The organism is Paraburkholderia sp. JHI2823 (assembly GCF_038900695.1).
Taxonomy (GTDB): Bacteria; Pseudomonadota; Gammaproteobacteria; order Burkholderiales; family Burkholderiaceae; genus Paraburkholderia; species Paraburkholderia mimosarum.
Window position 1 is genome coordinate 1 of record NZ_JAYMRY010000014.1, and the last position, 115,343, is coordinate 115,343.

The 115,343-nt window shown below is 63.6% G+C and carries 100 protein-coding genes and 2 pseudogenes (1 of these 102 running past the window's edge); 49 read left to right on the forward strand and 53 right to left on the reverse strand.

All coding sequences use genetic code 11. The annotated features are described in order from the left end of the window. Nucleotides 1-255: 255 nt before the first annotated feature. A complete protein-coding gene (locus VSR34_RS17025; protein ID WP_342963004.1) occupies nt 256-993 on the reverse strand; it encodes a FadR/GntR family transcriptional regulator in 738 nt (245 codons plus the stop codon). 556 nt (nt 994-1,549) lie between these two features. On the opposite strand from VSR34_RS17025, the gene VSR34_RS17030 reads away from it, so the two are divergent. The 8 genes from VSR34_RS17030 to VSR34_RS17065 all read left to right on the forward strand — a co-directional run bounded on the left by VSR34_RS17030 (nt 1,550) and on the right by VSR34_RS17065 (nt 7,607). Next, nucleotides 1,550-2,155, forward strand: a complete 606-nt coding sequence (locus VSR34_RS17030) for a c-type cytochrome (protein WP_036021301.1) — start codon at nt 1,550-1,552, stop codon at nt 2,153-2,155. Between the two features lie 118 nt (nt 2,156-2,273). Beyond that, a complete protein-coding gene (locus VSR34_RS17035; RefSeq protein ID WP_042291858.1) occupies nt 2,274-3,557 on the forward strand; it encodes a cytochrome c in 1,284 nt (427 codons plus the stop codon). A gap of 7 nt (nt 3,558-3,564) precedes the next feature. Beyond that, the gene (locus VSR34_RS17040) at nt 3,565-3,747 is read left to right on the forward strand and encodes a hypothetical protein (protein ID WP_342963005.1); all 183 of its coding nucleotides are present in this window, start codon (nt 3,565-3,567) and stop codon (nt 3,745-3,747) included. A 28-nt stretch (nt 3,748-3,775) separates the two neighbouring features. Further along, nucleotides 3,776-4,351, forward strand: a complete 576-nt coding sequence (locus VSR34_RS17045; RefSeq protein ID WP_342963006.1) for a cytochrome C oxidase subunit II — start codon at nt 3,776-3,778, stop codon at nt 4,349-4,351. Then, a complete protein-coding gene (locus tag VSR34_RS17050; protein ID WP_342963007.1) occupies nt 4,341-5,966 on the forward strand; it encodes a cbb3-type cytochrome c oxidase subunit I in 1,626 nt (541 codons plus the stop codon). Before VSR34_RS17045 ends, VSR34_RS17050 begins: the two co-directional genes overlap by 11 nt. Then, nucleotides 5,963-6,760, forward strand: a complete 798-nt coding sequence (locus VSR34_RS17055) for a c-type cytochrome (protein ID WP_342963008.1) — start codon at nt 5,963-5,965, stop codon at nt 6,758-6,760. Before VSR34_RS17050 ends, VSR34_RS17055 begins: the two co-directional genes overlap by 4 nt. A 70-nt stretch (nt 6,761-6,830) precedes the next feature. Beyond that, on the forward strand, nt 6,831-7,259 hold the full coding sequence (locus VSR34_RS17060; protein ID WP_028214973.1) for an OsmC family protein: 429 nt from the start codon (nt 6,831-6,833) through the stop codon (nt 7,257-7,259). Nucleotides 7,260-7,268: 9 nt separating this feature from the next. Continuing rightward, nucleotides 7,269-7,607, forward strand: coding sequence for a cupin domain-containing protein (locus VSR34_RS17065; protein WP_028214972.1), 339 nt, complete (start codon nt 7,269-7,271; stop codon nt 7,605-7,607). A gap of 23 nt (nt 7,608-7,630) precedes the next feature. Here VSR34_RS17065 and VSR34_RS17070 read toward each other — a convergent pair whose 3' ends face one another. Then, nucleotides 7,631-9,064, reverse strand: coding sequence for a cytochrome c peroxidase (locus VSR34_RS17070; RefSeq protein WP_342963009.1), 1,434 nt, complete (start codon nt 9,062-9,064; stop codon nt 7,631-7,633). Between the two features lie 591 nt (nt 9,065-9,655). On the opposite strand from VSR34_RS17070, the gene VSR34_RS17075 reads away from it, so the two are divergent. Then, nucleotides 9,656-9,913: a hypothetical protein gene (locus tag VSR34_RS17075; protein ID WP_036021282.1), complete on the forward strand. Its 258-nt coding sequence runs from the start codon at nt 9,656-9,658 to the stop codon at nt 9,911-9,913. Between the two features lie 196 nt (nt 9,914-10,109). Here the strand turns inward: VSR34_RS17075 and VSR34_RS17080 are convergent, their stop codons facing one another. Together VSR34_RS17080 and VSR34_RS17085 are read right to left on the reverse strand one after the other, a co-directional pair. Continuing rightward, nucleotides 10,110-10,514 (reverse strand): DUF302 domain-containing protein, encoded by a 405-nt coding sequence (locus VSR34_RS17080; protein WP_342963010.1) that lies wholly within the window; start codon nt 10,512-10,514, stop codon nt 10,110-10,112. A gap of 94 nt (nt 10,515-10,608) precedes the next feature. Beyond that, on the reverse strand, nt 10,609-10,746 hold the full coding sequence (locus tag VSR34_RS17085) for a hypothetical protein (protein WP_154671392.1): 138 nt from the start codon (nt 10,744-10,746) through the stop codon (nt 10,609-10,611). A gap of 288 nt (nt 10,747-11,034) precedes the next feature. Here VSR34_RS17085 and VSR34_RS17090 point away from each other — a divergent pair, with 288 nt between their 5' ends. The 6 genes from VSR34_RS17090 to hutC all read left to right on the forward strand — a co-directional run bounded on the left by VSR34_RS17090 (nt 11,035) and on the right by hutC (nt 16,728). Further along, on the forward strand, nt 11,035-11,886 hold the full coding sequence (locus VSR34_RS17090) for a transporter substrate-binding domain-containing protein (RefSeq protein WP_342963011.1): 852 nt from the start codon (nt 11,035-11,037) through the stop codon (nt 11,884-11,886). 73 nt (nt 11,887-11,959) lie between these two features. Next, nucleotides 11,960-12,691 carry an ABC transporter permease subunit gene (locus VSR34_RS17095; protein ID WP_036046428.1) on the forward strand — a complete coding sequence of 244 codons (732 nt, stop codon included), beginning with the start codon at nt 11,960-11,962 and terminating at the stop codon, nt 12,689-12,691. A gap of 16 nt (nt 12,692-12,707) precedes the next feature. Further along, nucleotides 12,708-13,454, forward strand: coding sequence for an ABC transporter permease subunit (locus VSR34_RS17100; protein WP_342963012.1), 747 nt, complete (start codon nt 12,708-12,710; stop codon nt 13,452-13,454). A gap of 25 nt (nt 13,455-13,479) precedes the next feature. Continuing rightward, nucleotides 13,480-14,271 (forward strand): ATP-binding cassette domain-containing protein, encoded by a 792-nt coding sequence (locus tag VSR34_RS17105; protein WP_342963013.1) that lies wholly within the window; start codon nt 13,480-13,482, stop codon nt 14,269-14,271. Between the two features lie 25 nt (nt 14,272-14,296). Continuing rightward, nucleotides 14,297-15,907 (forward strand): histidine ammonia-lyase, encoded by a 1,611-nt coding sequence (hutH, locus tag VSR34_RS17110; protein WP_342963014.1) that lies wholly within the window; start codon nt 14,297-14,299, stop codon nt 15,905-15,907. Between the two features lie 104 nt (nt 15,908-16,011). Next, nucleotides 16,012-16,728 (forward strand): histidine utilization repressor, encoded by a 717-nt coding sequence (hutC, locus tag VSR34_RS17115; RefSeq protein ID WP_342963098.1) that lies wholly within the window; start codon nt 16,012-16,014, stop codon nt 16,726-16,728. A 52-nt stretch (nt 16,729-16,780) separates the two neighbouring features. Here hutC and VSR34_RS17120 read toward each other — a convergent pair whose 3' ends face one another. After that, entirely contained in the window at nt 16,781-17,896 is a 1,116-nt protein-coding gene (locus VSR34_RS17120; RefSeq protein WP_028214964.1) for a VOC family protein, read from the reverse strand. A 306-nt stretch (nt 17,897-18,202) separates the two neighbouring features. Here VSR34_RS17120 and shiA point away from each other — a divergent pair, with 306 nt between their 5' ends. The 6 genes and pseudogenes from shiA (at nt 18,203) to VSR34_RS17150 (ending at nt 24,190) form a co-directional block, all read left to right on the forward strand. Further along, on the forward strand, nt 18,203-19,516 hold the full coding sequence (gene shiA / locus VSR34_RS17125) for a shikimate transporter (RefSeq protein WP_028214963.1): 1,314 nt from the start codon (nt 18,203-18,205) through the stop codon (nt 19,514-19,516). A gap of 103 nt (nt 19,517-19,619) precedes the next feature. Continuing rightward, on the forward strand, nt 19,620-20,390 hold the full coding sequence (locus VSR34_RS17130) for an IclR family transcriptional regulator C-terminal domain-containing protein (RefSeq protein WP_028214962.1): 771 nt from the start codon (nt 19,620-19,622) through the stop codon (nt 20,388-20,390). 490 nt (nt 20,391-20,880) lie between these two features. Further along, nucleotides 20,881-21,465 carry a hypothetical protein gene (locus VSR34_RS17135; protein ID WP_342963015.1) on the forward strand — a complete coding sequence of 195 codons (585 nt, stop codon included), beginning with the start codon at nt 20,881-20,883 and terminating at the stop codon, nt 21,463-21,465. A 345-nt stretch (nt 21,466-21,810) separates the two neighbouring features. Continuing rightward, nucleotides 21,811-22,218: a transposase gene (locus VSR34_RS17140; protein WP_342963016.1), complete on the forward strand. Its 408-nt coding sequence runs from the start codon at nt 21,811-21,813 to the stop codon at nt 22,216-22,218. Next, the gene (gene tnpB, locus VSR34_RS17145) at nt 22,215-22,562 is read left to right on the forward strand and encodes an IS66 family insertion sequence element accessory protein TnpB (protein WP_028232630.1); all 348 of its coding nucleotides are present in this window, start codon (nt 22,215-22,217) and stop codon (nt 22,560-22,562) included. The genes VSR34_RS17140 and tnpB overlap by 4 nt, the downstream gene beginning before the upstream one ends. A gap of 29 nt (nt 22,563-22,591) precedes the next feature. After that, nucleotides 22,592-24,190: pseudogene (locus VSR34_RS17150) on the forward strand (IS66 family transposase). Here the strand turns inward: VSR34_RS17150 and VSR34_RS17155 are convergent. Next, a complete protein-coding gene (locus tag VSR34_RS17155; protein WP_028214989.1) occupies nt 24,139-24,510 on the reverse strand; it encodes a hypothetical protein in 372 nt (123 codons plus the stop codon). The pseudogene VSR34_RS17150 and the gene VSR34_RS17155 overlap by 52 nt on opposite strands. A gap of 28 nt (nt 24,511-24,538) precedes the next feature. Between VSR34_RS17155 and VSR34_RS17160 the strand changes: the two genes are divergently transcribed. Further along, on the forward strand, nt 24,539-25,084 hold the full coding sequence (locus tag VSR34_RS17160; RefSeq protein ID WP_342963017.1) for a peptidoglycan recognition family protein: 546 nt from the start codon (nt 24,539-24,541) through the stop codon (nt 25,082-25,084). Here VSR34_RS17160 and VSR34_RS17165 read toward each other — a convergent pair. The 4 genes from VSR34_RS17165 to VSR34_RS17180 form a co-directional block, all read right to left on the reverse strand. After that, nucleotides 25,076-25,399: a hypothetical protein gene (locus VSR34_RS17165; RefSeq protein ID WP_342963018.1), complete on the reverse strand. Its 324-nt coding sequence runs from the start codon at nt 25,397-25,399 to the stop codon at nt 25,076-25,078. The genes VSR34_RS17160 and VSR34_RS17165 overlap by 9 nt on opposite strands. Before the next feature lie 725 nt (nt 25,400-26,124). Further along, nucleotides 26,125-27,486: an arginine deiminase gene (gene arcA, locus VSR34_RS17170; protein WP_342963019.1), complete on the reverse strand. Its 1,362-nt coding sequence runs from the start codon at nt 27,484-27,486 to the stop codon at nt 26,125-26,127. 21 nt (nt 27,487-27,507) lie between these two features. Continuing rightward, a complete protein-coding gene (locus VSR34_RS17175) occupies nt 27,508-28,935 on the reverse strand; it encodes a basic amino acid/polyamine antiporter (RefSeq protein ID WP_342963099.1) in 1,428 nt (475 codons plus the stop codon). 76 nt (nt 28,936-29,011) lie between these two features. After that, on the reverse strand, nt 29,012-29,473 hold the full coding sequence (locus VSR34_RS17180; protein WP_028215407.1) for a membrane protein: 462 nt from the start codon (nt 29,471-29,473) through the stop codon (nt 29,012-29,014). 292 nt (nt 29,474-29,765) lie between these two features. Here VSR34_RS17180 and VSR34_RS17185 point away from each other — a divergent pair, with 292 nt between their 5' ends. Beyond that, nucleotides 29,766-31,181 (forward strand): basic amino acid/polyamine antiporter, encoded by a 1,416-nt coding sequence (locus VSR34_RS17185; RefSeq protein WP_342963020.1) that lies wholly within the window; start codon nt 29,766-29,768, stop codon nt 31,179-31,181. An 88-nt stretch (nt 31,182-31,269) separates the two neighbouring features. Here the strand turns inward: VSR34_RS17185 and VSR34_RS17190 are convergent, their stop codons facing one another. The 14 genes from VSR34_RS17190 to VSR34_RS17255 form a co-directional block, all read right to left on the reverse strand. Continuing rightward, nucleotides 31,270-31,491, reverse strand: a complete 222-nt coding sequence (locus VSR34_RS17190) for a glycine zipper domain-containing protein (RefSeq protein WP_028215405.1) — start codon at nt 31,489-31,491, stop codon at nt 31,270-31,272. An 11-nt stretch (nt 31,492-31,502) separates the two neighbouring features. Beyond that, a complete protein-coding gene (locus VSR34_RS17195; RefSeq protein WP_028215404.1) occupies nt 31,503-31,880 on the reverse strand; it encodes a hypothetical protein in 378 nt (125 codons plus the stop codon). A gap of 261 nt (nt 31,881-32,141) precedes the next feature. After that, nucleotides 32,142-33,605, reverse strand: coding sequence for an efflux transporter outer membrane subunit (locus VSR34_RS17200; protein ID WP_342963021.1), 1,464 nt, complete (start codon nt 33,603-33,605; stop codon nt 32,142-32,144). A gap of 103 nt (nt 33,606-33,708) precedes the next feature. Then, on the reverse strand, nt 33,709-35,349 hold the full coding sequence (locus VSR34_RS17205; protein ID WP_342963022.1) for a proton-conducting transporter membrane subunit: 1,641 nt from the start codon (nt 35,347-35,349) through the stop codon (nt 33,709-33,711). Next, nucleotides 35,346-36,860, reverse strand: a complete 1,515-nt coding sequence (locus VSR34_RS17210) for a proton-conducting transporter membrane subunit (RefSeq protein WP_342963023.1) — start codon at nt 36,858-36,860, stop codon at nt 35,346-35,348. The genes VSR34_RS17205 and VSR34_RS17210 overlap by 4 nt, the downstream gene beginning before the upstream one ends. Beyond that, complete coding sequence (locus VSR34_RS17215; RefSeq protein ID WP_028215493.1) at nt 36,857-37,207, reverse strand: NADH-quinone oxidoreductase subunit K; 351 nt, start codon at nt 37,205-37,207, stop codon at nt 36,857-36,859. Before VSR34_RS17215 ends, VSR34_RS17210 begins: the two co-directional genes overlap by 4 nt. Further along, nucleotides 37,204-38,148, reverse strand: coding sequence for a hydrogenase subunit MbhD domain-containing protein (locus VSR34_RS17220; RefSeq protein WP_342963024.1), 945 nt, complete (start codon nt 38,146-38,148; stop codon nt 37,204-37,206). Before VSR34_RS17220 ends, VSR34_RS17215 begins: the two co-directional genes overlap by 4 nt. Then, entirely contained in the window at nt 38,145-38,438 is a 294-nt protein-coding gene (mnhG, locus tag VSR34_RS17225) for a monovalent cation/H(+) antiporter subunit G (RefSeq protein WP_028215495.1), read from the reverse strand. Before mnhG ends, VSR34_RS17220 begins: the two co-directional genes overlap by 4 nt. Continuing rightward, on the reverse strand, nt 38,435-38,734 hold the full coding sequence (locus tag VSR34_RS17230) for a monovalent cation/H+ antiporter complex subunit F (RefSeq protein WP_154671505.1): 300 nt from the start codon (nt 38,732-38,734) through the stop codon (nt 38,435-38,437). Before VSR34_RS17230 ends, mnhG begins: the two co-directional genes overlap by 4 nt. Then, nucleotides 38,727-39,251 carry a Na+/H+ antiporter subunit E gene (locus VSR34_RS17235; RefSeq protein WP_342963025.1) on the reverse strand — a complete coding sequence of 175 codons (525 nt, stop codon included), beginning with the start codon at nt 39,249-39,251 and terminating at the stop codon, nt 38,727-38,729. The genes VSR34_RS17230 and VSR34_RS17235 overlap by 8 nt, the downstream gene beginning before the upstream one ends. Before the next feature lie 20 nt (nt 39,252-39,271). Continuing rightward, the gene (locus tag VSR34_RS17240) at nt 39,272-42,349 is read right to left on the reverse strand and encodes an efflux RND transporter permease subunit (protein ID WP_342963026.1); all 3,078 of its coding nucleotides are present in this window, start codon (nt 42,347-42,349) and stop codon (nt 39,272-39,274) included. Beyond that, nucleotides 42,346-43,407, reverse strand: coding sequence for an efflux RND transporter periplasmic adaptor subunit (locus tag VSR34_RS17245; protein WP_342963027.1), 1,062 nt, complete (start codon nt 43,405-43,407; stop codon nt 42,346-42,348). The genes VSR34_RS17240 and VSR34_RS17245 overlap by 4 nt, the downstream gene beginning before the upstream one ends. Before the next feature lie 489 nt (nt 43,408-43,896). Then, a complete protein-coding gene (locus VSR34_RS17250) occupies nt 43,897-47,310 on the reverse strand; it encodes an ATP-binding protein (protein ID WP_342963028.1) in 3,414 nt (1,137 codons plus the stop codon). Nucleotides 47,311-47,530: 220 nt separating this feature from the next. Then, complete coding sequence (locus VSR34_RS17255) at nt 47,531-50,866, reverse strand: ATP-binding protein (RefSeq protein WP_342963029.1); 3,336 nt, start codon at nt 50,864-50,866, stop codon at nt 47,531-47,533. A gap of 284 nt (nt 50,867-51,150) precedes the next feature. Between VSR34_RS17255 and VSR34_RS17260 the strand changes: the two genes are divergently transcribed. Then, the gene (locus VSR34_RS17260; protein ID WP_028212803.1) at nt 51,151-51,834 is read left to right on the forward strand and encodes a response regulator transcription factor; all 684 of its coding nucleotides are present in this window, start codon (nt 51,151-51,153) and stop codon (nt 51,832-51,834) included. Nucleotides 51,835-51,989: 155 nt separating this feature from the next. Continuing rightward, entirely contained in the window at nt 51,990-52,682 is a 693-nt protein-coding gene (locus tag VSR34_RS17265; protein WP_342963030.1) for a GntR family transcriptional regulator, read from the forward strand. Between the two features lie 74 nt (nt 52,683-52,756). Here the strand turns inward: VSR34_RS17265 and VSR34_RS17270 are convergent, their stop codons facing one another. The 3 genes from VSR34_RS17270 to VSR34_RS17280 are packed head-to-tail and all read right to left on the reverse strand — an operon-like array spanning nt 52,757 to nt 55,133. Further along, nucleotides 52,757-53,308, reverse strand: a complete 552-nt coding sequence (locus tag VSR34_RS17270; RefSeq protein WP_161635536.1) for a flavin reductase family protein — start codon at nt 53,306-53,308, stop codon at nt 52,757-52,759. A gap of 11 nt (nt 53,309-53,319) precedes the next feature. Continuing rightward, nucleotides 53,320-54,420 (reverse strand): LLM class flavin-dependent oxidoreductase, encoded by a 1,101-nt coding sequence (locus VSR34_RS17275; protein ID WP_342963031.1) that lies wholly within the window; start codon nt 54,418-54,420, stop codon nt 53,320-53,322. Continuing rightward, nucleotides 54,417-55,133: an ethyl tert-butyl ether degradation protein EthD gene (locus VSR34_RS17280; protein ID WP_342963032.1), complete on the reverse strand. Its 717-nt coding sequence runs from the start codon at nt 55,131-55,133 to the stop codon at nt 54,417-54,419. The genes VSR34_RS17275 and VSR34_RS17280 overlap by 4 nt, the downstream gene beginning before the upstream one ends. Before the next feature lie 258 nt (nt 55,134-55,391). Between VSR34_RS17280 and VSR34_RS17285 the strand changes: the two genes are divergently transcribed. From VSR34_RS17285 to VSR34_RS17315, 7 genes are all read left to right on the forward strand, one after another. Next, the gene (locus VSR34_RS17285; protein WP_342963033.1) at nt 55,392-56,156 is read left to right on the forward strand and encodes an aldolase/citrate lyase family protein; all 765 of its coding nucleotides are present in this window, start codon (nt 55,392-55,394) and stop codon (nt 56,154-56,156) included. A 125-nt stretch (nt 56,157-56,281) separates the two neighbouring features. Beyond that, entirely contained in the window at nt 56,282-57,601 is a 1,320-nt protein-coding gene (locus tag VSR34_RS17290) for an MFS transporter (RefSeq protein ID WP_028231422.1), read from the forward strand. Between the two features lie 87 nt (nt 57,602-57,688). Continuing rightward, nucleotides 57,689-59,032 (forward strand): FAD-binding oxidoreductase, encoded by a 1,344-nt coding sequence (locus tag VSR34_RS17295; protein ID WP_342963034.1) that lies wholly within the window; start codon nt 57,689-57,691, stop codon nt 59,030-59,032. A gap of 236 nt (nt 59,033-59,268) precedes the next feature. Further along, nucleotides 59,269-59,817: a hypothetical protein gene (locus VSR34_RS17300; RefSeq protein ID WP_028212806.1), complete on the forward strand. Its 549-nt coding sequence runs from the start codon at nt 59,269-59,271 to the stop codon at nt 59,815-59,817. A gap of 272 nt (nt 59,818-60,089) precedes the next feature. Further along, nucleotides 60,090-61,658 carry a tetratricopeptide repeat-containing glycosyltransferase family protein gene (locus tag VSR34_RS17305; RefSeq protein WP_342963035.1) on the forward strand — a complete coding sequence of 523 codons (1,569 nt, stop codon included), beginning with the start codon at nt 60,090-60,092 and terminating at the stop codon, nt 61,656-61,658. A 241-nt stretch (nt 61,659-61,899) separates the two neighbouring features. After that, complete coding sequence (locus VSR34_RS17310; protein WP_342963036.1) at nt 61,900-62,646, forward strand: glucose 1-dehydrogenase; 747 nt, start codon at nt 61,900-61,902, stop codon at nt 62,644-62,646. 244 nt (nt 62,647-62,890) lie between these two features. Beyond that, complete coding sequence (locus tag VSR34_RS17315) at nt 62,891-64,132, forward strand: cystathionine gamma-synthase family protein (RefSeq protein ID WP_342963037.1); 1,242 nt, start codon at nt 62,891-62,893, stop codon at nt 64,130-64,132. 84 nt (nt 64,133-64,216) lie between these two features. Here the strand turns inward: VSR34_RS17315 and VSR34_RS17320 are convergent, their stop codons facing one another. Both VSR34_RS17320 and VSR34_RS17325 read right to left on the reverse strand, forming a co-directional pair. Then, nucleotides 64,217-64,546: a hypothetical protein gene (locus VSR34_RS17320; protein WP_342963038.1), complete on the reverse strand. Its 330-nt coding sequence runs from the start codon at nt 64,544-64,546 to the stop codon at nt 64,217-64,219. Nucleotides 64,547-64,626: 80 nt separating this feature from the next. After that, complete coding sequence (locus tag VSR34_RS17325) at nt 64,627-65,259, reverse strand: J domain-containing protein (RefSeq protein ID WP_342963039.1); 633 nt, start codon at nt 65,257-65,259, stop codon at nt 64,627-64,629. Between the two features lie 399 nt (nt 65,260-65,658). On the opposite strand from VSR34_RS17325, the gene VSR34_RS17330 reads away from it, so the two are divergent. Beyond that, a complete protein-coding gene (locus VSR34_RS17330; protein WP_342963040.1) occupies nt 65,659-66,144 on the forward strand; it encodes a MaoC family dehydratase in 486 nt (161 codons plus the stop codon). Next, complete coding sequence (gene phaC / locus VSR34_RS17335) at nt 66,144-67,865, forward strand: class I poly(R)-hydroxyalkanoic acid synthase (protein WP_342963041.1); 1,722 nt, start codon at nt 66,144-66,146, stop codon at nt 67,863-67,865. The genes VSR34_RS17330 and phaC overlap by 1 nt, the downstream gene beginning before the upstream one ends. Nucleotides 67,866-67,891: 26 nt before the next feature. Here phaC and VSR34_RS17340 read toward each other — a convergent pair whose 3' ends face one another. Continuing rightward, entirely contained in the window at nt 67,892-70,375 is a 2,484-nt protein-coding gene (locus tag VSR34_RS17340) for a penicillin acylase family protein (protein ID WP_342963042.1), read from the reverse strand. A 228-nt stretch (nt 70,376-70,603) separates the two neighbouring features. Between VSR34_RS17340 and VSR34_RS17345 the strand changes: the two genes are divergently transcribed. From VSR34_RS17345 to VSR34_RS17370, 6 genes are all read left to right on the forward strand, one after another. Beyond that, entirely contained in the window at nt 70,604-70,807 is a 204-nt protein-coding gene (locus tag VSR34_RS17345) for a DUF3079 domain-containing protein (RefSeq protein ID WP_342963043.1), read from the forward strand. Nucleotides 70,808-71,036: 229 nt separating this feature from the next. Continuing rightward, on the forward strand, nt 71,037-72,242 hold the full coding sequence (locus VSR34_RS17350; protein WP_342963044.1) for a patatin-like phospholipase family protein: 1,206 nt from the start codon (nt 71,037-71,039) through the stop codon (nt 72,240-72,242). After that, nucleotides 72,239-72,979 carry an acetoacetate decarboxylase gene (locus tag VSR34_RS17355; RefSeq protein ID WP_342963045.1) on the forward strand — a complete coding sequence of 247 codons (741 nt, stop codon included), beginning with the start codon at nt 72,239-72,241 and terminating at the stop codon, nt 72,977-72,979. The genes VSR34_RS17350 and VSR34_RS17355 overlap by 4 nt, the downstream gene beginning before the upstream one ends. Before the next feature lie 393 nt (nt 72,980-73,372). Then, nucleotides 73,373-74,065, forward strand: a complete 693-nt coding sequence (locus VSR34_RS17360; RefSeq protein WP_028212816.1) for a DUF3313 domain-containing protein — start codon at nt 73,373-73,375, stop codon at nt 74,063-74,065. 20 nt (nt 74,066-74,085) lie between these two features. Beyond that, nucleotides 74,086-74,886, forward strand: a complete 801-nt coding sequence (locus VSR34_RS17365; RefSeq protein WP_342963046.1) for an NAD(P)-binding protein — start codon at nt 74,086-74,088, stop codon at nt 74,884-74,886. A 95-nt stretch (nt 74,887-74,981) separates the two neighbouring features. Next, nucleotides 74,982-75,266 (forward strand): hypothetical protein, encoded by a 285-nt coding sequence (locus VSR34_RS17370; RefSeq protein ID WP_028212818.1) that lies wholly within the window; start codon nt 74,982-74,984, stop codon nt 75,264-75,266. A 35-nt stretch (nt 75,267-75,301) separates the two neighbouring features. Here the strand turns inward: VSR34_RS17370 and VSR34_RS17375 are convergent, their stop codons facing one another. The 6 genes from VSR34_RS17375 to VSR34_RS17400 are packed head-to-tail and all read right to left on the reverse strand — an operon-like array spanning nt 75,302 to nt 84,703. Beyond that, nucleotides 75,302-75,889, reverse strand: a complete 588-nt coding sequence (locus VSR34_RS17375) for a PqiC family protein (RefSeq protein WP_028212819.1) — start codon at nt 75,887-75,889, stop codon at nt 75,302-75,304. Then, a complete protein-coding gene (locus VSR34_RS17380) occupies nt 75,886-77,508 on the reverse strand; it encodes an MlaD family protein (RefSeq protein WP_342963047.1) in 1,623 nt (540 codons plus the stop codon). Before VSR34_RS17380 ends, VSR34_RS17375 begins: the two co-directional genes overlap by 4 nt. Continuing rightward, nucleotides 77,483-78,772, reverse strand: a complete 1,290-nt coding sequence (locus tag VSR34_RS17385) for a paraquat-inducible protein A (RefSeq protein ID WP_342963048.1) — start codon at nt 78,770-78,772, stop codon at nt 77,483-77,485. The genes VSR34_RS17380 and VSR34_RS17385 overlap by 26 nt, the downstream gene beginning before the upstream one ends. Continuing rightward, nucleotides 78,769-80,262 carry an efflux transporter outer membrane subunit gene (locus tag VSR34_RS17390; protein ID WP_342963049.1) on the reverse strand — a complete coding sequence of 498 codons (1,494 nt, stop codon included), beginning with the start codon at nt 80,260-80,262 and terminating at the stop codon, nt 78,769-78,771. The genes VSR34_RS17385 and VSR34_RS17390 overlap by 4 nt, the downstream gene beginning before the upstream one ends. 1 nt (nt 80,263) lies before the next feature. Then, the gene (locus VSR34_RS17395) at nt 80,264-83,482 is read right to left on the reverse strand and encodes a multidrug efflux RND transporter permease subunit (RefSeq protein WP_342963050.1); all 3,219 of its coding nucleotides are present in this window, start codon (nt 83,480-83,482) and stop codon (nt 80,264-80,266) included. Nucleotides 83,483-83,494: 12 nt separating this feature from the next. Continuing rightward, a complete protein-coding gene (locus VSR34_RS17400; protein ID WP_342963100.1) occupies nt 83,495-84,703 on the reverse strand; it encodes an efflux RND transporter periplasmic adaptor subunit in 1,209 nt (402 codons plus the stop codon). A 1,128-nt stretch (nt 84,704-85,831) separates the two neighbouring features. On the opposite strand from VSR34_RS17400, the gene VSR34_RS17405 reads away from it, so the two are divergent. From VSR34_RS17405 to VSR34_RS17420, 4 genes are all read left to right on the forward strand, one after another. Continuing rightward, a complete protein-coding gene (locus VSR34_RS17405; protein ID WP_342963051.1) occupies nt 85,832-86,131 on the forward strand; it encodes a hypothetical protein in 300 nt (99 codons plus the stop codon). Between the two features lie 48 nt (nt 86,132-86,179). After that, nucleotides 86,180-87,040 carry a DUF2092 domain-containing protein gene (locus tag VSR34_RS17410; protein WP_342963052.1) on the forward strand — a complete coding sequence of 287 codons (861 nt, stop codon included), beginning with the start codon at nt 86,180-86,182 and terminating at the stop codon, nt 87,038-87,040. 11 nt (nt 87,041-87,051) lie between these two features. Further along, entirely contained in the window at nt 87,052-87,969 is a 918-nt protein-coding gene (locus VSR34_RS17415) for a hypothetical protein (protein WP_342963053.1), read from the forward strand. 151 nt (nt 87,970-88,120) lie between these two features. Next, the gene (locus VSR34_RS17420) at nt 88,121-88,882 is read left to right on the forward strand and encodes a hypothetical protein (protein ID WP_342963054.1); all 762 of its coding nucleotides are present in this window, start codon (nt 88,121-88,123) and stop codon (nt 88,880-88,882) included. Between the two features lie 170 nt (nt 88,883-89,052). On the opposite strand, the gene VSR34_RS17425 is transcribed toward VSR34_RS17420, so the two are convergent. The 3 genes from VSR34_RS17425 to VSR34_RS17435 form a co-directional block, all read right to left on the reverse strand. Then, nucleotides 89,053-89,745, reverse strand: coding sequence for a DUF3313 domain-containing protein (locus VSR34_RS17425; protein ID WP_342963055.1), 693 nt, complete (start codon nt 89,743-89,745; stop codon nt 89,053-89,055). A 420-nt stretch (nt 89,746-90,165) separates the two neighbouring features. Continuing rightward, nucleotides 90,166-91,155: a serine hydrolase gene (locus tag VSR34_RS17430; RefSeq protein ID WP_342963056.1), complete on the reverse strand. Its 990-nt coding sequence runs from the start codon at nt 91,153-91,155 to the stop codon at nt 90,166-90,168. Nucleotides 91,156-91,317: 162 nt separating this feature from the next. After that, nucleotides 91,318-92,649 (reverse strand): leucine-rich repeat-containing protein kinase family protein, encoded by a 1,332-nt coding sequence (locus VSR34_RS17435; protein ID WP_342963057.1) that lies wholly within the window; start codon nt 92,647-92,649, stop codon nt 91,318-91,320. 651 nt (nt 92,650-93,300) lie between these two features. Here VSR34_RS17435 and VSR34_RS17440 point away from each other — a divergent pair. Continuing rightward, nucleotides 93,301-94,632: a TAXI family TRAP transporter solute-binding subunit gene (locus VSR34_RS17440; RefSeq protein WP_342963058.1), complete on the forward strand. Its 1,332-nt coding sequence runs from the start codon at nt 93,301-93,303 to the stop codon at nt 94,630-94,632. A 152-nt stretch (nt 94,633-94,784) separates the two neighbouring features. Here the strand turns inward: VSR34_RS17440 and VSR34_RS17445 are convergent, their stop codons facing one another. From VSR34_RS17445 to VSR34_RS17460, 4 genes are all read right to left on the reverse strand, one after another. Then, nucleotides 94,785-95,999 carry a carotenoid 1,2-hydratase gene (locus tag VSR34_RS17445; protein ID WP_342963059.1) on the reverse strand — a complete coding sequence of 405 codons (1,215 nt, stop codon included), beginning with the start codon at nt 95,997-95,999 and terminating at the stop codon, nt 94,785-94,787. A gap of 5 nt (nt 96,000-96,004) precedes the next feature. Continuing rightward, complete coding sequence (locus tag VSR34_RS17450) at nt 96,005-98,563, reverse strand: FtsX-like permease family protein (protein WP_342963060.1); 2,559 nt, start codon at nt 98,561-98,563, stop codon at nt 96,005-96,007. Nucleotides 98,564-98,650: 87 nt separating this feature from the next. Beyond that, nucleotides 98,651-99,337, reverse strand: a complete 687-nt coding sequence (locus tag VSR34_RS17455) for an ABC transporter ATP-binding protein (RefSeq protein WP_342963101.1) — start codon at nt 99,335-99,337, stop codon at nt 98,651-98,653. Nucleotides 99,338-99,488: 151 nt separating this feature from the next. Next, nucleotides 99,489-99,968 carry an SRPBCC family protein gene (locus tag VSR34_RS17460; protein ID WP_342963061.1) on the reverse strand — a complete coding sequence of 160 codons (480 nt, stop codon included), beginning with the start codon at nt 99,966-99,968 and terminating at the stop codon, nt 99,489-99,491. Nucleotides 99,969-100,118: 150 nt separating this feature from the next. Here VSR34_RS17460 and VSR34_RS17465 point away from each other — a divergent pair, with 150 nt between their 5' ends. Both VSR34_RS17465 and VSR34_RS17470 read left to right on the forward strand, forming a co-directional pair. Then, the gene (locus VSR34_RS17465) at nt 100,119-100,724 is read left to right on the forward strand and encodes a short chain dehydrogenase (protein WP_342963062.1); all 606 of its coding nucleotides are present in this window, start codon (nt 100,119-100,121) and stop codon (nt 100,722-100,724) included. A 9-nt stretch (nt 100,725-100,733) separates the two neighbouring features. Continuing rightward, nucleotides 100,734-101,342, forward strand: coding sequence for a DUF1571 domain-containing protein (locus VSR34_RS17470; protein WP_342963063.1), 609 nt, complete (start codon nt 100,734-100,736; stop codon nt 101,340-101,342). A 418-nt stretch (nt 101,343-101,760) separates the two neighbouring features. On the opposite strand, the pseudogene VSR34_RS17475 reads toward VSR34_RS17470, so the two are convergent. From VSR34_RS17475 to VSR34_RS17500, 6 genes and pseudogenes are all read right to left on the reverse strand, one after another. After that, nucleotides 101,761-102,128, reverse strand: a pseudogene (locus VSR34_RS17475) (zinc-binding dehydrogenase); the annotation flags it as partial. 64 nt (nt 102,129-102,192) lie between these two features. After that, nucleotides 102,193-103,092: a sugar phosphate isomerase/epimerase gene (locus tag VSR34_RS17480; protein WP_342963064.1), complete on the reverse strand. Its 900-nt coding sequence runs from the start codon at nt 103,090-103,092 to the stop codon at nt 102,193-102,195. Then, nucleotides 103,089-104,336, reverse strand: a complete 1,248-nt coding sequence (locus tag VSR34_RS17485) for an FAD-dependent oxidoreductase (RefSeq protein WP_342963065.1) — start codon at nt 104,334-104,336, stop codon at nt 103,089-103,091. Before VSR34_RS17485 ends, VSR34_RS17480 begins: the two co-directional genes overlap by 4 nt. Nucleotides 104,337-104,355: 19 nt before the next feature. Next, nucleotides 104,356-105,390 (reverse strand): sugar ABC transporter substrate-binding protein, encoded by a 1,035-nt coding sequence (locus tag VSR34_RS17490; protein WP_342963066.1) that lies wholly within the window; start codon nt 105,388-105,390, stop codon nt 104,356-104,358. Between the two features lie 82 nt (nt 105,391-105,472). Next, entirely contained in the window at nt 105,473-105,796 is a 324-nt protein-coding gene (locus VSR34_RS17495; RefSeq protein WP_342963067.1) for a non-heme iron oxygenase ferredoxin subunit, read from the reverse strand. A 17-nt stretch (nt 105,797-105,813) separates the two neighbouring features. Then, nucleotides 105,814-106,977, reverse strand: a complete 1,164-nt coding sequence (locus tag VSR34_RS17500) for a fatty acid desaturase (protein WP_342963068.1) — start codon at nt 106,975-106,977, stop codon at nt 105,814-105,816. Between the two features lie 159 nt (nt 106,978-107,136). On the opposite strand from VSR34_RS17500, the gene VSR34_RS17505 reads away from it, so the two are divergent. Further along, nucleotides 107,137-108,159: a LacI family DNA-binding transcriptional regulator gene (locus VSR34_RS17505; RefSeq protein ID WP_342963069.1), complete on the forward strand. Its 1,023-nt coding sequence runs from the start codon at nt 107,137-107,139 to the stop codon at nt 108,157-108,159. Between the two features lie 19 nt (nt 108,160-108,178). On the opposite strand, the gene VSR34_RS17510 is transcribed toward VSR34_RS17505, so the two are convergent. From VSR34_RS17510 to VSR34_RS17525, 4 genes are all read right to left on the reverse strand, one after another. After that, nucleotides 108,179-108,742, reverse strand: a complete 564-nt coding sequence (locus VSR34_RS17510) for a hypothetical protein (protein WP_028212836.1) — start codon at nt 108,740-108,742, stop codon at nt 108,179-108,181. Between the two features lie 44 nt (nt 108,743-108,786). Continuing rightward, nucleotides 108,787-110,409, reverse strand: a complete 1,623-nt coding sequence (locus tag VSR34_RS17515; RefSeq protein ID WP_342963070.1) for a S53 family peptidase — start codon at nt 110,407-110,409, stop codon at nt 108,787-108,789. 107 nt (nt 110,410-110,516) lie between these two features. Continuing rightward, nucleotides 110,517-112,127, reverse strand: coding sequence for a peptidase S1 (locus VSR34_RS17520; protein ID WP_342963071.1), 1,611 nt, complete (start codon nt 112,125-112,127; stop codon nt 110,517-110,519). Nucleotides 112,128-112,511: 384 nt separating this feature from the next. Further along, nucleotides 112,512-114,146, reverse strand: coding sequence for an MFS transporter (locus tag VSR34_RS17525; protein ID WP_342963072.1), 1,635 nt, complete (start codon nt 114,144-114,146; stop codon nt 112,512-112,514). A gap of 147 nt (nt 114,147-114,293) precedes the next feature. Between VSR34_RS17525 and VSR34_RS17530 the strand changes: the two genes are divergently transcribed. Then, nucleotides 114,294-115,343, forward strand: the 5' portion of a protein-coding gene (locus VSR34_RS17530) for a patatin-like phospholipase family protein (protein ID WP_342963073.1). Its footprint extends 81 nt past the window's final position; only the first 1,050 of its 1,131 coding nucleotides appear in the window; the start codon lies at nt 114,294-114,296; its stop codon lies beyond the right edge, outside the window.

Genomic DNA, 115,343 nt, shown 5'->3' on the forward strand with positions numbered 1-115,343 from the left:
TCACCAACTACGACGAGAGGTGAATGGTGGCAGGCATTGGCGGTGTGAGCGGCTTTCTTTGCCTACTTTCTTTGCCGCGGCAAAGAAAGTAGGTGCCGCCCCGCACAGGGGCAACGCTAACAGACCGGCGCGAAAACAAGGTTCAAGCACGCGCCGCGTTCTTGGCCGCTGTGCAAAGCAAAGCAGCTGCTGCCCCGCGCAGGGGGAACGCTAGCAAACCGACGCGAAAACATAAGGCCAAAACAAGAGCCAAACCTACCCCCGCCCCGACTCCACCGCCGCCCGGCGCAGCCGCTCCCGACTACTAGAAAGATGCATGCGCATGGCCGCGCGCGCGCCTTCGGGATCGTGGCGGGCGATGGCGTCGAAGATGCTCTCGTGCTCGCGGTTCACCAGCTCGGCGTAAGCCTGAGGATCGCGGTGCGCAATGCTCGCCGAATCGACGCGGCGCCGCGGGATCAATGCCGCACCCATCTGCGTGAGGATATCGACGAAGTAGCGGTTGCCCGTGGCGCGCGCCACCGAAATGTGAAATTCGAGGTCGGCGCCCGAGCTGTCGCCGCCCGCGCGGATGACAACGTCGAGCGCATTGAGCGCGGCGCGCATGCCTGCCAGGTCGCGCTCGCTCGCGCGCTGGGCGGCGAGTCCCGCAGACTCCGTCTCGAGGCTGATGCGCAGTTCCAGCACCGAAAGCACATCGTTGAGCGTGCTCGCCGGCTCGACCGCGAGGTCGAGCGGCTCGCGGTGCGGCTCGAGCACGAAGCTGCCGATGCCATGACGCGTCTCGATGACCGACATGGCCTGAAGCCGCGAGATGGCCTCGCGCACCACCGTGCGGCTCACGCCCAGTTGCGCCATGAGCTTGCTTTCGGTGGGCAGCTTGTCGCCGGGCTTGAGCGAGCGCGAGGCGATCTGCTCGCTGATGAAATTGACGACCTGCTCGGCGAGATTGCGGCTACGCGCACCGATAGGCGTGGCAAGCGACTCCGCCATGTATTTCTCCTTGGCTCGATAGGCATTTATCGCTCCATTATACGTTGTCGGACAACCACAAGATGTGGCGACGCCAAGCATCATTGGCAGACAGGCAGCATCCATCTCAGACGGACCGACGACATCGGATGACTGCCCCTCACAGTCCCTGTGCCCTCTTCGCCGAATGCTTTCGTGAGGACCTCGACACGGCCAGCACCGGCTCTTGGTTCGCACTCCGATTGAATGCAAACGATAGGCGAAATCACTTTTCGTTGTGTTAGCAAACATCCATGCCCCGCGACGGTGCGACTCGAATTTTTTTGCACATCTTCATGGCGCTAATTTTCTTTTTTCTCCGATAATGTGATCCAGAGGGTGCGCGCCCGGCCGTTATTGACAATGAGAATCCCCGCGGACGACGCCTCAACTGATATCGAATCGCAACGCGTTTGTGTCGCCACAATCCGCAACGAGGGAATCATTGAGAAACCGCATCGTTCTGCTCATCCTTGCGCTCGCGCTGCCCTGGGCCCCGCTGCTCGCGGCACCGGCCGCCGAGCCGGCGCCTGACACGATGCAGGCCCGCGTGATGGGTTGCGCGGCCTGCCACGGCGCGCACGGCGAGGGCACCGACAACGACTACTTCCCGCGTCTCGCGGGCAAGCCGGCCGGCTATCTGTTCAACCAGCTCATCGCCTTTCGCGACGGCGGCCGCAGCTATCCGCCCATGAACTATCTGCTGGCGTATCTGCCCGACGCCTACCTCAAGCAGATCGCGGAGTTCTTCGCGCAACAGCATCCGGCCTATCCGCCGCCGGCCAAACCCACCGTCGACGCCGCCACGCTCGCACTCGGCAAGACGCTTGTCCTCAACGGCGACACCAAACGCAAGCTGCCCGCGTGCGCGAGCTGCCATGGGGCGTCGCTCACGGGCATGCAGCCGGCCATTCCCGGTCTCGTGGGCCTGCATCCGAACTACATCAGCGCACAGCTCGGCGCCTTCCGCTACGGCACGCGCCGCGCCGCCGCTCCAGACTGCATGCACGACATCGCCAACCGTCTCGCCGACCGCGATATCACCGCGATCGCGGCCTGGCTCTCGTCGCAACCCGCGCCTGCCGATACGACGCCAGCGGCGCCCTCGTCGCTGCCGATCGCGTGCGGCAGCGTCCATAACTAGCCGGGGCCTCGACGTGCGCAGACTTCGAACCCTTCTCCCCTCATCGCGCAAGCCGCTCCCCAGGCCGACCGGTGCGGCACTGGCCACGCGCTTCTCGCTCGCTGCCTCCATCCTGTTGATGAGCGCAGTCGCAGCGCTCGCGCAAACGGGCGCGCCCAGCGCCAACTCGGCCGAGGCCGCGCGAGCTGCCGCCGCAGCGGCCACGGCCAATGCAAAGCCGGTGGCCAGCAACGCGGAACAGATTGCGAAAGGCGAATACCTCGCACGCGCGGGTGACTGCATTGCTTGCCACACGGTGCCTTCCCAGCAGATGTTCGGCGGCGGCCGCCCGATGGAGACACCGTTCGGCACGCTCTACACGCCGAACATCTCGTCGGACAAGACCTATGGCATCGGCTCATGGACGGCCGATGAGTTCTACCGCATGCTGCACGAGGGCAAATCGCGCGACGGCACGCTGCTCTACCCGGCCATGCCGTTCGCCTCTTACACCAAGGTCACGCGCGCGGATTCGGACGCGATCTTCGCCTACCTGCTCTCCACGCCCGCCGTGCATCAGCCGAACCGGCCGCACGACCTGCGCTTCCCGTACAACAAGCGCGCGCTGCTGCTCGGCTGGCGCACGCTGTTCTTCCGCCAGGGCGAGTTCAAGCCCGACCCCACTCAATCCGCCGAGTGGAATCGCGGCGCGTATCTCGTGCAAGGTCTCGGCCACTGCACGATGTGTCACACGGCCATCAACGCACTGGGCGGCAACACGGCTTCGAAGGAATTTCAGGGCGGTCTGATTCCCGTGCAGAACTGGTATGCGCCCTCGCTCACCTCGAACAGGGAAGCAGGACTCGGCGACTGGAGCATCGAGGACATCGTCGATCTGCTGCACGCGGGCGTGTCCAAACGCGGCGCCGTGTACGGGCCGATGGCCGAAGTCGTCTACGACAGCTTCCAGTACCTCACGGAAGACGACGTGCGTGCCGTGGCCGTCTACCTGAAGTCGCTGCCCGGTCACAACACCGAGGTCGACACGTCGCCGAAGAGCAGCTTCGTGACGGAGGAAGCCGCCCGCCTCGTGCCGCTCGGCAGGAAGATCTACGAGGCGCAATGCGCGACCTGTCACGCGGCCGAAGGCCAGGGCAAGCTGCCGCACTTCCCGCCGCTCGCCAACAACCAGTCGATCCAGATGAACTCGGCCGTGAATCCCATCCGCATGGTGCTCAACGGCGGCTACGCGCCAGGCACGAGGAAGAACCCCATGCCGTACGGCATGCCGCCCTTCGCGCAGTCGCTCTCGGATGAAGAGGTGGCGGCCGTCGTCACGTATATCCGCACGGCGTGGGGCAACCATGGCACGCCGGTTTCCGAACACGAAGTGAACGCGCTGCGTTCCGCGCCGCTTTTCTGAGGCTGCGATGATCGAGACACCCGTACCCCAACAACCGGGCGAGCGCCCGCAAGACGAACAGGTCGACGAGATCGTGCGCAACGGCCCGGGCGGTGCGCTCGTGCTCGCGGGCATCGCTACCGCGATCGTGACGGCGATCTGGTTCGCGTTCTACTTCATCGTGTTCCTGCCGCGCGGCGTCATCCAATAGATCAGACAGACAAGTAAAGGCCGGCCTCATGTCGAATCCTCTCGATAACCACGCCAGTGCCGAAGTCGCCGCGCGCATCGAGCGCCGCTGGGCGACGCTCATGGTGGCGCTCGTCGCCGTGTTCGTGGCGATGGTGGTCTTCACCGGCCTGCACTGGGCCATGATGCCGCCCTCGCGCGTCGAGCTCGTCAATCCGGGGACGCTGCACGTGTCCGGCGAATTCGTCGAAACGAACCTCGGCAGCGCCGTCGAGACCGACGGCTCCGTGACGGTGCGCATCCTCGCGCAGCAATACTCGTTCACGCCGCAATGCATCGTCGTGCCGGCGAATACGCCCATTACGTTCCGCGCCACGAGCGCCGATGTCATCCACGGGTTTCTCGTCACCGGCACCAACCTGAACTCGATGGTCGAGCCCGGCTACGTCTCGACGTTCCGCACGACCTTCGACAAGCCCGCCGACCACACCATGCCCTGCCACGAATACTGCGGCACGGGCCACCAGGGCATGTGGGCGCACGTGAAGGTCGTCGACAAGGACACCTTCATGCAGATGGCGAATCAGCCAGGCAACTCAGCCCGGAGACTCAGCTGTGTTAAATAACAAGCGACTCGTACTCGCCCACTTCTGGCTCGCGTTCATCCTGTTCGGTGTGGCGCTGCTGCTCGGCGCGTGGCAGATGCTCGTGCGCAGCCCGCTGCACCCCTGGCTCAAGGACCCCGAGCTCTACTACCGCTCGGTCACGGAGCACGGCACCGTGATGGGCTATGCCTTTCCCACGCTCATTGCCATGGGATTCGGCTACGCGGTCACGGAACTCGCGTTGAAGCGCCCGCTCGTGGGCGTGCGCTGGGCCTGGCTCGGCTTCATCCTGCTCGCACTTGGCGCGGTCACGGCCTCGGTGCCCGTCGCGCTCGGTCTCGCCTCGGTGCTCTACACGTTCTACCCGCCGATGATCGGCAACGTGTTCTACTACCTCGGCGTCGTGCTCGTGGTGGTGGGCTCGTGGGTGTGGGTCGCGCTCATGGGTGTGAACTGCGCCATCTGGAAGCGCGAGAATCGCGGCAAGCCCGTGCCGCTCGCCATGTTCGCCACCACGGCGGGCGCGTATCTGTGGGGATGGACCGCGGTGGGCGCGGCCATCGAAGTGCTGTTCCAGATCCTGCCCGTCGCGTTCGGCTGGCGCAATGTGATCGACGCGGGCCTCGCACGCGTGTTCTTCTCCTGGACGCTGCACGCCATCGTCTACTTCTGGCTGATACCCGCCTATGTCGCCTACTACACGATCATCCCGCGTGCGATCGGCGGCCGGCTCTACAGCGACGTGATGGCGCGCATCTCGTTCATCCTGTTCCTCGTGGTGTCCATGCCGATCGGCATACACCACCTCTTCACCGACCCGCAGGTGGGCTCGGGCTTCAAGTTCGTGCAATCGGTGTTCACGGCGCTCGTCTCGGTGCCGACGCTCCTCACCGTATTCACGATCTGCGCCTCCGTGGAAATCGCCGGGCGGCTGCGCGGCGGCAAGGGCGCGTTCGGCTGGATCGCGAAGCTGCCGTGGGACAATCCGCAAATGCTGGCCGTGGCGTTCTCGTTCGTCATGCTCGGCTTCGGCGGCGCGGGCGGCCTCATCAACATGAGCTACCAGCTCGACCAGCCGGTCCATAACACGCAGTGGATCACGGGCCACTTCCACCTGATCTTTGGCGGCGCCATCGTCATCATGTACTTCGCCATCGCCTACGATCTCTGGCCGCAGATCACGGGCCGCGCGCTCACCAACTGGCGCCTCATGCGCTGGCAGTTGTGGCTGTGGTTCATCGGCATGATCGTCACGACGTTTCCGTGGCATCTGGTCGGCCTGATGGGCATGCCGCGACGCATGGCGTACTACGACTACACCGATCCGGCACTGGCGGGCCAGGGCGCGCTCGTGGTGCTATCGGTCATCGGCGCGGTGATCCTCTTGATCTCGGCGATATTGTTCTTCGTCGTGCTGCTGCAAGGCCATCGCGGTGCGGAAGTCACGCCGGAGGAATATCGCTTCAGCAAGCCCGTGCACGAATCGGCGACGCTGCCCGTGGCGCTCAACAGCTTCGCGCTGTGGGTCGTGCTGATGATCGCCCTCACGGTCACGAACTACGGCTACCCGATTGCGCAACTGCTCGCGACACCCGAATCGGCGGTGCCCGCGATCCCGATTGGAGCGCAGCGATGAGTGACGAAAGCCTCTTCTCGTTTCGCAATCGATGGTTACGCATCGGTGTCGGCGCGACGATCGTCGTGTTCGTCGTTTCCGTGCTCATCGGCTTCGTCTGGCTGCCTTCCGCCAAGAGCGATCCGTATTTCCAGGGCGTCTGGAATGCGATCTGCAGCGCTGCCGGCGTGCCGCGCCAATGGCACCCGGTGGAGTCGGCCGTCGCGCCCACCTACAAGACCAGCACGGTCGAACTCACGCCGCACATGCTCGACGGCGCGACCAGTCTCTCGATCGGACGCGGCGCGACGCTCGCCCTGCGCTGCACGATGTGCCACGGCCCGCGCGGCATCAGCATGGCCAATTCGCCGAATCTCGCGGGCCAGTTCGCCATCGTGATCTTCAAGGAATTGCATGACTTCCAGACCGGCGCGCGCACGAACGCGGTGATGTCGCCCATGGCGCGCGATCTATCCGACGAGGACATGCGCGACCTCGCGGCCTACTATGCGTCGCTCCAGCCGATCGCGCACCTGCGTGGCGGCGCGCCCGACATCGTGGCGCACGGTGCGCCGCTACGCAATATTCCCGCGTGCGCGTCCTGCCATGGCGGTGTGGACGCCAAGATCGGCAGCCCATGGCTCGACGGCCTGCCGGCCGCGTACACGAAGGCGCAGTTGCTCGCGTTCGCGAACGGCACGCGCCACAACGACATTTCCGAGCAGATGCGCAACATCGCGCGCAACATGACGCCTGAGGAAATCGACGCCGCCGCCGCGTGGTACGCGGGCCAGACTCCGGCGCAGCAACCCTGAACCCGTATTGCGCGGGGCACGCCGTTTGCGCGCCGCGCACGCACCCCAGTCAATCTCGTGGAGAGACATCATGCAAAAGACGGCATCGGCACAGTGGCACGGCGGCATCAAGGATGGGCAGGGCACGATCTCGACGCAAACCGGCGTCCTGCGCGACGCGCCCTACGGCTTTGCCTCGCGCTTCGAGGGTGGCCCCGGCACCAACCCCGAGGAGCTGATCGGCGCGGCGCACGCGGGCTGCTTCACGATGGCGTTCTCGCTCTTTCTGACCCAGGCGGGATTCACGGCAGAGAGCATCGAGACGAAATCGACCGTCACGCTCGACAAGGTGGGCGAAGGCTTCGCCATTACGAGTTGCCAGCTGGACATGACGGCGAAGATTCCCGGCATCGACCAGGCGAAGTTCGATGAGCTTTCGAAGGGCGCCAAGGAGAACTGCCCGGTATCGAAGCTGTTCGCCAACAATGCGAAGATCACGCTCAACGCGAAGCTGGTTTGAGAGACGGTCATGGCCATCCCCCACGCGGCGCCGGGTGAAGTCTTCGACGTGCGCCCGCTAGGCGGCGCGCTCAGGAACGTGAAGTCGACCACGCTGATCCGCGCGCAGCAACTGGAAGTCATGCGGATCGTGCTGCCGGCAGGCAAGCGCCTGCCCGAGCACAGCGTGCCGGGCGAGATCACGGTGCAGTGCGTGGAAGGCGTGATCCGCTTTTTCGTCGAGGGCGATTCGCGCACGATGAACGCGGGCGACATGCTGCTGCTCGGCGGCGGCGTGACGCACGCGCTGGAAGCGCTCGACGATGCTTCCGTGATCGTCACGATTCATCTCGCCCACGGTGAGAAGTGACAGCGTAGGCTGCTCCGCCCCGCTCACTGCTTCGACGGCAGCGGATCGTCGTTGAGCGTCTTCAGGAACGCGATGATGTCCTGGATGTCGTGCTGTGTCATCGCCGGCTTGTCGCCGAACTTGCGGTCGAACGGCGCATCGGCCACGTCCACGTTTTTCCGGTACTGCGCCGGGATGTCGTCGTACTTGTCGATCCTGCCGCCGGGGCCGCGCGGATAGAACTTGCCCGGGTCCGTGTTGCGGTCGTTGTAGAACGCCATGACATCGTCGAGCGCGTGGTAGATGCCGTTGTGGAAAAACACCGTGCGCGTGGCCGAATTGCGCAGTGTAGGCGTGAGGAACATGCCGCAGTACTGCGTCTGGTCCTTGAAGTCCTCGCGGAACGGGCCGCACACGCCCAGATCGAAGAAGCGCGGATCCTTGTTCTGCGCGAGCTTGCGGTTGCGCGGCACGCCCAGCGCCTCGTACTGGTAGTCCGTGAACATGGGCGGCAAGCCGTCCTTGCCGGGCTTCGAGAGATGGCAGCCCGCGCAGTTCGCCTTGCTGGGGTCGTTGAAGAGGCGCAGGCCGCGCATTTCGGCTTGCGTGAGGCGCGCGTGGCCTTCCAGCCAACGGTCGTACTTGCTGTTATACGGATGGAACGAGGGATCTTCCACCTGGTAGCGCGAGATCGCGAACATCGCCTCCGCCACCGTCATCTTCGGGTCCGAAAAGATTCGGTCTCCGAACAGTTCGCGGAAGTGCTTCGCATAGGGCGCCTTTTCGAGCTTCGCCGCCACCTGTTCGATGCTCGTGTTCGCCATCTCCACCGGATTGAGCAGCGGACCGTAGGCCTGCTGTTGCAGCGTGTCGGCGCGTCCATCCCAGAAGAGCCCGCCCTGCGGCACCATCTCCACCGACGTCGAGGCGCCGCCCGCGATCTTCTGCGACTTCACGACGCCGGCTGCCGCGGTGGCCTGCTGCGCGGCGGTCGGCGCATCGTCGCTTTCGCCCTGGTCGGGGCCGATGCTGAAGTTCGGCTGCCGGTAGAGGTACATGAGCGAAGGCGGCGGCCGGTAACCCTGCTGGTTCATCGCGAGGCCGCCGATCTGCACGTCCTGGCTGTTGGGTGGACCGTATGCATGGTCCGGGCTGTGGCAAGAAGCACACGCCTCGCGACCGGAGCCCGAGAGCGCCGGATCGAAAAAGAGCTGTTTGCCGAGCTGCGCCATCGCCGAAAGCGGCGCGACAGGCGGGCGCTGGAGCACCACGGGATGAGGATTGGCGCCGGTCAGGTTCTCGACGACCTCGCCGACGGCATCGGGCACGTTCGCGGGAAACGCCACGGCATAGGCGCAAAAAGCCAGTGCGCCGAGCGCGATCGCGGCGGCCACCGCGCGCAGGACGCGCCGCCTGGGGCGAGAAGCGTTGCGCGGTCGCAAAGAAGACGGGGCGGGCGAAGAGGAAAGCTCGGACATGGTGCGATCTTTCTTTTTGGATAGTTCGAGAAGAAGGGAAAGCCTTACGCCGCGGTGCCCGAGCGCGTGCCCCGATGCGATCGAACTGACACAGCACGTTGCCCGCACCACCGGACATGAAACAGCGGAGCGAGTCGCATTACACCATCTCACGATGACTACGCAGCGACCTTTTAATTTCCAATCACTTTCGATTCATTTCAGAATGAAAGGATCGCGCGCAATTTGGGGCTGTTGCGCGCGGTTTGACCCCGTTCGACCGGTCACGCGTAGTTCACCGGATTGCACTCCGTGTGGCGCGAGCTATAACAGAAAGCACAGCACGGATGTTCTCTGCGCGCCCGCTCGCCCCTTCTACTTGCGTCGCGCCGGGCTGTGCCGCCCCCGAATGCGTGGGCGCGCTTCCCACTTGAGCAGTGAGCTAACACGTTCGGCAGCCGTGCGCTGCGCGCAGGCATCCCGACTTTCCAGACAAGTGTGCGAACGGGGCCGTTCCCGCCCGCTCGCGCGCACCTTCCCTGGCCATTAGCGTTCTGGCACCGCGCAATTGGCTCCGAAGGTGCACTCACGAACTCGAGAAAGGAGGTTGATATGACACTCCGCCTGGCGTTGATCGCCACATGCGTGGCGGCGATAGCCGCCGTCGCGCCCGGCACGGCGCGCGCAACGGACGACCCCGTCTCCCAGGACCGCGCGCATCAGAAGATGACCAGCGACGCCGATGCCTCGGCCCAGGCCAGCACCGACATGTCGTACGGCGGCACGCCGGACACGCGCGGCGCCTCGGGCCATCGCACGGGCAAGGTTTGCTGGCCGCGCCCCGAATGCGACATATTTTTCGGGCAATGAGCTTCGGACGTTGAGTGCGTTGCTGAACCGCGGTCGGTGACAGGAGCCGATGAACGAAGGCGGCGCGTAGATCCGCCGCCGTGGTTTTGCTGTGCCTGCGCGCGGTATTGGGCCGGTGGCTCTTCCGGCGTTTCGCGGCCTTGGTACGGTCGTGTTGCGGTCCTGGTGCGGTCGTCTAGAGAGGCTCGCTTGCCGCTTATTGCACGGCGGCTTGCAGCAGCCCCACCACGCGCTGCAGCGGCGCGAGCACCTCGGCATCGATACCATAGAGCGGGCCGAGCGTCTGCGAAACGTCGCGATAGTCGAGCCGCGTGTGCCCCTCGTTGTCTTCCCAGATCACCATGCGCAGCGGCAGTTCGACCGCCGCATGCGGATTGGCCGCCATGACGGGCGTGCCCGCCTTCGGATTGCCGAACAGAATGAAGCGCGTGCGGCGCAGGCTGAGCCCGGCGGTCCCGGCCTCCTCGCGCTGGTCGACATCGGCGAAGACCCGCGCGCCCGCCTTTGCGAGCGCGGCCTTCAGTCGTGCGATCGTCGTGTCGAAATCGTGTGCGCTTTTGAGCGCCAGCACGGACGAGGGATGTTGCCCGTATTCGGCCATGTCGAACTCCTCCTATGGCGCGCGTCCCGCCCAAGACGCGCGATGCATGCACCGGCACTGTATCCTGGATGCGCGGCGGGAGTATGGCCGGGAATCAGGCGCGCGACTTCGGCGTGCCCGTCTTCCGGGCCGCACGCGGCACGTCGGTGCCCATGCGCAGGCGCGCCACCACGCCCAGGCCGCGCCCATCGAGAATGCGGCGGCGATCGGGACGGTAGCCACCTGGATACACCGTCTCGCCGCGCCGTGGAATCCTTGGTGCATTCCTTCATTTACATGACTAGACAACGCCATCCCGAGTTCGAGCACGCCGATCCGAACACGCCACGCCCGGAAAATAGCGTGTTGATTCATCGCTCTGGCCGCTCCCATAGCCCATTTACAGGGTTTTCCATGACACCGTATTTCTGAAATTGTCTTGCGCTCAAATTCTTTTCTCTTCATTCTTGTCTATGCAAGTCACACGAACGCAAGAACGTATCCACCGGTCCCCGGTAACTACTGACAAAGGAGTATGGGCATGCAGGCGAAGTACACCCGTCTCGCGAAAGCAATGATTGGCGCGGCACTCGGCATCACACTACTTGGCGGCGGCAGTGCCGGCGCGAAGGAATGGAAGAGCGTGACAATTGCGCTCGACGGCAGCTATGCCCCCTGGAACCTGACACTGCCCGGCGGCAAGCTCGGCGGCTTCGAGCCCGAACTCGTGGAAGACCTGTGCGCGCGCGCACAACTTCAGTGCAAGCTCGTTACCCAGGACTGGGACGGCATGATCCCCGGCCTGCAGGCCGGTAAGTTCGATGTCCTGATGGATGCGATTTCGATCACGCCCGATCGCGAGAAGATCATCGCGTTCTCGAAGCCCTATGCGGCGACGCCGGCGACGTTCGCCGTCGCCGATACGAAGATCCTGCCGAAGGGCGGCGCGAACACGCCGCCGCTCAAGCTCGACGCCGACTCGCGCAGCAACGCGCCCGCGATCGAATCGATGCGCAAGGCGCTGAAGGGCAAGACGATCGGCATCCAGTCCGGCACCGTCTATACAGGTTTCATCAACGCCAACTTCAAGGACGTCGCGTCGGTCCGGGTGTACAAGACCGCGCCCGAGCGCGATCTCGACCTGACAAACGGCCGCATCGACGCAACGTTCGACGACGTGACCTACTACACTGCGAACACCGACAAGTCGCCCGTCGTGATCGCCGGCACGATGATCTCGGGTCCGATCTGGGGACCCGGCGAAGGCCTCGCGTTCCGCAAACAGGACGCCGATCTGAAGGCGAAATTCGACACGGCGATTACGGCGGCGCTTGCCGACGGCACCGTGAAAAAGCTCGCCGTCAAGTGGTTCAAGACCGACGTGACTCCGTAAGCGTCGCTTACCCGTTCGCCGCGCGCCGCAAGCGGCGCGCGCCTTCGCCTCCCCATCCGCATGGATCCCTGCCATGTCTTTGTTATCGCTTTTCAACACACTCGGCCTCGGGCCGGACGGCTGGGGGAGCGTGCTGCTCTTGGGCGCGTTGATGACCGTCGTCCTGACCCTCGCTGCACTGGCGATCGGCGCGGTGTTCGGTGCGCTCATCGCCGCCGCGAAACTCTCGCGCCTGCGCGTGCTGCGTATCACCGGTGACTTCTACACGACCGTCTTTCGCGGCGTGCCCGAACTGCTAGTCATCTATCTGTTCTATTTCGGCGGCTCCTCGCTGGTTACGACCGTTGGCCAGTGGTTCGGCGCGGAAGGTTTCGTCGGTGTGCCGCCCTTCGCCGTCGGCGCCTTTGCGGTTGGCATGATTTCGGGCGCCTATCAGGCCGAGGTGTATCGCGCAGCCGTGCTCGCCGTTGCACGCGGCGAACTCGAAGCCGCTCGCGCGATCGGCATGCCGACGCTCACCATGTTCCGCCGCATCCTGATTCCGCAAGTGCTGCGCTACGCGCTGCCCGGCATCGGCAACGTCTGGCAGCTGAGCCTCAAGGATTCCGCGCTGATCTCGGTCACGGGTCTCGCCGAACTGCTGCGCGCGAGCCAGATCGCCGCGGGCTCGACGCATCAGTACTTCCTGTTCTTCGTCGCTGGCGGTGTGCTGTATCTCGCAATGACGGGCGTGTCGAACCGCGTCTTCGGCCGTGCCGAGGCGATCGTCGGCCGCTCATTCAAGCGCAACTTCGCGCGCAACTGAACGGGAGCGCTCAATCATGAACATCGATTTCGCGTTCCTGCTCGACACGTTGCGCCAGCTCATCGGCGCCGTGCCTGTCACCCTCGGTCTTTTCTTCGCATCACTCGTGCTGGGCGGTCTGCTCTCGCTCGTGATCGTCACGATGCGCGTTTCGCCGCACTGGCTGCCGAACCGTTTCGCGCGCGCATACATCCTGGTATTTCGCGGATCGCCCCTGCTCATCCAGATGTTCCTCGTCTATTACGGCCTCGGGCAGTTCGGCGTGATTCGCGAAAGTTTTTTGTGGCCGGTGCTACGCGAACCCTATGTCTGTGCGGTCCTGTCGCTCGCGCTGTGCACCGCTGGCTATACGGCCGAGATCATCCGCGGCGGCCTCATGGCGGTGCCCGTCGGGCAGATCGAGGCAGGCTACTCGATCGGTCTTTCGGGTTTCGCCCTGCTGCGCCGCGTGATCGGGCCGATCACACTGCGTCAGTGCCTGCCCGCGTATTCGACGGAAGCTGTGCTGCTCGTCAAGTCGACAGCGCTCGCGAGCCTGGTCACCGTTTGGGAAGTAACGGGCGTGGCGCAGCAAATCATTCAGCAGACCTATCGCACGACCGAGGTATTCACGTGCGCCGCACTGATCTACCTGCTTCTGAACTTCGTCGTCGTGCGCGTCATCGGCTTCGCCGAGCAGCGGCTCTCGCGCCACCTGCGTGCGGCGCCCCCCGCCGTGCAAAAGCCCGCCGCGCCGCTCGAAGCCACTCGTGCCGCCTCGTGACCTGCCGCCCCATCTGGAGAGATTGATGAATTCGACTGCACCCATCGCGCTCTCGGTGCGCAACATCCACAAATCGTTCGGCGACCATCACGTCCTCAAGGGCATTTCGCTCGACGCTTACGAGGGCGATGTCATTTCGATTCTCGGCGCGAGCGGCTCGGGCAAGAGCACGTTCCTGCGTTGCCTGAACCTGCTCGAGACGCCGGACGATGGCTCGGTCGCGCTCGCAGGCGAGGAACTGAAGATGAAGCGCCGCAGCGACGGCAAGCTGCAACCGGGCGACCGCCGCCAGGTGGACCGCGTCCGCTCGCAGCTCGGCATGGTTTTTCAGAACTTCAACTTGTGGTCGCACATGACCGTGATCGAGAACCTGATCGAAGGGCCCATGCGCGTGCTCAAACGCAGCCGCGCCGAATCGGTCGAAGAGGCCGAAGCGCTGCTCGCGAAGGTCGGTCTCGCGGACAAGCGCGGCCACTATCCAGCGCATCTGTCAGGCGGCCAGCAGCAGCGCGTGGCGATTGCACGCGCGCTCGCCATGCACCCCAAGGTGATGCTGTTCGACGAGCCGACCTCGGCGCTCGACCCCGAGCTGGTCGGCGAAGTCCTGCGCGTGATGCGCACGCTCGCCGACGAAGGCCGCACGATGCTCGTCGTCACGCACGAGATGGGCTTCGCGCGCCACGTTTCGAATCGCGTGATGTTCCTGCACCAGGGTCAGGTCGATTCGGACGGCACGCCCGGCGAGGTATTCGGCGAACTGAAGTCGGAGCGCTTTCGCCAGTTCGTGTCGAGCCACCAGGACCGCAACGCTCACTGAATCCGCGCAACACATACGCTCTCTCATGGCAATCGTACGTACCCACAAACCGCTCGACTGGCGCGCGATCGCCGCGGTCGCCGCGGGCGAGACGCTGATTCTCAGCGCGGATGCGCAAGCGAAGATTCGTAGCGCCCGTGCCCTCGTCGAACAGATCGTCGCGCGCAGCATACGCGCGTATGGCGTGAACACGGGCGTCGGCGCGTTGTGCGACGTCGTCGTCTCGCAAGACGAACAGCATGACCTGTCGCACAACATTCTGATGAGCCACGCAGTGGGCGTGGGGGAGCCGCTAGGCGCCGAAGAAACGCGCGCGATCATGGCAGCCGCCATCAACAACTTCGCGCATGGGCATTCGGGCGTGCGGCTAGAGGTGGTCGAGCGGCTAGCCGCGCTGCTCGGTGCGAATTGCCTGCCAGAAGTGCCGGCGTTCGGTTCCGTCGGCTATCTGAGCCACATGGCGCACATTGCCCTCGTGTGCGTGGGCGCGGGTCATGTGCGCTGGAACGGCGAGCGTCTGAGCGGTGCGCAGGCCCTGCACCGGCTCGGCCTGCAGCCCCTGTCGCTCGAAGCAAAGGAAGGGCTGAGCCTCGTGAACGGCACGCCGTGCGTAACCGGGCTTGCGGCGCTCGCGCTCGAGCGCGCCGAGCGCTTGCTCGACTGGGCGGATGTCGTTGCCGCGATGAGTTTCGAGAATCTTGGCGGGCAGATCGCGGCGTTCGACACCCGTTCGCTCGCGTTTCGCGTGTCGCCTGGTCTCGCCTGCGTAGGCGAGCGGCTGCGCGCCGCCCTTGCTGGCAGCTCGCTGCTGGAAATATCGCTCGGCCGGCGCACGCAAGACCCGCTCAGCGTGCGCACGATCCCGCACGTGCACGGCGCCGCGCGCGACACGCTCGCTGCGACGATCGAAGTCGTGAACCGCGAGCTTGCCTCCGTGACCGACAATCCGATCGTTGCGGGCACGCCGGAGTCACCGCAGGTCTACTCGCAGGCGCATGCTGTAGGAGCCTCGATCGCGCTCGCCATGGACAGCCTCGCGACCGCGATCGCGCAAGTCGCGGCGATGGCCGAGCGCCGTCTCGACCGCCTCGTGAACCCGCTCGTGAGCGGCTTGCCCGCCTTCCTCGCGCACACCGGCGGCACACGCTCGGGCTTCATGATCGCGCAGTACACGGCCGCGTCGCTGGTTGCGCAGAACCGCCGTGAAGCGGCTCCAGCGAGCCTCGACGGCGGCGTGACCTCCGGGCTCCAGGAAGACCATCTGTGTCACGCCACGCCGGCAGCGCTGAAGGCGCTCGCGATCATCGAGAACAGCAACCGGATCCTCGGCATCGAACTGCTCGCTGCGGCGCAGGCGTATGATCTCCAGCCGCTCGGCGCGGCGCGTGCGCCCTACACGGACGCGCTTTACGCGAGCGTGCGCGCCAGCGTGCCGACCTATCGCGACGACCGCCCGCTCTCGGAGGACATGACGTTCGCATTTCGCCTCGTCGCCAATGGCGCCCCCCCGCCGCTTTCCGGCCCGGCGCGCGGCGACTCCACGGCCAGCACGCGCGAGGCGAACGTCGACATCGCACCTGCGCAGGGTGCAACTGGCGTGGCGGTCAACACGTATCCCGGCGTGATCGGCGTCTGACTGGAAACCTGGCTGGCTGGCATCTGCCCGCCAGCCTGTTTTCATCCTGATCCTGGCAAATGAAAACAAGCATGAACGCGCCAACTTCGCTCACCGACAACCCAATGCGCTGCGCAACCGCTCGCAAGGTCACCCCTGCGTATGAGCAGATCAAGCGCTACGTGGTGGACCGGATCGCAGACGGGACCTGGAAGCCCGGCGAGGCCATTCCATCGGAAACGGAGCTCGTGAAGGAATTCGGCGTGGCGCGCATGACCGTGTCACGCGCACTGCGAGAACTATCGGCCGAGCACGTGCTCAGGCGCGTCCAGGGCGCCGGAACCTTCGTCGCCTCTCGCGATGTCGAATCGACCGTCCTGGAGGTCCGCAACATCGCCGACGAAATCGCGTCACGCGGGCATCGCCACAGCGCGCGGGTGCTGGCGCTGGAAGTTGCCTCGAACGAGCAGGCGATGGCGGCGCTCAATCTCTGCGACGGCTGCGCGTTCCATTCGCGCATCGTGCATTACGAGGACAACGAAGCGATCCAGTACGAGGATCGCTACGTGAACCCGCACGTGTTTCCGCGGTATATCGAGCAGGATTTCACGCTGGAGACGCCGAATCACTACATGATGAGGCTCGCGCCTGTTCAGCGGGCGGAGTTCCGCATCTATGCGCAAAAGCCTGACGCGGAAATACGGCGCCATCTGTCGATGAATATCGGCGAACCGTGTCTGCTGATGTGGCGGCGCACATGGGTCGGCAGCGAAGTTGCCACCGCAGTCAAGCTTTGGCATCCGGCCTCGCGCTTTCATCTGGCCGGCAAGGTCTCGGGCTGACGCCGGGCGTGCCACGGCCCGGCCCCCGCCTCGTTGCGCGTTTTCGGGCGCCTTAGCGCTGTTTTGCGCCGGCCTCGCGCGCCCGCGCGAGCACGTCGAGGTTGCCCTCGCCAAAGCCGTGGTGACCGCTTCGCTGCACGACTTCGAAAAAAATCTCGCCGGGATGGCGCTTCACAAAGGTCTGGAAAAAGAGGCGTGGCACACCGTCCTGGCTGATCTCGCCATCGATCAGCACATGACGCCTGCGCAATGCGTCGAGGTCCACGCCGTGGCCGGGCAGGCGCGCGTCGACGGTATCGTAGTAGGCAGGCGGCGGCTCGACGAACTCGACGCCATTGGCCTTGAGCGCATCGACGCTCGCGAGGATGTCGTCGGTGGCGAGCGCGATGTGCTGCACGCCTTCGCCGGGATGCTCGGGCAGGTAGTCATGCAATAGCTGCGTGCGCCGCGTGCCCTCTTCGTACACGGGAATGCGCAGTTCGCCATCGGGCGACACCATCACGCGCGATTCCTCGGACACGTGCCAGTTCGCGTTGATCTCGTGAATCTCGCGGAAATGCAGCAGGTCGCGGTAGAAGTCGAGCCATTCGGCAATGCGCCCGGCGCCCACGGTTTGCGTGAGGTGATCCACACGCGTGAGGCCGGTGCCGCCGTGCTCGAGATCGGTATGCGCCGTGGCGACGTCGATCGGCCGGAAGTCGATGTCGAAAATCGAAATGTCGCCCACGCCGCCGCGCTGGCCGCCGCGGCCGCGCCAGCGGTCGACAAAGTACAGATGCGAATCGCCAATGCCCTGGATGGCAGGAATGTTCAGCTCCGCCGGACCCACGCGCTCGCCTTCGAACGCCCACGCGCCGAGCGAAATGGCGTGCTCGAACGCGCGCTGCGCGTTGTCGACCCGCACGCCGATCGCACACACGCCCATGCCGTACTCCTGCGCGTAGCGGGCGGCGAACGAATCGGGTTCGGCGTTGAGGAGGAAATTCATCTCGCCCTGGCGATAGAGCGTGACCGCCTTGCTCACGTGGCGCGCGATCGGCTTGAAGCCGAACTGCTCGAAGCGGCGGCCGAGGTCGGCGGGCGTGGGCGCGGCGAACTCGACGAACTCGAGGCCGGCCATGCCGAGTGGATTGTCCGCCTGCGGCGGCAGTTGGGAGGGGCTGGACATGCAATGGGCTCCTGACGCAAGCGCTGAAACGGTGACTTCGCAATCCTTGCCGGGATGCGCGAAGCAGGCCGATTTTAACCAGTTCGTTCACTTTTGACGAAGCTGGACGTGATCGGGCCTTTCTCGCGCCCTCTCGGTGCAAACCCGCAAATCGTCCGATAATCGCACGCATTTGGGCGATAATCGCGCAAAATCGCGCACCCACGCATTGCCGGGCGGCTCGCCCCGCCCTATGCTGCGCTTCACGTTTGGCGCACGTCCTGCATACCGCAGCATGGCATACGCGCAGAAGAATGGAGACATCTCATGACCCCAAGCCTCGACACCACCGGCTCTCCCGAAGCCGCGCCCCTCGCTCCGTCGCGCAGTCAGGCCCGCAAGGCGGCGCTCGGCAGTTTCGTCGGCGCGGTCGTCGACTGGTACGACTTCCTGCTCTACGGCATCGTTGCGGCGCTGGTGTTCAACGTGGCGTTCTTCCCGCAGGTCAGCCGGAGCATGGGCACGCTCGCCGCTTTCGCGACCTTCGGCGTGGGCTTCCTGTTCCGCCCGCTGGGCGGCATCGTGTTCGGCCACTTCGGCGACCGGCTCGGCCGCAAGCGCATGCTCGTGCTCACCGTCATGATGATGGGCGTCTCCACAGTGGCGATCGGTCTGTTGCCCACCTTCGCGACCATCGGCTGGTGGGCGCCCGTGCTGCTCGTCATATTGCGCGCGCTGCAAGGCTTCGCCGTGGGCGGCGAATGGGGCGGCGCGGCCCTCATGGCCGTGGAAAGCGCGCCGCGCGGCAAGAAGGCGTTCTATAGCAGCGGTGTGCAGGTGGGATACGGCGTGGGGCTCGTGCTCGCCACCGGTAGCGTCGCGCTCCTGAGCCACCTGCTCGGCGACACGGCGTTCCGCGCATGGGGCTGGCGCCTGCCGTTCCTGTTCAGTGTGGTGCTCGTGTTGGTGGGCCTCTGGGTGCGCTCGAGCATGGACGAATCGCGCGAGTTCGTCGAAAAAGTCGAGCACGGTCATCGCAAGCTCAAGATGCCGGTGCTGGAGGCGCTCACGCGCCATCCCAAGGCCTTCCTCTACATCGTCGCGCTGCGCCTTGCCGAACTCTTCACGATGTACATCGTGACCGCCTTCGCGCTCAGCTACTCGACCAGCAATCTCGGCATGTCGCGCGATCTCTTTCTCGGCATCGGCCTCTTCGTGGGCGCGCTGAGCTGCGTGACGATCCCCTGCTTCGCGTGGCTCGCCGACCGCCTCGGACTGCGCCGCATCTATCTGGTGGGCGCTTTCATCGGCCTCGTGAGCGCCGTACCGTTTTTCCTCGCACTCGAAGCGCGCGCCACGGTCTGGATCGTGATCTTCTCGGTGATGCTCGCGAACATCGCACACGACATGGTCGTGAGCGTGCAGCAGCCGCTCTTCACCGAGCTGTTCGGCGCGGAGTACCGCTACAGCGGCGCGGGCGTCGGCTATCAGTTCGCGAGCGTGGTGGGCGGCGGCTTCACGCCGTTCATCGCCGTGGCGCTGGTGGGCTTCGCCGGAGGCTCGTGGCACCTGGTCGCCGGGTATCTGGCGATTGGCTGCCTGATTTCGTTGATCGTGGCCGCGCGCATGAAGCCGGCGTGATGCCCATGCGCGAGCGCCTGTCATTCGCTCGCAAGCCGCAGGTATTTGCCTGCGGCTTTTTCCATTGCTTTTCCATTTGCCTCGCGCCAGTTCCCGCATGCCGATGAAGAACCCGCCATTGGACCGGCGCGACTGGATCGCCGGGCTCGAAAAGGGCCTCGCGATTCTCGAAGCCTTCGACAGCGAGCACGCGCGCATGACCCCCACCCAGGCGGCCGAGCGCACGGGCCTCTCGCGCACGGCCGCGCGCCGCTATCTGCTCACGCTCGAATCGCTGGGCTACGTCTACACCGATGGCCGTCTCTATGGCCTCACGCCGCGCGTGCTGCGCGTGGGCTGGTCCTATTTCGATTCGGCGCGCCTGCCGCGCACCGTGCAGCCCTACTTGCAGCAGCTGAGCGCGACGCTCAATGAATCGGCCTATGTGAGCGTGCTCGATGGCTGGGAGCTCGTCGTGATCGCGCGCAACGGCGTGTCGCGCGTGATGACCACGGGTTTCGTGCTCGGCGCTCGCGTGCCCGCACCGCTCATTTCGCCCGGCGTGGTGCTGCTCGCGCACGAGGCAGACCAGGCAGCGGTTTCGGCATGGCTCGATACGGTCGAGCTTTTGCCCTTCACGCCCCATACCATCACGAGCGCCGCGCGCCTGCGCGAGAAGATCGCGCGGGCGCGCGTGGATGGCTACGCGCTCATCGAGCAGCAATTGCAGGTGGGCGTGCGCGGCATTGCCGTGCCGCTCAGGAACCGCAATGGCGAAGTGGTCGCCGCGCTCAGCACCAACATGCTGATCGGCGAAGAAAGTCCCGAGGCGGCGCTCAGGCGCGTGCTGCCGCATTTGCAGGAAAGCGCGCTTGCGATGCTTAATGTGCTGTAGCGAATCGCCGCTGACCAGTGACGAGCGCCATTACGGATAGCGGCCCACGATTAGACACCTGGCGCCAGGGTTCTTTCACATTCATAACTGGTCCCGGATGTAACGGTGCACGGCAGACGGTCGAGCCGCTACCGCAACTGCATCAGCGAGTCAAGCGCAATCGACTTGCGCCGCCCGTGGGGCATTGCATTCCGCCTCGGTCAGATAGTTGTAAAGGGTGGATTTACCGGGGTTCGATAAAAATCCAATATAGTCGGACGTCGATAGATGGAAGCTTTTGCGGCGCCAATTTACAAGACCTGTCGAGATGCCGGGCGTCAGCCAGCTCGGCGTCCAACAACCCATCGTTTGTCGGAGTCAACAATCATCGTAAGGAGCTTTGGCTATGCCACGCTTTGAAGAAGAAATACGTTCACCCGGATTCCGCCATGACCGATAGCCCCACGCGGGATCGCATGGCCTCGGCCATCGTGTTCACAGCCGTGAAGCGATGATTCGTTACTTCCTCGCGAGGGGCGACCGTGCCGGCAACGCGGCAATTACTGAAGGTCTCGAAAATGTCACCTGTTCGAATCCGCCGCCGAGAGTGAACATCGCCACCCTTTACATGAAGACTTACTGCACGGCCTGCAAGCAGGAGGGGTTCATTGCCCCGAAAGGGCCACGTTGGCCCGGTACCGGACCAAACGGAAAACCGTGGGCGCTGAGCGGCGATATCAACGTCTGCGGTTGCAATCCGCCGCCGGTCTTCTACGCCGAGCGCGGCATGTCGATGACGTTCACGGCAGAAGAGGTCGCCACGCTAACTGCTCCGCCGTCAAGTGCTCACTCGGCCGCAGTCGCTTCTTCAGCACCTGTCGAATCGCAGGAATCTCGATGGTTTTACATCTGGGACAGTACGACAGGGGAGCCTTTGCTCGATCGAGACTTTATCGCGAACGTCGGCGATGTCCGGCAGACCGGAAAGACCGATGGCTATGGCTACGCACGGATCACGGCTGACGGAGAGCAGCCCGTCGAAATCCATATCGTTTTTAGCGCACCCAAGTGCAAATTGAATCCCCGTGGAGCGTAACCATGGCAGCCGATTACGTCATTGAACACTGGACGAAATCACATACCGTGCAAGGAGGCGACAAGCATAACGCTGTCTCCATCGCGGTTAATGATCGCGCCGCGACACGACAGGCCATCATTACGAGCTTGAGGCAGAAGGGCTATTCTCTTCTGGAAAGGTCGTCGTGGGGAGCACGACCGCCAAAAAACACGTTATCTCCTTCGCAGTGGGACTATCGCGACATTGTGATCCATCATGCCGGACGCAGCTATTCCTGCGCTGTGAATGAACGTAAGCGAGTCCACCGTACCGTCTCGACGTTCCGATCAGAAGTTGCCAGAGTAGCCCCCACCACATCGAGTAGTGGGGACTACTTTGACAACAGAAGCACCGATGAGAACTGGCCGCAAAGGCATACCGAATCATCCGCTCGAATTCCGGCGCGAGATCGCCAGGCTGGCGAGCGAGCCCGGAGTTTCGGTCGCACGCCTGGCGATGGAACACGGGCTGAACACGAACCTGGTGTTCAAATGGCGCCGGGCGCTGCACGCAGGTGAATACGATCCCGTTGATCTGCTTCCCGTCAAGATCGATGCAGCAGTGACCGGGGTCGCGCCACCGGCATCGATTCCAGCGCCGGTCACAGCACCACCGGGGGCTATCGAAATCAGTGTCGGCAACGCCCGGGTGCGTATTGAAGGCGCACCTGACGCAAGTACCTTGATGCTGGTGCTGCGCATGTTGCGCGGTATGCCGGGAGCAGCGGCATGATCGGTCTGCCCAGCCACACGCGCGTCTGGCTGGCTGCCGGCGTGACCGACATGCGCTCAGGCTTCAACAGCCTCGCCGCGAAGGTCCAGACCGTGCTGGAACGCGATCCGTTCAGTGGTCATGTGTTCGTGTTCAGGGGCCGACGCGGCGATCTCGTCAAGGTGCTGTGGTGGAGCGGTGACGGCATGTGCCTGCTGATGAAACGTCTGGAGCGCGGGCGCTTCGTCTGGCCGCGCGCCGATGGCGGCGTTGTATGCCTGAGCCAGGCGCAACTGTCGATGCTGCTTGAAGGCATCGACTGGCGACAACCCGTTCGCACAACCGAGCCCAGTTCTGCGTTGTAAACCTCCCGGCGTCCGCGTAAACTGCAGGAATGACCTCGGCGAACGCCTATCCTGACGACATCGAAGCACTCAAGGCGATGCTGCGCGAGCGCGATGCCCGTATCGATCATCTGGAGGACGTGGTCGAATCGCACGCGGCCGTCGTAGCCACTGCAAAGGTCGAGATCGAGCACCTGAAGCTGCTGATCGCGAAGCTGCGCCGCATGACGTTCGGCCGAAGCTCCGAGAAGCTGGACCGCCAGATCGAACAGCTTGAACTCCGTCTGGAAGATCTCGAAGCCGATGAAGGCGCCACTCCCATCGAGGTTCCGAAGACGCCGCGCACCGCACCGGAGCAGGTCGGTCGCAAGCTGCTGCCCGAACATCTGCCGCGTGAGGTGCTGACGTATCTGCCGGAATCGGGAGAAACCTGCACCGCGTGCGGGGCAGCGATGAAGCAACTCGGCGAAGACATCGCCGAACAACTCGAATACGTACCCGCAAGCTTCCGCGTGATCCGTCATGTGCGGCCAAAACTGGTCTGCACGTGCTGCGACCACATCGCCTAGGCAAGCGCCCCCAGCCGTCCGATTGAGCGTGGTCTGGCAGGCCCGGGCCTGCTCGCGCATGTGCTGGTCGCGAAATTTGCGGATCACCTGCCGCTGTACCGTCAGTCGGTGATCTACGCACGTGCGGGTGTCGAACTGGATCGCTCGCTGCTGGCGAAGTGGGTCGGTCACGGCGCAAAGCTGGTGCAACCGCTGGTTGATGCGCTACGTCGGCATGTCATGGCAGCCACGAAACTGCATGCCGACGATACGCCAGTGCCTGTGCTCGCGCCGGGCAACGGCCAGACCAAAACCGGGCGGCTGTGGGTGTACGTACGCGATGACCGGAACTCGGGTGACATCACGCCGCCTGCCGTATGGTTCGCGTACAGTCCCGACCGTAAAGGCATTCATCCGCAGCAGCATCTTGAATCGTTCGGCGGCACCTTGCAGGCCGATGCGTATGGTGGCTATCAGGCCATCTACGAAACGGGCCGCGTTGTTGAGGCAGCAGGCTGGGCGCATGCACGCCGTCAGTTCTACGAACTGCATGCCTCACGACCCAACGCATTTAACACCGAAGCACTCGAACGCATCGGCGCGTTGTATCGGGTCGAGGATGCGGTTCGGGGCAAACCGCCCGATGAGCGTCGCGCGTATCGGCAAGCCCATGCCCGACCGCTGCTCGATCGACTCCATGCGTGGCTGGGCGCCATGCTGGAAACGCTCTCGCGCAAGTCCGACACGAGCCGTGCGATTCTCTATGCCCTGAACCGGTGGGAGGCGCTTACGCGCTACTGCGATGATGGACAACTGGAGATCGACAACCTGGCGGTCGAGCGCGCGCTGCGCGGTGTGGCCATCGGACGCCGGAATTACCTGTTCGCTGGCGCGGACTCGGGCGGTGAGCGCGCCGCTGCAATTTACAGCCTGATCGGGACAGCGAAACTCAATGGCGTCGATCCTGAAGCCTATCTGCGCCACGTGCTCGGGTGCATCGCGGATCACCCGATCAACCAGATCGACGCGCTTCTCCCGTGGAATCTGGATCAGTCCTCGTACTCAATCGGCGTATCGCCGCAGTCCAGCACGATGGAGTGAATGCGGATCTCGCACCACTCCCGGAACATCTTGATGGTCCGGTTGCGCGGCCACAGTGCCGGATCGGTGTACCAGTCCGCAAGCATCTGCTCGAAGAGAGCCTTCCAGCTACGCTGAATCCAGCGCTTGCCAGGCTGGTCCTGGTCGTCGGATTCGTTCGTCGGGATCAGGAAGGCCGATGGCTCCTCCTGTGCATCGGCGAGCGTGACGGTGGGGTTCGCCGGAACAGGGTCCGCTGCGTTGATCCACGCGACGAACGGCGCCTTCGGCACAATGATGGCAACAACCCGGTTAGAAACGAAAAGCGGTTCAAGCGGCATGCGGTCGGTCCTCGTGGCAGAAGACCGAATGCTAAAGCAAGGCGGCCGTCATGACACGCTTACGAATGAACAGGGTGCGATCGAACAGATGAAGACGGCACAATCGTACGATATGGACAGCCATGATTTTGACGATATTGGCTATCACTACGCGGTTTCGTGTCCGGGTGAATTGATCGAAGCTCGTGATATCCGCTTTACCGGTTCCCACGTAAAAGGTGACAACACCGGCAAGCTTGGCGTCGTCCTGCTTGAAAACCTGGCAGAAGCCGGTGAAGCGTGGCAGCAAGAGTACAGCCGGAAATCTCTTCGGCAGAAATTCAAGGGGACGTTGGATATCGCGCGTGATGCGTTGGCACTCGACCATTCGATGCCAACCAAGGCGCAGATTGATGCCCTGTCGGCCTTGATATCGACACTGAACCAGTTTTTCAACATCACGACCGTAGGCGGGCATCGTGATTATCAGCTTCTCGCGCCCGGCAACGAGGGACGGGCATGTCCGGGGAAGTACGGCATGCAAGTTGTTGAGGAAATGCGTGCGAAATTTGGATTGAGATCACCGTCAAAGTGAGATTGCCCAACCAAGCTGCCGGTTAATAATGTAGGTGCGATGTTCGAGTTGACCTTGAATTACCTGGCAGCGTTGCTGCACTGGAAGCTGGCTTGTCACCTGTAGCCTGGCCTTTGCCTCAAAGGCATTGAACCATTCGCTGCTACCCGAGTCTGGCCCGTGCCCTTCTCCATCTGAAATATCGAAGAATTGACTATCCAGGTACGAGAACCATTCCTGTGTGCACGGTTCGACAACAGGAGCACGCGACACGCTCGTGGTGGCGATAAGCCACGCAAGAACGATGAGGACGCAGATGCCAGCGAGGATTCTCATTTGAGCCAATTCCTGAAGATCATTGCTTTTCTATGGGAGGGCACTAGCCGACATAGTGCTGACTCTGGCCGGTCTGCTGATACGAACGCAGCCGGCGGACGCAGCAATTGTGCCGGGAAACACGGCGTATCGCGATGGTAGTCCGTCGTCGAGATTCGCCGCAAGATTAGCTAGAGCTAGCCAATGTTATCAGCAACGGCAACGCGAGCTTATCTTTGTGAGCGGCGGTGTCGACGCGTCTCGTACGGACAAGCTGTTGCGATGCGTACCTAATACGCGGGGGATTGCGGCGGACAAGATCGCGGTCGATAGCACGGGAATCGACAAGTGGGCTACCGCACACAACGCAAGCCTCTTCATGCAACATCATAGGCTTTCGAGGGTGATTGTCGTGACGCAATATTTTCATCCTGCGAGATCCATGCTGGCACTTAGGCGTTTCGGAGTGCGTGACGTTAGCGGCGCGTATTCCCGATTTTTTGGAGGCCGTGGCCTCTACTCCCTTGCGCGCGACTTACCAGCCTTCACTTGGCATGCAATACGCCAGCGCCAGAAGACGCCCATGTGGTCAAGTCGAAAATCACCGGTGCGACAACGGCCACCGGGCTGCCAAGCCGAGTCTCGTCAGGTGCAGATGATCCGGGCAGGCAGCCTCGGTCAGTTGTTAATAATGCGAAGTGCCGTCGATTGCAAGCAGAGCCAGTTTCAAGTAGAAGTCCCTACATCTAGAAATCCACAGCATCGCGAATGATCGGACACGTCATGCAATGCCCGCCGCCGCGCCCGCGCCCCAGCTCCGCGCCCACGATCGTCACCACCTCGATTCCGGCCTTGCGCAGCAGCGTGTTCGTGTACGTATTGCGATCGTAGGCGAACACCACGCCCGGCGACGTGCAGACCAGATTCGCGCCGCTGTCCCACTGCGTGCGCTCACGCTGGTAATCGTTGCCGCCCGCTTCCACCACGCGCATCTTCTTGATGCCGAGCGCGGCGCTCACCACTTCGACGAAGGACTTTTTCTCCTGATGCAGTTCCACGCCCGCCGGATGGTCGCTGGGCCGGTACGTGAACGTGCGGGTGCGCGCGAGGAAATCCGGCGCGATCAGCACGCAGTCGCGGTCGGCAAACGTGAAGACCGTATCGAGGTGCATGGCCGCGCGAATCTTCGGCATGGCCGCCACGATCACCTGCTCGGCCGCGCCCTTCTGGAACAGCGTGGCGGCGAGCTGGCTGATCGCCTGGCGCGACGTGCGCTCGCTCATGCCGATGAGCACCGTCTTGTTGCCGATGGGCATGACATCGCCGCCTTCGAGCGTGGCCATGCCGTGATCCAGTGTGGGGTCGCCCCACCAGACGTTGACCTTGCCCGTGAAATCAGGATGAAACCGGTAAATCGCGGCGGCAAGGATCGTTTCCTCGTGACGTGCAGGCCAGTACAGCGGATTGAGCGTCACGCCGCCGTAAATCCAGCAGGTGGTGTCGCGCGTGTACAAGGTGTTCGGCAGCGGCGGCAGCAGGTATTCGGTGGACCCAGCCGCTTCCCGCACGACCTTGAGCGCCGCGCCGCCATGCGCCTCGGGGAAATCATAGATCGAGAGGCCGCCAAGCAGGGTCTCGGCGAGCGTGCGATCGTCGAGTCCTTCCAGATAGCTTCGTAGTTCGTCGATGAAACCCAGTCCGACCTGGTTCGGCACGATCTGGTTATCGAGGATCCACTTCTTGCCTTCCGGCACGGCCACGGTTTCGGCAAGCAGGTTATGCATCTCGACCACCTCGACGCCGCGGTCGCGCATCTTCGTGACGAAGTCGAAGTGGTCGCGCTTCGCGTTGTCGACCCATAGCACGTCGTCGAACAGCAACTCGTCGCAATTGCTCGGCGTGAGGCGCGAGTGTGCCATGCCCGGCGCGCACACCATCACCTTGCGCAGTCGGCCGACTTCCGAATACACGCCCAATGGGCTGTCGTCCTTTTTCTTGCTCTTTGCGGCCTTGCCTTCCTTCCCGCCTTTCTCGGCCTTCTCACCCTTCCCGGCCTTGTCACCCTTCTCACCCTTCTCACCCTTCTCACCGCCCTTCGTCCTGGACATATCGATCTCCGCTCGTTCTCGTTAGACCGCCATGGCGCCCGTGGCCAGTGCAACAAGGCCTGCAATCGCCGCAATGGCCGCCACGATGAAAATGACCCAGTCGCTCATGCCTTTGAAAACGGCCAGCTTGCGCTCACGTCGCGCGATCACGTACAGCACCGTGCCAGGTGCATATAGAATTGCCGATAGCAGTATGAATTTCAGGCCACCGGCCAGGATCATGAACAAGGTATAGATCACCGCGACTGACGCGAACGCGAGGTCGCGCCGGCGCTCTTCGGGCCGCACCTCGTAGCTCTCGCCGCGATTCGAGACCATCCACCCGTAGGCCGCGACGAACAGATAGGGAATGAGCGACATCGCGCTCGTGAGATTGAGCATCAGGGCAAACGCGTCGTACGAGAAATAGGTGCTTGCAACGAGGATCTGCACGACGATGTTGGTAATCCACAGCGCGTTCGCCGGCACGTTGTTGGCGTTTTCGCGGGCGAATATCGCTGGCATGTCCTCGTTGCGCGCCGCCGCGAACATCACCTCCGCGCAGATCAGCGACCAGGCCAGATACGCACCGAGCACCGACACAATCAGGCCGATGCTCACGAAGATCCCTCCCCATGGTCCGACCACGCTTTCGAGCACGGCCGCCATGGACGGTTGCCGCATGCCCGCCACGTCACCGCGCGGCAGCACGGCGAAAGGCAGCATGGAGACGAGCACCATGAGCGTCGTCACCCCGACGAAGCCAAAAATCGTTGCGCGACCAACGTCCGTGCGCTCCCTCGCGTAGCGCGAATACACGCTCGCGCCTTCAATGCCGATGAACACGAACACGGTAACGAGCATCGTCGCGCGAACCTGCTGGATGATGCCACCCTCCTCCGCAGCCGCGGACTGGATATTCAGGCGGAACGTACCGTACTTGAATACGAAGAGCAGAATGACGATGAACACCACGATCGGAATGACCTTGGCGAACGTCACCACGGTGTTGATGAACGCAGCCTGTTTGACACCGCGAAGAATGAGGAAGTGAAACAACCAGATGCCGACGGACGCCACGACGATCGCCACCACCGTATTGCCGTCGCCGAAGATGGGGAAAAAAGCGCCCAGCGTGGACTTGATCAGTACCCAGTAGGAAACGTTGCCAATGCAACTGCCGATCCAGTAACCGAATGCCGAGAGGAAGCCGGGGTAATCGCCGAAGCCCGCTTTCGCGTAGACGAACACACCGGCGTCGAGGTCCGGCTTGCGTTCCGCGAGCGCCTGAAAGACGCGTGCGAGCGTGTACATACCCACGCCCGCCACGAGCCATGCAATCGCCGCGCCAACCGGCCCTGTCGCATTGGCGAAGGTCCGCGGCAGGGAAAAAATGCCGGCGCCGACCATGCCCCCGACCACCATCGCCGTCAACTGCAGGCGACTCATCTTCTGCCCGTTATCGGCCATCGGTTTCCTCGCTTCGTCTGCCACTGTGCCCTGGTGCGTGACACGCTTCATCTGCGCCGCCGTTCCCCTCGTTGCATCATCGGGTCACGCGTACGGAGTTATTGCCGAGCAGCACGCGCACGCGGTCGCCCGGAACGAACTGCTGGTCCGCGTCCTGGACCACGGACATCAGTTGTCCTGAATCCAGACGCACGACGATTTCAAGGGCCGCTCGCTGCGTGACGCGCTGCTCCACGGCATTGCCGGCCAGGCCGCCCAGCACTGCGCCGCCTATGCCCGCTGCAGCGGAGCCCGTGCCGCGTCCGATATTGGCGCCGGCTGCGATACCTCCGAGCGCGCCGCCCGTTATTGCGCCGACACCCGTCGGGCCCGGCTGGATCGTGACGGGCCGAACGGTTTCGACTACCCCGAGTTCGACCACGAACACTTGTTGTGCCTGCGCTGGCGTAAAGGTCGAGCCCGAAGTTGGCGCTTCGCAGCCGGACAGGGCAAGCGAGGCGGCCACCGAGCCAAGCAGTGTTCCCGCGAGATATCGCATGACGTTCCTCCTGATACGGCCTGTTGCGGATTCACTCGATTCACTTGTGGCGTTTGCTAACAACCAGATTGCCGTTCATTAGCGAACATACAAGCTAACCGTGTCCAGACGTGCCCGATGCTCAATCCATCATGCGGACACCTGAAGATCATTATGGAATACGATGGACATATGATGCATTCAACGTGACATGCGCTCGATAATATTTCAGCCGTTCAATGCGGCGCGCATTGCCTGGCCGCGATTTTGCGCGCTCGCAGGCTGCGGGTCGAAGATCAAAAAAGGCTTGAATATGAATTCGACGGATAACCAGAAGCTGTCACTGCCTGTTCTGACTGCGATGGTGGTCGGATCCATGGTCGGCGCGGGCATCTATTCGCTGCCTCGTAATTTCGCGCTCGAAGCGGGCCCGACTGCAGCCGTCATCGCATGGTGCATTGCAGGAGGCGGCATGTACATGCTGGCGCGCATCTTTCAGTTGCTCGCGGAAATCCGGCCCGACCTCGACTCCGGCATCTTTGCCTATGCGCGCGACGGCTTCGGGGGCTACGCCGGATTCCTCTCCGCGTTCGGCTACTGGATGGCCGGTTGTTTCGGCAACGTCTCCTATTGGGTACTGATCAAATCCACGCTCGGCGCATACATTCCTGCATTTGGAAACGGCAATACGCCCATTGCCATTGCGATATCTTCCGTCGGCATATGGGCATTTCACTGGATGCTGCTTCGCGGCATCCAGCAGGCCACCTTAATCAATGCCATTCTCACCGTCGTCAAGATTCTGCCCATTTTCGTTTTCATTGGCATTTTGAGCGTCTATGCCAGCGCGGAGACCTTCACGGCCAATCTCGCTCAAAGTGCCGGCGGACTTGCGCCGCAGGTCAAAGGAACCATGCTCACTACCGTTTTCGTCTTTCTCGGCATCGAAGGCGCGAGCGTGTATTCGCGATACGCGAGAAAACGTTCGGACGTGGGCGCGGCGACGGTGCTCGGCTTCGCCTTCGTGTTACTGCTGCTCGTGCTGGTCACGCTGCTGCCGTATGCGCATCTCATGCGCCCGGACATCGCGGCAATGAGGCAGCCTTCCATGGCTTCGGTACTTCGGGCCGTGGTCGGCGCACCCGGCGCGGCTTTCATCGGCGGCGCGCTGATCGTTTCCGTGCTCGGCGCCTATCTCGCGTGGTCGCTGATCTGCGCGGAGGTGCTCTATGCGAGCGCCAAAGCGGACGCCATGCCGGCCGTCTTCGCACGCCGCAACGCGCGGCAGCTGCCCACCGCCGCGATCTGGCTCACGAGCGGTGTGGTCCAGGCCTTCGTCGTCAGCACGTACTGGTCCACCGACGCCTTCTCGCTCATGTTGCGCCTCACGAGCGCCATGGCGCTCATCCCGTACTTCTTCGTCGCGACCTTCGGCCTCAAGGCCATCCGCGCGCTGCCGCCATCGGCCCTCACCTCGCGCAGGCGCATGCAGTGCTACGCCACCGCGATCGTCGCCACGATTTATACGTTGTTTCTGCTTTACGCTTGCGGGGTGGAATTGCTCGTCATGTCCGCGATGCTCTATGGGCCAGGCAGTCTGCTGTACATGTGGGCGCAGCACGAACGCGGCAAAGCGTTCTTTTCGGCGCCGGAGTGGTGCGCATTTCTCGTCGTGCTGGGCGCCGCGCTCGTTGCGATTTTCGAGCTGAGCACCGCTGCGTGGCGGTAACCGTGCTACGGCTTCCCGGTGCAATCCGCCACGCCCATTTCTGACCGCGATGTTCTGTCTCCCCGCCCTCCCATGGCAGACGGCATGCTTACTGATGACCGGCCTTCATGTTGCCCGCCACGCCGCCTGCCACGCCGCCGATGAGCGCGCCGGTCCATGCGTTGCCGCCCGCGATCGCCGCAATGCCCGCGCCGCCCGCCGCGCCAATCGCCGCGCCGCTCATCGTTCCCTGCTGGCGTGGTGTCATATCCGTACAGCCGACGATGGCAACCAGCACACTTGCGCTCACGATCCATCCATATCGTTTCATGATCGTCTTCCTCACTGGTTTTTACTCAGACCGGGTAAGACCATTTGAAACCAGATGGTCTCGACGACAGGGTGCTGGATCATCGCCGGATTGGCGGCGTAATAGTTGTCCAGTCCCTGGCGCACGCTGTCGAGCGTCTGGCCTTGCATTCCTTTGCCAAAGCGCTGCGAGATATCGCTGCTGCTCGCGCTATTTCCGGAATAGGCGCGTTCGATCTCGATCAGATTGGCGATGCCAACGAGATAGGCTTTCTTCGCCTCGTCCGACGACGCCATCCACTGCTGGCCCGTGACGATGGGAATGCTTTGTGCTCGCGCGGCATTGCCCGCAAGGGCAAGTGACAGGAAACCCAGAGATAACAGCGTACGCCAATGTGATTTGATTGCCATCGCATCCTCCGTGGAAGCTATGAACGATCCGCCGCCTCGTCATCCAGAGGCGTCAATCGAGTTGAAAATGGTCGGCTGTCTGCACGAATCTCCTTTTCAGGTTCGCGGGGTCGGCATACCTCATCAGGACACGGTATGAAGTCTAGAGCGTTCTGCTTATTATCCAAGCCCATTTACTGAGCCCAGGCGTGCGAGACGTCTTTCATTCAAAATGATTCACCCCGCCGAGAAACAACCCGACACTTTCGCGTCTGTGCAACTTCACCTGCCTTGCACTGAATTGCCCTTTCCCGCAGCACTCAGCGCCACCGGCGTACGCGAATCGGCGATATCCACCCACCCGCCTCCCATGGCCTGATACACGCCGATCACCTGGTTGAAGCGCGAGGCCTGCAGGCTGGCGAGCGCAAGCTCGGCGGAGAACAGGTCGTTTTCGGAGATCAGTACTTCGAGGTAACCGATCAGGCCATCTTCGAACTTCAGCCGCGAAAGCCGCGCAAATTCGCGCAGCGCCTCGACCCGCTGCTGTTGCAGTTCGGCCTGCTCGATGGTCTTCTGCGAGCTGACGAGTGCATTGTTCGTATCGCCGAACGCACCCAGCACCGTCTGCCGGTAGACCAGTTCGGCCTGGCGCTTCTGCGCCTCGGCCGATTGCACTTGACCGCCGATCGCGCCCGACGTGAAGATCGGCCCGGTCAGCCCCGCCGCAACCGACCAGACCTGTGCCGGCCCCGAAAGGAAGTCGCCAAACGCGGTGCTCACCGAACCGAGTGCCCCCGTGAGCGAGATGGTGGGATAGTAGAGCGCGCGCGCCGCGCCGACGTTCGCATTCGCCGCAACCAGATTCTGTTCGGCCTGCAAAATATCGGGCCGTCGTTCGAGCAGCGTCGAAGGCAGATCCGCAGGTATCACCGGCAGCACGAGTTCACTCACCGACTTGCCGCGCGGGATCTGCCCAGGCGTGCGCCCGAGCAGAACGGAGATACCGTTTTCCACGATGTCGATCTGCTGCTCGATGGCCGGTATCGCGGTTTGCGCGAGTTTGTACTGCGAGCGCACCTGCGCAAGCTCCGTCTGCGAAACGAGGCCGTCGCGGTAGCGCAACTCGAAGATGCGCAGTGTTTCGCCGAAATTGCCCGCCGTGGCCCGCGCAATGTCGAGTTGCCGGTCGAGCCCGCGCAGCGTGATGTAGCTGGTCGCCACGCCCGTCACGAGCGAAAGCACGACGCCGCGTTGCGCCTGTTCGCTGGCATAGACCTGCGCCTGCGCGGCTTCGGTCAGGCGCCTGACGCGCCCGAACAGATCGATCTGCCAGGAGGCGGACAGCATGCCCTGATAGAGATCGAAGACGGGGTCGAGCGTGGGCGGCAGCGGCGGCATGCCGGCCTGGCTCGCGCGGTTGCGGCTCACGTTGGCGCCGTAGCCGATCTGCGGCAGACCCTGTGAGCGCGCGGAACGCAGCACGCCGATGAACTGGTCGACGCGCGCGGCCGCGATGCGCACGTCGAGATTGCCCTGCAGCGCCGATTGAACCAGGTCGTTTAGCACCGGGTCGTCGAACTGCTCCCACCATGCAGTGTTCACGACCTCCTCGGCTTGCGGCAGGTCGATGCGCCACGTGGCCGGCACCTGCACTTCGGGGCGACTGTAATCGGGTCCCACGGTGATGCAGCCGGCCAGGCAGGTGGCGGCGGCAAGCAGCGCGGCACGCGTCAGCGTTCTCATGACGGACTCCAGGTTCGGCTTCGAGCGCGTGTTCGGTATGCGCCGGGCGCCGCGGCCGCCGCTTTCGACACACACGGAACAGACGACACACACGACACACTCATCACGCCACCACGGCCAGCAGGCCACCGAACAGCAGCGCAGCGAGCAGCAGCGTCAAACACGACACGGACCATTCCCGCACGAAGGCATCCGCGCCTTGCGCGAATCTCCCCACCGCCGCTGCGGCCCGCTGGAGTTCGCGCAGGATCACGCCAACATCTCCTACCGGCACGCGAGGCGCTTTCCTCCTCCATCGATCCCAGCCGACGGCCAGCGCCGCGCCCGCCAGCACAGGCCAGAGCGCCGACCACAACGCCGCGGGCGCGAGCGCGTCGGGCAGCGTGCCAACCGGGATGTGAAGATAGAGCACCCACGGCCCTAGCAGCGAGGCCAGCACCATGGCGAGCCACGCAAGCGCGAGCGGGGCGGGCGCACGGGCATGGGCATCCGTCGCTGCGGTCGCTCGCAGACAGCGCACGAAATGAAGCATCAGCAGTGTCGTCGCGACGGAAGACGCCACGGCCAGCGAGCCCGCGAGCTCCCCGCGCAGCAGGTCCTTGGCCGCGTATTTGGCCAGTGCGCCGCCCGTCAACGGCAAGCCGCCCAGCCCGAGCGCGATTACCGCCGTGGGCAGCAACACCCGCCGCAACGATCCGGCGCCCGTCAGCGCGACCACGCCCACGGCCAGGAACAACGTGCCTTTCACGAGCAGATGGTGCGCGGCATAGTACGCGGCCGCCACGACGGTAGCGGGGTCTCCCGCGGCCAGCCCCATGCCGGTCACCGCCATCAGGAATCCCATCTGGCTGACGCTCGAGCAGGCGAGCACGACCTTCGGTTCGGACTGCGTGATGCCGATCGCCACGCCGTAGAACGCGCCGAACATGCCCAGCGCGGCCAGCGGGATGCCGAAGTGCGGCCACGCGTCGCCGGGCGTGAACGGCAGAAAGCGCACCAGAGCGATGACGCTGGCCTTGACGACGGCGCCGCTCATCACCGCCGCCGCGGGAACGGGCGCCGCGCGATACGCATAGGGCATCCAGAAGTGCAGCGGCACCATCCCCGCCTTCATGCCGAGGCCCGTGAGCAGCAGGAGCAGCGTGGCGTCGCGCCAGGCAGAGCCCGGCAGCGCCGCTGCCGCGTCGCGAATCAGCAGGCTGCCGCCGGGCGTGGCCTGCGCGAGCAGGATCAGCGCTGCGAGCACGAACGCTTCGGCCAGCAGGGCAATGCCCAGATAGAGGGCGCCCGCATACCGCGCATCGGCCCCCTCCCCCTGCAGCACGAGGCCGCTCGCGCCGACGCTCAACACTGCCAGCATCAGATAGAAGCCGATCAGATCCGCCGCCAGGAACACGCCGACGTTGCCCGTCATCGCCATGAGCCAGCAGATGACGAACCCATCGACACTCCGTTGCGCACGCAACGATCGACTGGCATAGATGCCCGCGAAGAGCCACAGCAGCGCCGCCGTGCCGAGCAGCAATGCGCCGGGCGTGTCGATGGCGAACCGCAGGGCAAAACGGCTGTGGCCGAGCATGAGCGTTTCGCTGGGGCTCGCGCCGACGGCCGCCGCCAGCGCGGGCAGCGGTGCGACCGCGAACCAGGCGGGCAGGCGCCTGCGGACAGGCGCCGATGCAGAAAGCAGCAGCATCAGCAACGGCAGGCCAGCGGCTGCGATCAGCAGAGTCTGCGAGAGGTTCATGGCATCCCCGCCTGCGTTGTCACGGTGCGGCCGATCTGCGCCACGTCGACGGGCAGCAGCACGGCCAGCCCCAGCAGAAACGAGCACGTGGCGAGGCCGAGCACCGCGAGCTGCTGGTACCGTGGCACCGGCTTCTTCGGAGACCAGCCGGGCTCGGCGGGCTCCATCGAGCGCACGACCACCATGAAGACGTAGACGCTCGTGAGCAGGCCGCCGAGCAGCATCGTCAGCGCCCACCACCATTGCCCGCTCGCCAGCGCCGCCGACATCAGCAGCCACTTGGCCAGAAACCCGCCCGAGGGCGGCAGACCGATCAGCGTGGCGCCGGCCAGCGCGAAAGCCGTCAGCGTCATGGGCAGCGCGCGCGCGGCGCCGCGCAGGTCGGCCAGACGGTCGTGACCCAGCGTGCTGTAGATGAGACCGGCCGCGAGGAACATGGCCGCTTTCGCGCTCGCGTGCGAGATGGCCTGCAACAGGCCGCCCGTAACGGCCCGGGTGCCCTCGTCGTGCGCGGCCAGCGGAAACAGCAGGAACAGGTAGCCGATCTGGGCAACCGTCGAATACGCGATCAGGAGCTTCAGCCGCGCCTGGCGCAGCGCCACCACGTTGCCGAAAAGAATCGCCATGGCGCCCAGGCCCGCGAGCAACTGCGCGACGGAGCCGCCCACCATGCCGCCAAAGACATCGAGCCAGAGGCGCACCACCACGAACCACGATCCCTTGATCACGAGTGCCGAGAGCAGCGCGCTCGCGGCGGCAGGCGCACCCGCGTGCGCAGGCGGCAACCACAGGTGCAAAGGGAACAACGCGGTCTTCGCGAGCATGCCCGCGCTCATCAACGCCACGGCCGTCCACGCGAGCGGCCCGGGGCCGATCTTCCCGGCCAGCAGCGCGATATCGAGCGTGCCATACGCGCCATAAAGCAGGAAAACGCCCAGCAGATACAGCATCGAGCCGATCAGCGCATACAGCAGATATCGCAGCGCCGCCTGCAATGTTTCGGCACGCCCATCCAGCGACACGAGGGGCACGCCGGCAAAGGTCAGCAGTTCGAGCGCGACGTAGAGCGTGAAAATGTCCCCGCTCACGAAGACGAGATTGAGCGCGCCCCATACCGCCAGCAGGAGCAGCCAGAAGGCCAGCGGCGCGCGCGCCTCGCGCGTGCCGGACGGCGTGCCGAAATCGCCGTTGGCATAGACGGCCACCGCGCCCACCACCACGGCGACCACCAGCATCATGCAGACCGACAGGCCGTCCGCGCGGAGCATGACGCCCAGCGGCGGCGCCCAGCCGCCGAGCGCATAGCGCAACGAGTCGCCCGAGACGAGGAGCCTCGCCGCGATCTCCAGCACGATGCCGATGCCGAGAGCGACCGTCACCCACGCCACACGTTGCGCATGCCGCCCGCCTGGCGCCAGACCGGCCAGCACGCCGGCAAACGGCAACAGCACGGCGAGCGCCAGCAGCAGGCCGCCTGGCGTCGACTGCCCCGCGAGCGCCGGCGTCATCATCTGGCCTCCGCATGGGTGCGCGCCTCGCCCGGTGCAGCTTCATCGGGCGCCGCAAGCGAGTTGGTGCCGGTTTGCGCGAACCGGCGCAGCATGAGTCCCACAGCCAGCGCGGAAGCGGCGAACGACACGACGATCGCCGTGATCAGCAGGGCCTGCGGCACCGGATCGCCGGACATGCCTGCGGCGGCGCCTCGATGCGCAATCACGGCACACGCCAGAAACACGCCGTTGCCTATGAGGTTGAAGGCCAGCACCTTGCGCAGGGGCTGCGGGTTGACGATCAGGCCATACACGCCAAGTCCCACCAGCGCGGCGGCGGTAATGCCAAACAGCTGCGTGACGTTCATGGGCTCACCTCCGACCTCTGCGGCGGCCCGACCATCAGGAGTACCAGGGTCACGGCGAGCGAAGGCAGCAGCGCGGCTTCGATGACGATGATCCACAGCTTCGCCCAGCCGTCGGGGTACGCCAGAAACGCCCCTGCCATGACCGCGCCGAGCAGGCCGAGCGCGATGAAGACCGCCGGTCCGAGCACCAGCACGACGCGCAGCCAGCGCCGGCTGACGGGTGGCGCGTCGCGCAGTCCCGACATCATGACGAGCAGCCACATGGCGGCAATCACCGTGGCGCCCTGGAACTTGCCGCCCGGATGATCGGCGCCGGCCCAGAAAATATAGATGCCGATGACGACGCCGATCGGCGGCAACACCCGCGCCAGGTACACGAGGATGTCGTTGGGGCCGACCGCCTGCGCGAGCCCCGGCCTGCCGCCCCAGCAGCGATCCGGCGCGAGCGACCAGACGCCCACCACGCCAAAGAGCAGCACGATCGCTTCGAGCAGCGTGTCGATCGCGCGGAACGACAGCAGGACCGCCGTGATCGGATTCGCGACGCCCGTTGCCTCGATGTGCCGCGCCACCTCGGGCGCGAGCGTCGGCGCGGGGTCCGGCATGCGCAGCAGGCACACGGCGATCACGACAGCCACGGCCGCGGCGGCAACGCCGGCTGCCACGCGCGTTCCCAGGCCGGGCGCTTCGGCCTGCGCTGCCGCTTCGGTCGGATGCAGCCGCGAAGCCGCGCGGATCAGCAGCGCGCCGGTCAGGCCCGCGCCGATGGCCGCCTCGGTCAATGCCACGTCCACTGCGCGCAGCACCAGCCAGGCGAGCGTGAGCAGCAGACCGTAAGGAATGAACCCCGCAACCGCGGCGAACGTATCGCGCACGACGACCGTCCAGAGCGCGAGCGCCAGCAGCAGGATGCCGATGCCGACGGAAATGGCGGAAATCATGACCCTTTCTCCTGCCGCCGCGCGGCGCGCGCGATGAGCTGCGACACATCAGAGGACGTCAGCATCACGAGCAGCCACACCACGATGAGCTTGAGGGCGACCACGAGATGACCGGCCTGCGGCAGCAGCCCCACGACCACCATGCCGAGGCCGAGGTTGTCGGCCTTCGTGAGTGCATGCAGGCGCGTGTAGGTGTCCGGAAAGCGCAACAACCCGAGCGTGCCCGCTACGAAGAAGAACAGCCCGCCGAGCATGGCAACGATCGTGAAGACATCGGCTGCGGTTTTCATGTCCGCTCCTCGTTCGCGGTATCGCCTTCCGACTGGCGATCGGCCTTCACGAAAGCGACCGACGCGAACGCCGCGAGCACCGCAAGCGTCAACGCGACGTCCACGACCGAATCCACGCCGCTCGCGGTGCCCACCAGCAGCAGCGCTGCAATCCCGCCCGTGCCGAAGAGTTGCGCGGCCATCATGCGGTCGGCGCGCGTGGGCCCGCGCAGCACGCTCAGAAGGCCCACGGCCACCATCAGCAGCACCAGGGCGCACACGGCGATGAGTACGTCTGCGATGAGCCCGTCAGCCATGACGTTCCCCACTGATGAGCGCGCCGGCGAGACGCCGCTCCTCTTCCGCCAGCTGTGCGGCGACCGGCTGCGTGATGTCGAGGCAGTGGTAGACGAGCCCGTCCGCGGTCTCGTCCACCGGAAGGGAGCCCGGCAAGAGGCTCGTGATGATGGCGAAACCGTTGCGCGCCGTGCCCGGCGGAAAACCGGTGCGATAGACCACGGTGCCCGGCTGCAGGGGCAGGCGCGGATCCAGTGCGCGGCGCGCCACGTCGATGCCCGCCAGCACGGACTGCGCGAGGAAATGCGGCGCGAAGACGAGCAAGGCTCCCAGGCGCAACCGTCCGGCGGCGGGCGGCAGCAGACGCAGGCTCATCTGCGTGGCGACGATCGTCGCGATGAGGCCGCAGGCGACATCGGCCGGCTTCGCGTCCGGCATCAGGATGAACCAGAGCGCGAGGAAACACGTCGCGCGGGCCAGCCCGACGCGCCAGTGCGAACGCCAGTCGAGCAGGAAGGTATGCATGGGTGAGTTCATGAAAGATAGGCCTCCCAAACTTATACCGTCTCGCTCGCCGCACCCGCGGACCGTTGCGCGAGCCGGTCTTCCCTGCCGAACACCACCATGTACAAGGCGGGCAGAAACACGAGCGTCAGCACCGTCGCCACCAGCAGCCCGCCCATGATCGCGAAGGCCATCGCCCCCCAGAACACCGTGGGCGCAATCGGGATCAGACCGAGCACAGTCGAGAGCGAGGTCAGGAACATCGGCCGTATGCGCGAGGTGCCCGACGCGACCACGGCCTCCAGCACTCCCATGCCCTCCTGGCGAAAGGTCTCGATCTGCACGATCAGGATCAGCCCGTTCTTGGCGATCATGCCGATCAGCGCCAGAATGCCCAGAATCGCGACGAAGCCGAGCGGCCGGTTGAACACCAGCAGTGCGAGCACCACGCCGATCAGCCCCAACGGCATGACCGAAACCACCATGGCGAGGCGCCGGAAGCTCACCAGCAGCACCATCATGCTCGTGAGCATCAGCACGATCATGACCGGCACCACGGCAAACACCGATGCCTGGGAGATCGCGCTTTCCTCGAATATGCCGCCGGTCTCGACCCGGTAGCCCCTGGGCAGCTTCGCATTGAACCCGTCGATCTTCGGCGCCAGCGTCGCCACGACTTCGTTGGGCAGCGCGCCATGCATGACGTCGGCGCGCACCGTGAGCGTCGGCACGCGGTTGCGCCGCCATACCAGCGGCGACTCCTGCTCCTCGGTGAACGTCGCGAACTGGCTCAGCGGCACCATCCGCCCCGCCGGCGTGGGAACCTGCAACGTGCCCAGCGTCTGGACCGTGAGCGGCTGCTCCTGGTCGGCGCGCGCGACCACGTTGACCAGATAGATGTCGTCGCGGATCTGCGTGAGGGGCGTGCCCGTCACGATGGTGTTCATGATCGCGGCCAGCGCGGCGCTGCTCACGCCGAGCTGGCGCGCCTCATCCTGATCGATGTGGATGCGGATCTGCCGGGCCGGCTCCATCCAGTCGAAATTGACATGGCGCGTGCGCGAGTCCGCACCCACGATGCCGGCGAGATCGAGGGCAACCCTGCGCACCTGTGCCGGGTCCGGGCCCGAGACGCGGTACTGCAGCGGCCAGCCCACCGGCGGCCCCAGTTCCAGCGGCGAGACGCGTGCCACGATGCCGGGAAACTGCTCGCTCAGCACTTTCTCCAGTTTCAGTTGCAGCCGGTCGCGCGCCTCGAGGTTTTTTGCCACCACGACGATCTGGGCGAAAAATGGATTGGGCAACTGGGCATTGAGCGTGAGAATGAAGCGCACGGCGCCACGGCCCACATAGCTGCTGAAGTGATCGACATCGGGATCGCTCTTCAAAATGGCTTCGATGCGCGCGACCTGCGCCTCGGTGGCGTGGATCGACGCGTTCTGGCGCAAGGTCAGATCCACCGTCAGCTCGGGCCGGTCCGACGCGGGAAAAAACTGCTGCGGCACGAAGCGCACCAGGAAAATCGACACCACGAACGCGGCCAGCGTAATGGCCAGCGTCAACCACCTCATGCGCAGCGCGCCACGCAGGAAGCGGTCATAGGCCATGATCATCCTGCCGGGCTTGTCCGGCGCCTTGTCTGCCTTCGGCGCCTTCAGGATCGCCTGACCCACGAGCGGCGAGAAAATCACGGCGCCGAACCACGACACGAGCAGCGCGATGGCGACCACCGAGAAAATGGAAAACGTATACTCGCCCGCCGAACTCCTCGCGAAGCCGATCGGCACGAAGCTCGAAATGGACACGAGCGTGCCGATCAGCATCGGCGCGGCGAGCGTCCGGTACGCGAACGTCGCCGCCTGATCCTTGGTGTCGCCCGCGGCGAGCCGGTTGATCATGGCATCGACGGTCGTCATGGCGTCGTCCACCATCAGCGTCAGCGCGATGATCAGCGCGCCTAACGACACGCGGTGCAGGTCGATGTGTACGACGTCCATGATCGCGAACACGATCGCCAGCGTGAGCGGAATCGACGCCGCCACCACCGTCCCCGGCCGGACGCCCAGACTCACGAAGCTGCACGCCAGGATGATGATGATGGCCTGCCAGAGCGACGCCATGAAGTCGCTGATGGCGACATCGACGGTATCGGACTGGTTGGCGACGAGAAAAGGCTCGATGCCGGCGGGCAGGTTCGCGGTCGCATCGGCCATCTCGGCCTTCAGGTTGTGGCCGAGCGCGAGGATGTCGCCCGAATCGCGCATGGCGATGGCAAGGCCGATGGCGGGCTTGCCGTTGACGCGGAACATCGGCTGCGGCGGATCGGCGAAGCCGCGCCGGATGGTGGCGATGTCGCCCAGGCGTACGATGCGCCCGCCCAGCACGAGGTTGACGTTCTCGATATCGCGTTCGGAATCGAAGGCGCCCGTGACCCTGAAGAACACGCGCTCCTGCCCGGTCTGCAGCACGCCCGACGGCCGGATGACGTTCTGCGAGCGCAATGCCGCGACGATGGACGGGTAATCCAGACGCAGGCCCGCGAGACGCGTGGTGGAGAACTCGATATAGATCTGCTCGTCCTGCGCGCCGAGCACCTCGATCTTCGAGACGTCCGGCACCAGCAGCAGACGCGAGCGGATCGCCTCGACGCGATCACGCAGCTCGCGCATGTTGTAGCCGTCGGCGGTGAATCCGTAGATGATGCCGAAGGTGTCGCCGAAGTCGTCGTTGAAGAACGGCCCGAGCGTACCGGCTGGCAGCGTCTGGCGCATGTCGCCCACGTTCTTGCGAACCTGATACCAGATGTCCTGCACTTCGGCGGGCGGCGTCGATTGCAGCAGATCGACGAAGATCGTCGTCTGGCCCGCCGTCGTATAGCTGCGGATGCGATCGAGATGGCGGGTCTCCTGCAGCGTGCGCTCGAGGCGCTCGGTCACCTGCGAGAGCGTGTCGTCGACCGTGGCCCCCGGCCACACGGCGGAGACCACCATGGTGCGGAACGTGAAGACCGGGTCTTCGGCGCGCCCCAGCCGGAAAAACGACAGGGTGCCCGCCACGAGCGCGGCGATCATGAGGAACACGACCAGCGGGCGCTTCGCGAGTGCCCATTCGGATAGATTCGGGCCGATCACCTGGCTACCCCGGTCCAGTGAATTTTTTGTCCCGGCCGCAATGCCTGCACGCCGGCCGTCACGACCACGTCGCCTGGGGCGAGGCCCTGCGAGACCTGCACGCGCTCCTCGCCATACGCCTGAAGCTGCACCTCGCGCACCGACACCGTGTCCGTCTTCGTATCGACCACCCACACCGCCGGCTTGCCTGCGGGCTGGATCAGCGCGCTCGAGGGAATTTCGATGGCGGGCGGCCGCTCGACCTTCATGTGGCCGGTGACCGTACTGCCCAGGCGCATGGCCGCCGGTGGATCGACCAGGCGCACCCTGATCGCGAAGGTGCCGGTCACGGGATCGGCGCGGGGCGATACTTCGCGCACCTTACCGATTGCCGTCACCTGCGGGTTGCTGGCCAGCGCCACGACGATGTCGGGGTTTTGCGGGGCGACGTCCTTGATGGCGGCGGGCACGTCGAATACCGCATCCACTGCGCCTTCGCGGGCGATCTGGACGATCATACGGCCGGCCGGCACCACCTCGCCCGTCTCGGCGCCGCGCGCCGTGACCACGCCCGCGACATCGGAAACGAGATCGGTATAGCTCAGGCGGTTCTGCGCGATGCTCACCAGCGACTGCGCCGAATCGACCTGCGACTGCGTGATCTTCGCCATTGCTTCGGACTGCTCAAAGGAAGCGCGCGAGACGGCGTGCTCCGCGAGCAGATCGCGCATGCGGGTAAACATGGTGCGCGCTTCGAGCGCCTGGGCCTGGGCGGCGGCCAGTTGCGCGCGGGCGGACTGCAGGCTGCTTTCCTCGTTCATCCGGTCGAGCCGCGCGAGCACCTGGCCGGGCCTCACGCGATCGCCGACATCGACGTTGCGGGCGATCATCCTTCCGTCGATACGGAACGACTGGTTGATCTCGGCCTGTGCCTGCAGCCGGCCGGTGAGGGTGATGGTGCTTCCCGCGTCCTGCTTTTCTATCGTGATGACGCGCACCGGACGCACTTCGGCCACCGGCGCCTCTTCGTTCTTGCGGCAGCCCAACAGCGCACCTGCCGCCAGGACGCCCAGCGTCACGGTCAAAGCCAGGGATACCGATCGCCCCGTTGCTTGTATGGCAAACACTGATGTATTCCCCCGTATCCGTGGACAGGCTTCCCGTGTTCATCCGGGAACGACGACAACTGGAGTACCAGAACTACACTGCCTCGCGAATGACCGGCCAGTTCACGCAATGCCGCGACAGCACGCGGCATAACGTTGCCTATGCAACGAGTATCGGTAATCCAGCCACACACGCTTCAGTCAGCCGAACAGCATCTCGCGCTTTGTTTTCGAACATCGGCCCAAGCACCGTCATGCACGAGCAAAGACTATCAAGTTTTTTATCGATCGGTATTTTGTGCTGCCATCTGCGACAGAACTGCTCAAGGGCGCGCCAAAAGTACATGGTCACGGGGCTTTCATGGTCGAAGCGCACATTTTATTCATACGAAACGACAGTTTGTTTGCAATCCTTATAAGCCGTCATGATCGCGTTTCCAGGCTTCCGCGCTGACCAGGAACCTATGCGTCGTGCAGAACGGCCGGTCGCAAGGCCATACGCACGAGGCGAACGATTTCGAGAAGTGCGTCGGCGCGCTCGGGCCGCTCGGCAAGCGCGAGGATCTGCGTGAGGATTTCGCGCAAGCTGGCCGCGTCTGACAGGACACCGGCGCGCAATCGGCCGTCGAACTCTTCTAGCAGGGCATGCGCCGCCGCGAGCCCGTCCTTCGAAATCGTGCGCTCCATTTGAGCGCACTGCTGAGCGAGCGCGTCATAGCCAAATACGTTGAGCGCACCTTTTAGCGAATGCAACTCGGCGAGCATGCGGCCCGCATCGCCGGCGTCATACGCTGCATGGAGCGCTGTCAGTGACGTTTCGCACGACCTCAGGAACGTCGAGCGCACCTGATCCGGAATAGCCCGCCCGCCCAGCACGCCATCACGCGAGCCCTCGCGGCCATCCGCCGGCATCGGCATACGGGCTACGCCGGTGGCCTCCGATAATGTTTCTGACAACTGATCGAGCCGCAACGGCTTGATCACCAACCGTGTGATTCCAGCCGCCTCACATCGCGCGCGCTCCTCCAGCGTCGCGCTCGCCGTCGCGGCCACGATCGGCATCTCCGGCCAGCGGGCCTGGGCCTCGCGCGAGAGCCCATAGCCGTCCAGCACGGGCATCGCCAGATCCGTCAAGAGCACGTCGAAACGCTCCCGCGACAGACATTCCAGCGCGGCCTGTCCGTCTTCCGCCACATGCGGCTCGCAACCGAGCAGTTGCAACTGCTCTTCGAACAACTGGCGGTTCACGGCGTTGTCTTCCGCAACCAGCACCTTCAGGCGACGCGACAGCACGCTTTGCGTCTCCATGGCGACCTCCAGCGGTTGACCCTGCAACGTATACCGCAACGCCGCCGCCAGTCCCTTCAGGCCGTAGCTCGACACCTTCACCACCTGTCCGGTGGCGACAGGATAGGCGGGGCCCTCAGGACTGCAATCGATCATCCAGGACGATTCTGCGAGCAGCTCGCGCTCATCGTCCGCGTGCCAGGTGGCCCGCCCGCCGCAAAGAATCAGCGTGTCCGCCAACGCGAGCGTCTCTGGATCGAGTTGCGCCGGATGCCGGTAGGTCTGCACCTCGAGTCCCCACGCCTGAAGCGCCGCGACCGCATAGGCGTGCCAGGCGTCGGCATCCGCCACAAACAGCACCAGCTCGTGCGCGAACCGCGGCAGGTCCGGTGCCGGCAATGCCGCGCAGTCGCCCATCGGCAAGCGCACCGTAAACGTGCTGCCCTTGCCGGGCTCGCTGCTCACCGTGATCGTCCCGCCCATCGCACTCGCTAGCCGCGCGCACAATGCCAGCCCCAATCCCGTGCCGCCATATCGGCGGCTGATCGTCGCATCGACCTGGGTGAACGCCTGGAACAGGTTCGCCTGCTGCTCGCGCGATATTCCGATGCCGCTGTCTTCCACCTCGATCACCAGCACGCCCTGGCGGCCATCGCGGGCGGGTTGATCGCTGGTGTCGATCTGCTCCGACAACCGCAGCGTCACCTCGCCCTGCTCCGTGAATTTGATGGCATTCGACAACAGGTTGTTGATCACCTGGTCGAGCCGCGTCGGATCGCCCTGCATGGGCTGCGTCGCAGCGGTGCCGAATACCCCCGAGAGCGTCAAGCCCTTCGCCCGCGCCAGCGGCCCGAAAATCGTCAGCGCCCGCGAGGCCACGTCCTGCGCATCGAACACGATGTGCTCCAGCGCCATCTCGCCCGCTTCGATCTTCGAGAAATCGAGCACGTTGCTCACGATCGCAAGCAAGCCGTCCGATGAACTGCGGATGGTCATCAGCCGGTCGCGCTGCAATGCGTCGAGCTGCGAGTGCGACAGCAGCTCCAGATTGCCGAGGATCGCATTGAGTGGCGTGCGGATCTCGTGGCTCATCGCCGCGAGGAACGCCGATTTCGCCGCGTTCGCCGAGTCAGCCGCCTGTTTCGCCTCCCGCAGCTGGCGCGCGAGATTCCTTTCCGCCGTCACGTCCGTGAACGCCGCCACCAGCACATCCTGCCCCTCATAACGAGCCGGCACGATACTCACCGAGAGATCCATCTGCCCGCCTTCACGCGTGGGCAGCGTCAGGTCTTCATGGGTGACGGCTTTCGCCCCGCTGGCCCCGCCGCGCGCCCGGTGACGTCGAACCAGTTCCGCGGCAAGAACTGGCTCTGGCGTGACCATCTGCCTGGCCGTGTTGATCATTGTCGGGCTGCTCAACAGCGCGCGCCCGCTGTCCACCGCGATCAGTTCCAGCCCGACAGGCGCCGTCTCGACCAGAGTACGGCTCAATTGCTCGCTCTCGAACACCCGCTGGGATTGGGTCAGAACGGGCTGGAAAACGCGTCGATTGAATAACAGAATGAGCGTCCACACCACGAGGAGGATGACGCCCGAGGTGGCTGCCGAGGCGCCAACCGGACCGCTCACGCCTCTTGCAATGGCACGCCACGACTCGATAAAAACGAGCGTCGCGCCCGTCGCGCCGATTGGCCAGACAAACATCACGTGGCCATCGCGATAGACGGTCCCCGTCGTCGCGGCGATGCTTTGCGAGCCCAGCGTTCGGGCGATAGTTAGGGACTCCATGTTAACCGCGCGCCCTGCGGCCGATGTGATCACCTTTCCATCGTGCCCGAAAAGCAGCAACGAACCATCAAAGCCGATTCTTCCGAGCGCAGCCGTGACAGTGGAGACAGGCAATTCATAAACCGCCACACCGAACGGCTTCTGGTTGTCGTCGAATACGGTCGCTGCGACTCGAATTGCCGGATCGCCGCTCAGAGGGCTTTCGTAGCTGGGCAACCAGCGAAGCGCCCTCCCACCCGTGCGTGGATCATGCGAAGGCGCGCCTTCCGGCGCGAGAAGATCGCCGTGGGGGCCAAACAATGCGGCCAACAGCCCGGCATGCCCGGAAAAAAGCGGCTCCATTCGGGCATCGCCGGGCCACGGCGTCGCCGCCACGAGCACGACCCCATGGTCAGGGCTGTACAACCATGCACGCAGGGCGCCGCCGTTTCGCTCCGCGGTTGCCGTCAGCGCACGGCTCATCTGATCCGCAAACTGGATATACTGCCCGACTGCCGCGCCAGACGAGGCAGCCGACGTGCCGACAATCGTCACAGGCACCTGATCGGGGGACCGTTGCAAACGAAGCCTCTGGCCGTTTGCGTTGAATTGCTCGACAAGGGCCGGCGAGGCTCGCTCACCCGCGCGCCATGCAAGTTCGATGTATCGGACGGAGTTTTGCACCAGCGCAACCTGGCTCATATACAGACCGGAGACCCGGTTCTCATTGAGCAGGACTTCCTGACGCTGAAGTGCGATATAGGCGCGCACGACGGATGCGACCTCGATGGCGAACGCGGCCAGCACGACCACCGTGATCACTGCCCCGCCGCCAAACATCAACAGATGCTGATAGCGGCGAAAGCGGTCCAGCAGATTGCCTTGCCCGGATCGTGTCATAGGTTCCGGAGGTGCCGACGCTTGCGCCGGGTGCCTCGCCTTGAAGTGGCTTGATCAGCAGGTTGCCGCCCGATTATCCACCGCGCGGCGAAACGGCGAACGCTGGATGACCTGCGGCAGGACAGCGCCATTCCTCACCGCGTCACGTCTCGACTTCCGCGACGCCGCGACCCATCGCGTCAAACTCGCTCTTCCCGACCGCGCCGAGCCCATCGCGCCTGATTCGCGCATCCAGTTCGGCATGCCTCGCGGCGAGCTCATCGTATCCGAGCACGCTCAGCGCACCGCGCATCGAATGCAACTGCGCCAGCACCGCTGCCACGTCACCGGCATCGTAGGCGGCCTCGATTTCCATCCGCGAAGATTCGCGCGACGCCAGGAGCGCCTTCAGCATCTGCGCGGGCAATGGCCGGCCACCCAGCATGCCAGCACGCGCAACCCCGCTAGCGCCAGCTCCCGCGACCACGCCCGGCACGCCAGTCACCGCCGACAACGTCGCCGCCAGATCGGCGAGCTGCAATGGCTTGATCACCACCCGCGCGACGCCGGCGGCCTCGCAACGCGCGCGCTCCTCAGGCGTCGCGTTGGCGGTCGCCGCGACGACCGGCATCTCCGGCCAGCGCAAGCGCGCCTCGCTCGCCAGCGCGTAGCCGTCCAGCACCGGCAGCGCCAGATCCGTCACCAGCACGTCGAAGCGCTCGCGCTGGAGACATTCCAGCGCACCCTGGCCGTCCTCAGCCAGATGCGTCTCGCAGCCCAGCAGGCTGAACTGCTCCTCGAAAAGCCGCCGGTTTACCGCGTTATCCTCTGCCACCAGCACTTTGAGTCTGCGCGAAAACACGCGCTGCACGTCCTCGCCGGCCGCGAGCGGCTCGCCCTCCAGCGTGTACCGTAATGCCGCCGCCAATCCCTTCAGGCCGTAGCAGGAGACCTTGACCTGGCCGCCGGCCGCAACCGGGCAGGCTGGCCCGTCGACACCGCAATCGATGATCCACGCCGCCTCCTCGGCGAGGCGGCGCTCGTCATCCGTGTGCCAGGTGTCGTGCTCGCCGCAGATGATCAGCGTCTGTGCTTCCTCCAGCATCGCCTGATCGATCTGCGCCGGATCGTGGCACGCCTGCACGCTCAAGCCCCATGCCTCGAGCGCCGCCACCGCGTAGGTGTGCCATACGTCGGCGCGGGCGAGAAACAGCACGCGCTCACCCGCGAAACGCGGCATGTCCGGCGCCGCGTCCCATTCGCGCCCCCCGAGCGGCAAGCGCACCGTAAACACGCTGCCTTCGCCCGGTGCGCTCCGTACAGCAATCGAGCCGCCCATCGCATCGATCAACCGTGCGCACAGCGCCAAACCGAGCCCCGTGCCGCCAAAGCGGCGGTTGATCGTCGCGTCTGCCTGGCTGAATGCCCGGAAGAGCAGCGCTTGCTGTCCCAGCGACATACCGACGCCGCTGTCTTCGACCTCGATCACGAGCTGACCGCCCTGAACGGAATCAACAGCCTCGACGGAGATGCGCAACGTGACCTCACCGCGTTCGGTGAACTTGATCGCGTTCGACAGCAGATTGTTCATCACTTGTCCGAGCCGCGTCGGATCGCCTTGCATCGGCTGTGTGAGCACGGGACCGAATGCTCCCGACAACGTCACGCCTTTCGCGCGTGCCACCGGTCCGAACATCGCGAGCGCCCGCGTGGCCACCTCATGCGCGTCGAAGGCGAGGTGCTCGAGCGTCATCTCGCCGGCCTCGATCTTCGAGAAGTCGAGCACGTCGCTGACGATAGAAAGGAGTCCTTGCGATGACTGCCGAACAGTCTTCAGGCGATCGCGCTGCAATGCAGCGAGCGGCGAGCAGGACAGCAATTCCAGATTCCCGATGATCGCATTCAGCGGCGTGCGGATCTCATGGCTCATCGCCGCGAGGAACGCCGACTTCGCCGCATTGGCCGAGTCGGCCGCCTGCTTCGCCTCGCGCAGCCGACGCTCGATCTGCCTTTGCGCCGTCACGTCGGTGAACGCCGTGACGAGCACGTCCTGCCCCTGGTAGCGCGCCGGCACGACGCTCACCGAGAAGTCCATCGTCGCGCCGTCGTGCGCGGGCAACGACCAGTCCTCATGCACAAGGCCGTTTGCGCCCGGCGTGCCCTCACGCTGCCGAAAGCGCCGCACCAGCTCCGCCGTCAGCGTCTCTTCCGGCATGGCCAGGCGCGCGGCGGCGTCGATCATCGCGGGACTACGCAAAAGCGGCTCGCCGCTCTCAACGGCGATGAGCGCGAGTCCGACAGGCACCGTCTCGATCAGCGTACGGCTCAGATGTTCGCTTTCGAACACACGCCGCGAGCGCTCGAGCACGGGCCGGTACATGCGAAGCTTGAAATAAATCAGAAAGATCCACATCACCGACAACGTCGCGATCGTCGCCGCCGCCCCGATAGTTGCCTCGCGGCCAATGCTCGCGAGAACGTCGCGCCATGTGATCGCGTAGACGAGAACCCAGCCCGTATCGCCAAGACGATCGGAGATCGTGAATACGCCGTCGTGCGCGATTTCTATTTTGCGGTGGCCGATCGACGTCACCATGGCCGCCACCTGCATGCGTTGGACCAGCGCGGGATCGACGGCCTCCCCGGCCGTGCTCGCGACGATTGCCCCGTTTTGGCCGATGACCATATAGATCCCGTCGAGCGTATCGACACTCAGCGGCGAAGTGAGAACCTCCGGGGCATACTCGGTGACGAGCGTCGCGACTTGCGCCCCCTCGTCGAGAACCGGGGCGGCAAGACGAATCGCCATCTTTCCGGTCAGTGGGCTGATGGTCGGCGCCATCCATGTGATGGGTCGGCGCGCGTCAGCCTGTTCTTCAGGACGCAGCACGCTCAGTTCATCGAGCCCACTGCCCAAGGCCTCGATCAGGCGCTTGCGCCCGCCACTGGCACCGGTCATCAGTTCCCGACTGGACTGCGGCGCAGTGAGGATCCCTGCAAGATTGCGCTCTCTGGCAATGAAATAGCGGTTCGCCTCCTTCCCGCGCAGCCGCGCGTTGACTGCGCTCACGCGTCCCATTCGTGCGGTGAGACCAACGTAACGACGCAGCAGTTCGTCCTGCGGCAATTTGCCATGGATTCCTAACAATATGGGTGAAAGCGAAGCGGACGGCGGTTGAAGCACGAATGCATAGCCGTTGGTGCCGAAACGCTCGACGAGCGCGGGGTCGATGTGATTCTCCTCACGCCATGCCAGCTCGCCCGCGACGAGGGTCGAGCGAAACAGCGATTCGCTCAACTTGATTTCGTCCATGACGAGGTTGCGGCCGACGAGGAAAGCCTGCCGCTCATCGGCGAGATGTTCAGCGACGGTCGACCAGATCACGACCCCGAAAGCGAACAGGATCATCAGCGAAATGACCACGCCGCCGCCGAAAATGAGCCATTGCTTGTAACGATGCAACTGACCTAAAACCTCGCTTTGGGGACGGGAAGACATGGCGACACCGGTTGATTTTCATGGATCAACAGCGCGCTTCATGCATCTCACCCGCGTGGGCGCACCGACCGGGATCGATTATCGCGACGCGCCCGCGCCTCAGGACAAGAACGCCTTATAAATCAGACAGATACGCCGGAAATTCTCCCCTATATCAGACCAGTCAGACGTGAACGGACGACTTCGAGCCGAGGTCCGGCCAGGTTGCCGGATCTTTCGGTCGGTTTCGGGTACATTAAGTCGGACGTCGCCTGTCAGTGCATCGTGTCTACGCGGAGATTGGCATGAGCAGAATGAAAATCCGTCTTGTGCTTGCCGACGATCATCCCGCGCTGCTTTCGGGCATCAAGCACGATCTGGCCGGCGTGCCGACGCTGGAAATCGTAGGCGAGGCAGCCGACTCGGGCGAGCTCGTCAAGATCCTGCAGAGCAAACCCTGCGATGTCCTGATTACCGATTACGCAATGCCCGGTGGCGAGTACGGCGACGGCCTGACGCTCCTCTCCTACCTGCGGCGCACCTGGCCGGCGCTCAAGATCGTGGTCTTCACGATGATCGAAAACCCCGCCATCACGCGCGAAATCGCGAAACTGGGCGTGCAGTCGGTGCTGAGCAAGGCCCACGACACGAGCCACCTGATCTCGGCGGTTCACGCCGTGCATGCCGGCGCCACCTATTTTCGTGCGTCGCCTCGCGAAACCGAAGACGCCGCTCCCGATCTCGCCCTTGCGAGGAACCCGCGCGCGCTGACGCTGAGCACGCGTGAGACGGAAGTGATCCGGCTTTTCGTGTCGGGAATGTCGGTGAATGAAATCGCCGACCAGCTGCATCGCACGAAGCAGACAATCAGCGCCCAGAAGACGCGCGCGATGCGCAAACTCGGTATCGAGCGCGACGCCGATCTGTTCCGGTTCGCGTTCGAAGCGGGGCTCGGCGTCGCGACCGACGGCCCGCGCCAGGATGGCTGAGCAAGCCGGGGATCTCGCCCGCCGCAATCAGCCCAATATCGACCGTTCGAAAAGTGAATTTCCGGAGATTGAAAAACATCGAACGTGTCCCCGCATTGACAATGCCGCAGGTGCCCCATAAGATGAATTCAGAATGCACCTCTTGACATCCCCCTATGAGCAATACTCCGGCCAAGGCCCCGAAGGCACCCCGGCGCACCGCCCTGCGCCAGACCACCTTAAGCGAAACGATTTACTCGGAAATCCGCACACGTCTGCAGCGCGGCACAATCGGCATCGATGACCGCATTCTGGACTACGAGATCGCTGACGAATTCAACTGCACGCGTATGCCCGTGCGCCAGGCTTTGTTGCGACTCGTCAACGAGGGGTATCTGGTCGGTACTTTCCGGGGCTTTATTGTGCCGACTCTTATGCCTGACGACGTTCGCGAGATTTTTGAAGTGCGTCGACTGCTTGAGCCGAGCGCCGCGGCTAGCGCGGCGGCCACGATTGACGAGAATTGCGTTGATGCAATGAAGCGTGCCTACCAGCAGGCACGCAAGGCCTGTACAAAAAAAGACGGCGATTCAATGATCGAAGCCAATGTGGCGTTTCGCGATGCATGGCTCGGCGCAGTTCGCAATTCGCGTCTCCAGGATGCGATCCGCCGTTTTGCAGATCATGCTCAGCAGGTGCGACTTCACACGCTGAGGGATCACGCAACGCAAAAGATAGTCGTCGATGGCATGAAAGCCATCCTTGACGGTTTTAACGACCGTGATCCCGCACGAATCCGTTCCGCGATGCTCGATTTCATTACCGGCGCCGAACACCGCTACTTCATGTCGCTGAACCGTGAAAATTGATTGCGTCTCTGGGGACGCCCCGGCGTCGCAGGGCAGCCTGTCACCGAAGTCCAGCACAGGCTCTTCGCCGCAATCTACACCCCAGAGATAAATCGTCCAAAGGTACCGTTGTGATAGACCAGATTTGGCGCAGTATCGGCCTGATCTGCGGGGAGGGCAACATGCTCGACCCTGCCAATCACGACCAGATGACTGCCATGGGCCACAGTCTTCTCTACGCGGCAGGCAAAGGCGACAAGTGAGTCATCGAGCACCGGTACGCCCTCGGGTGAAAGATGCCACTGGCCAAACCCGAACCGGGAAGTCTGGTCGTGCCCGCTCATGCCACCAAACGCCCGCGCGAGCGCTTCGTGATGCACTGACAGCACATTGACCGTGAAAGGTATTCCGGTCGCCACCAGTTTTCCAACCGAACTGGACTGATTGATACAGGCGAGTAACGACGCGGGCTCCGCCGAAACAGAACATACCGCCGTGGCGGCAATTCCAGCGGGCGTACCATCAGGCTGGAGTGCGACCAATACCGTTACGCCTCCCGCGAGATGGCGCATGGCCTGCTTGAATGAAAGTGTATCGGCGGGCGTCATCGTATGATGCACTTGCTGCAGTTGCAGGTTGGGTTGCATGGCTGTCGCCCTCATTCGGTACGCAGTCCGGCGGCGCGCATTAGGGGGATTACACGCTCGCAAAAATACGGCAACTCGTCCGCATAGTTGACAAACGTGAGCGCAGCACCACCGAAGCCGGCTTCATGCATGCGTACCATTTCGGCGACAATCTGCTCAGGAGTACCAACCAGCGGGTAGCTTCCGGCGCCTGCAGCAAACCGCTGCCGGTATCGGCGGTACGCCTCGTCATCGTGGCTGTTGGAGAACTCCTTTTTCCGGCTCATGTGGTCCTCGACCGCAGCTTCGTCCACATGGCGAACCGAGTAATGATCATAGTATTCGCGAGCTTCCTTTTCCGTCTCGCGGCACACCACGTGGGCAACCGTGTAGACGCCGATATCACGTCCTGCGTTGCGACCTCGCTCGCGCATCTCGGCAACGTGCTGGCGCCCGGCCTCCAGGTCTGTAAACGTCGTAAAAAGATAGTCGCAATGCCGGGCAGCAAACTCACGGCCGGGGGGCCCGAACGCGGCATTCATGGTTATCGGGCGCGGGCTTTGGAGCGCCGCCGGTCGGGTAACCGCCTGCTTGAGGTGATAGAAGTCGCCAGAATAGTCAAACGGTGCCGATTCGGTGTAAAGGCGCGTGATGATCTCGGCCCATTCCCCCGCCTGGGCATAGGGGGTGTCGGTAAGGGTGGCACCAAACATCGCGAATTCTTCCGGGTTCCACCCGCACACGATGTTCAAGCCGGCGCGGCCGTGACTGATATGGTCCACCGTGGCAAGCGCCTTCGCGGCATACAGGGGGTGCACGAGCGGCACGTGCACGGTCATGAACAGGGCGATACGCTGCGTCACCGCCGCGAGGCCAGCCGCAAACGTAAAGGTTTCAAATGACCACTCGCGCGCCCGTGTTGCACCACCAAACCCCTTCCACCGGGCAATTGGCAGAAAGAAGTCGATGCCGCCGCGATCGGCGATGATGGCCGCGCGCTGTATGTCGTCCCACTGTGCAGTCCATCTTTCCGGCACTGTGGTGAACGATAGTCCACCGTCGGCATTCGCCGAAAAGACGCCGATCTTGAATGGGGCGGAACTGCGCATCGGGTTGGTAACGAGCGTGCTCATCGTGTCTCCTTTCTGTAGCAGGCGGGTACTGCATGCAAAACCATGGTACCGGTCATTGGGTAGTGCACATTGCGGCCATCGAAGGGCGGCGACGCTTCGTAGTCACGTCGCATTTCGGTCCTGACAGGCGAATGCAGAGCCTGCGTCAGTGCCTCCGGACCCTCGAAGACGACCTTGTTTCGTTGTACAAACGTTTCCCGCCGAGCGGAAAGCGAGGTCATCCAGTCCAGCCGCGTATAGATTTCCACCAGCCGGATATCTGGAAGCCGAAACATCAACGGTAGATGGTGGTCCAGATAGTGACCAAGCCAGGTATCGTAGCTTTCGGGCGCGCCCTCGTAGCCGACCAGGTACGCACAATGCCGGGGAGGCACGGCACCATTGCGCTTGACTGGATGGCTTCGAACCACCATTGCCTGCTGGGTAACGTCGGCACCGGCGAGCCACGTGAAGGCAAGGGGATCAAGCAATGCTTGCAGTGCGCCGCTGCGACGCGAAGCCGATTCCAGCGAATCCAGCCCATCGAAGTAGCACTGCAAAACAAGTGATGGAGGACCGTCATCCTTCAGATACGGGTCGGAGGCCGCTGTTGGCACATGGAGCACGGCATCGGACAACCCGGGCACTGCTGCGACACACGATGCGAAGTCGCCGGGTAACAGCGGACCCGCGTCGGACGAAAGCCTGTACGTCAGGAAAAGAGAAAGCACCATCGCTCCGCGTCCTGTCTTGACCAGCGCCAGGGCTCGCCGGTCTGTGGGTAACCATCTCGACAAACTGAATTCTGAATTTAGAACGAAGACTATGGGATCGCCATTTCGAAGTCAAGCGCAATTCCATCGCGCGGCACCGTTCAGCGAGATATTGCGCGGCAACAGTGGGATCTTGTACGCGTTAACCCGAGATCGGCCTGTTTGGTATTGATTGACATCTAAAGTTTACCTATCGTTGTGTTTCAAACAGAATTCAGAATGTTGAAAATCAACGAGGACTACCCAATGCTGTTCACTTCTCTGAAGTCGCGCCTGGATTCCCCGAATTCCGTCGACCTGATCTGGCTTGCGCTCGGGAGCGTCGCCATGGCGGAATTCGCGGCACACGCCCGGCCGGGCGCAGTCGTGCTGGATCTTCAGCACGGCCTTTGGGATCGCGCTTCCATGGAGTCGGCCATCGCGGTGATCGGCAAGCAGGTGCCCGTCATCGCGCGTTGCGCCGCTAACGGTGCGCACGAAATTGCTCAGGCGCTCGATGCGGGCGCCGCATCCATACTGGTTCCGCTCGTCGAGACTGCCGACGATGCTCGTCGCGCGGTCGAGTACGCCCGGTATCCTCCGCTGGGGAAACGCTCGGCTGGTGGAGTCCGTCCCTTGCTTCACGGCATGGAGACGATGATCGAGTCGGGATTGCAGGTAGCAGTAGGAGTCCTGATCGAAACGGTGACTGGCATCGAAAACGCCGATGCCATCGCGGCCGTACCCGGCATCGATTACCTGTTCATCGGCACGGGCGATCTGTCGCTTTCGCGCGGCACAGCGGACCCGCACACGATCGGACGCGACTGCGATCGTGTGCGGGCTGCCGCCAGGGCCCACGGGTTGCCTTGCGGAATTTATACCCGCGACGCAGAGGCGACACGCGAAGCCTTTGCGCAAGGGTATCGCATGGCTGTAGCGGCCAACGACATCGACCTGATCAAGCAAGGCTTCCGTGTCGCACATGATGCCGCACTGAAATAGCCCGGTACGAAGGCACCGCTTCAATCGGCTACGCAACACCTGGCACAAGCGCCTTGGCGCTCATCGACGTGGGGTGCCAACGTCGCATCGACAAAATCCAGACAAAGACATGAGGAGACCTACGCATGAGTTCCACCCAAAGCACATCGAGTTCGTTTTCGGCCGCAGGCGCGGATCCTGGCCGATTACTCTTTTCGAAGATCGCATGGCGTTTGATGCCCTTTCTGTTCGCCTGCTACCTGGTGGCGCAGATCGACAGGATGAATGTCGCGTTCGCCAAACTGGAAATGCTGGACAACCTGGGTTTCTCCGAAGCCGTGTACGGCGTTGGGGCGGGCGTTTTCTTTATCGGCTACTTCCTGTTTGAGGTTCCAAGCAACCTGTTGCTTCGGCGCTATGGCGCTCACCGATGGATCGCGCGCATCATGATTTCGTGGGGCGCGGTATCTGCGTGCATGATGTTCGTCCAGACACCCCTTCAGTTCTATGTCATGCGATTCCTGCTCGGTGTTGCCGAAGCCGGCTTTTTCCCCGGGGTCATTTATTACCTGACCGACTGGTTTACCCGTGAGTACCGCGCACGGATCACCGCCATCCTCATGACGGCGATCGCGGTCTCCGGCGTGATTGTCGGGCCGATCTCAGGGGCTATCCTGCATTCCATGGGGGGGCACGGTGGCATTGCGGGGTGGCAATGGTTATTCCTGCTGGAGGGCGTGCCCTCCGTGGTTCTCGGCGTGGTGACGTTATTCTGGCTTCCGCCTTCACCGGCCCGCGCAACGTTCCTCAGTCAGGGCGAAAAGCAGCTTCTGGCGGCGCGAATTGCCGAAGAGCGAACGACTGTCGATGATGTGCCCGTGCGGTCGCTACTTCTCTCCCCTCGTCTATGGATTTTTTCCGCGCTGTACGCGAGTTACGGGATGTCTTTTTTCGGCTTCGTCTTCTGGCTGCCGACCATCATCAAGTCGTCGGGAGTCAAGGACCCACTTTCGATCGGCCTGTTGTCAGCCATTCCCTGGGCTGTCGCCGTTATCGCCATGTTCATGGTCGCGGCCTGGGTGGACCGCCGCCAGAACCCACGGCCGGCGCTCATCGTGCTTTCGCTTCTCGCAGCCATCGGCTGGGTAGCAAGCCCGGCCGTATCGGGCAGTGTCCCGCTTTCGCTGGCCGTGCTCAGTCTGGCGATGTTCGGCTTGATGGCATCGCTGCCGGTGTTCTGGAATCTGCCGATCGCCGTCTGGCAAGGCGGCGCGAGCGCGATAGCGATCGCCATCATCACCTCCATCGGCAATCTGCCGGGCCTCTTTTCTCCCTCTATCGTCGGCTGGATAAAGACGGTCACGGGTCGTATGGACTCGGCAATGTACATGTTCGCAGCAGCGTCCCTTGTCGGGGTGATTTTGCTTGCGATTCCGTGCGGAAACAAAACCCCAGGTGCGAAATGAAGTCACGCACGGACTCACTCGACCAAGGAGACTGAAATGGCTTACCCACCCATCGTCATCGCGCTCATCGAGGCCCTCGGCGCAGATGTGGTCAGTCTGCGCGAAACGATCGCGGGGCGTCGCTGGGCGGACTGGAGCGGAGAGCCCGCTGATATACCGCTTGCTCTGCTGCGCCCACGTTCCACCGCCCAGCTGAGCGAAGCGATGTCGATCTGCACGCTCTACTGCCAGCCGGTCGTTGTACAGGGAGGGCTGACGGGCCTCGCAGGAGGGGCGTGTACACGCGCCAGCGATGTTGCGATAAGCCTGGAGCGCATGACCCGCATCTGCGAAGTCGATCCGGTATCGGCGACGCTCACGGCCGAAGCGGGGGCGACGCTCGAATCCGTGCAGAATGCCGCGGCCGAGGCGGGATTGACGTTTCCGTTCGACCTTGGTGCGCGCGGTAGTTGCACGGTCGGCGGGAACCTCGCGACCAATGCGGGTGGCAATCGTGTCATCAAGTACGGCATGGCACGCGACCAGGTGCTCGGGCTGGAAGCGGTGCTGGCAAACGGCGACGTGATCGACAGTACGCACAAGATGGTCAAGAACAATACCGGTTACGATCTGCGCAACCTGATGATCGGTAGCGAGGGCACGCTCGGCATCATCACGCGCGTCGTCTTGCGCTTGCGGCCGCCGGCCAGCGCGGTGGCGACGGCATGGTGCGGCGTGGGAACCTACGAGTCAGTGACGGGGTTGTTGTCGCTTGCCCAGCGGCGGCTCCCGACGGGCGTGTCGGCGTTTGAGGTGATGTGGCCGAGCTTCGTCGACTATATGACGACACATGTCCCAGACATTCGCAATCCGCTCGACGAGCGGCACAACTTTCATGTGCTGATGGAATCGGTTGGCACGACTGAACCCGAGCACCAGGAAGTCTTCCAGTGTTTCCTCGAGGAAGCGCTCGAGGAAGGGTTGATCGAAAACGCCGCGCTTGCGCAGTCAAAAGGCGATGCAGCCGAGTTCTGGCGGATCCGGGATTCCACGGCGGAATTTCCCGTTCTGATGCCAGACCTGATTGCATTCGACGTCAGCTTTTCGATTGCCGACATTGGCAGGGCGGCACAGGAATGCGACGCGGCCCTCCGCAATACCTGGCCATCCAGCACGGTGCTGACCTACGGGCACCTCGGCGACGGGAATCTGCACCTTATCGTGCAGGTTCCCGGAGCCGATGCGGCAACGGTCGATGCCGTCGAAAATCTCGTCTACGGGATCGTGCGCGACTATCGTGGCTCGGTCTCCGCCGAACACGGAATTGGTTCCAAAAAGCGCGATGTACTCGGTCATACGCGCAGCGTGGCGGAGCTTGCGGCAATGCGCGCGATCAAGGCGGCACTCGATCCGCACAATATTCTGAATCCCGACAAGGTTCTTCCGGCCTGAAGCTGGCGCTGAGTCTGCGTCGCATTCAATCAGCGCGGGCCGCAACCCGGCCCTCCCTGGGAGCCCAGGCAACAATCGACTTCCCTCTGCACAACGGGTGACGAGTGTCACCGTCGGATGCCGTCACGCGTTCGGTGACCGTCTCCCGATATCGGCGGCCGTATTTGGGGCGGCAGCGCATGCTCCACGTCGCCGGTTCTGACTCGTTCGTCCTAGAATGAACTCAGAGGTGCATCATGAATCGCGGACGCGTCTTCGGGCTACTGTGCGGCGCCATCCTTGCCGGTTGCGTATCGGCGGGTGTCGAAGTGAGGCCCGAACAGATGGCCGACTTCAAGCACGGCGTGACGCGCCTGCAGGACGTCATCGCCGCGCTCGGCCCGGCGTCGGTGGAAACTGCGCTGGACGACGGCTCGACGCTGCTCGTCTACACCTACGTGACGTCGCGCCCCCACCCGGAAAACTATCTGCCGTTCATCGGAGCACTTGTCGGCGGCGCCGACACGCACTCGTCCGCGGCCGTGTTTCTGTTCGATTCACGCGGCCTGCTCAAGAGCGCGAACACCACGAGCACGAACGTCGGCACCGGCGTGAGCAGCGGCGCCCACACGGCTCAACCCAACGCGCCCGTGCGAAGCTCGGAACCGTCCGTTGTGACCAGGGACGCCCAGCCGGCGGCCGTGCAGAGCGTCGAACCGATGGAAGAGGACGACGTCGGGCCAGCGATGCAATCGCCCGTCGAGCGGCAACCGCAAGACGGTGCTCCGCCGGAGCCCGTTGATTAGCCGGGCACTCGCCGGAAACGACATCGCCGGATCGTCGAGGCCGCATCACCATCGCGTCGGTTGCGCAAGCGGCGTCAGAAACCCATTAAGTCGGGCGCGGCGCTGCCGTCAGCGCTCGCGTCATCAGGGCGATTGCCGCTGTCTTACTGGCCGGACCGGCCGGAATGCGTCTGTCGAGCGCCAGCATGGCCAATCCCCTGCCTGGGCGATCCCGTACAATAATCGCCCTCCCTCCGTCGACAGCCCGCATCTTTGCGCCGCGCCACATCGCCATGAACCTCAATATCGAACATGCTCTCGCGACTGCCCAACAGCACTGCGCGGCCGGGCGATTCGACGATGCATCGACACTGCTGCACACGATTCTGGCGAACGTTCCGGATCACGGCGAAGCGCTCGAGGGCCTCGGTTACATTGCAGCCGGACAGGGCGATCATGCCCGCGCGGCAGACTATCTGATACGGGCATCGGCCCACCTGTCCATGTCCGCGGAGCAGATGCACTTCGCCGCCAAGGTCTGCCAGGTGGCGCAGCGCCACGAAGACGCCATAGCGCTATTCGAGCGCTGTCTCGCCGGATCCCCTGGCCATGTAGCCTCGATGCACGGCGCCGCGATGTCGCTGATACAACTCGGTGAACACGAGCGCGCACGCGAGCTGCTGGTGCGACTGTGCAAGATCCAGCCGCAATCGGCCGAGGCGCAATACAACCTGGGCACGCTGCTCGGGACGATGGAGCGCCACCAGGACGAAATGGATGCCTATCGCCGGGCAATCGCAATCAATCCGCGTTTCGTGCGCGTGTACGTCAATCTCGGGGTCGCGCTGCGCGAGCTGGGGCGCTTCGACGAGGCGCTGCTTCAATTCAAGAAAGCGCTCGCGCTCGATCCGAACGATGCCGGCGCGCGCACCAATCGTGCCCAGACCAATCTGCTGCTGGGGGAATTCGAACACGGCTGGCGCGAATACGAATGGCGTTGGCGCGACGGAACGCAAACCCACGGTTTTCCGCCGGGTACGCAATGGACTGGCGCTCAACCGGTAGCCGGCAAGACGATTTTCGTTCATCACGAGCAAGGGCTCGGTGACACGCTGCAATTCGTGCGCTTCGTGGATCGACTCGGTGCGGCCGGCGCTCGCGTCGTGCTGCGCGTTCAGGATGTGCTGCTGCGGCTTCTCGAGGATTATCCTGGTGCGGCCGAAGTCATTGGCGAGCGCGCGGAGGTGCCGCGTTTCGACTACCACATCCCACTGCTGAGCCTGCCGTTTGCGCTCAAGGCTCGGGCAACCGACCTCGGGGTGCCAGGTGCTTATCTGCACGCCGATGCGGCGCTCGCGTCGCAGTGGGACGATGTGTTCGCGGGCGTTGGCAGGCGGCCCAGGATCGGGATCGTCTGGTCGGGCAGCCGGACGCATCTGAACGATCGCAAACGGTCGATGGCGCTCGATCAACTGATGCCGTTGCTCGATGCCAACGCGGATTGCTTCGCGCTGCAACCGGATGTCCGCGAAAGGGATCGCGCGGCCCTCGCGCAGCTCGATCAGCGCGGGGTGCTGCGCGATGTTTCGGCGCGGCTCACCACGTTCGCCGAGACCGCCGCGCTGATCGCGCGCCTCGACCTCGTCATCAGCGTCGATACGGCTGTCGCGCATCTGGCTGGGGCGCTCGGAAAGCCAGTATGGATTGCCTTGCCGTTCATGCCGGACTGGCGGTGGCAACTGAAGCGAAACGATAGTCCCTGGTATGCGCAGGCGCGGCTATTCAGGCAGCCCGCGCAAGGCGACTGGGCGGCCGTGGTCGCCGCGCTGCGCGCCGCGATCGACGGCTTGCCGGGCGCCTGAGCCGCACCCGAGGAGCATGGGGCGCAACGGTTGCCGTCGCGATCGATAGCTTTGAAATGCCGGTCGCCCGCCTGTTCATATCTCTCCGATTGTTCGGCTGATCTTGCCAGTCAATTCGCGCCAGGCCGCTTTATCCGGCCGGCGCGGACCTCTACATTCACACTCAACGCCGGCCGATTGCCTCGTGCAAGTCCAGACGCCGGTTTCAATCGATGATGCAACTTACGTTGAGGTGAACAGAATGGGCAAGCTTTCAGGAAAGGTGGCCGTTGTCACGGGCGCGTCGAAAGGCATCGGCGCCGGCATTGCGAAGGCGCTCGCGGCAGAAGGGGCTTCGGTGGTCGTGAACTACGCGAGCAGCAAGGCAGGCGCCGATGCGGTCGTGTCCGCGATCACCGCGGCCGGCGGCAAGGCGGTTTCCGCAGGCGGCGACGTGGCGAAAGCTGCCGACGCGCAAGGCATCGTCGACACGGCGATCGAAACTTACGGTCGCCTCGACATCCTGGTGAACAACTCCGGCGTCTACGAGTTCGCGCCGATCGAGGAGTTCACGGAGGCGCAATACCGCAGGCAGTTCGACACGAACGTGCTTGGCGTCCTGCTCACCACGCAGGCGGCGGTCAAGCATCTCGGCGAGGGCGCGAGCATCATCAACGTCAGCTCGGTCGTGACGACGATCACCCCGCCGACTACCGCTGTCTATAGCGGCACGAAGGGCGCGGTGGATGCGATCACCGGTGTGCTCGCACGCGAGCTGGGGCCGAGGAAAATCCGCGTGAACGCGATCAATCCCGGCGTGATCGTCACCGAGGGTGCGCAAAGTGTCGGGGTCATCGGTTCGGACTTCGAGACCCATGCAATCAGCCAGACGCCACTCGGCCGCGTGGGGCAGCCGGACGATATCGCGTCGGCCGTGGTTTTCCTCGCATCGGACGATGCGAGATGGCTCACGGGCGAACGTATCGTCGCGAGCGGCGGCATGCGTTAAGGCGGGTTGACGATCGACCTGCTTCGGGTTGAACGGGCACGTTCGGCGACCGCCGCCGAACGTGCCCGTTTGCGTTGAATCTGTGCAAACCACCGTCCAGGTGCTCCTTTCCGGTTGGCCGAAGCCTCCGCTAGTCGCGCGCGGAAAGCATCCGGCGCGTCGGCAAATCAGCAAGCGGCGCCGCGGATCGCGCGTTACAGGCGATAATGTGCCGCATGAGATCGACCTGAGGAACGGAGAACGCATGGCAAAGCAAGGATTCACCACCGGTATCGTCCACAGCGACAGAATCGCGGGCGCGGAGCACGGCAGCCTCCGGCAGCCGATTCATACGTCCGTACAGTATGGTTTCGAGCGCGTCGAGGATCTGATCGGCGTGTTTCAAGGCACGAAGAAAGGCGGCTTCAACTACGCGCGGCAGGGCACCCCCACGACGGCCGCGCTCGAGCGCAAGATCACCGCCCTGGAAGAAGGCACCGGAACCATCTGCTTCAGCACGGGCATGGCGGCTATCACGGCGACGTTCCTCACGCTGCTGCGCGCGGGCGATCATCTCGTATCGAGCCGTTATGTGTTCGGCAACACCAACAGCCTGTTCGGCACGCTGCGCACGCTTGGCATCGAGGTCACGACCGTTGATGCGAGCGACGCCGAAAACGTGAAGAACGCGATCCGGCCGAATACGCGCATGGTGTTCGTCGAAACCATCGCGAATCCGGGCACGCAGATTCCCGACCTGCAGGGCATCGGCAACGCCTGTCGTGAGCGCGGCATTGCATACGTCGTCGACAACACGATCACATCGCCAGCGTTGTTCAAGCCGAAGGCGGTCGGCGCGAGCCTCGTCATCAACTCGTTGACGAAGACCATCGCGGGCCACGGCGCCGCGCTCGGCGGCGCAGTGACCGATACGGGCCTGTTCGACTGGAGCGCGTATCCGAACATCGCCGATGCCTATCGGCAAACGGCGGCAAAGGATCAGGGGCTCATGCAGATCCGCAAGAAAGGCCTGCGGGACATGGGGGCGTCGCTGTCGTCCGAGCAGGCGCACTCGATCGCGATGGGCGCGGAAACCCTCGCCTTGCGCGTGAAGCAAAGCAGCGACAATGCGCTCGCACTCGCGCAGTTTCTCGAAGGGCACGACGCGATCGGCAAGGTGTTCTATCCGGGCCTGAAAAGCCATCCGCAATACGAAGTCGCGCAGGCGCTGTTCAAAGGCGCGTCATGGCTGCTGTCGTTCGAATTGCGCAACGCTCAGCGCATGATCGATGTCGTCAACGCGCTCAAGCTGCCGATCAAGGCGACGGGGCTCGGCGACACACGCACGCTCATCATTCCCGTCGCGCCGACGATCTTTTTCGAAGCCGGTGCAGAAACACGCAAGGCGATGGGCATATCCGACGGGATGCTGCGGCTGTCCGTCGGCATCGAGGAAATCGACGACCTGATCGAGGACTTCTCGCAAGCGCTGAAGCTTGCTGCCTGACGCGCGGATCTTCGCCAGGTGAATGGGGCGAGCGCGTCGAACGATATCGGCGCGCTCGAAGTGCAAACCCGCGCAACGCGGGTTTCAGGCTACGACAAAAATCACCGCGCCAACGTCGCCCACCTGACTGAACAGTCGGACGAATCGATAGGTCTGCGCCTGTATCGTCATTTCGTTGAGGCCCGACCGGGTGCTCTCGAGTATCGCCCGTACCACGGATTCCGGAACTGCCCCGAGGTGCGCCCAGTCTTCCTGGGACTCGGCGGGGTCGCCCAGATGGACCTCGCTTCTCCCGTTCTTCGCGCGCACGAAGATCAGGCTGCCGCCCTTGTCCAGCGCAAGTTCGAGGTACTCCGACAAGGTTGCCAACGCTTCCGCGTCGACATCGAGGGCTTCACGTGAGTTCGCAGTCATAGGTCGCCACGCTGGTTGCGGTTTTACCCCTTATCGTACCCCTGCTCCCGCGATATGTGGCCGGGAGTGGCACGGCCAACTCAGTGGTGCAATCCAAACATACTGTGCCAGATCGCACTGAAGAGGTTCGCTTGCGGGCGATCGCCGGATTTCGAGGACTCGTCGTTGCCCGCATCTCCGGGTTTCGAATGCGCGCCAGGCTCCGCGCCATTGCGCGCCGTGGCGCTGTCCGCCGGTTGGGACGCCGCGGTCTCGCGCGACCCGGTCTGGCGCGACCCGGTCTGGCGCGACAAATGCAATTCGACCGCGCCATCGGCAATGCGCGCAGCCAGTTCGGACTCGCAGTCGCCGCCGAGCAGCACACCGAATACGACGTCACGGTTGTAGCCCTGCTCGGCGAAGCGCATTGCCAGGCTGACATGGCGCGCGTACTCCGCCTGGCGTGCTGCCTCCTCCTCGCGCGCCGCTTCTTCGCGCTCACGGACGAGGCGCCCCATTTCCTCGGCATAGACCGCGTCGTAGACACGGCGCTGCGGCGGGTCCGAGAGAATCGTGTATGCCTCCTTGATCTCCTGGAATTGCGCATGTGCGGCGGCTTCGCGTCCCATATTGCGGTCGGGATGCGCTTTCATCGCGGCCCTGCGGTAGGCCCGCTTGATTTCCTCGTCGCTCGCGTCGTCGCGCACGCCCAGCAGGTCATACAAGGTCGCCATGGTTCGCAAAGATTGAAGTGGAATCGGGTCGATCGTAGCATGGCGCGCGAAGGCATGAATTACCAAAATCGTGGCGCCCAATCCTAAATGCGCAGTTCGCGTTTGCCGTATTGTGCTATTCGAAGCCATCAATCCTGTACTGACGATATGTCGTGTGAACAATCCACGGCATGGACGTCGGGCCGAGACAGGGTTCTTTGCCGCGCTACGCGGGATGAAGCAAGCATGATGCGTCGGTAACGAGCCGTATCTGCCCAGTCATCGTGGCCACGCCTGCACGCCAGAGCCTTCGGCCAGGACAAACTGATTTCTGGCCGGATATCTGTTGCATGAGGCGCTTGCCCGCCACGCACGGATCACCAGGGCGAAATTATTTTCATCATATCCTTAGGATCTCTTATGAATGACATTGCAGGATACGACTTCGAAGACCTGGCACCGGGCATGAGTGCGAGCTTCGCCAAGACGATTACCGATGCGGACATCGTGCTGTTTGCCGGCGCATCGGGAGACAACAACGCGGTGCACATCGACGATGAGTTTTCGCGCAATACGCCTTTCAAGGGGCGCATCGCGCACGGCATGCTGACGGCGAGTTTCATTTCTGCGGCAATCGCCGGCCGACTGCCCGGCCCCGGCACGATTTATCTCGGACAGAGCCTGCGCTTCAAGGCGCCGGTGAGGCCGGGCGATACCGTTACGGCAACCGTGACGGTGCGGGAACTGATTCCCGGCAAGCGCCGCGTCGTGCTGGACACCGTCTGCACGGTGCGCGGCAAGGTCGTCATCGAAGGCGACGCGCTCGTCATGCCCACGTCACGCGCAGATCGCAACATTAGCGCACATTCAGCAAGCGAACTCGCGACGGCGGATCTGGAGGGCTAATGAGCAATCACTTCAACATGCCAGACGAGGTCATGCACGGATTCTCCCGCTCGGCGAAAGACTTCATGAGCGCGTTGGCCGGCGTCCCCAAGGCCACGGCCATCGCGCCGGCGATCCTGCACCAGGCCGGTACGCGCTACTGGGGGCAGCAGTGGAACTTGTGGACGAGCATGCTGAACGGTTCTTCGGACGCGCAGACCGTCGAAGGCCAGGCGAGCCGCGATCAACGGTTCCGGGCCGACGAGTGGAGCAGCAACCGCTGGTACAGCCTGCTCAGGCAGAGCTATGTTGCCAATGCCGATTTGCTCGAAGAGCTGGTCGGCGCGACCGCGTACGGAGAGAGCGACAAGCACCGGCTGCGCTTTTTCATGCGCCAGTTCATCGATGCGGCCAGCCCCACGAATTACGCCGCGACGAATCCGGAAGCGATACGGGCAGCCATCGAGTCGAACGGCGAGAGCCTTCGCACCGGCATGAGCAACCTGCTCGGGGACCTCGCGCGCGGAACGATTACGATCACCGACGAGGCCGCCTTCGAGGTCGGTCATAACGTTGCTGCATCCGAAGGCGCGGTCGTCTTCGAGAACGACCTGTTCCAGCTGATCCAGTACACCCCGCTGACCACGCACGTGGCGAAGCGCCCCTTGCTGATCGTGCCGCCTTGCATCAACAAGTTCTACATTCTCGACCTTCAGCCGGACAACTCCTTTGTCCGCTTCGCCGTCGAGCAGGGACAAACGGTGTTCATGATGTCGTGGCGCAACGCCGACGCCGAGACGGCACAGACCACCTGGGATGACTATCTGGAAACCGGCGTGATGGAGGCGATCGATACCACGCTTGCCATCACCGGTGCGGACAAGGTCAATACGATTGGCTGGTGTGTCGGCGGCACGATCCTCTCCTCGGCGCTTGCCGTGATCCGCGCGCGCGAAGAAGACAAGGTCGCGAGCCTGACGCTGCTGACAACCATGCTCGACTTCACCGATCCGGGCGATCTCGGCGTGTTCATCGACGAGCAGACCGTGGTGCAGCGCGAACTATCGTTAGGCAGCGGCGGAATCTATCCGGGCCGCGAACTGGGCTTCGTGTTCCAGATGCTGCGCGCCAATGATCTCATCTGGCCTTACGTCATCAACAACTATTTGAAGGGTAAAAGTCCCGCTGCGTTCGACCTGCTCTACTGGAATTCGGACAGCACCAATCTGCCCGGCCCGATGTACGCCTGGTATCTGCGCAACATGTACCTCGAGAACAACCTGCGCGTGCCCGGAAAGCTCACGATGTGCGGCGTTCCGGTCGACCTGGGCCGCGTCGATATGCCGGCCTATGTGCTCGCGACCCAGGACGATCACATCGTTCCGTGGCAATCGGCGTGGCGCAGCACACAACTGCTTGGCGGCGACGTTCAGTTCGTGCTCGGGGCAAGCGGACACATCGCCGGCGTCATCAATCCGGCGACGAAGAACAAGCGGTGCTATTGGATCGACAGCGGGATCGACGGCGGGGCCGAGGGCGCTGCTACCGGCGATCATGAACGCGATGCCGATGAATGGTTCGCCTCAGCGCAGCGCGCGCCTGGAACCTGGTGGAATCACTGGATCGCGTGGCTGCAACCGCACGCAGGCGGAAAGGTCAAGGCGCGCGCGAAGCTGGGAAGCAGGCAGTTTCAGCCGATCGAGCCTGCACCCGGGCGTTACGTCAAGGCGCGTGCGGACTGAGCGCGCACGCGTCGCTCACCCGCGGCCTAGCGCGCGCCAGACGCGGTGAGCGTCAGCGTATGAACGGCCGCGCCCGGCACGAACGGCGCGGCGTCCCCATGCACCCACGCTTCATGCCCCGCGATGAAATACGGCGACATGGGGTTTCCCGACTGCCCCCCCGGCATCTCGAAGATGCCGTCCTTCTCCCGCCCCGGCGAGACGGCAAAACGCTCGGACGCGCCGAACGCCGGTGACTGCACGCGCGGCATGTTCGTGTCGCCGGGCAGCGGATCGCGCGGCGTGCCGAGCCATTCGCGCACCCAAGGCAGCCACGCCGGCAGCATCCGCACGAACGGATGCGCGATCGCCGAGCGATTGCGCTCGCCCCAGCGCGCATCTTCGAGTTTCGCGCCCTTCGGCAACTGCGCAATGGCGCGATCGATCCTGTCCAGCACGAACGCGCGCCAGTCCGCCAGGCCTTCCGGTATCCACGCGTGATGGTCGGCGAGCGTCTCCATCGTCGCTTCGCAACGCGTGTTCGCCGCGCGATAGCTGACTAGCGGCGCAACCTCGCTCATCTGCGTGTCTAGCGCGCCGAACCATGCGTCGTAAAGCGAGTAGTAGAACGCGCGCACCAGCCGGTAGCCGACCGCGTCGGCATCCGCGCGTCCATCCCACGCTTGAACGAGCCGCCTGAACTCCGCTCGCTCGGGATGGCCGCTGAGCGCGCGCGCATCGAGCGCGTCGAGCGCGATGCGTCGCCAGTATTCGATCCAAAGGGCGCGGTCGTCGGTCTGCACCGCGAGCATGTCGCGCTCGCTCGCATGCGGCAGCGCCAGCAGATCGTCGCGGATCTGCGTCGCGCGTGCGCCGAGATCGGTGCCCGCGTCGCCAATGCGTGCCGCCTCGTCTAGTGGCAGTGTCCGGTTGTTCGCGGTCCAGATGCGGCCGGCCGGCGGATCGACGCGAACCGGATACGCCTCGGGTGGCAGATACCCTTGCCAACCGGCATACGTGCTCGAGCCGAACGGAAAACCGGTGAGCGCCGCCGCGTTCACGTCGGCATCCAGGAAGCGCGGCAGCGGCCCGGCAAGCGTCCAGCCGATATGGCCTTGCGCGTCGGCCACCGTGAAGTTCTGCGTCGGCACGCCGAAGGTCTGCGCGGCGTGCAACGCGTCGGCAACGTTGGTGGCGCCTTCGAGCCGCATGAGGTTCATGTTGACTGCCTGCGGATCCTGCGCGACCCAATGCAAGGCATACGCATGCGGACCGACGACAAGCTGTGGTCCCCAGCGCGTTTGCACGACCGGCAGATCGACAGTTGCGCCGCCGTTCACGTCGAGGCGTTCGTGGATCACTTCCGCCTTCTCCCATCCGCCGCCGGGAACACGATAACGCAGCGGATCTGCCGGATCGCGTTGCAGTTCGACCAGATCGACGAAGCGGCCATAGCTGTTCGTGAACGCCCAGGCGATATGGCCGTTGCTGCCGGCCACGACAAGCGGCGTACCAGGCAAACTGACTCCCGTAATACGCCGCTCGCGGCCATCTGGCGCGGGATAAACCAGCGACAGCCGGTACCAGATGTTCGGCAACGACAGCCCGAGGTGCATGTCGCTCGCCACCAGCGCGCCGCCCTGCGCACCATGTGCGCCGTCGACCGCGAAGCCGTTGCTGCCGACCGTCGAGTCGACCGTGCCCGCAGCATCGACGAAACCGGACACACTGCTCGAAAGCCCGCTGCCTTCCGGCTCGGCATCGGCGGCGGAGGATCGCATGGTGTGCAGCCACGGCGGTACTATCGCGGGCAGCGCGGCGGACGGCGCCGCCGATGCGCCCGGCGCGTCGAGCGGCGCATCCCAATGGCTCGTCGCGGGCAGCAGGAACGCGAGCAGCCCGGCCGGGGCGCGCTCGCGCAACGCGGCGCGCGACAGCGCGCGCGTCACCTGCTCATACTGAAGGTCGAAGTACATCGCATAGACTGCGAGCAGTGTGTCCTCCGCGCGCCACGGGGCCGGTTGCGCGCGCAGCACCCAGTATTCGAACGGCCGCGCGCGAAGCGAGCGCAAGCCGTCGTTGACACCTGCCGTATAGCGTTCGATGACTTGCCGCTCGTTCGCGGGCAACGCGGCGAGCGCCGCCTGCGCGTGTTCGCGAAAACGCAAGGACCGGCCACGCCGATCGAGCGGGAGCGCCGCCGGTCCGATGAGCGCCGCCATCTCGCCGGCCGCCACCCGGCGCAGCAAATCCATCTGAAAGAAGCGGTCCTGCGCGTGGATAAAGCCGCTCGCGTACGCGACGTCGTCACGCGTGCGGCCCTGCACCGTCGGCACGCCGAGCGCGTCGCGCGCGATCGTCACGGTCGCGAAGAGCGGCGCCGCGCGCGTGCCGTCGAGTTGCGGCAGGCTGGCGCGCAATGTCAACCAGGCCGCCAGCACCGCGGCGGCCAGGACGATGACGACGATGGACAGCACGGTCAGCGGCCACGCGCGGCGCCGCTTTTGCGGAAAGAGGCTCGAACGGATCATTGCGGGTCGGGCGGGTCGTTGTTCATCGCTTCATGGCGCGGCAACCAGACGGGCCGGAAACCGTACGACCATAGCACGGCCGTGTGGCAGACAATCGATTGCGTATTTGGGTGCCTTGCTGGCCGCTCGCGCTTCGCCAGGCGCGACACTCTGCCCTCTGCCGCTGTGCCGCGCAAGGAAGAGAATCCTCTGTTGAGCGATCGGTCCGGATCGCACAGGGACGACATCATGGCGAAGAAGTTTCCAATTCAACCGCTACACCCCGAGCGCTTGTGCTGGGGCTGCGACCACTACTGTCCGGCCCACGACATGCGATGCGGCAACGGCCAGAGCCGCACGCAGCATCCGGCCGAACTGCTCGGTAATGACTGGTTCGAGCACGGCGACTGGGAGATCGAGCTAGACCCGTCGGGCAAAAGCGTTACGCCATAGTCGGCGACGCCGCACGCGGGGGACTTGCGCGAGACGACGCTTGGGGCGCGACGCTGCGGCCGCCCAACTGCCCTCGCCCCAGATCAGCGTTCGAGGCGGACCAGGCCATGTGGACCACATGGACGAAGAGACCCGCGCCGAATAGGACCAAGGTCCGGTTGTTCGCGCGGAGGGAACGACGTACGCTTCGGTTACCCTCCTGATCGCAGTGGTTCCCCACTGCGCACGCGTGCCGCGCAGGCGGGATCACCCGCAGCCGGGGACAACCATGGCCCGTCCACAGAAAGCCGAATCGTCCATCCACTCACTGCCCGTCGGCAGGTTTGATAACACGATCCTCGTCCTGCAAGGTGGCGGCGCGCTCGGCGCCTATCAGGCGGGGGTTTTCGCGGGGCTTGCCGAAACGGCCATCGTTCCGAACTGGGTCGCGGGCGTGTCGATCGGTGCAATCAACGCAGCCCTGATTACGGGCAATCCGCCCGAGCGCCGCGTCGAGAGGCTGCGTGAATTCTGGGAGCGCGCGTCGGCGTGGTCGCCTTTTACACTGCCTTCGTCGATCGATTCGATTCGCCCTTTCCTGAATTTTTGTAGCGCCGCTTCGGCGGTATCGTTTGGCATCCCAGGCTTTTTCTCACCCCGTCTAATGTCACCCCTTATCGCTCCAAAGGGTTCGATTGGCGCATTGAGCTTCTACGATACCGAGCCTCTGCGTAATACGCTCAACGAGCTTGTCGACTTCGACCTCATCAACAGCAAGGCAGTGCGCCTGTCGCTCGGCGCAGTCAACATATGCACCGGGGAGTCCGTCTATTTCGATAACACGAAAATACAGATCGGGCCGGAGCACATCATGGCGAGCGGGGCGCTACCGCCGGGTTTCCCACCCGTGCACGTTGACGGCGATTGGTACTGGGACGGTGGCATCTCGTCGAACACGCCGCTGTGGTATGTGGTTGACGAAGCCTACCGCGAAAGCGGCCTCGTGCTGCAAGTCGACGTGTTCAGCGGCGCGGGCGCGTTCCCGGAGAACATCAATCAGGTACAGGAGCGCATGAAAGACCTGCAGTACGCCAGCAAGACCCGCTTTAACGCGGCGCGCATCAATCAGCAGGAGGAGCTGCGCGCGTCGCTGCGGCGGGTGCTGGCAATGCTGCCCGAGCACGCGCAGTCCGACCCCGATGTCCAACGGCTCGCCGCGATCAGTACGCGTGGTGAGGTCCTGCTCGTGCGCTTGACCAACCGCCACGACACGCACTCGTCCGACTTCAAGGACTACGAGTTTTCTCGCGCGACCGTGCAGGACTTATGGGAAGGCGGTCTCGGTGATGTTCGCCACGCAATCGCCACCGAGGCATGGCGCGACGCGATAGAGATGGCCCAAGGCATTTACGTCTGCGACCTCACAACGAAGTCCGAAAAGGAGTCACCACGATGAAAGAATCCGAAGTGATCGAGCGCGCATTCGCGATGCCGCTCACCAGCCCCGCGTTTCCCCCGGGTCCGTACCGTTTCGTGGACCGCGAATTTCTCATCGTCACCTACCGCACCGACCCTGACATACTCGCCCAGGTGATCCCCGCGCCGCTGGAGATGACCGAGCCGATCGTCAAGTTCGAATTCATCCGGATGCCGAACTCTACCGGCTTCGGCGACTACACCGAAAGCGGACAGGTGATACCGGTACGTTTCCAGGGCCAGCCGGGTAGCTACGTGCACGCCATGTACCTCGACGACATGGCGCCTATCACGGGCGGACGCGAACTCTGGGGCTTTCCGAAGAAGCTTGCGTCGCCACAGTTGCGCGTCGAAAAGGACACGATCGGCGGTGTGCTGCGATATGGCCCGGTACCGATCGCGGTCGCCACAATGGGTTACAAGTATCGCCCATTGCCGCACGACAGGATTCTCGCATCGCTCTCTGCGCCAAACTATCTGCTGAAGATCATTCCACACGTCGACGGCACGCCACGGATTTGCGAACTGGTTCGATATTTTTGCGAGGACATTACCGTCAAGGGGGCCTGGGAGGGTCCCGCTGCAATCGAACTGTTCCATCACGCGCTTGCGCCCGTTGCGGCGCTGCCGGTACGCGAGGTGATTTCAGGCTTGCATATCATGACCGATCTGACGCTCGGGCTCGGCACGGTGGTCCACGACTATCTGGCACGGTGACGCTTGTCGCGGCGCGTACGGCAATGGCCGCCCCGGCGGCCAGGGCCCTCGCGTCGAAGCAGGCCCGGCGCTCCCGGTCGCGCAAATTCTACGAGCACTTCACGAAACGGCCCGCTTCATTCGGGTATGCCCGTTACCTGCGAATCCAAACGGTAACCAGATACTTAGTTATACGATACAAGCGGAGAATTCCGCCGATAAAAGAACAGCCGGGTGCCTTGCGCAGCCGCCCTCGAGCGGCAACCGCTTGACCTAAGTCAATTTGACCATCGCCCACCGCCTTAGCCTTGCCAAAGGCTCCACGACTTCAGAACGGGATGCCACGGGGAAATCGACCACTCGGTGCCCGGGAACGGGCTTCCAGCGTTTTGACAGGCGAACAAAGGTGCGAAGATGAGAAATGCGACCTATCGTGGTGTGATTACCGTGGCGGCCACCGTCCTGCTCGTTGCCGGATGTGCAAGCAACAACGTTCCGACCCAAACGCAGTACTCAGGCTTCCTCGGAGATTATTCGAATCTCCAGCAGGCCCAGGACCCGAAAGGAGAAACGTTCTTGCGCTACGTGAGCCCCAGGCTCAATCCGGCTTCCTACCATGCCGTCATTGTCGAGCCGCTCACGATGTATCCCAAAGCCGAGCCCACGGACCAGTTGAGCCAGGCAACAATCGATCAGATACGCAGTTACGGCACGACTTGTCTGAAGCAGGCAATCGCTTCGCGCGTGCGCGTCGTCGATACGCCGGGCCCTGGCGTCGTGAAGCTGAACGTGGCCGTAACCGGCGTCGCCAGCACGGCAGAGGGGCTCAAGCCGTACCAGGTCGTACCCATGGCCTTCGTCGCCACGATGGCTGTCAATACGGTAGCGGGCGCACCGCAGCAAGCGAAGCTGCTGGTCGAGGCAATCGCCACGGACAGTGTCTCCGGCGAGGTCTTGTCCAAGTCGGTCCGCACGCACACGGGCGAGCGGTTGCAGCGCGTTGCCTCGAACATGCCCGTCATCACGTTCGAGGCGGTCAAGCCGATCATGGACGACTGGTGCGACTCGGTTTCGAAATCGGTCACACAGTATGTAAAGCCGCGCTGAACGCGCCATAAGAGAGCGATATGTGGATCTACCGCATCGACGAACCGCGTCTTGGCGCGGTTCGGGTGCACGAATGGCGCCGTCGTGCCCGACATGCCGTTGCCATGCTCGTGCTGGTGCTCGTCGCCGCGACTGGCGGGCTCGTGTTGCTGGACGAGTCGACCGCTCCTTTTCATACCCGATTGTTCACCGCGCTCTGGGATGCGGCCAACCTGACCACGACACTGGGCGATTTTTCGGAGTTCGACGAGCGCCAGAAGGTCTTCATGCTCGCGGCAATGCTCGTGACCATGTTCGTTGCCGCGTTTTCCATATCGAGGCTGACCGGAATTCTGTCCGGAGACGACGTAATTGCTTACAGGGAGAACCGGGCCATGGAACGTCAACTCGAGCGGCTCGCCGGACATGTCGTGGTCGTGGGCTACCGCTCGCTGGGGCAGCGCGTAAGCGCGCAACTCCGCGAAGCGGGCGAAACCGTGCTGGTGCTGGTAGTCGACGCATCGCTCGCAGACAAGGCTGCGGAGAACGGCAACCTCGTCATCCTCGGCGCCGCAGACGTCTTCGACGACGCACTGCGCCGCGCCCGCCTCGACAGCGCAAAGGCGCTCATTGCTACGAGCCCCGACGGCGACGCCAACGTGGCCATCACGCTGCTGGCGAAATCGTTGAACCGGTCGCTGCCGATCAGCGTGCCCGGCGAAAACGGCTTGAGAAAAGCGCTGCTGGAGGACGCCGGAGCGACCGATGTCGTCATTGGCGATGACATCGTCGCCAACGCACTGATCGGAAAACTCGGCGCTCGTACGAAGGCCGTATCGTGAAGACAACCCTGTCCGAGGCCACACCTCGTTCGCGATCGCGCCCGCGTTGCCCGAAGGCATGTTTTTCCACTCGCTTATCACCAAAGGAGTCCGAAATGAAAACCCTCATCATACTGACGTGCGTGATGATTTCGACGAACGCGTTCGCGGAATGCGCGACGAATGCCCGTGGTGAGACCGTCTGTGGCAATGGGCAGACTGCCGGAGGCTATAACCGGAATACGGGCACGGCCTGGACATCGCAGGTCAACCAGAATGGCGTTCGAACGACCCAGACCAATCATGGCGGCGAAGCGAAGACAATGAATGGAAAAGGCGTCGCCAAGGGGCCGGGCGGAACGACCTGTTATAAGACCGCGACCAGTCACGGTTGCAACTGAACACGCTCGTCGGGCCATGCGACGCCGCGCGACGGTCATCGCGGAAGATTTTTAAGAATCGCCGCTGCCACATCCTGGCTGACCATGCCCAGCGCGTGATCGTGCGCGGCGACAAGCGCGTCATAGCCTTGCCCTTGCGCGGGCACGTGTGCGAGCGTGCGCCCGACGATCGGCGTCGCCTTGCCGGGAGGCCAGATCGTCCACAGCGCCTCGATAGTGGCCATATTCCCAGGCACGGAGTCGAACTGCATGACATCGACACGCACGCGCCACGTCGGCAAATCACTCGAGTCCGCCCCGTACGTACTCACGTTTTCGGACCCAAGCAGGATCGAAAGATTCCCGGCCAGCGTACGCTGGATGTTGCCCTTCAGCGGCCCGGCCCAGCGCTCGAACTCGTTGGGCCACACCTGGTTGCCTGCAACGCTGACGACGATCTGCGGCCGGTCGACCAGCTCGGGAATCGTGACAGGATTGACCACCACATACTGCGGCATCTCAGTGCCCATGCTGGTCAGCGCCGCGTCCGGCTTTAGCCGGTAATAGGTCGACGTCGGCGAGTTTCCACAACCGCCGAGCGACGCCACCAGGGCCATGAAGAGGGGTGCGAGGGCGCGTGTCACGGGTGGGCCTCCTGCTTCTTGCCTCGAATCAACGCCTCCGGATGCTGCTCGAGATAATCGGCGAGCGAACGGAATGCGGTAGCCGTGCGTGCAAGCTCTTGTACCGCGTCGGCTGTGTTCTGCTGTAGCGGCGAGTCGGGTTTCAATGCGTTGTTGGCCGTATTGAGCGCCGTCTGCGCTGCAGCCAGCGTGCCCTGCGCCTGCGGGACGACAAGGGTGTCGAGATCGTTGAGCAGCGTCTTCGCACTCGCAAGTGTCTGCTGGGTGTTCTTGCCGATGGCGCCAAACGGAATCGTGTTCAACTTCGCCACGAGTTCCGTGACGTTGTCCTGCAGCCGCTGGAGGTTTCCGGGAATCGTCGGCAGTTCCGGCGGCGACGACTCCCAGTTGACCGTGGCTTTTGGCGCGTCGGGGAAGAAGTCAGCGGCCAGATAAAGTTGCCCGGTCAGCAGATTGCCCGTTCGAAGCTGGAGCCGCAGCCCCTTCGCGACCAGACGATCCGCAAGCGCGTGAGGATCGTTGCTTAGGCGGCCGCCGCCGCCAGTGCCTGCGTTGGCGGCATAGCGCGACGTGAACAGTTCGGGATACAGATCAATTTCCACCGGAATGGTGAACCTGTCCGTCTTGGGATCATAGCGCGTGTAGATCGCCGTGACCTCTCCAATCACAATGCCGCGGAAATCGACGGGCGCGCCCACAGTGAGTCCCCGGACCGATTCAGTGAAGTTGGCGACGTACTTGACGACGATGTGATAGTGCGCCTTCATGGCGTCCCCCCGATTCGGGAACAGCGTGAAGGTCGAGCCGCTCGCAGCGACGGCATCATCACGCGCGTCGGGCGGAGACTCGAATGCAATGCCGCCGATCAAGATCGACACCAGCGACTGTGTGTTCACCTGGATGCCATTCGACCCGACTGTCACGTCGACACCGCTCGCATGCCAGAAACGGGTGTCCGCAAGGACGAACCTGTCATACGGCGCGTTGATGAAAACCCGCAGCGTCACACCGTGGCCATCTGGATCGAGCTTTAAGGCGGAGACCTGTCCGACCTGCAGCCTTCGGAAGTACACCGGCTCGCCGACGTCAAGCGAGCCCATATTCGTGCTCTTCAGGATGAATTCGCGTCCGGGCACATCGCTCGCAATGACCGGCGGGACTTCGAGTCCGACGAAATCGCGGCGTTCGGTCCTGGATTTTCCGACATCCATTCCGATATAGGATCCGGACAGGAGCGTACTGATCCCGGAGACGGTCCCGCCGGAGACGCGCGGACGCACGACCCAAAAGCGGGTGTTATCGACGAGCATGTTCGCCGCATCCTTTTTGATGTCGGCCGTTGCAATGACCCGCTCGTGGTCGGGTGTAAGCGTGACGGACTTGATGATGCCGATGTCGACGTCCTTGAATTTGATTTTTGTTTTTCCCGCCTCGAGGCCTTCGGCTGTCAAGAAGCTGATGGTGATCGTCGGCCCCTTCTCGATGGCCGCCTTGACGGCGAGCCACCCGCCGATCAGGACCGCGAGGATGGGGACGAGCCAAACGATTTGCAGGCGCCAGCGTGATCGCGGCACCGCATCCGCATTGGGGAAATCAGGCTCTTTGTCGGGTGCCGGCATGATCGCGCTCCGCTTCGTCCCATATCAGGCGAGGATCGAACGCCATCGCCGCAAACATCGTCAGCACCACCACAGCCCCGAATGCGATCGCTGCGTTGCCGGCCTCGATGGTCGCGAGTGCCTGGAACTGCACCAGCGCAACGAGCATCGTGATGACGTAGATATCGAGCATCGACCAGCGTCCCACGAACTCGACCACCCGATAGATCCGCGTGCGTTCCACGGCGTACCAGCGCGAGTGCAGCTGCGTGGAGATCGCGAGGTAAACGAGCGCGAGGATCTTCAGCATGGGCACGGCAATACTCGCGACGAACACGACGATTGCTAGCGGCCATGACCCAGACGTCCACAAATAGACGACACCGGACAGGATCGTGTCGTTCTCGGTGCCGAACAGCGAGTTCGTGTACATCACGGGCAACAGATTCGCAGGGATGTACATCACCATCGCCGCGGTCAGGAAGGCCCACGTGCGCGAGAGGCTTGCGGGCTTGCGCAGGTGCATCGGCGCGCCACAGCGCGGACAATCGAACGCGTGCGTGTGATGCTGCGCGCTGGCGAGCAGTCCGCAATCGTGACAGAGGGCGAGACCGCATCGCGCTGCAGTAGCTGCGCCTCGCAGCGACGCCTCGTCCAGGTCCGGGTCCGCACCCCTGTGCTCAATTGCGGCGACGCGCGACCACAGGGCGCGCGTATCGAATGCGGAGCCAGCCGCCGCCAGTACGAACATCAGGGCACCGAACGACCAGAGCGCGGGACCCACCACCACACCAGCGATCGCGGACAACTTCACGAGCGCGACCAGCAAGCCGAGAATCAGCACTTCGGTCATGCCCCACGGCTGGCAGAGATGGCACAGCCGGAAAATGGCCGGACCGCCCCACGGAGCACGGTCGAACTTGAGCGGTATCAGCAGCCACAACATGCTCGTGGTCTGCAAGACCGGCATCAGAAACGTGGTCGCGAATACCAGGCCCGCGATGGGCCATTTTCCGTCGTGATACAGCACGCTCACGGCGCCCAGCAGCGTCGTCTCGACGACGGTGCCGTTGACCGACAGACCAACGATCGGGTAGAGGTTCGACACCGCAAAGAGCACAACGGCGGCGAGAGAAAACGCGAGCGCGCGATCGAGACTGCCGGGCAGTTCCCGGTACAGCTCGGCGCGGCAGCGCCGGCATCGCAACGCCCCTCCCTCCGGCACGGCCACCTCGCGCTGCAGGAGATCGCATTCGTGACAGGCGATAAGTTTCCCACGAGTCATTGGGACACCTGTGCGACAGGCTGCGCAGATGTGGCTGGCGGTTGCGACTGTGCGGGTGCCGAGGCCGGCACGGTCATCTGCTCTGCCTGAACTACCCAGCCGCCGCCCATCGCCATATAGAGGTTGACGACGTTCGTCAGGGTTGCCGCCTGGGTCTGCGTGAACTGAATTTCGGCGTTGAACAGATTGCGCTCGGCGTCGAGCACCTCCAGGTAGCTCGTATAACCGCCTTCGTAGCGCGCGCTCGCGAGCCGCAGATACTTGCGCAGCGCCTCGACCTGCCTGCCCTGGACTACCAGTTGCTCGCGCGACTTCTGGACCGCGATCAAGGAGTCGTCGACTTGCTGGAACGCCACCTGGATGGCGCTCTGGTAGGCGAAGAGCGCTTCTTGCTGCCGCGCATCGGCCTGTTTGTTCTGCCCATAAATGTTGCCAGCAGTGAAAATCGGCGCCGTCACGGCCCCGGCGAACGACCACACTCGCGCCGGGCCAGTGAACAGACTCGAGAACTGCGTGCTGGCGGAGCCAAAGAATCCCGTCAGCGAGATCTGCGGGAAGTACAAGGCGCGCGCCGCGCCGATCAATGCGTTTTGTGCGATCAGGTTCTGCTCTGCCTGTAGCAGGTCGGGCCGCCGATTGAGCAGGTCAGACGGCACCCCCGCAGGCACCGCGGGCGTGGCTAGCGCGCCCAGCGCGCGGCCACGCAGAATCGGCATGGGATTGCTGCCCAGCAGCACCGAGAGGGCGTCTTCCTGCTGCGCGATCTGTTGCTCGAGCAGCGGGATGTTTGCCGCCGTCGCCTCATAGTCGGACTGACTCTGCGCAAGCTCCATCTCCGAGGTCTGGCCGTACTGCAAACGCAGTGTGAACACGTGCACGGAATCGGCCCGGCTCCCCAGTGTGCGTTGTGCGATTTCGAGCTGGCTGTCGAGGCTGCGCAACACGATGTACGAGGAGGCGACCTGCGCAACGAGCGTCAGGATGGTCGCGCGGCGCGCCTCCTCGGCAGCGCTCACATTGGCGCGCGCGGCTTCTGTTTCACGCCTCACCTGACCAAACAGGTCGATCGTCCAGAAGCCCGATATGCCGGCCTGGAATTCGTTGAATACAGGGGACGCGCCAGTGGGTAGCGGTACGGGACCATTCTGCGTTGCGCGCTCGCGCGTCGCATTCAACCCGACGCTCGCTTGCGGGAAGAGTGCAGAACGAGTGCTCACGAACTGGCCCAGGAACTCGTTGACGCGCGCGGCCGCCTGCTTGACGTTGAGGTTGTTCTCCAGCGCAGTCTTGATCAAGTCATCGAGGACGGGATCCTGGAACTGCTCCCACCATGCCGTGTTGACGACGTCGGCCGCGTCTCCATAATCGAACCGGAATGTCGCGGGCACGGCCACCTTCGGTCGCTCGTAGTCGGGGCCGAGCAGGCAGCCATACAGCGAGCCTGCGAGCACTAGCATCATGGAGAGACGCGCGTATGCGGCGGCACGCATTTCACTCTCCCTCGCGCCGCGCCGAAGGCGAGGCATGCTGGGAGCCGGGTCCGCCCGTATTCGGGGGCGGCGCGCTGGGCCCTGTGTGAGGCGTCTCCTTGCCCCCGGTCTTGCGCGAGCCAATCGATTCGATGCCCCAGTAGAACATCGGGATGAAGAAGACGGCGATGGCGGTTGCCCCCAGCATCCCGCCGATCACACCCGTACCGATCGAATGACGGCTGTTCTGCGAGGCGCCGAGCGCGATGGCGAGCGGCACGCAGCCGAGGATAAACGCAAGCGAGGTCATCACGATCGGACGCAGGCGCTCCTCGGCCGCGATCAGCGCTGCGTCGTACGGCGACTTGCCCTGCTCCCGGTTCAGCACCGCAAATTCGAAGATCAGGATGGCGTTCTTCGCGGCGAGCGCGACCAGCATCGTCAAGCCGATCTGGAAGTACACGTCGTTGTTGAGCCCACGCAGCAGAATCGCGAGCAGCGCGCCAAACAGGGCGAACGGCACCGCCATCAGCACGCCGAACGGCAACGACCACTTTTCGTATTGCGCCGCAAGGATCAGGAACACCATGATGATGCCGAACACGAATACGAGGTTCCCCGTCGAGCCCGACTTGATCTCCTCGAACGCCTCCCCGCTCCAGCCGACCGAGTAACCCGGCGGCATCTGTGCGGCAAGCTCCCGCAACGTCGATATCACCTGTCCGGAGCTGTAGCCCGGTGCCGCGTTCACCGTGATTTTCACGGCAGGGAAGTTGTTGAACCGGGTGACCAGGTCGGGGCCTGTCACGTAGCGGTACGTCATGACCGCCTTGATCGGCACCATGTTGTTGGTGCGGCTGCGCACGTAGATCTGGTCAAGGTCGCGCGGCGTGAGACGGTAGCGCGGATCGGCCTGCACGATCACCTGCCACAGCCGCGCGTCTTTGTTGAACTGCGACACGTAGAGCGAGCCGAACATGGTTTGCATGGCGCTGTACACCTCCTCGACCGGCACACCGAGCGTCTCTGCCTGATCGCGATCGACATTCACACGCAGCTGCTGCGACGCCGCGTTGAACGTCGAGGTCACGCCAGTCAACTCCGGCCGCGCCTTCGCCTTGGTCACGAAATCCTGGACGACGCCTGCGAGCTGCTGAATCGACCCGTCGCCCTGGCTTTCGATCCACATCTCGGTGCCGCCCGTCGTGCCGAGGCCAGGAATGGACGGCGGGTTGACCGGCACCACGATGCCCTCCTGCACTTTAGATAAAGTCTCGTAGGCCTTGATCAAGACCGCGCGCGCGTTCTGCTCCCTGATATTCGAGAACTTGTACCGCTCATCGAAGCTCCTCAGACCGACGAAGAATGTGCCCGCGTTGTACTTGTTCTGACTATCCAGCAAGCTGAAGCCGTTCACCACGGTGATGCTGCTGACCGCCGGTTGCTTCATGAAATGGTCGGTGACTTTGTCGCCGACCGCCGCGGTCCGGTCGAGGCTGGCTGCATCCGGCATGATGATGGCGCCAAGCAGATAGCCCTGATCTTCGGGCGGCAGGAAGGCACCCGGGATCGACCTGGCCATCAGGACCGCGAGCACGATAACGCCCACGAAGACGAGGATACCGATCACGTAACGCTTGATGATGAACTGCACGGCACGCCCATAGCCCGCCGTCATCTGCGTGAACTTGTTTTCGAACCAGCGGAAAAAACCCTTTTTCTCCTGGTGCGCGGGCTTGAGCAGGATGGCAGCCAACGCGGGCGAAAGCGTGAGCGCCACGACTCCCGAAAGCACCACGGAAATCGCAATCGTGATCGCAAACTGCTTGTACAACTGTCCCGTGATCCCACCGAGGAATGCGACCGGGACGAACACGGCACACATCACGAGCACGATCGCCACGACCGGCCCCGACACCTCGTCCATCGCCCGTTTTGCTGCATCTTTAGGACTGAGCCCGTGGACGGTCATATTGCGCTCGACGTTCTCGATCACGACAATCGCGTCGTCCACGACAATGCCGATCGCGAGCACCATGCCGAACAACGTCAGCATGTTGATGGAGAATCCCAGCGCAGCCATCCCCATCGCGGTACCAACGATCGACACAGGAACCGCGATCACCGGGATGATCGTCGCACGCAGGCTCTGCAGAAACACGAACACGACGATCACCACCAGCACGAGCGCCTCGAAGAACGTATGAATCACGTCGCTGATCGATGCGCGCGTAAAGTCCGTCGTATCCATTGCGATCTGATAGTCGAGCCCCTCCGGGAACGACTTCTTCAGCGTTGCGAGCGTCGCACGCACCTGCTTCGAAACGTCAAGCGCGTTCGCACCTGGCTGCTGATACACCGCGATAACGGTCGCCGGCTTGCCCTGGAAGGTGGTGCGATTGGAATAGCTCTTCTGTCCGAGTTCCGCACGGCCGACGTCCCTGAGCCTGACGATAGCCGCTCCGCTGCTCGCTGCGCGGATGATGATATTGTCGAACTCGACGGGGGTGGCGAGGCGCCCCGTCGTCGTCACCGCGAACGATTGCTCGACCGCGCTGCCCGTCGGTGACTGGCCGACCGTGCCCACCGCGAATTCCTGGTTCTGGGCGCGCACGGCGTTCTGAACGTCGCCTGCGGTAATGCCGAGCTGCGCCATGCGATCCGGCTTCAGCCAGATTCGCATCGCGTAGTCAGGTGTCCCGAAGATGGACGACTGGTTGGCGCCAGGTATGCGCTTGAGCGTGTCGAGCACATAGACGTTCGCGTAGTTCGCGATATAGGTCGGATCGAATCGCTCGTCCGGCGAGTAGATCGCGATCACCATCATGAACGCATTCGACTTCTTCTGGACCTGGATGCCCTGGGCCTGAACGCTCTCCGGCAGTTGCGGCAATGCGAGGTTCACACGGTTCTGCACGTCGACCTGCGCGAGTTCCGGATTCGTGCCGATCTCGAAGAAGACATTGAGCGTCAGGTTGCCCGTCGACGAACTCGACGAATACATGTAGATCATGTTGTCCGCGCCGTTGACCTGCTGCTCGATCGGCGCGGCGACGTTGTTCGCAACGACTTCGGCACTCGCTCCAGGGTAAGTGGCCGATACCGTGATCTGCGGCGGCGTGATGTCCGGGTACTGCGCAATGGGCAGAGAGAACAAGGTCAACGCGCCGCCAAGCGTGATGACGATTGAAATGACGGACGCAAAAATCGGCCGGTCGATACAGAAGTGGGAGATATTCATGGAGCCCTGCCCTCACTGCGACGCGCCGCTGGGCGCGTGTGGCGCCGCCGTTCCAGGCGTTGCCCCGCCACCCGCTGGTACCTGCGGCTCGGAGGCCCCGCCCTTCTCGACGACCTTCTTGCCGCCGGTCTGCGTCGAAGCGAGCGTACCCACGATCTTCAGCGGAACATCCGGCACGACACGGATCGCACCGTCCACGACGATGCGCTCGCCGGCCTTCAGGCCGTCGGTGATGAACCAGTTGTCGCCGTTCCAGTCACCCACTTCGACGACGCGTTGCTTCGCCTTCGACTCCTGGTCGACGACCCAGACGAAGTGGCTCTTGGCGCCCTGCAACACCGCGCGCTGCGGCACCAGGATGGCATGCGGCCGTAGAGCGCCCGACACGCGCGCGCGCACAAACTGGCCCGGACGCAGCGTGCCCTTCGGATTCGCGAGGACGGCGCGCACGAGGAACGTGCCGGTTTCGGTACTGAATGCGGGATTCGCAAAACTGATCGTGCCGTGCTGCGGAAACTCCGTACCATCGGCCAGATCCACCGTGACGACAAATTCGCTCTTTGGCGGAAAGATCAGCTTGCCAGCCGACACCTCGTCCTGAAAGCGGAGCATTTCGTTTTCGGAAATGCTGAAGTTCACCCACATCGGATCAAGTTGATAGACATAGGTCAGGAGGCCGGACGCGTTCGCAATCAGATAGCTTCCGTCCTGCTGTCGCGCGTAGCTCGCCAGACCCCTCAGCGGCGACTTGATCGTTGTATAGCCAAGGTTGAGCTTCGCGGTCTCGACCTGACCTTCCGCCGAGATCACCGCGGCTTGCGCCTGCTTCTCGTTGCCGATCGCATCGTCCAGATCCTTCTGGCTCAATGCGTGCTGCGCTGCCAGCGGCTTGACCCGTGCGAGATTCTGCTGCGCGACCGTGAGCCTGGCCTGCTGCTGTGCGAGCAGACCCTGTGCAGTCAGCAAGGCAGCCTCGAATGGCTTCGGGTCCATCTTGAACAAGGTCTGGCCGGCCTTCACCTCCTGGCCTTCGGTATAGGTTCTTTCATCGAGGAAACCGTCTACGCGCGCGCGAATTTCGACTTCGCGCGAGCTTTGCGTTTGTGCGGTGAACTCGATGTCAACCGGGGTGTCGCGGGCGACGACCGTCATGACGGTGACCTCCGGCGCGCCGAGCGCCGGTGGATCCGAAGCCTTCTTGCAACCGGCAAAAAGCGCCATCGCCAAGGCGATGAGCGTCAGTGGCACGGCATTCCGGCAGAACGCGTATGCCGCCGATGATCGATGGGGGGAAGGAAACGGGCCGCTCATATGGACCTCCCGCAGTGAGCCGCTCCCAGGCGCAACATGCGCCCGCTGGCTTCGAGGCGCGCGAGGCATATGGAACGAAGTTTGGATCGGGCTACCGCCGTTCTATTCATGTCTTATTCCTCAGCATGACCTCGACACTCGTGCCGCTCGTGCCGCTCGTGCGATCCGTCATGGCTCGCTCAACCGTCGCGACCCGCGCTGCGACGCTCCGGTTTTCTGCGAGATCTGCGTCCGCTCCCGACGCCAATGCGCTGCACCGGCTGCTGGCCACAGACCCGATCACCGTGCCCGGGCTGGAATTCAACCCTTCATTTCATCTTACGAATCCAGTGCTCGTCGACCGCGCCCCTCACACGGCAGCTCTGAATGGGATACGGGGCCGGATGCTCACTTGGCCGCTTTCGGTCAAGTGTCGCGACCGAACAAGGAATGCACAATGGGACTTTGGTCCGATATTCATGCACTCATTCCGACCGTCGATTCGCGGGTCGGGCGCTTGCCGAGCGCCGTCCGTACAGGGGCGCCGTCGGGTGCGCCGTGGTCCGATGGGGTTGCACGATAGTGCAGCGATTCGCTGGACCCGCATTTCTGGTGTGCCAATCTACTGACGATGCAAACTTATTCGTCACACGTAAATTACGAATTTCAAATATACGTATGCAAAATAATTTTAGCTAACGTGTTACGCAGACAATAATTTCTCGAAAATCATGGAATAAACTTTTCCCGCTTAGCGCGCGCTCGACGCCGCGCCAAATGGGCCGTCGAGATCTATTTCCTCACGCACTGCAGAAATCATATCGCGCCAACGCTCATTTCAGCAGATCGCTTTCGAGCACACCGCGCGATTTCAGCCTATATATAGGACCAAGGTCCACTATCGGTTTTGCCTTTAATTCCGTACGCTTTCCCGGTGGTTGCGATCGCCCGGCGGATACTCAAGGGATAAACCGGGTTAATTGGGCACCGGTTAGCGTTCGCGATGCTCGCATACCTTCATCTTTCTTATCGCTGTCGATGACGAACCGGGAGTCAATCATGACCAATCGCGTGCTATTACCTTTAATGGCATCGGCGATATTGCTCGCGAGCAGCGCATTCGCCCAGCAATATCCGATGCTGGACGCCGTCGCCAACCGGGTCGTGCAGAAGTATCAGACATCGAGCTGCGAGCAGCTGTGGCAGGAACGCGCGGCGAAGCAGGGTCACCCGAGGCCGCAGGCCGAGGAGAATGCGATACAGGTGATGCGTAACGAGCCTCAGATGCGCGCGGCGTTTATCGACCGGGTGGCCGCGCCTGTCGCGAACAAGATGTTTGAGTGCGGGATGATTCCCTGAGCGCCGTCTGCCCGCTGCAAGCGCCCCGCGCGCATCAAGGAGGCCGCGATGACATGCCGGAAACTTGCGTCGTACCTGATCTTTGCCATGCTGTGCCTCTGCGTTGCAACAAGCGGTGGCGCGCAGCAGAAAAATCCGGCTAGGAGTGCTTCGCGGCCTCAGCAAGCCAGCGCGCCCGACTTCGAGCCGGGGCTGGACCCGCGTGCGATCGATATTCTGAAGGCCGCAAGCGCACGGCTTGCCGCCGCGAAGACGATGACTTTCACGGCCATCGTCTCCTACGAAAATCCGAGCCGCCTCGGGCCGCCGCTCATTTACTCCACGAAGTCGGAGGTGACGATGCAGCGGCCGGACAAACTGCGCGTGATTACGCTCGGTGACGGACCGCGCTCGGAGTTCTACTACGACGGCAAGACGATTACCGCATTGGCGCCGGCGGAAAAGCTGTTCTCCGTGGCCGACGCGCCGCCTACGATCGACGCTGCGCTCGAGAAAGCGTACGACCTAGGCGAGATTTATTTTCCATTCACGGACGTGGTCGTCGCGGATCCCTACAAGGACATCGCGAGCCGGTTGAAGATCGCGTTTTATATCGGTCAGTCGAGTGTGGTCGGCGATACGACGACGGACATGATCGCCTACGTCGTGGGCGACGTATTCGTGCAGGCCTGGATCGGCGCCGAGGACAAGCTGCCGCGCCGGATCTATGCCGTCTACCTCAATGACCCCGCCCGTCTGCGCCATGTGTTGGCGCTTTCGAACTGGACACTGGACTCACCGGTGCCCGCGCAGGCATTCCAGCCGCCCAATCTGGCCGGCGCGGCGCGCATAGCGTTCGAGCGTCCCGATGCGTCCAATGCGCGCGGCTTCATCCCTCCACCCAATGTGACCCATTCGGATCCCCACTGAGGAGGCACATCGTGAAGACAACAGTCCTCCAGTTTGCGGGCCTCCTGATCACGGCGCTTGCCTCGGGAGTCGCCGGCGCATGGCAGCATGCGGGCGGCTGGTCGCGTCCGGAGGGAGGCGGTGAGATGGGAGCGCGCCCAGCGGAAACGGCGCCGACGACCCGCAGCGGCGCGTATGGCGGCAGCGCGACCCACACGCCCGGCCAGGGCACCACCGCGACTAATCGCTACGGCGACACCGCAACTCACACACAAGGGTCGGGGCAGACGAGTTACAGCAACCCGTATGGTGGCAGCGCCACGCATACGTACGGCCAGGGCACCACGGCGTCGAACCGCTACGGCGACACCGCTACCCACACGGCGGGTTCTGGCCAGACCACCTATACGAATCCATCGGGCGGCAGCGCAACGCATACCTACGGTCAGGGCACGACCGCCACATCGGCCAATGGCGCCACCGCCACCCACGCGGCAGGCTCGGGCTATACGACCTACACGAATGCGTCGGGTGCCACCGCGTATCACAGCAACTACTACGGCGCGACGTACACGTCCTACCATCCGCCAACGACGGTCAACGTCTACGGCTCGAGCTGCTACAACTGCGGCGGCTGGTCCACCGCGGGTGCCGCCGCTGCAGGCGTGGCGGTCGGTGCTGCCGCGGGGGCCGCGATTGCGTCGGCAAACACGCAGGCAGCCGCTGCGACCGCTTACAACTCCGGCTACCAGGCGGGTGCCGCCGCGGCCGCACCGGCCACCGTCCCCGCAAGCGCAAACTATGCGATGGGCGCGATCTACGCGACGTTGCCTGCCGGCTGCACCATGCCCTCTGTACAGGGAGGAACCTATTACCTGTGCGGAAATACCTGGTTCAAACCTTCATACGGTGCGAACGGCGTCTATTACCGCGTGGTGCCGACGCCTTGAAGCGATTCCTGAACGCACACACGAGGAACGGCTAACACACGACAACACGAGCCTGAACCGTAAGGGTTGCGCGGTTGCCCACTCGCTCGCGCGGCAATAGCGAAATCAGTTCATTCAATCGTGCTGCCGCTCACGAACGGAGAACCGGACAATGCAACATCTGGGCGTTTCGTTGATCGTATTTGCCTGTATCTTTTGCAGCGCCATCCTGGGCATGTATTTGCATGGCCGGCTTCCGGACCACCATCTCAGCGATGAGTCGATCGGCGTCGTCAAGCTGGCAGTCGGCCTCGTCGCGACGTTGGCCGCGCTCGTGCTGGGCTTGCTGATTTCCTCGGCGAAGAGTTCGTTCGACACGGTCAGCAGCGAGGTCACACGCGACGCCGCCGACATCGTCCTGCTCGATCGCGTGCTGGCGCAATACGGAGCGCAGGCGGACGACTTGCGCGCGCTGTTGAAGCAAAGCGTCGCGCGGGGCGTACAGATCATGTCGTCGAACGATCCTGCCCAGCTCGCCAGCCTGCACACCCCCGACGCCTACAAGCGCGGCGAGTTTTTCCAGCGAAAGCTGCAGGAACTCACCCCGCAGAACGAGACGCAACGCCGGTTGCAAGCGCACGCAATCGAGATGGCCGACAGCATCTTTGCGGTACGCGAACTGGGCTTGCTTCAGGCGAGCGGCAGCACACCGATTCCGCTTCTCGTAAGCCTCGTGCTGTGGCTGTGCATCATTTTCGGCGCCTTTGGTGTGTTCACGTCGCCCAATATGACGGTGACTATCGCGTTGTTCCTGGGTGCGCTCTCGACGTCGATTGCGATTTACCTGATCCTCGAAATGAACACGCCGCTCGACGGGCTGATGCGGGTCTCACTCGACCCGATGCGAGAGGCGCTCGCGGTGCTCGGGCAGTGATCTCGAGGAACCAGCGAAAGTCGTCGAAACGGCATGCTTAAAATGTGCATATTCTCTTCGTCGCTGCCGTTGTAACTTGACTCGTAGTCCTTATCGCGATTCAGCGTGGCACTCGACGACGTTTGATCGGCGAGCGCCACTCGGTAAAAGCTCGGTAAAACAATGGCGCGCTACGAGGCTGGGCCGCCTGACTTAACTTGCCTCAGGCGATTGGCCGTCAGTTCCGCCCAATAGTCCATCGCATGCTCTGCGTCCCCCCATTTCCCTTCACCGGCATTCTGCATGCTCATTCCACCCGAGCGGCCGTCCACCCCTTCGGCGAGTATCTGCCCGGTACCGCCATCCGTAATCTCGCCTTCGCTCTTCGCCGAACCGACGAACGCATAGGTGTCCGTCGCGAGGCTCTGCGCCGAATTCAGTAAACGCGCCTGCGGGACGACCACCGAGATGGTGCGCAATCCCGGCGTATCGCCCTTGACGTCAGTCAGGGCGGCACGGACTACCAAAACGTGCGGGCCCTGGTGGTCGACGATCGGGAGCACTGTCGCCAGGTGCGTCTTCAAGACATTGTAGTAATAGCTCGTCAACACCTGCTGCTCCGTCGCGTCGATCTTTGAACTGGGATCGCTGATGAACACCACCGGCTCGAGGAAGATTCCCGTGTAGGAATTCCAGTCTACATTTGGCCTGATGTAGCGAAGCGCCGCTTCCCCTTCCTTGCCCGGTTGCAGCAGGGAAGGATCGGTGAGAAATCCCGATCGCGCTGTCTTCTGGACATCGGCAACCGGTTGCTGGGTTGTGACACTGCCGCAGGCGACCAATGACATCACCGCCAGCAGAGAAGATATGCTTTTTCTTGACATCGCCTCGCCCTCCAGTTTGCACGCCCGCGCGGGGTTCGTAATGCGGTCACTGACCGCAGAAGAAATGGAAAAGACACAGTCAGCGCTCGATACTTCGCACACGGACTCTGGCCGTTCATTCCTTCGTCCGCATGCCTCAGATTGCGCAGAGTTAATCACCAACGCGAACCGCCGCGTAAATGATTGCGTATCGATATCTGGATTGCCCTTCTGCATGCGCCCTGGCACGGGCCCGTGGCCTCACTTTCGTGATGAGACAATTGAAGTCGTATTTCAGTCGCAAGCCTATCGGCCTTTGGTCCTATTCGCTCATTATTATTTGAAAGGGCCACGTCGCTTGAACGCAATCATTGCGCTAGCGTTGAAAACTTCAGAAATTTGGCGAAGAGAATACTGCGAATCCAGTGTGCGGATGCGCGTTCAGCCCACGGAAGCGACAACCGTATGATGTTCCCGCTTGCCGGCTTGATGCTTGAAGGTCTGCCGGTGCGCGCCGGACGCCGAAGCGGTCCGGTACGATGCAAACCTCACGTTGACCCGCCGCGAATGCGCGAGCATCGCATGGTGATGATGCTGACCCGCGCTTGCGTAATAGCGCGGCTCGACGACCGGCGTTTCGTCGCCGTTCAGCCAGCGGCGTATCGTGACGAGATCGGCGGCCCGCCCCCACCCCGTTTGCGAGCCGAGCAGCGCGATCATCACCGGGCCATTCGGCATGTTGGCCTCCACCACGATGCAGCGTCCAGCCTCGCGGATATAGCCCGTCTTCGCGACCCGCACGTCCCAATCGTCTGAGCTGATTATCGGGTCGGTGTTGTGATAGAACCTCGTCCTCGTGCCGATCGCCTCTTCGTAACGGGGCAGCGTCGTGTACTCGCTGATCAACGGATAGCGCGCCGCGGCGCCCGCCAGCTTGACAAGGTCGCGCGCCGTCGAGAGATTGTCTGGCGAAAGCCCGGTCGGATCGTCGAAGTGCGTGCTGGCCATATGCAGCGCGCGCGCCTTTTCGTTCATCTTCTCGACGAACGCCGGCTGGCCGCCGGGAAACGCCCGCGATAGCGCAGACGCCGCGCGGTTCTCCGACGACATGAGCGCGAGCCGCAGCATCTCGCCTCGTTCGAGCGACGCGCCGATCGGAATGCGGGATCCCGAGTGCTTGAGGCGGTCGATGTCTTCGTTGTCGACGGTCACCGTTTCACCCAGCGCCTGCGCGCTGTCGAGCACGACCATCGCCGTCATCAGCTTGGTGATCGATGCGATCGGTTGAGCCGCGTCGGCGTTCTTTTCCAGCAGGACCTCGCCGCGCCCGACGTCGTACACGATTGCGCTACGTGAGTAGAGGAATGGCGTATCGGCCCACGCGACGAACGGCGCGAAGGCAAACAGTAGCGCGCAGAGGAAGTCTTTCATCTCGTTCACACCTTGGGACGTCGGTCAGACGATGGCGGGTCTAACGTGCGGATTCAGCCCAACAACTTAACTGTAGTTGTTCCGCGCAGGAATGAGTGTGTGAAAGAGGACGCAATGTCTGGAAAATCCGCCACCGACCGATCCGCACATACCCTCATACGCTCAACCGCTCAACGCGCTCAGCCGTTCGACGATCTCATCGAATGAAGGCCGCAACTCGACCGGCTCGCAAAGACACGCTGCGATGAGTGCGTCGAACCCCGCGGCGCGATCATCGGCCTCGCCGGTCAGACGTTGCGCGAGTTCTTCGAGCAGGCAGCCGAACGCCCGCACCTCGATCCGTTCGAGCGCGAGCGCCAGCGCGCGATCGTCGATGTCGTGAAAGGACGCCGCGCCGAAGTCGCCGAGCAATGCGCGCCCGCCACCGTCATGCAGGATGTTGTGCGCATAGAGATCGCCATGCATGATCCCGCGCCGGTGCAGATGCCGCGCCGCCGACGCGATGCCTAGCGCGATCTGCAACGCGACCGGCCTGTCGAACCGCACATCGGGCGCATAGACATCGCGTGTGCACGACTCGAGGCTGGGAGGCCCGGCGAGATTGCCGAACGCCGGATGAATCAGTTCCATCACGAGGCCGTGCTCGCCGAGCGGATGCCCCCCGATCTTGCCGAGCACCGGGATGAGATTCGGGTGCGGGCCGGCTTGCAGACACGCGGCCATTTCGAGTTCGGGCAAACCGTCGCTCGTCACCGCGCCCTTGAACAGCTTCACGGCGACCGCCTCGACCGGATGCCCGTCGCGCAGCAAACGGGTCGCGCGATGCGTCACGCCGGAGGCGCCTTCGCCGAGCGTTTGTCCCAGCGCGAGCGTATGCCAGTCGATATCGGGCACCGGCGCGTCGGCCAGCGCCCCATGCTCGCGCGCGACGTTCAGAGGATTGCCGGCGTAGGCGAGCCACGCAAGCCGCGGCAGGCGCAACAGCCAGTCGGGCAAGGCGTCGAGCCGGTTCGCCGAAACGCGCAGCAGTTCGAGGCGGCTGCAAGCGGCCATCGTCTCGGGCAACGTCCGCAGCCGGTTGCCGGCCAGCATCAGCTTCTGCAGATTCGGACGCTCGCTGATTTCCGGCGGCAGCGCGTCGATGGCGTTGTCGGTCAGGATCAGCCAGCGCAATCGCGGCGGCAGCGCGCGTCCCGAAACGTGCCGGATGCGGTTCGCCTTGAAGCCGACCATGCTCAGCGATTCGCATTCGCCGAGCACGTCCGGCATCTCGGTAAACGCATTATTCGAGGCGAACAGAATGCGCAGGCGATGCAGCCTCGCCAGGTCGTCCGGCAGCGAGGTGAGCGCATTGCCCGACAGGTCGAGCACCTCCAGGGTGTCGGCGAGATCGAAGATCTCGCGCGGAAATTCAGTCAACCCGCAGGCGAGCTTGAGTTGTCGCGCACCGGCGAGTTGCCCGTCGCGCAGTTGTTCGAGAGTAGCGGTCTTCACGCGTGGATCGAATGGAAAAATGGCAAGGGAGTCGGTACGCCGGTGCGCAACGTGGCACCGGCCATGGCAATTCTAGCGGGAACACCTCGCGGCGGCTCCCGCAACGGGATCGGCACAGCGGCTCGCTGGCGTGGCATTGCACAAAAAATTCATTCAACGTTTCAGTGAATCGGCCGTAAAAGGACGCGCCGCCGTCGCGGCTGTACTTTCATCCCCCGATTCATGCCCGCTCACCTTACTGGGCGGGATCAAAGCAATCACGCCGTCGAAGCCGCCGCTGCAACCATCGTTGATCTGCTCGGCGCGGTAAGAGGGGTTGCCCAGTTCGTCGACTCGATCGCGGATGCCTCGCAGGAACAGAGCGCCGGCATCGATCAGTCAACGCTGCCGTCACGGTGATGGATCGCGTGACCCAGCAAATGCCGCCTTCGTGCAAGATGGCGTTCAGGCGGCCAGCGCGCTGAGAACAGAGGCAGAAACGCTGCGTTCCGCGGTGCGTGCCTTCCAGCTTTGACCGCTCAGGCCGTCCCGCGCAAGCTTTGTCCAGGCTGTCAGTTGCAGTCGTGGCTGTTCGCTGTCCGCTAACAGGTCGTGCCGCCAGGCCCGTGCAGGCCGCCTCGGCGGACCTGGCTTGATGGGAGGAGTCTGACGATGCGCAAGCGCAACCCGGCACTTCATGGCAACCAACGCGGCAACCAACGTCTGCTCGCGGGCATTGGCGCGATACTGCTGCTCGCCGTGCTCGCCTGGGCGACGATGCAAGTGCTCGAGCCTGTATTCCACACGCGGGTCGTCATTACAACGGGGGCCGACAAGGGTATCTATCGCGGCTTTGCTGACCGATACGCGCCGATCTTGAGGCGCGACGGAGTCACGCTCGATATCCGCAGTTCATCCGGATCAATCGAGAATTATCAGCGGTTGGCGAATCCCAACAGCGAGTACGATGTCGGCTTCATTCAGTCAGGCACCGTCAGCCCCAAAGAGACCGATAACCTGCAGACGATTGCCGCCGTCTCCTACGAGCCGATCTGGGTGTTCTATCGCGCGGACACAGTGGTCGATCAGTTGTCGCAACTGCGCGGCAAGCGGGTCTCGATTGGCGTGCCCGGCAGCGGCCTCATAAACGTCTCCCAGCTTCTGCTCGACTACAGCGGCATTACCAGGGACAACGCCACCCTGCTCGAAATGGATGCGGCTTCGGCATATCGGGGCCTGGAAAAGGGAGAGCTGGACGCTGCTTTCTTCATAGGCCGGCCAGATGCCCCTATGCAGCGAACGCTTCTGAACAGCGATCTGAAGCTGATGAGCTTCGCCCAGGCCGACGCGCTAGTGCAAAAATTTCCGTCGCTATCCAAGGTCACGTTCCCCCGCGCCTCGACCAGCATCGTCGACGATCTTCCGAAAACCGATGTCACCTTGCTGGCTGCCACGGCACTGCTCGTGGCGAAAGACACCGTGCATCCTGCGATCGTCTATCTGCTGCTCGAAGCCGCCAGGGAGGTCCACAGCAGAGAAGACTATTTCGCGCCAATCGCCACCTTTCCGAATCTGAACACGGAAGAATTTCCGATTTCCAGCGAGAGCACGCGATACTTCCAGTCCGGCCGTCCCTTCCTGCACCGCTATCTTCCTTTCTGGCTCGTCAGTTTCATAGAACGACGGCTGCTCATCCTGCTCCCTTTCGCGGCCGCGCTGGCGGCGTTGGTGCAGGCCTTGCCTCGTCTCGTCGAAGCGCGGGCGAAGCGCCCGCTCATGGCGACGTATCGCGAACTGAAGTCTCTGGAGGACGAGCTGTGGAGCGACCCGAACCCTACCCGCGAGAAAATCGTGCATTGGCGCGATGCAATCGAAAGCATCGACACGCGTACAAGCCGGATGCGCGTTCCGCAACGCTATCTTAAGGATGTCTATGCGTTGAAGCAGGCAATTGACGTCGTGCGCAACCGCATTCTCCATGCGGCGGCTGGACAGCAGCGTTAGCGCAGGCGGAAACGGACGTGGGGCACGATGGCGCAAACAGCGTTCGGTATGCCGAACGACAGCGCTTCAGCGCCCCGGCATGGCGGCAGGAGCAACCATCGCTCATCGACCGCGTGTTCGGCGTGACATCATTCGCGCCTGGGTGGATGCTTCTAGAGTTCGAGCCGCTGAACATATCCCGTGAGTTCGAGATAGCCACGTCCAACCGGCTTTGGAGCGGGTTTTGCCGCGTTCTCGCTCGTGCTCGTGCTCGTGCTTGTGCTTGTGCTCGCGCTCGCCAAAACCGGCTTGCCGGCTGCCGCATCAGCCTGAAACGCCGTGACTGCACCCTCCCAATACACCGCGCCGGTGGTCGCTCGGCTGTCGAATTCCTGATCGTCCATGAGCGGCACGAGCGTCAGATGCAGATCCTGCGCATCGACGCGCATCGCCACCGGATAGCGCGCGCCGGTATGCGGCGAACGCCACTGGCGCAGCGGCGTGAAGCTCATGCTATCGCCGGATAGCGCATGCGTGCTTCCATCGGCGGCACGCAGCGTGCCCCCCGCCCAGAACTTGCGGCCTGCCTTGTCGCGGATCTGCAAGGCCATCAGCGCGCCGCCGTCGTCGAAATTGATGCCGATCCAGTCCCAGCCGACCGCCTCGTCGGCCAGTGGCGCCGACGACCATTCGTGATCGAGCCACGCCCGTCCGCGCACGTGCTCGCCATCGCCGCGCGCATGACCGCTCCGCCTGAGCACGCCGTCGACGAGCAGCCACGGCTCGCTGTAGTAATAGCTGGCCTCGCCGGGAAGCGGTCCCTTGCGGCTATATCCGGCTGCGCCGTTGAGGAGCACGGGCTGCGTCGGCGTCAACATGAAGGAGAACGAAAAGTCCGGCGTGGCGACGTTCAAGCGGTAGCGGCCTTGCGCCTCGCGCTCGAGCGACCAGTCGTCGATATGGACTGCCGTGTCGGTCTCGCTGGCGTCGGCGAGTCCGAAGCCGCGGCGCGCGACGCGCTGGTCGTGCTGCAGGCTGCCCGTGCGCGGATCGCTCAGCGCGATATTGGCGAACAGCAATTGATTCGGCGCGAAGCGGCTCGGGTTCGCTTCGTCGAGTGCGGGGCGCGTGCGGAAGAACGTCGCTTCGAAGCCCAGCGATGCGTGCGCGGCGGCGCCCGGCGTGGCATCGGCAACCGCGTCGGCCTCCGTTTGCAGCCAGCCGGTCACGTACCACCATTCGGTGCGATAGCTCGAATGCGCGCCGTAGTCGCGCGGGAACACGAGCGGGTGTCCGCTCGTCACCGCCGGATAGTCCGGCGTGCGCGCCCACGCGGCCCTTTGCGACAGGGCGACTAGCGGCCCCAGGAGAAACGTTCGCCGTCTCATCGCGGTCACCAGTCGTCGCGCACGGCGCGCACCGCATCGACCGACATCGCCGCGCGCGAACTCAGGAGCGCCGTGAGCGCGGCGGCAACGACGACCGCCGAAGCCAGCGTGGCCAGCAACCCCCACGGCATGTGCAGGCTCATCGTCCAATGAAACGACTGCGGGTTGACGACATGCACGAGCACCATCGCGAGACTCAGGCCCAGCGTCAGGCCGGCGAGCACACCTAGCAGCGCGACGAGCGCGCCTTCCATCGCGAGCATGATCGCGATCTGGCGACGCGTCACGCCAATGTGCCGCAGCATGCCGAACTCGCGCGTGCGTGCGAGCGCTTGCGAGCCAAAGCTCGCGCCGACGCCGAACAGTCCGATGATCACCGCCACCGCTTCCAGCAGATAGGTCACGGCGAAGCTGCGGTCGAAGATCCGCAGGCTCGCGGCGCGGATCTCGCCAGGCTGTGCGAACTCGAGGCGCTGGCCGCCGGAAACGCTCGCGCGCAAGCTTGCGATCGCCTGCGCGGGTGCGATGCCCGAGGCGAGCCATATGGCGGCATCGGTCACGCGCGTGTCGCGCGTCAGCAGGCGATAGTCGCTGGCGTCGATCACGATGGCGCCGAACTGGCGTGCATAGTCGCGCCAGATGCCGGCCACGATGAATGGTAGGCGCTGCCCCGCCAGCGGCAGCGTGATGCGCTGGCCAGGGTGCATCCCATACAGGTCGGCGGCCGCCTCGCTGATCCACACGGGCGGCGGATCGCCGGCTTGCGGCACTAGCGGCGCCGTCGTCAGCGGCAGGCGCGCGCCGGGGTGGCGCGCATCGATGGGCCGCGCGAGCAGGCTCACGGGCGGCAGGCGCGCGTCGAGCGAGATTTGCGTCGCGCGGAGAAACTCGGCGCGCGCGACGCCGGGCGCGGCCGCGATGGCCGCTTGATCGCCGGGCGAGAGAAATGCGCTGTCACCACCGGGCGAAGCACGCAAATAGAGCGGCGCGGGCAATAGCACCTGCAGCCAGTCGTCGACCGCGACGCGAAAGCTCGACACCATGATCGCCATCGCCGTCATGAGGCTGAAGCTCGTGACGATGCCCGCCAGTCCGATCGTGGCGCGGCCGGGGGCATTGGCGAGCTGCGCCAGCACGAGCTGCGGCAACGCATGACCCGAGCGGGGCAGCACGGCGAAGACGGCGCGCGCGACGGCCGGCATCGCGAGCACGCCACCCAGCAGCAGCAGCGCGATCGCGAGATAGCCGAACACCGGCAAGCCGGCCACGGGCGGCAGGAGCGCCGATGCCACGCCGGCGCCGATCGCAAGCAGGGCCGCCGTCACGGTGCGCCTCGTGCGCAGCCGCGCGGAGGGCGCTTCCTCGTCGCCCGCCTTCAGCGCCCGCGCGGGCTGCGCCCTCGCCGCTTCGAGCGCCGGCGCGAGACTGCCGAGCACCGACGCGGACACCCCGAGCGCAAAAAATATCGCCGCGGGCAGTGCATCGAAATGGACACGCGGCCTCACCCCTTCGAAATAGCCGCCGCCCAGATCGCCGCCCGCATAACGGAGCACGGCGGCCGCGAGCGCGAACCCAATGGCGAGACCCGCGGCGGCGCCGAGCACGCCGAGGATGGCGCCCTCCGAGACGACGATCCGCAACACGCCACGCCGGGTCACTCCGATCGCACGCAACAGCGCGAACTGCGCGCGGCGCCGCAGCACGGCGAGCGCCTGCATCGTGAACACGAGGAACGCCCCCGTGAACAGCGCGACGAGCGCAAGCACATTGAGGTTCGCTCGATACGCACGCGAGAGCATCGACGTGCGGTGCGCGTTGTCGCCCGGCGTGACGGCGGCGACGCCGGCAGGCAGGCGTGGCGCGATCGACTGCGCGAACGCTCGGGCGTCGATGCCCGGCTTGAGCTTGATGTCGATGCGCGCCAGCGTGCCGAGCCGCAGCAAGCGCCATTGGGCGGCGCCAATGTCCATCACGCCGACACGCACCGCATCGCCCGACGCGCCCAGCACACCCGCGACGCGCAGCGCGACCGGCGCGAGCCCGACCTGTACCGTCAGCGTATCGCCGGGCTTGAGCGCGAGCCAGGTCAGCGCGGCGGGCGAGAGAAACACGGTGTCGGGGTCGAGCAGATCGAGGGTGGTGCCCTTCGTGCCATCGGTGCCATTCGTGTGATCCGCTCGCTCGATGCGTCCGACGAGGTTCGGCGTGACGTAGCCCGCGCGAAACACATCGACGCCGAGCAGCTTCAACGATTCGTCGCGGCCCGCGACGCGCGCATCGACCTCGACCACGGGGCTTGCCGCCGCGACCTCGGGCAAGCGGGCAATGCGCGGATACAGCGCTTCATCGAAGCCCGCGCGCGGACCGCGCAGCTCGAGGTCGGCGTTGCCCATCAGCGAGTTGACGGTGGCCGAAAGCTCGCCCAGCGCCGCGCGATTGATCAATTGCACGGCATAGCCCATCGCGACACCGGCGGCGATGGCGAGAACGCCGATCAACGTGCGCAGCGGATGCCCGCGCATTTCGCCGCCGATGAGCATCGCGCCGATTCCGCCAGCGGGCATGCGATCGCGCGTGCCCCGCCATGAGCACCATGGGCACGATGAAGCGCTCTCGCGCGACGGACGCACGGCGCCGAGCCAGCGCATCGCCTACGCGCCGCCTGCGCCCGGCGCATACGGCTCGAGCCCTTCGGGCGTGAGCCGCAGCACGCGGTCGGCGGCAGCGGCCACGGCCGCCGAGTGCGTCGCGAGCAGCACGCCCGCGCCGTTCTTTTGCGTCAGCTCGCGCAGCAGCGCCAGGATGCGCATCGCCGTGTCGTGATCGAGATTGCCGGTGGGCTCGTCGGCCAGCACGAGGCGCGGCTCGTGCACGAGCGCGCGCGCGATCGCCACGCGCTGCAACTCGCCGCCCGACAATTCGCGCGGCAAGGCGTGCTCGCGCCCACCGAGGCCGACCGCGCGCAGCACCAGCGAGACGCGCACCGGCACGTCTTTCATACGCATGCCGTTCAGGAGCAACGGCAGCGCGATGTTCTGCGCCGCCGAGAGGTTCGGCAGCACATGGAACGCCTGGAACACGAAGCCCATTTTCCGGCGGCGCTGCAGGGTGGCCGCGTCGTCGTCGAGGGTGGCGAGATCATGTCCGTCGAAGACGATTTGCCCCGCATCCGGCCGGTCCAGTCCGGCCGCGAGGTTGAGCAGCGTCGATTTGCCGACGCCCGATTCGCCCATGATCGCGACGCATTCGCTCGGGCCCAGTTCGAGATTCACGCCGCGCAGCACGTTGCGCGGCGCGGTGCCGTCGTAGTGCTTCGATACATTGGCGAACGTCAGCATCATGGGTCGACCATTCCTCAATCGCCGTTCCGGTTGCGAGTTCGATTGTTGCACCGATCGCGGTTTGCCGCCGTGACAGCCGCGATCGTCGCCCGGCGCGGACTTTTCTGCGCGACGCGAGCCATCGGAGAGGACACGCCCGACCGGCCTGCTATTCGCAATCGACAAGACGGGCTTCGAGCAGCCGCGCGAGCGCGACGCCACCTTCGCGCATGATGGAATCGTGATTCCAGCGGAATGCGCGCCGCACGGGCGGCGCGAGCGCAGCCGCGTTCATCCAGGTGCTGGCAGTCCTGACGTGCCAGTCGTAGTGCACCAACGTGCGGCTGCCGTCGGCAGTGAAACGCCAGCGTCCCACGCCCTTCAGCGCGCCGCTGGCCTCTCCTTCCAGCGCCACGAGCGGTGCAACGCGCGTGACGCGCACGTCTATGATCACACGATAAGGCAGCGCACCCTTCCACGTGTAGCGATGCACCGCGCCCAGACCGTCGGTCGCGCCCGCCTGCAACTCGCGCACCGCTTCGACGTTCTTCCACCAGGTGGGCCAGGTCGTCGCATCGTGGATCGCGTCCCACACCGCCTGTAAGGGCGCCTCGATGCACCACAATGTGGCCAAACGAAATTCCGCCATTGCACGCTTCCTCCTGTTCGCGGTACGGCCGGGTTTGTTCGAAGGCGGCCCCCGTGCACGCAGGCAGGCGCGAGCATTGCTCGGTGCGGGGCAGTGGGCCAGAATCACTCATCATCCACGTCTGGGTACGTTCGAGTATAGGAGGCGGCGATGCGCATACTGGTAATCGGGGCCACAGGGCTTCTCGGCGCGGAAATCATGAAGTGCTTGTCCGCGGATCACGAGGTCATCGGCGCGAGCCGGAAAGGGCCTGCGCTCACGGTGGACATTTCCGATAAGGCCTCGATCGCCGCGATGTACCGCCAGGCCGGCGCACTCGATGCGGTGATCTGCGTGGCCGGCGCAGCAAAATTCGCGCCGTTCGACGCGCTGGCGGACGAAGACTTCGCCTTCAGCCTGGCCAACAAGTTGATGGGGCAGATCAACGTGGTGCGCTGCGCGCGCGAGGCCGTGAACCCCGGTGGCTCCGTCACGCTGACGAGCGGCGTGCTCGCGCAGCATCCGATGCCGGGCAGCGCGGCGGTGAGCGTCGTCAATGCCGGTGTCGATGCGTTCGTGCGCGCCGCGGCGCTCGAACTCGCCGGGAGGCTTCGTGTCAATGCGGTGAGCCCCGGCTGGGTCGCGGAGACCTTGCAGCGAATGGGGCGTGATCCTGCAGAAGGGGTGCCGGCCGCGACGGTCGCGCAGGGATTTCGCAAATGCGTGGTGGAAGATATCACTGGTCAGGTGGTGTCGGCCGCGTCGACTCCGCAGTAGGCCCCCGCGATGATGGACGCACCGCTTACTAACCGGGATCTCGTTGCCGATGCGCAAGCGCGCTTCGATGCGCTCGCAAACTACCAGGTCACGCTGAAGTCGACGTCGCCGGGAACGGAACCGGTGGAGGTGCTCTACGGCTACCGCAAGCCCGGCTTCGTTCGAATGGACTTCATCCGCCCGCATGCCGGCGCCACGCTCGCCTACAATCCGGCGTCAGGAAAGGTCAAGCTTTGGCCCTTCGGTTTCGGCACGTTTCCGAGCCTCGTGCTGAGCCCCGACAGCCGTATGATCCAAAGCCCGCAGGGTCATCGCGTCGATCAGTCCGACATCGGGGCGCTGCTCCTGAATGTCCGCGAGCTGCTTCGGCAGGGTGGCGATACGCAGGTCGTTGGCGCCGAGATTGTCGGCATGCGCCGGACTTCGCATCTGATCGTGACGTGCAGGCCCGGACACGTCGCGACCGGCGTGTTCCGGTATGAGCTGTGGTTCGATGACAGCCACGGGCTACCCGTCAAGATTGCGAGCGAAGGCGCATCACGCGAGCCGATCGAAACGGTGCTGATGGAGAACCTGCGCATCGACGTGCCAGCGTCGCAGCTCAGGCCGTTCGGCTAGGCATGCGCTCGCGCGCTCTGAACCTCCGCGCTTCCCATAGCTTCGTACTGCATAGCAGTATCGTGACCGTCCGCGACGGTTTATTCGGCCTTCCCGGAATCGGTTTCCGCCGTCGGTGCGGAAGCCTCCTTAGGCGGCGCCTCTTCCTTGATTTCATAGGACGGATCGCGCACCCAGCGGCTCAGGTCCTTGCTGATCACGATGGTCGTGCGGTCGAGAATCGAACAGCTTCCCTTGAACGCGCCCCCACACACCGCCGACCGACCAGCGGTTGATTTTGGTGTGACGGGTGACTACGCGAAGAAAAACGATATGAGCACTGGGCTCATATCGCCCACTCAACACTTCATGAGATAAATCGCTAGCAGGTGGAGCCACCAGCGAACTGACACCTGGCTGTTCAAGCAAAGCAAGACGGTCAGCGCGTCGCCTGGTACAACACCACCGAGCGGATCGACTCGCCCTTCTTCATCAGGTCGAATCCCTCGTTGATGCGCTCCAGCGGCAGCGTGTGTGTGATGAGGTCGTCGATGTTGATTTTGCCTTCCATAGTCGACGATCTTCGGCACGTCGGTGCGGCCGCGCGCGCTGCCGAACGCCGAGCCCTTCCACTGCCGGCCGGTGACGAGCTGGAACGGCCGCGTGCTGATTTCTTCGCCCGCCGCAGCAACGCCGATGATGAACGACTGGCCCAACCTTGTGCGTGCATTCGAGCGCCTGACGCATCAGCTTCGTGTTGCCGACGCATTCGAACGAATAGTCGGCGCCGCCGTCGGTGAGCTGCACGCGAGATCGACTTCCTCGATCCTCAGCGGCGCGCCGGCTTTCCATGCGATGGCTGCTTGTGTCTTCATACTGCATTCCTCTGCTGAAGCGTTTGTCGGTGGTGATTTGCGTGGTCCGTTGGTCGAACGTCGCGTTGAACATCTGCCCACACCTTGCGGATCATGTCCTGCAGCAGCAGCGATTCCGCCCAGCGGTCGGTCGTGTCGTTACCGTCGCGGTCGATGATCGCGTACGGTTTGGGGCCGAGTTCGCAGGTGAAGGCGAGGGTGTCGTCCGCGCCCGCCCGTCGGCACCAGGACGCGAAGCCATAGCCCCACCAGCCGAGAAACAGATCGACCCACATCCGGTGCGGCTCGAACGATAGCTCTATCTGCACCTGCTCGCGGCTCGCGACGCGCCCGTGAAAGGCCCACGACTGATCCAGGATACGGTGCATCAACGCATGATTCTCGTCGGACACGGGCCACGAGAATTCGCGTCCAACGAGGTAATGCGAGATGTCCCCAAGCAGCTTTAGATCTGGCCGCGCGTCGAGCAGGTCAAGCGTGAAATAGAGATCCGTGGTCATGCGATCGCGGTGCGTCTCGATGTAGACCGGGATATCGACCTGTTCGGCCAGTCTCTGCCAGCCGTCGAGCAGCGTTGCGCATTCTGCGACGGTGCGAGGACGTACGTCGGGCTGCAGGTCGATGTGATGCACGCCAGATTCGACGGCATTTTCGAGCACGGGCTGTAAATCGTCTATCGTGCGTGGAAAGCACTGACCTTCCGCGTGCAGTCCGCATGTGGCACGCAACAGGGCCAGCCGCCGAACGTCCGCACGCTTCGTATAGTGCGCGCTCACGCCGTCAAAGCCGGCGTCGGCAATCATCCGCACGTTCTCTTCGAGTGTGCGTTCGTTGCCATCGGTGTGGCGACGCTCCATCGCCCACAGCGACTGAAACACGAGCAGTCGTTGATTCATTGCGCCTCCGCGGCGAGCAGCGACCTGAGCTTCGTCCCGCGATCGGCAAGCAGATGAGGCTCCACGCACGCGCGCCGCGCAATCAGCTCTTGTGCGAAGCGCACATCCCGCGCAATTTCGCCAGTCTGTCCGACTCCGCTCGCGCCGACAAGCACGCCGTCGCCGTTCAGTGCGAAGAACACGCGCGATGCCGAACCCGTCTCGCGTACCACCATCGTCGTTCCAAGCGCAGGCATGCCGGCGATCTGGATCGTCATGTCGTATTGATCGGACCAGAACCATGGCACTGACGAACAGGCTTCGCCGTGGCCGAGCATATTGCGCGCGACGACACGCGCCTGGTCTTCAGCATTTTTCCAGCATTCGAGCCGAATCCGGCGGCCAAACAGCGGGTGGGGAAACGAACAAACATCCCCAGCCGCGAAAATACGTGGGTCGTTCGTGCATAACGTCGCGTCGACTGCGACGCCATTTTCGACGTCAAGATTTGCGGCCTGTGCAAGTTCAGTACACGGCATCACGCCAATTCCAGCGATCACGGCGTCGCACGCCAGGGTTGTGCCGTCGACAAGCTGCACACCACTTACGCGCGCCGTTCCGACAAAGCGTTCCACATGTACACCGAAGCGGACGTCTACACCTCGTTGTCTATGCTGCGCCACCAGGCATTGCGCCACGACTTCAGGCACCGCACGCATTAACGCCCGCGACGCCCCTTCGAGCACGACAACCTCGCAACCGAGTGCTACCGCTGTCGCTGCGATTTCAAGGCCGATGAAACCCGCCCCAATCACCGCGATGCGGCGACCCGGGCGCAGTTCGGCGCTGATCGCATGCGCATCGCACACGCTACGCAGCATATGCACGCCGGCGAGCGTCGCCCCCGGCAGATCCAGCCGGCGTGGCCGGGAACCCGTCGCAATCAGCAAGCGGTGATAGCCGAGCGTGTCGCCGCTGGCAAGCACCACCCTGTGCCCCACGCGATCGATCGCAGCCACAGGCGCATCGGTACGCAGATCGATGCGCTGTTCCCGAAAGAACGCCTCGTCGTAGATCGCGCACTGGGCGGTCGTCTTTTGCCCAAGCAGCACCGACTTCGATAACGGCGGCCGTTCATAGGGCAACAAACCTTCGTCGCCGAAAAGCGTGATGGCGCCGTCCCAGCCGTTCTCGCGTAACGCCTGCGACGCACGCGCTCCGCACTGGCCCGCGCCGACGATCACCATCGGCTCCGTTGTGCTCATCAGCGGCTCCCGGTTGAGCTTAGCGGTAGCGGCCAGCCAGCGCCGAGACCTGCTCGATGTTCTGCGGCGTAATGAAGCCCGGTCCTGAGCTGATGTTGCGCGCCTCGTAGACTGGCTTCAGCCCATAGGCCTGAAGACGCTTGATGAAGTTCGGGTCCTTCTCGAGCTCCGCGCGAGCCGCGACGACATCCGTGTTGTGGTTCTTGTGCATGATTGCGAGCATGGCGACCGGAATGTACCCCTGCAGATACGGCTGCTGGTCGGTACAGAACTTGATGGTGCCGTCCTTGATTGCCTTCGCGACGTCAGGATCGATGTCGAAGGTGACAAACCAGATCTTCCCGGCAAGCCCCAGCTTGGTCACGGCGCGAATGGTCGGGTCCGCAGAAGTCGGTCCTAACGTCAGCACGGCTTGCGTATCCGGGTGCGCCCGCAAATATGCGCTTACCTTCGCTTCGATGCCGGTTGGGTCCGTGCCGACGTCCAGCGACGACGCCTTCGAGTCGGCACCAATGGCTTCGCCAAACCCACGGCAACGCTCGAATGAGAGCGGATTGGTGGCATAGTGATTCACACAGAGAAACGTTTTGATGCCGGCGGCTTTCGCACGCAGGCCAGCTTCCTTGCCGGCCAGGTACTCCGGCTGGCCCACGTGCATGAGCGCGCCGAGGTCAGCGCTCTGCTGCTCCGTACCGGTATTGGCCGTAATGAAAGCGATATTTTTATTCTTCAGCTTCGAGACGGCTCCTTTCAGCAGATCGTAGTCGGCAATCGTTAGTACCACGCCGTCATAGTTGCGTGCCGCAGCCTGGTTGACCAGTTGCACCATGTCCGCGATGTCGCCATTTGGCGGATTGCGATAGTCGGTCCGTACGTTGAAATCCTGGTCGGCCTGCGTGATGCCGTTCTTGACGGTATTCCACCACGCATCGGAATCCGGCGCGTGCGTGATGAAATCGAAATGGGCAACCGGGTCCGCGCAAGCGCTCGTGCAGAGTCCCAGACTCAACACAACGGCGCTCAGGCCGAGCATCTTTCCAATAGCATGTTTCATGGCTGTCTCCTTGTTTATGGTCTATGTGCCGATGTGGCGACATCGGCCATTCATGCGTTGCCTCAACCGCGCGTCGCTACAGTCAATCCGCTGGCAACCCGATGAAAACCTTGTTGTCCTCGACCTTCACGGGATGAATAGCGAGATTGGTGCAGACGGGCGCCCCTTTCGCCGCGCCTGTCGGAATGTGGAAACGCCCCATGTGCATCGGACATTCGATAATGTCGCCAAACACGAGCCCCTCCGTGAGGCGCGCTGTTTCATGGGTGCAAAGGCCTGCCGACGCGTAAAAGCCGGTCGGCGTGTGATAGATTGCATACAGCCTGCCGTCGTGACTAAACTCGATGACGTCCTCTTCTTCGATGTCATCGCACGCGCAGACGTGATGCCATTGCAGGATGTTCATTGGCGTATCTCCGCGGCTCAGCGAGCCTCAACCGCGCCAGGCGGCGTATCGATGGTTTGGCCTGCAGCCGCGGCGGCCAGCTTGCCGGGCACGAGGGGGGTCACCATAAAGTCAGGATCGCGCCGCTGCATTCTGAACACGTGGAGGATTTCTCTCCACGCGCTAAAGAGGCCGTCGTAGGCAGGCGGCAGATCCTCCCGGATTGCCTCACGCAGCTTCGGCAACGCATGGAACGGCACATTGGGAAACATGTGATGCTCGACGTGATAGTTCATATTCCAGTAAAGGAATTGAAGCATCCGGTTGAGCTTGATCGTTCGTGTCGAAAAGCGATGATCGAGCTCGTTTTCCCGCAACCCCGTATGCTGGGTAATCGCCAGCAATTCATGCAGCCATGCGCCGTAGGCGCGCGGCAACAGAAGGAACACCACGGGCAACCAGCTATGGGCGGCGATGGCCCACCCGGCCACGCCAATGTAGAGCAGCAGAATCACGCGTGAATTGCGGCACATTGCACGATATTCGGTGACCGGCACGACGGCTTTCGCGCTCTTCGACACGATGCCGAAAGTGTGCAGAACGATATTGCCAAGGTGATGAATGCCGTGCGAAACACGCAGAAAATCGGTGACGAGCTTCAGGTAGTTCGGCGGCCGCTTGACTGCGAGTTCAACGTCGGATGGGACGGTTGCCGTCAGGTGCGTGTACGTATGATGTTGCGCATGCGACCAGCGGCTATAGATCTGTTCGCGCCATGTCATGAAGCAGATCAGCCAGTGCACCGACTCATTCAGCCATTCGCTTTTGAAGGGCGTGCGATGACGCAACTCGTGCTCCATCGCCTCCGCGAAGGCATAGAACGTTCCGTAAAGAAGGAACGCCGGCACGCACCAGGGAGTATCGAGCGACAGCCACGCGAACGCCCCGCTTGCCGCCACCAACGCAATGAAACCGCCAAAATGCAGCAACGCGGCGGTGTCGTTACGCCGCGTGACCTCTTTGAGCACCTTCCTGTCGAGCCGGCATTTATACCAGTCGTCCATGGTGATCGTTTGTCTGCTGTCTTGCTGGTTGGACATGAATCGCACCCTGTGCCTGATGTTGACCGTCGTGATGAGCTGCGTGATGCATTGATCATCCTTGAGCGCATTTAAGGCTCTTTTTGAGCCACGGTCAAACACCAAATTGCCTCATTTTGAGCCATAAAGGGTATTCCCCGAGACGAAAGCCAGTCTTTGCCGGATTTGGCGCTGCATCCGGTAAGTCTCAAAAGACTCATTTTGGGGCAAAATGATGCCTGCGCGGCAATGCCGCGCTGCGACGACCAGGACCGGGCGACGATGGGCAAGCCGACACTGAAACAACTGATGGAAATGACGCAGCTCAGCCGGGCGACAATCGATCGCGCGCTGAACAACCGACCCGGGGTGCATCCGCGCACGCGCAGTGCTATCGATGCAGCGGTAAGGCAATTGGCTTCGGAGACGCCGGTGCGCCCGGCATCTCCGGTGGGACAGCGCAGCTACGTGTTCAGGTTGCTGTCGCAGGCTGGCGACGCGTTTACGGAGGAGTTGACGCGCAGCGCGGCCGGACTCGAAGCGGAATTCGCGGCGTCGGGCGTGCGCCTGGAGGTCGAGGGTTGCGTGGGAGTACCTGACGACGAAGTCGCAGCGAGGGTACACAAGGCTGCCGATGAGGCAGACGGTATCGCGATCATCTGCACGAATACGGCTGCAACGACCGCAGCATTGCGCAAATGCATGGCTGCCGGCAAACCGGTCGTGACACTGATCACCGACGTCGATGCCGACGCCCGTCACACCTATGTCGGCGTCAATAACCGCGCGGCGGGTCAGTCTGCGGCGTTCCTCATTGGACGGCATCTGCAGGCGCACACCGCACCCGACGTCGCAGTGGTCGTCGCCACGTTTTCCTACACGTGCCACGAGGACCGCGAGATTGGCTTCCGTTCGTTGCTAAGACAACGGTTCTCGAACGTGAACCTCGTGGAGGTGATCAAAGGCGCAGATTCCGGCGCTGCGACCTATGAGGCGACCATGCGCTTTCTACAGGGACACGGCAAGCTCGACGCCATCTACAACGTGGCGGGCGGCAACGAAGGATTGGCTGCGGCGCTGCGCGAACACGATCTTGTGGGCCGGACGGTCTATATCACGCACGAAGTGAACCGGATAACAGAGCCGCTATTGCGTTCCGATACCATCGACTATTTGCTCACACAAGATCTTCGGCTCCTGCTTCGCACTGCGGTTGAACATTTGACAACGGCCCGCGCTGGGGGCGACGTTCCCGCTCAGGCAATCATTCCAATCGAGACCTATTCCCGCTACTCGTTGTACTAGCGAATGTGTCAGTGTCGATTCAGGTTGGGAACGGTTCTGCACTGTCTCCCGGCATCACCAGTTCGGGCACCTGGCTGAAACCATAAGCCGCGCCCGCAGCATCGAGGTCGAACACCCATACCATGTCGAACCGTTCGCCGGGCCATTGTTGCGGCGCCGACGTGTTGCCGAGTATGGCGTTCGCGATGAGCGGGATGTGCTTGTGCTCCCAGCCGATCAGCACCACCCCGCCGCATGACTTCACGGCATCAACCAGTTCGGCTTCCTGACCAACGGCGTAAGTCGTATCGACATCGAGCGACAGTTTTTGTGCAACGACGCTCACCGTCTCTTCAGGCCGCCTGCTCGACTTCCCCCCGTCGTCGGATGCCGCGAAGATGATATTGGGCTGAGCGAGCGCCTCGCTTTGCAGCGCGCCGCGGGATGGCGCAAACAGCACCGCCAGCGCGCCCGCGCGGGCCCATCCCTGTACGAGCAGCGAATGGGCGTCCTGCTCGCCGGCAGTCGTCACGCCATAAGGCGGTATCGCGCCCTGGGGCTTTTCGCCATGGCGAATCACCATGATTTTCTGCGGAAGTCCCATGTCGTCCTCCTGGCGATGATTCGCACAACCTGGCAAACCGGCCGCTATGCCAGCGCCTCCTGGATTGCAGCCAGCAGGTGTTGCCCTTGTGGCGTGCCCCACCCCGATACCGCGTCATAGCCCGTACCCGCGCTATAGCCGCCCGCGGAGGCGGTGTTGTTGTTGCCCGAAGTCACGTCCGTGCAACCCGCCGCACCGAGAGTTGGCGCGCCGCCCGCACCCGCCGGTCCATAAAGCATGGGTGTCAGATAACCGACGCGCTTGCCGCCCGCGAGCTGACCGTTGATCAAGGCGATCAACGCGGCCCATAGCGGACTCGCGGCGCTCGTGCCGCCATTGGCTTCCACGTGGCCATCCACGACCAGCAGGTAGGGCGACGCATTCCAGTCCGCATTGGCGGCGACGTCCGGTATGCATCGGCCGTTGATCGCACCGGGGTTCACCGATGTAATCGTGATCGCGCTTTGCCAGTCCGGCCGTTGAAAGACGTCGCTGACGCCGCCCCCCGTACTGCCTCCCTGATCGGCCCGCAGCCCGTCGCCCTCCATCCACACGACGTCCGGAGCCGCGCCCGTGAAATCGACGATGGTCGTTCCCCCTACGGAAAGCACATAGGGGCTCGACGCCGGAAAATCGATGTGCGCGTGCCCGTCGGTGAGCGCGTCGCTCGAACCGTCGTCGCCGGCGGCGACGCACACCGTCATGCCGAGATACGCCGCCTCTTTCAGCGTTTCATTGATTTGCGACATCGCCTGAGCGGTCCAGATATCCGTGCCCTCGGGCGCGCCCCAGCTGATCGACAGCACTGCCGGATTGTGGGTCTTGTCCTGCATCGCGGCGTCCAACCCGGCGATCATGCCTGCTTCCGTCCATGCCGAAAAATAGACGACAATGGCGCTCTTCGGACACAGCCCCGCAACGACCTCGATATCGAGCATCACCTCGCCTTCAGCGCCATCCTTGCTCTCGGTCGAAGTACCGTCCGTGCTCACCGCCGTCACTGTCGGCATCGACACACCGGCTTTCTCGCAGAACTTGCTGAGATCCCCGGCAAAATAGCCGCCTGCGAATTCGAGGAGGCCGACCGTCTGCCCCGTGCCGTCGCCTTGCGGAAAGTCATAACGGGTTGCGAACTGCGCGGGCACATACCAGGACGGATGCGAGGACGACAATGCCTGCGGCGTGTTCGTCCCGCGTACGGGCTGACGCCGCCGCTTCACGATACGGCGATTGTCGAGACCGAACACGCCCTGCACGATGTCCTTGAGCGCGTCGGGAACGAACAGATAGCCGACACGCCCGCGATAGTTCCCCTCCGCGTGCGCGTAGTTGAAGAGCTTCACGTTGAACGCGGACTCCATCGCACTGACCGTCCCGGACAACCGTACGGTCCTCGCGCCCACGCTCGCACCGACGGTCTTGAGACCGTACTGCGCCATGACCTGCGTGACCTGGTCGATGTCGTCCTGCGATGCGCCATAGCGCGCGGCAAGCTCGTCGCGCGTCAGCGGTGCAGCCGGGCGCGCGTCCAGATCCGGCAGCGGCTGCTTTCGCCTCAGCTTCAAGGTGACTTCGATGACGCCGCGCGCGTTCGCCTGGCCCAATACCCGGGCTCCGGGCAGGGCGTGCCTGAGGCTACCCGCCAGCTTACGATTCGGTACGTTCATGATGGCCTCACTCGGCATTGCAGCTCGCCGACCTGCTTCGAACATGGCGCGTCCGACCCTGCGGCGGTGGGCGCCCGGTCGCTCGTCTTGCCGCGTCAGTCGGCAATTTAGTATGGAGTCCGATTCAATCGGCGGCGATATTGCGCGATCCCTTCGACAGCGGTTTGCTCCGGCTGAATCGCTGCCCTGATCGCGGCGACATGGGCTTGTGCCTCTCCGTAGAAAGACGAGAGGTCCGCTTTCATCGCCGTTCTCGATGCGTTGTCGAGATAGACCATATGGCCCGATGGATAGTTGTGGACCGACAGATTGTGATCGATCTGCTCGCTGCCCACCGGCATGGTCTGGAAGGTGATGAAAGTCTGGAAGAACGGCGTCACGGCGTCGTAATACCCGTTGGCCGAAAAGACCCTCAGGTACGGATTGATGGACATCGCGGCCGCAAGATCGCCTGCTGTGTACAGCGTTCCCGGGCCGCCCTTCTGTGCGCCCGTCGGGTCGATATGACCGAAGTCCCAGTTCTCGAACGCGAGGTCGTTCAGATCCATGAAGGGCGATACCGATGTGTATTGCAATTCGTCGTTGAGGTACACGTTCCACATCGCCGTGTACACGCCGCCCACGGCAGCCATCGTGGGATCGTTGCCGCCCGAATCCGGCGCGACGAATTCGGCAATGCCCGTGTCGATGCCCGTCACGCGGCCGTCATAGGCGCCCACGGCCAGACCGGCATCGAGCAGCAGGCTCGTCAGGAACGCCGAGCCGTTCCCCAGCGAAGGATCGAGTTGCCAGTATTTGAGGACCATCGGCGGAATGCCGAGAATCTCGCTCAAATGCTTCAGCACCGCCTCATCGACATCGGGGAAGGCGTTCAAGGCGTTGGCATAAGGACCGGTCGCGAATGCGCTTACCTCGTCCATGAATTTCGGCAGATCGGGAGGCACCGGAGACAAGGTCACTTTCTTGTGGAACCAGGCGTCGGCCGCGAACGTCGGGAGGATGCCGATCGGATTGCCCGTTTGCGAATAATCGAGAATCGAAGACTGCAGGACAATGCCGTTCAGATCGACGCCGTCTTCGTGCAACAGCCAGGTGAGCACACAGGTGCGCGGTGTTCCATAAGACTCGCCGAACAGATACTTAGGCGAATTCCACCGGTTGAACACGGTCAGATAACGCTTGATGAACTGCTTGATGCAGCCTGCGTCCTCGTCCACGCCCCAGAAGTCCTTGTTGGTGTGAGGCTCGACCGCGGTCGAATATCCGGTGCCCACCGGGTCGATGAAAACGAGGTCGGTCTGGTCCAGCAGACTGTCGCCGTTGTCTTCGAGCGCGTAGGGAGCGGGCGGCGTGAAGTTCGGCATGCTCGTCCTGATGCGCCTCGGTCCGAATGACCCGAGAAGCAGGAAAACCGACGACGAGCCCGGACCGCCGTTATAGAAAAACGTGACGGGCCTCGACGAAGGCGTCGCATCGTCGGCGGTGAAGGCCACGTAGAACAGTTTCGCGCCTGGCCGCGAGCTATAGCTGTCGGTCGTGACGAGATGACCCGCACGCGCCGTATAGGCAATCGATTTCCCGTTCAGCGTGAGCGTGTGATGCGTGATGGCGGCGTTTTCCGTGACGTCGCTGATCGAATCGTCGGGTCCGTATCCATACGGCGTCATGTCGACAAGCGGCTGGTCGGACGGTGCACCATTCCTTGCAGTTGCATTCATCGCGGATCTCCGTTTTTCGGTTCAGTCGAACACGAACCGCCGCTTCGACGCCGTCCTGCTCACGGCCTCATGCGCCAGCCTTCACAGGCAATCCGGCAATCGAAATGAAAACGATAGTAGACGTTCCTGCATCATCAAAACCTGTTCATGCAGCTGCAAGCTGCGGTTTCGGCGACGGCGACAATCAATGGCTTTCGTGTAGCCGTTTCCGGATCGAAACCCCATGCGACCGATGAACATCGTTTCGACGCCTTCTCCTTGCGAAGTATAGAAAACGGCCTGTTGTTTCCAAGGCAGTTTCGATGTCTGCTGCTATCGCTCCAACGAAACTGGAATCTCGCAGTATCGAGCCGATATGCGGCTTGCATGAATCGTTGCGACTCCTCAGTCTTCGGCGGCCGATCGACGGGCAGAACGCTTCCGGGGCTGAATGCACGCCATCGCAATACCGGCTGCAGCGAACGCACCCGCGGCGGAAACGACGGCGACGGCGCGCGTCGCGTCGATGATGGCATCGGCCTGCGCGCGCGCGACGGGTGTCTCGCGTGACCCTGCGCCCGATAGCATCCCCGCGTGGGGTTCCAGCAGTTGTCCTGCCTCGCGTGCATGCTGTGGCACGTGAAGCTGATCGAGGCGCGCCGAAAGCGCAGCCTCATGCGACCACACGAACACGATGCCGAGCACGGCAATCGCGAGCAGGCTCGCCACGCGCGCAACGGCGTTGTTGATGCCGGACGCGACGCCTGTACGGTCGCTCGACACCGAGCCCATCACGGTCGTGGTGAGCGGTGCGACGGTGATCGTCATGCCGAGTCCGAGCACGGCGAGCGCCGGAAAATATCCTGCCCAATAGCCGCCTCGCACGAACGGTAGCGCCAGCAGTGCGAAGCCGATTCCGGCGACGCCAGGGCCTGCGCTCAGAAGCGTACGCGACCCCAGGCGCCTCGTGAGTCCGCCAGTGAAGCGCGATAGCAAACCGATGGTCACGGGTATCGGCAGCAGCGCCGCGCCTGCTTCCGTCGCGCTGTAGCCGTGCGCGCGGATCAGCGTGAATGGCAGGAAGAACAAGGCACCGCCGAGCCCGAAGTAGAGCAGCAGCGTGACGAGATTGGCGCCGGTGAAATCGCGCGAGCGGAACACGTCGAGCGGCACCATGGGGTTGGCGCTGTTTGCTTCTATCATCACGAATGCGGCGAGCACGAGCATGCCAGCGCCGATCGTGCACAAGACGAGCACATGCGCGAAGCCGCGCTCCGAGGCCAGGGTCAGACCGAGCGTGAGCGCGGCGAGTCCGACTGCCGCGGCCAGCGCGCCTGGCCAGTCGAGCCGCCGAGGCGCATCGAGCCTGTGGCTGTCGGGCACGGACGATATGGCGAGCGCGATCGTCAGCGCGGCTAGCGGGACGTTGAGAAAGAAGATCGCGCGCCAGGACAGCGCGTCGACAAGCCAGCCGCCCGCCACCGGCCCCACCGCCGACGTGATCGCGCCGAACCCCGCCCACGTGCCGATCGCCCGTCCGCGCGCTGCGTCGTCGAACACGGCGCCGATGATCGCGAGACTGCTGGGAACGAGCAGTGCTGCGCCGATGCCTTGAACGCCGCGCGCAACGATCAGCGCGACCGCGTTCGGCGCAAGTCCGCAAGCGGCCGACGCCAGCGTGAAGAGCGCGATGCCCGCGATGAACACCGTGCGGCGGCCGAGTTTGTCGCCCATCGATCCGCCGACCAGCACGAGCGATCCGAGAAACAGCAGATACGCATTGACGACCCATTGCATCGCCCCGACACTCGCGCCAAGTTCGCTCTGAATGGACGGCAACGCGACATTGACGACGGAGCCGTCGATGAATGCCATGCTCGAACCCAGGATCGTCGCGGCGAGCGCGAGACGTTTGCGCCGGCACGGCCGATCGACGGCGCTGGGTTGCGCGCGGATGACGAGTTCGTCGCACGGGCTCGCTTGCGCCGCAACGACGCGCACGCCCTTCGGCTTGCTTTCAATGAGATCCGGGTAGGCCAAGTTCGCTCCAGCATGGATCGATGGTGACTAGAGTCTGTTCATGCTGACCTGGGCAGTCAAGCCGTTCGCATTCGCGCCCGTTTCAGCGCGCGCGTTCTCTCGCGCGCGTACGATTGCCGTGAGCGAAATCACGAAGAGAGACGAGCCATGGCGACGGAGCAATCCCGGAACACCGGGCAACAGTCTATCCCCAAAGTCTCGCTTGCCCTGCAAGGCGGCGGTTCGCATGGCGCTTTCACATGGGGCGTCATCGACCGATTGCTCGAATCGGCGTCGCAGGCAACGCCACTCGATATCGCGGCGATCAGCGGTGCGAGCGCGGGAGGCATCAATGCGGCGCTCTGCGCGGCGGGCCTTGCCACCGGCGGCGCGGCGAAGGCGCGCGAGATGCTGCGCGCCTTCTGGGAAGCGGTGTCGCGCGCCGGGACGCGGGCCGGCAATGCGCTCTTCGGCTTTTCCGCGCCCGGGCCATTCGGCGGCTGGAATATCGACTGGAGTCCGATCGCCATTTTGATGGAGGCCGCGGGACTCGTCGCTTCGCCTTATGACAATCCGTTTTATCGTGATCCACTGGGCCCGGTGATCCGCTCCGCGCTTTTCGAGAGCGATTTCGCCACACTCAACACGTCGAGCAGCGCCCCGCAGGTTTTCATTAGCGTGACCAATGTACGAACCAACCAGCGCGCCATTTTTACGCAGCCCGAACTATCCGTGGACGTGCTGCGCGCTTCCGCTTGTCTGCCGAGCGAATTCCGCACCGTGACTATCGATGGCGTGCCGCTCTGGGATGGCGGCTATCTAGGCAATCCGCCTCTCGCGCCGTTGATCGCCCACGCGCAGGACCTGATCCTGATTCTCGCTAATCCGTTCGTGCGCCGCGACATGCCGCCGAAAAATGCCCGCGGCATTCTGGACCGGCTCAACGAAATCGGCTTCAACGCTTCCGTCGTGCTCGAGATCAACGCGATCGAAGCGGTCAACCGCGTGCTCGACTCCGTTGGCGCGGAGGCCGCGAGCAAGAGCCGCTTCAAGATCGTCAGGTTCCACATCATTCGCGACGACGACTTCCTCGCGAAGTTCGGATTCGTTTCCAAGAGCAGTACTTCCTGGCCCTTGCTCGAAACGCTGTTCGAGCACGGGCGCGAGGTGGCGGGCGTGTGGCTCAGAGACCATTACGCGAAGGTCGGGCGGACGTCA

What these genes read in the sequence shown, in the direction of transcription:
- VSR34_RS17025 (WP_342963004.1), bottom strand. Translation starts at nt 993, where the DNA reads ATGGCGGAGTCGCTTGCCACGCCTATCGGTGCGCGTAGCCGCAATCTC.
- VSR34_RS17030 (WP_036021301.1), top strand. Translation starts at nt 1,550, where the DNA reads ATGCAGGCCCGCGTGATGGGTTGCGCGGCCTGCCACGGCGCGCACGGC.
- VSR34_RS17035 (WP_042291858.1), top strand. Translation starts at nt 2,274, where the DNA reads ATGAGCGCAGTCGCAGCGCTCGCGCAAACGGGCGCGCCCAGCGCCAAC.
- VSR34_RS17040 (WP_342963005.1), top strand. Translation starts at nt 3,565, where the DNA reads ATGATCGAGACACCCGTACCCCAACAACCGGGCGAGCGCCCGCAAGAC.
- VSR34_RS17045 (WP_342963006.1), top strand. Translation starts at nt 3,776, where the DNA reads ATGTCGAATCCTCTCGATAACCACGCCAGTGCCGAAGTCGCCGCGCGC.
- VSR34_RS17055 (WP_342963008.1), top strand. Translation starts at nt 5,963, where the DNA reads ATGAGTGACGAAAGCCTCTTCTCGTTTCGCAATCGATGGTTACGCATC.
- VSR34_RS17060 (WP_028214973.1), top strand. Translation starts at nt 6,831, where the DNA reads ATGCAAAAGACGGCATCGGCACAGTGGCACGGCGGCATCAAGGATGGG.
- VSR34_RS17065 (WP_028214972.1), top strand. Translation starts at nt 7,269, where the DNA reads ATGGCCATCCCCCACGCGGCGCCGGGTGAAGTCTTCGACGTGCGCCCG.
- VSR34_RS17070 (WP_342963009.1), bottom strand. Translation starts at nt 9,064, where the DNA reads ATGTCCGAGCTTTCCTCTTCGCCCGCCCCGTCTTCTTTGCGACCGCGC.
- VSR34_RS17075 (WP_036021282.1), top strand. Translation starts at nt 9,656, where the DNA reads ATGACACTCCGCCTGGCGTTGATCGCCACATGCGTGGCGGCGATAGCC.
- VSR34_RS17080 (WP_342963010.1), bottom strand. Translation starts at nt 10,514, where the DNA reads ATGGCCGAATACGGGCAACATCCCTCGTCCGTGCTGGCGCTCAAAAGC.
- VSR34_RS17090 (WP_342963011.1), top strand. Translation starts at nt 11,035, where the DNA reads ATGCAGGCGAAGTACACCCGTCTCGCGAAAGCAATGATTGGCGCGGCA.
- VSR34_RS17095 (WP_036046428.1), top strand. Translation starts at nt 11,960, where the DNA reads ATGTCTTTGTTATCGCTTTTCAACACACTCGGCCTCGGGCCGGACGGC.
- VSR34_RS17100 (WP_342963012.1), top strand. Translation starts at nt 12,708, where the DNA reads ATGAACATCGATTTCGCGTTCCTGCTCGACACGTTGCGCCAGCTCATC.
- VSR34_RS17105 (WP_342963013.1), top strand. Translation starts at nt 13,480, where the DNA reads ATGAATTCGACTGCACCCATCGCGCTCTCGGTGCGCAACATCCACAAA.
- hutH (WP_342963014.1), top strand. Translation starts at nt 14,297, where the DNA reads ATGGCAATCGTACGTACCCACAAACCGCTCGACTGGCGCGCGATCGCC.
- hutC (WP_342963098.1), top strand. Translation starts at nt 16,012, where the DNA reads ATGCGCTGCGCAACCGCTCGCAAGGTCACCCCTGCGTATGAGCAGATC.
- VSR34_RS17120 (WP_028214964.1), bottom strand. Translation starts at nt 17,896, where the DNA reads ATGTCCAGCCCCTCCCAACTGCCGCCGCAGGCGGACAATCCACTCGGC.
- shiA (WP_028214963.1), top strand. Translation starts at nt 18,203, where the DNA reads ATGACCCCAAGCCTCGACACCACCGGCTCTCCCGAAGCCGCGCCCCTC.
- VSR34_RS17130 (WP_028214962.1), top strand. Translation starts at nt 19,620, where the DNA reads ATGAAGAACCCGCCATTGGACCGGCGCGACTGGATCGCCGGGCTCGAA.
- VSR34_RS17135 (WP_342963015.1), top strand. Translation starts at nt 20,881, where the DNA reads ATGATTCGTTACTTCCTCGCGAGGGGCGACCGTGCCGGCAACGCGGCA.
- tnpB (WP_028232630.1), top strand. Translation starts at nt 22,215, where the DNA reads ATGATCGGTCTGCCCAGCCACACGCGCGTCTGGCTGGCTGCCGGCGTG.
- VSR34_RS17155 (WP_028214989.1), bottom strand. Translation starts at nt 24,510, where the DNA reads ATGCCGCTTGAACCGCTTTTCGTTTCTAACCGGGTTGTTGCCATCATT.
- VSR34_RS17160 (WP_342963017.1), top strand. Translation starts at nt 24,539, where the DNA reads ATGCTAAAGCAAGGCGGCCGTCATGACACGCTTACGAATGAACAGGGT.
- VSR34_RS17165 (WP_342963018.1), bottom strand. Translation starts at nt 25,399, where the DNA reads ATGAGAATCCTCGCTGGCATCTGCGTCCTCATCGTTCTTGCGTGGCTT.
- arcA (WP_342963019.1), bottom strand. Translation starts at nt 27,486, where the DNA reads ATGTCCAGGACGAAGGGCGGTGAGAAGGGTGAGAAGGGTGAGAAGGGT.
- VSR34_RS17175 (WP_342963099.1), bottom strand. Translation starts at nt 28,935, where the DNA reads ATGGCCGATAACGGGCAGAAGATGAGTCGCCTGCAGTTGACGGCGATG.
- VSR34_RS17180 (WP_028215407.1), bottom strand. Translation starts at nt 29,473, where the DNA reads ATGCGATATCTCGCGGGAACACTGCTTGGCTCGGTGGCCGCCTCGCTT.
- VSR34_RS17185 (WP_342963020.1), top strand. Translation starts at nt 29,766, where the DNA reads ATGAATTCGACGGATAACCAGAAGCTGTCACTGCCTGTTCTGACTGCG.
- VSR34_RS17190 (WP_028215405.1), bottom strand. Translation starts at nt 31,491, where the DNA reads ATGAAACGATATGGATGGATCGTGAGCGCAAGTGTGCTGGTTGCCATC.
- VSR34_RS17195 (WP_028215404.1), bottom strand. Translation starts at nt 31,880, where the DNA reads ATGGCAATCAAATCACATTGGCGTACGCTGTTATCTCTGGGTTTCCTG.
- VSR34_RS17200 (WP_342963021.1), bottom strand. Translation starts at nt 33,605, where the DNA reads ATGAGAACGCTGACGCGTGCCGCGCTGCTTGCCGCCGCCACCTGCCTG.
- VSR34_RS17205 (WP_342963022.1), bottom strand. Translation starts at nt 35,349, where the DNA reads ATGAACCTCTCGCAGACTCTGCTGATCGCAGCCGCTGGCCTGCCGTTG.
- VSR34_RS17210 (WP_342963023.1), bottom strand. Translation starts at nt 36,860, where the DNA reads ATGATGACGCCGGCGCTCGCGGGGCAGTCGACGCCAGGCGGCCTGCTG.
- VSR34_RS17215 (WP_028215493.1), bottom strand. Translation starts at nt 37,207, where the DNA reads ATGAACGTCACGCAGCTGTTTGGCATTACCGCCGCCGCGCTGGTGGGA.
- VSR34_RS17220 (WP_342963024.1), bottom strand. Translation starts at nt 38,148, where the DNA reads ATGATTTCCGCCATTTCCGTCGGCATCGGCATCCTGCTGCTGGCGCTC.
- mnhG (WP_028215495.1), bottom strand. Translation starts at nt 38,438, where the DNA reads ATGAAAACCGCAGCCGATGTCTTCACGATCGTTGCCATGCTCGGCGGG.
- VSR34_RS17230 (WP_154671505.1), bottom strand. Translation starts at nt 38,734, where the DNA reads ATGGCTGACGGGCTCATCGCAGACGTACTCATCGCCGTGTGCGCCCTG.
- VSR34_RS17235 (WP_342963025.1), bottom strand. Translation starts at nt 39,251, where the DNA reads ATGAACTCACCCATGCATACCTTCCTGCTCGACTGGCGTTCGCACTGG.
- VSR34_RS17255 (WP_342963029.1), bottom strand. Translation starts at nt 50,866, where the DNA reads ATGTCTTCCCGTCCCCAAAGCGAGGTTTTAGGTCAGTTGCATCGTTAC.
- VSR34_RS17260 (WP_028212803.1), top strand. Translation starts at nt 51,151, where the DNA reads ATGAGCAGAATGAAAATCCGTCTTGTGCTTGCCGACGATCATCCCGCG.
- VSR34_RS17265 (WP_342963030.1), top strand. Translation starts at nt 51,990, where the DNA reads ATGAGCAATACTCCGGCCAAGGCCCCGAAGGCACCCCGGCGCACCGCC.
- VSR34_RS17270 (WP_161635536.1), bottom strand. Translation starts at nt 53,308, where the DNA reads ATGCAACCCAACCTGCAACTGCAGCAAGTGCATCATACGATGACGCCC.
- VSR34_RS17275 (WP_342963031.1), bottom strand. Translation starts at nt 54,420, where the DNA reads ATGAGCACGCTCGTTACCAACCCGATGCGCAGTTCCGCCCCATTCAAG.
- VSR34_RS17280 (WP_342963032.1), bottom strand. Translation starts at nt 55,133, where the DNA reads ATGGTGCTTTCTCTTTTCCTGACGTACAGGCTTTCGTCCGACGCGGGT.
- VSR34_RS17285 (WP_342963033.1), top strand. Translation starts at nt 55,392, where the DNA reads ATGTTGAAAATCAACGAGGACTACCCAATGCTGTTCACTTCTCTGAAG.
- VSR34_RS17290 (WP_028231422.1), top strand. Translation starts at nt 56,282, where the DNA reads ATGAGTTCCACCCAAAGCACATCGAGTTCGTTTTCGGCCGCAGGCGCG.
- VSR34_RS17300 (WP_028212806.1), top strand. Translation starts at nt 59,269, where the DNA reads ATGAATCGCGGACGCGTCTTCGGGCTACTGTGCGGCGCCATCCTTGCC.
- VSR34_RS17305 (WP_342963035.1), top strand. Translation starts at nt 60,090, where the DNA reads ATGAACCTCAATATCGAACATGCTCTCGCGACTGCCCAACAGCACTGC.
- VSR34_RS17310 (WP_342963036.1), top strand. Translation starts at nt 61,900, where the DNA reads ATGGGCAAGCTTTCAGGAAAGGTGGCCGTTGTCACGGGCGCGTCGAAA.
- VSR34_RS17315 (WP_342963037.1), top strand. Translation starts at nt 62,891, where the DNA reads ATGGCAAAGCAAGGATTCACCACCGGTATCGTCCACAGCGACAGAATC.
- VSR34_RS17320 (WP_342963038.1), bottom strand. Translation starts at nt 64,546, where the DNA reads ATGACTGCGAACTCACGTGAAGCCCTCGATGTCGACGCGGAAGCGTTG.
- VSR34_RS17325 (WP_342963039.1), bottom strand. Translation starts at nt 65,259, where the DNA reads ATGGCGACCTTGTATGACCTGCTGGGCGTGCGCGACGACGCGAGCGAC.
- VSR34_RS17330 (WP_342963040.1), top strand. Translation starts at nt 65,659, where the DNA reads ATGAATGACATTGCAGGATACGACTTCGAAGACCTGGCACCGGGCATG.
- phaC (WP_342963041.1), top strand. Translation starts at nt 66,144, where the DNA reads ATGAGCAATCACTTCAACATGCCAGACGAGGTCATGCACGGATTCTCC.
- VSR34_RS17340 (WP_342963042.1), bottom strand. Translation starts at nt 70,375, where the DNA reads ATGATCCGTTCGAGCCTCTTTCCGCAAAAGCGGCGCCGCGCGTGGCCG.
- VSR34_RS17345 (WP_342963043.1), top strand. Translation starts at nt 70,604, where the DNA reads ATGGCGAAGAAGTTTCCAATTCAACCGCTACACCCCGAGCGCTTGTGC.
- VSR34_RS17355 (WP_342963045.1), top strand. Translation starts at nt 72,239, where the DNA reads ATGAAAGAATCCGAAGTGATCGAGCGCGCATTCGCGATGCCGCTCACC.
- VSR34_RS17360 (WP_028212816.1), top strand. Translation starts at nt 73,373, where the DNA reads ATGAGAAATGCGACCTATCGTGGTGTGATTACCGTGGCGGCCACCGTC.
- VSR34_RS17365 (WP_342963046.1), top strand. Translation starts at nt 74,086, where the DNA reads ATGTGGATCTACCGCATCGACGAACCGCGTCTTGGCGCGGTTCGGGTG.
- VSR34_RS17370 (WP_028212818.1), top strand. Translation starts at nt 74,982, where the DNA reads ATGAAAACCCTCATCATACTGACGTGCGTGATGATTTCGACGAACGCG.
- VSR34_RS17380 (WP_342963047.1), bottom strand. Translation starts at nt 77,508, where the DNA reads ATGCCGGCACCCGACAAAGAGCCTGATTTCCCCAATGCGGATGCGGTG.
- VSR34_RS17385 (WP_342963048.1), bottom strand. Translation starts at nt 78,772, where the DNA reads ATGACTCGTGGGAAACTTATCGCCTGTCACGAATGCGATCTCCTGCAG.
- VSR34_RS17390 (WP_342963049.1), bottom strand. Translation starts at nt 80,262, where the DNA reads ATGCGTGCCGCCGCATACGCGCGTCTCTCCATGATGCTAGTGCTCGCA.
- VSR34_RS17395 (WP_342963050.1), bottom strand. Translation starts at nt 83,482, where the DNA reads ATGAATATCTCCCACTTCTGTATCGACCGGCCGATTTTTGCGTCCGTC.
- VSR34_RS17400 (WP_342963100.1), bottom strand. Translation starts at nt 84,703, where the DNA reads ATGGCGCTTTTTGCCGGTTGCAAGAAGGCTTCGGATCCACCGGCGCTC.
- VSR34_RS17405 (WP_342963051.1), top strand. Translation starts at nt 85,832, where the DNA reads ATGACCAATCGCGTGCTATTACCTTTAATGGCATCGGCGATATTGCTC.
- VSR34_RS17410 (WP_342963052.1), top strand. Translation starts at nt 86,180, where the DNA reads ATGACATGCCGGAAACTTGCGTCGTACCTGATCTTTGCCATGCTGTGC.
- VSR34_RS17420 (WP_342963054.1), top strand. Translation starts at nt 88,121, where the DNA reads ATGCAACATCTGGGCGTTTCGTTGATCGTATTTGCCTGTATCTTTTGC.
- VSR34_RS17425 (WP_342963055.1), bottom strand. Translation starts at nt 89,745, where the DNA reads ATGTCAAGAAAAAGCATATCTTCTCTGCTGGCGGTGATGTCATTGGTC.
- VSR34_RS17430 (WP_342963056.1), bottom strand. Translation starts at nt 91,155, where the DNA reads ATGAAAGACTTCCTCTGCGCGCTACTGTTTGCCTTCGCGCCGTTCGTC.
- VSR34_RS17440 (WP_342963058.1), top strand. Translation starts at nt 93,301, where the DNA reads ATGCGCAAGCGCAACCCGGCACTTCATGGCAACCAACGCGGCAACCAA.
- VSR34_RS17445 (WP_342963059.1), bottom strand. Translation starts at nt 95,999, where the DNA reads ATGAGACGGCGAACGTTTCTCCTGGGGCCGCTAGTCGCCCTGTCGCAA.
- VSR34_RS17450 (WP_342963060.1), bottom strand. Translation starts at nt 98,563, where the DNA reads ATGCCCGCTGGCGGAATCGGCGCGATGCTCATCGGCGGCGAAATGCGC.
- VSR34_RS17455 (WP_342963101.1), bottom strand. Translation starts at nt 99,337, where the DNA reads ATGCTGACGTTCGCCAATGTATCGAAGCACTACGACGGCACCGCGCCG.
- VSR34_RS17460 (WP_342963061.1), bottom strand. Translation starts at nt 99,968, where the DNA reads ATGGCGGAATTTCGTTTGGCCACATTGTGGTGCATCGAGGCGCCCTTA.
- VSR34_RS17465 (WP_342963062.1), top strand. Translation starts at nt 100,119, where the DNA reads ATGCGCATACTGGTAATCGGGGCCACAGGGCTTCTCGGCGCGGAAATC.
- VSR34_RS17470 (WP_342963063.1), top strand. Translation starts at nt 100,734, where the DNA reads ATGATGGACGCACCGCTTACTAACCGGGATCTCGTTGCCGATGCGCAA.
- VSR34_RS17480 (WP_342963064.1), bottom strand. Translation starts at nt 103,092, where the DNA reads ATGAATCAACGACTGCTCGTGTTTCAGTCGCTGTGGGCGATGGAGCGT.
- VSR34_RS17485 (WP_342963065.1), bottom strand. Translation starts at nt 104,336, where the DNA reads ATGAGCACAACGGAGCCGATGGTGATCGTCGGCGCGGGCCAGTGCGGA.
- VSR34_RS17490 (WP_342963066.1), bottom strand. Translation starts at nt 105,390, where the DNA reads ATGAAACATGCTATTGGAAAGATGCTCGGCCTGAGCGCCGTTGTGTTG.
- VSR34_RS17495 (WP_342963067.1), bottom strand. Translation starts at nt 105,796, where the DNA reads ATGAACATCCTGCAATGGCATCACGTCTGCGCGTGCGATGACATCGAA.
- VSR34_RS17505 (WP_342963069.1), top strand. Translation starts at nt 107,137, where the DNA reads ATGGGCAAGCCGACACTGAAACAACTGATGGAAATGACGCAGCTCAGC.
- VSR34_RS17510 (WP_028212836.1), bottom strand. Translation starts at nt 108,742, where the DNA reads ATGGGACTTCCGCAGAAAATCATGGTGATTCGCCATGGCGAAAAGCCC.
- VSR34_RS17515 (WP_342963070.1), bottom strand. Translation starts at nt 110,409, where the DNA reads ATGAACGTACCGAATCGTAAGCTGGCGGGTAGCCTCAGGCACGCCCTG.
- VSR34_RS17520 (WP_342963071.1), bottom strand. Translation starts at nt 112,127, where the DNA reads ATGAATGCAACTGCAAGGAATGGTGCACCGTCCGACCAGCCGCTTGTC.